The sequence below is a fragment of the Burkholderia cepacia genome (assembly GCF_001039005.1).
GTDB classification, from domain to species: Bacteria; Pseudomonadota; Gammaproteobacteria; order Burkholderiales; family Burkholderiaceae; genus Burkholderia; species Burkholderia theae.
The window spans coordinates 57,672-171,926 of record NZ_LDWR01000006.1 but is presented as its reverse complement, the minus strand read 5'-3'; the positions used below and the strand labels follow the sequence as shown (position 1 = coordinate 171,926).

Below are 114,255 nucleotides of genomic sequence, written 5' to 3'. Positions count from 1 at the left end.
CTGTGCGCGATTCTCGTTGCGATACCGATCGTCGGGCTCTTCTCCCCGCGTTCGACTTTGGAGAGCATTGCGCGACTGACTCCGGAAAGTTGCGACAGTTGCTCCAAAGTCAGACCGGCAGCTTCCCGCAATCCGCGGACACGGCCTCCAAAGGCGCGCGAGACCGAGTCGTACTCGTCCGATGCGCTCGAATCGGTGTCTTGTCCCTGCGGCATATGTCCCTTTCCGGTGGTAAGTCGAATCAACAAACGAATATTATCCTCCACCATAGAAGAAGGAGTCGAGCATCGAAGATCGCTGCTTCCGCTGATATGCGCTCACGGCATCGAGATCGCGCGACGCTACCAGCGATCGCACCGGGCGTGATGTCGGGCGCACGGGTCGCGTTCAATTCGAATCGGTAGGCGCCGAAAGGCTCATCGTGCTGAGCATGCGGTCAGGTGTGCGCGGGCTGGAAAACGATGGAACGGCCACTTGGGACATGCGGCTGTGGTGGCTGAGCGCTGTCCTTGCTCGAATCTCCCATAGTAGATACACTTCTACTCGATAATGAGTGGTTATCCGATTTCGAGGGTCATCGAGTATGGGCACGAACGCCATGAAGTTGATTGCAAAGGGGCAGAACTTTGCGTCCTTTCAGTTTGGCGATCTCAAGATCGTCGCGCTCCGAGACGGATATGTGGATATGCCCGCCACGCGGCTTCGACGCGTCGATGGGGGCACGTTCGACAAACCGCCAGTCGGGACGCAGTTGGTCGACAACCAATTGCGACTGTCAGTCAATGCGTTCCTCATCATCGATGGTGAGCGGGCCATCCTCGTCGACACCGGGGCGTCGAACACGTGGTATTCCACGATGGGAGCACTGGTGGACGGGATCGCTGAGGCCGGAATCGATAGAGCCAGCATCACGGACGTTTTGCTGACGCATACCCATGAGGATCATGTGAACGGCCTGATTGCGCCGGACGGTTCCGACGCATTTCCGCAGGCGACGAGAATCCTCGCAGGTCCGGAAGAAATCTCGGCATTTACCGGCCGGTTGGCCCGACTGCGGGATCGTGTCACCCCGGTTACGGACAATTTCTCCGTGAGTGACCGGATAACCGCGGTTCGCGCGACCGGGCATTCTCCCGGGCACACGGCATACGAAGTTGCAAGCAGCGTGGGACGTCTATTGGTTTGGGGGGACATTATTCACGTTCCATCGGTGCAGTTCGGGCGTCCCGAAATTTCGTGGGAGTACGACAGCAACCAGTCGAGGGCTCGCGATACACGATTGGCACTGTTGGAGCGTGCGGCCCGGCCGAATTATTTCGTGGCCGGCGCCCATCTGGATTTCCCCGGCATCGGGAGCGTAACGACCAGCGGCGGCAGTTTCGCCTTTCATCCCCTTGGCGATGAGTGAGACGCGTATTGCCCCATAAGTAGCGCAAGCGAGCAGTCACTCACGTTGCTGATCGGCGAGATCGCGCACGCGACGGGACGCAGCAGCCACACTATCCGCTGGTACGAATCGCAGGGGTTGCGGCCCGGCGTACAGCGCGGCGCAGCCGGCCGGTGCGCCGAGGCCGATCGGATAAGATACGGCCGGCCACGCACTTTGGCCCCTGACCGAACCGACGGAGTGTTTTCAGTGATTCAACCGACCCCAGTATTCAAGGACAACCTCGCGCAACTGCCGGCCATCGACGGCGTCGCGCGCATCGATCTCGTCGGCACGAACGGCGACGTGGTCGCGACCATCGAGAACCAGCCGGGCAAGCAAGGCTCGCTCGCGGTGTACAACTACCTGCAGCACGCATTCGGCACGCTCGACGCGAAGGCCGCCGAGCACGGCCTCGCCGTGTTCGCCGAACATACGGCCGACGCGCGCAACCGTCCGGGCGCGCATCCGAACGTCGATCGTCTGCTGGCGATCGTCGCCGGCGGCGAAGCGCTGCGTATCGACGTCGTCGCTAAGGGCTGAGTCGCCGACGACACGCTCCTGACACGCGCGCGGAAACCCGCGATCATCGCGCCCGTACCTCTTTCCCCGGAGACCGCCCGCGTGTCCCGCTTCCTTGCCCTGCCGTTTGCCCGCCGCCTTGCGTCGCACGTTGCTTTCGCTTCGATCGCGGCCGTTGCCTGCGCCGCACTCGGCGGCACGGCATCGGCCGAACCGCTGCATACGGCATCCGACATCGCCGGCGCATTGCTGGTGCCGCTCGCTGCGCTGCCGCGCTCGCCGGAGAACGGCTCGCTCGACGATTTCTGCGCGCAATACCGCGTGAAGAAGCTGACCACGGCGGCCGGCCGCGACGTCGCGAAGCTCGGCTGGATCGTGACTTCCGAGGCGCCGCTCGGCCGCTACACGGTCGTCACGTTCGCGAGCGGATTCAAGCCCGGCACGAGTGCGATCTGTTTCGCGCGCAACGGCAACATCGGTGTGTACGACGGCACGACGCTCGTCGCGCTCGGCTATGCCTCGCGCGCGGCAGACTGGCAGCTCGGTTCGGCCGATTCACTGGAAAGCGGTGCGCTGCTGATCTGGGGCGGCGACGGCCCGGCGCCGCCGGTCGGCGAGTTGCACGAAGAGAACGGCGGCCTGCGCCTGACCCGCATCGCCGCCGAACATACGTACTGCCGCGGCCGCACGGTCGTGCCCAACGTCTATGGCAAGCCGCTCGACGCGGCGCGCAAGGTCCTGATTGCACATGGCTGGCAGCCGCTGCGTCCGCGTGAAAAGCCGGACGCGACGGACGGCGCGGCAACGCTCGCGAAGCACGGCATCATCGAAGCCGAAGCCTGTTCGGGCACCGGCATGGGCTATTGCGCGCTGCGATACCGGAACGCGGCCGGCGTGCTCGGCGTGACGACAGTCGGCGGCGAGCCGGACAAACCGTCCGATAACACCGTGATCGACTATCAGGTCGCGTGCCGCAAGCCGTGACGTGTGCTCCGGCGGTGCGCGCATGACGCAGCACCTGCGCGCGCCGTTGAGTCGGCGGCGGGACGCATCGCCGTGCGTGAGGCGGGACGCATGCGCCGACGCCCGGCGCAGCCTGAGCGCCGGATCATCGGCCGTTCGCGCGATTGACCCGCATCGCGCACGCTCCTAAACTGACCTCCCTTTTACGCCCTCCGGACGAAAAGGATGCCCATGATCGACCTCTCCACGCTCGCGCTGTTCTCCGGCGCGTGTCTCGCGCTGACCGCCACGCCAGGCCCCGACATGCTGCTGATCGCGTCCCGTAGCGTGAGCCAGGGACGGCGCGCGGGTTTCGCGACGCTCGCGGGCATTCAGGCCGGCACCTACTGCCACGCGCTCGCGGCCGCGCTCGGGCTGTCGCAGCTGTTTGTCGCGGTGCCGATCGCCTACGACGCCGTGCGCTTCGCGGGCGCCGCGTATCTGCTGTATCTCGCTTGGAAAACGTTCCGTTCGGATGCGACCGCGCTGTCGCCTGTCGCGTCGCAGCGGCGCCACTCGACCGCGACGATCTTCCGCCAGGGCCTGACGACGAACCTGCTGAATCCGAAGATGGCGCTGTTCGTGCTCGCGCTGTTCCCGCAGTTCGTGCGGCCCGAGCACGGTTCGATCGCCGTGCAGATTCTCGTGCTCGCGACGGTGCTCAACCTGATCGGGATCGTCGTCAACGGCGCGGTCATTCTCTCCGCGAGCCGGCTGAGCCAGCGGATCGGCGCGCGCCGCCGCCCGTCGAAGCTGCCGCAATACCTGCTCGGCACGGTATTCGTGGGGCTCGCGGCGCGGCTTGCGGTGGCGGGGCGGAACTGATCTCGCGTCCTCCCGAAGCGCACGGGCAGGCCCGATACCCATTCGGCTAGCTGGTCGAATTCACGCCGCCGACAAACAATCCGGCTCGCACATCAGCAACGAAGCAGCGGAGAAGCGCCTGAGCGTTTCTCCGCTGCTTCCGTGCATCCGGCGAGCCGCCCTCACGACGTACGCGACGGCGCTCCTTCTTGCATGGAGATAACATATTTGTTACTATACGAACCGTCGCGTATGAAATCCAGTTCTTCAGCGAGCGGGTCGAAGCAGGCGTTTTTGCGTTGCCAAAAACGCTGACCGCCAGGTTTTTCGCACTCGCTGACCGTATGGAGCAGTACGGCCCGAACCTGGGCGAACCTCACACCAGGCCGATGGGCGACGGCTTGTATGAAATGCGCTTGAAGGGCCTGGAAGGTATCGCCCGTGTGTTTTACTGCGCGGTCGTCGACCGGCGGATCGTCATGCTTCACTGCTTCGTGAAGAAGACGCAGAAAACGCCGCAGAAGGAACTGGACACCGCGCGCCGCCGGTTGAAGGAGATTCGATATGGCAACCTATAAGGCAATGCGCGAGCGCGCGTTGGCCGATCCAGCGGTACGCACCGAATACGACCGGCTGAACCGCGAGGAATTCGCGCTGCTCGACGCCATGCTGGCTGCCCGGCGAGAGGCCGGCCTGTCTCAAGCCGATGTGGCGGAGCGTATGGGCACGAAAGCGCCGGCCGTGACACGGCTCGAGCGCGCGCTCGCAACGGGCCAGCATTCGCCGTCCATCGATACGCTGCGCAAGTATGCGGCGGCATGCGGCAAGAGGCTCGTGATCTCGTTCGCCTGAGTCGCGCCAACCGCAAGCGGCCGACGCCCCGTCACTCCGCGTCACGCTCGCGCGTATCCACCACGACACGCAACGCCCCACTGTCAAGCAGGCTCGCCGGCGTCACCGTGCGGCGGCGCCACGGAATCCGGCCGAAATACCAGATCTTCCAGAAGCCGAGCGGATGATCGGGATTCCGGCGCAGCAGCGTGTCGAAGGTTTCGACGTCGCCGAGCACGATCCGCGTCGCATCGCGCACGACGTCGCGCACGAAACGCGAGCAGAACTGCCGGCTTGACGCGAGATTGAAGCCCGTGTCGTAGACCACGCCGATCCGGCGCATCGCCGCGTCGACAAGCCGGCGCCGCTGCGCGGCATCGAGCGGCTGCTTCAGCCGCGCGATCACGCATGCGCCGCGATCGGAACGCGCGAGAAACCGCGACATCGTCGTGACGCGCGACAGCGGAAACGTGCTCTCCGCGACCAGCGCCTCGCCGCCGCGCTCGCCGACGACGATCCCGACATGATTCGTCCATGAGCGCGTCGCGCTCGCCACTTCGAGAAACGGCCGCACCGTCACGCGGATGAAGACGATGTCGCCGATCTTCGGCTCGACCGGCAACGGCACGTCATGCGACCCGGAAGCACCAACGGAGAAAAGACGCCGCCGGCCCACGCCGGGCGAGCGGATCATGAGCGGCTGGGAGCCGGTGTCGACAAGCATACGGACCTCGCGCGAGTGAACATGGCGCGAGCATGGCAGCCGCGACCGCGCGCCGCATCCGCTTCTTGCGCGAGGGTGCGAATCCGTGTCGCGGGGGAGCGGATTTCGATACCGGTGCGCCGCCTTCAGCGCGTCGCGCCCAGCGCCACGCGCAGCCGTTCCATCAACTGCGTGTAATACCGCAGCACGTCGTCCTTCGACACGACATTCGCGGTCGAGAAACGCTCGGACCACGCCGGCTTCCATTCATACGAGCCGTGCACGCTCCGGTCGCCGTCGGGCGCCTGGATCAGCGAACGGATCCGCGCATCGCGGCCCGGGCCCGTATGCATGTCGAACAGCGCGTGGATGTACGTGTGATACGCGTCATACACGTCGTCGTCGAACAGGTAGCGGTAGATGTGGAACGTGCGGTCGAGCTCGCGCTTCGCGCGGATCACGTCGTCCGGCGAGATGTCCTTCCAGTAGCCGATCCACGTATAGAAGCACAGCAGCGCATTGAGCTGCGGCGCGACCGCGTCGTACAGCGCGAGCCGCTTCTCGATCAGCCGCTGGTTGGTCCACTGCACGAGTTCGAGCCGCTTCAGCCGGCGCGCGACGAGCCAGCCGAGACACGCGACCGACAACGGCGTCAGCACGCCGAGCGTGAGCTTGACGATTTCCAGCGAATTCCACGGATTGTTGAATGGCTGCATGAATGGCCCGACAAGAAGAAACGCACCCGCGCCGGCACATGATCCGGCGCGCGCGCCGCCTGCCCGATCGCGTTGACATTGACCGTTAGTTGCTTGCGCATCGAACGTCGCACGACGGTGCGAGCCGTACGTTCGATACGGCGTGACTCGCCAGTCTACCGGGCGATTGTCACCGAGCCATGACCGTTCGTCGACTCGTCGACGCACGCCCACGCCGCGCTAGGTTGGCAGCGCCGACGTGAGCTTGACCTTCTGCATCGGGATATCGGTCTTCACGCTCAGCACGCCGGGAATGCGCGTGAGGGTTTCCATCTGGAAACGGCGGTAGTCGTCGATGTCGGCCGCGACGACTCGCAGCAGGAAATCGCAATCGCCGGCCATCAGGTGGCACTCGACGACTTCCGGCATCTGCTGAACGGCATCGGCGAAGCGGTTCACGGATTCCGCGTCCTGCCCCTTCAGCCACACGCGCGTGAAGATGGTCAGCCCCTTGCCGACCTTCGCGGGGTTCAGCACGGCCACGTATTTCTCGATCACGCCGGCTTCCTCGAGGAGGCGCACGCGCCGCAGGCACGGTGACGGCGACAGCCCGACTTCGTGCGCGAGCTCCACGTTCTGCATGCGGCCGTCGCGCTGAAGGGCGCTCAGGATCCGGCGGTCGATGGCGTCAAGTTTCATTTGGCATCCGATTCCAATAAATTCGCAAATCACGCGTTCAATGCCAAATTCTCAGAAAAATCTGGCCACAACGCAACCCGATTCGAGTCAAAAAAGCAGACAATCCCTCCCCCGAAGGAGGAGTAATGAGCAGTAGCGTTTCAACGTCGTCCGGGCTTCGCGACAAGCCCGCCTATGTCGCCGAGATGGGTCGCGGTTTGCGCGCGGCGCTGCCCGTCATGCTGGGTTTCGTGCCGTTCGCGCTGGTGCTGGGCGCGCAGGCCGCGCAGAAAGGCTTGAGCCTGTTCGAGGTGCCGATGATGACGGGCCTGAACTTCGGCGGTGGGTCCGAATTCGCGGCGATCCATCTGTGGACCTCGCCGCCGCACATCGCGCTGATCGTCGCGATGTCGTTCCTCGTGAACTCGCGCCACATCCTGATGGGTGCGGCGTTCGAGCCGTATATCCGGCGCCTGCCGCGCCGCCGCGCGTTCGTCGCGCTGTTCTTCATGTGCGACGAGAGCTGGGCGATGTCGCTCGCCGACGCGCGCTCGCGCTCGGCCACGCACATCAGCGTGCCCTATTACGCGGGCATCTGCGTGGGGCTCTACCTGACGTGGATCTCGATGACCACGCTCGGCGCGGCGGTCGGCCCGACGATCGGCAACGTCGAGCAGTACGGCTTCGACATGGCGTTCACGGCCGTGTTTCTGGTGCTGCTGCGCGGGATGTGGAAAGGGATGCGCGCGAGCCGCCCGTGGTTTGTCAGCCTCGTCGTCGCGGCGGCCACGCACTTGGCCGTACCCGGTGCGTGGTACGTCGCGGCCGGCGCATGCGCGGGACTGATCGCCGCGCTGCTGTGGGAGCCGCGCGATGCCTGAGCTTCCGGATTTCAGCACGGTCGCGACGATCGTGCTGATGGCGTCGACGACCTATCTGTCGCGCATCCTCGGCTACGTACTGCTGCGTAACCGCACGCTCAGCCCGCGCATGGCATCGGTGATGGAGAACGTGCCCGGCTGCGTGCTGATTTCGGTGATCGCGCCGGCCTTCGTGTCGACGCGCCCGGCCGACCTGCTCGCACTCGCCGTCACGCTGCTGGCGGCAACCCGCCTGTCGATCCTGCCGACCGTCATCGTCGGCGTCGCGTCGGCCGGGCTGCTGCGGCACCTGCTCGGATAAACCGTTCCGACCCGCCGCGTGCGCGGCACCTCCACCGACCAACGGGCGCGCGATGCGCCCGTTTTCACATCCGCGCCGGCGACGCGACACGGCAAGGCGCACGCGGGGATGCTAGCCTTGTGGCTTGCGCCACGCTGCACTCCCCTGTCATTGCCCATCTCCGCGAGGATCGTCCCGATGCAAGAAACTCCGCTGTTCGACCGCGTCCTGCTCACCAACGACGACGGATTCGATGCCCCCGGCCTGGAAGTGCTCGAACAGGTCGCCACGCAACTGGCGCGCGAAGTGTGGATCGTCGCGCCGGCGGAAGACCAGAGCGGCACGTCGCATTCGCTGAGCCTGCACGAACCGCTGCGCGTGCATCGCAAGGGCGAACGTCGCTTTGCCGTGCGCGGCACGCCCGGCGATTGCGTCGCGATCGCGGTCAGCCACCTGATGAAGGATGCAAGGCCCGACGTCGTGCTGTCCGGCGTGAATCGCGGCGCGAATCTCGGCACCGAGACGGTGTTTTCCGGCACGGTCGGCGCCGCGATGACGAGCATGCTGGTCGGCGTGCCGGCCATCGCACTGAGCCAGGCGTTCACCGATCGCCATGCGGTGCCGTGGAACACGGCACTCGCGCTCGCGCCGGACGTCATTCGCCGGCTCGCCGCCGCCGGCTGGGACAGCGACGCATGCCTCAACGTGAATTTCCCGGCGCGCCCCGCGCAGGACGTGCGCGGGCTGAAGGTGACGAACCAGGGCACCGGCACGCTGCAGGGCGTCGAGATCGTGTCGGGCCGCGACCCGCGCGAGCTCGACTATCACTGGCTGAAGCTCGCTCGCGCGCCGCGCGACGACGACGCGAATTCGGAAACGGTCGCGCTCGGCGAAGGCTATATCGCCGTCACGCCGCTGAAGTTCGAACGCACGCACGACCACGCGCTCGCGCGGCTGCGCTCGAACCTCGGCTGAGCGCGCATTCCGCGAAGCGGCCCCGGCAGGTGCGCGCGATGCTGGCGCGCGGCTGCCTGGCGGCCGTGCTGCATCTCCGCGTCAAGTCAGGTTCAATCCCCCGTCGAGCATCACGATCTCGCCCGTCACGTAATCGGACGCGACGAGCATCGCGACCGTCTGCGCGATGTCGTCCGGTGTCGCCGCGCGGCGCATCGGCGCGCGCTCGCGCCACAGCTGCTGCGCTTCCGTCCAGTCGGCGGTCAGCGGCGTGTCGACCAGCCCCGGCGCGACCGCATTGACGCGAATCGCCGGCGCGAGCGTGCGCGCCAGCAGCCGCGTCGTGTGATTAAGCGCGGCCTTCGCCGCCGCATACGGAATCGACGCGCCCTTCGGCCGCACGCCCGCATGCGAGCTGACGTTCACGACGCAACCGGCCCGCCCGCGCGATGCCGCTTCACGCAGCGCGGCCTCGGCTTCGGCGACGAGCCGGAACGGCGCGATCACGTTGATTTCATGCATCTCGCGCCACACGTCGGGCGTGGCCGCGGCGAGATCGTCATGCGCAATCACGCGGCTGATCCCCGCATTGTTAACGAGCACGTCGAGCCGGCCGTGCACGGCGAGCGCGTCGCGGATCAACCGCACGCGCTCGGCATCGTCGGCGAGATCGGCCTGCACATAGGCCGCGCCGAGTTCGCGCGCCATCGCGTGCCCCGTGTCGGCCGAGCTGCGGGAATGCAGGATCACCGCGTAGCCGTCCGCGGTCAGGCGGCGCGCGATGGCCGCGCCGATGCCCGACGTCGATCCGGTGACGAGCGCGACCGGCCGATGCAGGCGCGACGCGCGCGGCTCGGCGGCGGCTTCGGTTTCAGGTGCCGTTTCGGCATTCGGGGCATGCATCGGCGGAAGCGGCGCGTCCATTTCGGGGAACCCTGTCAGTGGCGTTCCCGCATCATAAGCGCGACGACGCACCCGGACGCGAACGTAGCGACGGCCACCGCCAGAATCGCAGCGACGAAGCCGAAACGGTCGGCCATCAGGCCGGCCGACAGCGCGCCGATCGCATAACCGAGATCTCGCCAGAACCGGTACACGCTCAGCGAACGGGCACGCCAACCGGGCTCGGACGCATCGGACACGGCCGCGATCAGGCTCGGATAGACCATCGCCGTGCCGAGGCCGAGCAACACGCTCGCAACGAGCCACCAGCGGAACTGCCCCGTCAGCGCGGTCAGCGCGAGCCCGGCCGCCTGCACCCACATCCCGGCGACGATCAGCCTCTTGCGCCCCCACCGGTCGCTCAGCGGCCCGGTGACGACCTGGCAGCTTCCCCACACGATCGGATAGACGGCCTTCAGGATGCCGATCCGCTCGATGCCGAGCCCGAGCGTCGTGAAGAACAGCGGGAAGATGCCCCAGCTCATCCCGTCGTTGAGGTTGTTGATCAAACCGGCCTGCGACGCCGCGAACAGGTTGCGGTCGCGCAACGACGTCAGCAGGAATACGTCGCGGAACGACAGCGCGGACGCGCCGGCCGGCTTGCCGCTTTCGAGCCGCACATGCTCGCGCGTGTCGCGCACGACGAGGACCGACAGCAGCAGGCCCGCGATCGCGTAGAACACGCCGAGATAGATCGGCATCGGGCGCAGCCCGTAACGGCTCGCGAGATAACCGGTCAGGAACGCGGTCAGGCCCACCGCGAAATAACCGGCGAATTCGTTCAGGCCGACCGCGAGTCCGCGGCTCCTCGGCCCGACGAGATCGACCTTCATGATCACCGTCATCGACCATGCGAACCCCTGGCTCAGCCCGAGCAGCACGTTCGCGGCGATCACCCACTCCCAGTTCGGCGCCGCGATGATCATGAACGGCACGGGCAGGCCGACCAGCCAGCCGACGACGAGCACGCGCTTGCGCCCCCAGGTGTCGGCGAGCTGGCCCGATACGAGGTTCGCGAACGCCTTGACCAGCCCGAAGCTGACGATGAACGACGTGATCAGCGCGGTCGATTCGAGATGGAACTGCTCGGAGCCGATCAACGGCACGACCGTGCGCTCGATGCCGACCATCCCGCCGACGAACGCGTTGACCAGCACGAGCAGCGCAAACTGCCGCCAGTTCTCGCGCAGGCCGAGCACCACGGCACGCTCGCCGCGCGCCACCGCTACGTTTCCCATCGCGCTAACCTCCCGGATCGGGCGGCAGGAATTGTCTGACGATCATCGGATTGCTCCCATCCCGCGAATGCAGTAACATTCAATCAATTTGATGAATGATTGATCGAGGAGAGGCCACGTGTCAAGCACGGGACCCAAGCAAGCGATCTATGCGAGCCTCGCCGAGGTCGCGCAGGCGATCGGCCACCCGAACCGGCTCGAGTTGCTCGAACATCTCGCGCAGCGCGAGCGGTCGGTCGAGGAACTGACGGCACTGTCGGGGATGACGTTCGCGAACACGTCGCGGCACCTGCAGATCCTGCGGCGCGCGCGTCTCGTCGATACCGAGCGGCGCGGCAAGCACATCGTGTACCGCCTCGCCGGCGACAGCGAGGTCGTCGTGCTGATGAAGGCGCTCGGCCGCGTCGGCGAGCGCAATGTCGCCGAGGTCAACCAGGTGCTGGGCGATTATTTCCACGCGCGCGATGCGCTGGAGCCGGTGTCGCGCGGCGAGCTGACCGCGCGGCTGGCCGACGGACTCGTCACGCTGCTGGACGTGCGACCGCACGACGAATTCGCACTCGGGCACCTGCCCGGCGCGGTGAACATTCCGTTGAGCGACCTCGAAGCGCGCCTCGGCGAATTGCCGGCCGACACGGAGATCGTCGCGTATTGCCGCGGCCCGTACTGCGTGTTCGCGTTCGAGGCCGTTGCCGCGTTGCGCGCGCGCGGCTTCAAGGCCACGCGGCTGGAAGACGGGTTTCCGGAGTGGAAGGCGGCCGGCCTCGCGGTCGAGACCGACGCCGCGGAGTGAAGGAAAATGCGGCCCGCGTCGAAGCGGGCCGCTTGCTGCTGCCTGCTGCTACTTCCCGCTACTTGCTGGTCAACGCCAGCGACGGCGCAAGCACGCTGTTTGGATCCTGCCCGTTCCACGTGCCGACCCACGCATCATTCGGCGTCGCCCCCATCACGAAGTCGAGCTTGCCGCCGGCCTTCATCTCGTCGTACGTGATGTACGGCCGGTGCAGCGGCGTGCCGTTCAGGCTGACCGATTGAACGTAGCGATTGACCGCCGACGGTGCGCCGCCGCTGGCCGTATGCGCGGTCACCTTGAAGCGCCGCGTCGCGCCGAACTTCAACGCGCCGCTCGCCCCGCCGCCCGACGCAACCGGGATGTCGATCGTCGCTTCCTCGAACAGCGGTGTGCCGAGGTAAAACACGCCGCCCACCGGGTTCAGCGAATAGATGCCGAGCGCGGACAGCACGTACCACGCGGAAAGCTGGCCGCAATCGTCGTTGCCGGGAATGGCGGAGTTGCGCACGCGCCTCGGATCGTCGAGCGCGGCCTTCAGGCTGTCGCCGCTCAGCAATGCACGGTCGCCCGCCGTCAGCGTCAGCGAGTACATGTCGTCCATCACCGTGCGAACGCGGTCCTGCGTCTTCGACGGCATGCCCGCGACGTCGTACAGGTACGGCAGGTGATTCGCCGGCTCGTTCCCCGCGAAGAACTGGCCGCTGCGGCCGGTCAGGTCCGGAAAGCCCTGGTTATTGAGGAAGGTCAGCGGGTTGGCCGGATCGAACGTGCGGTCGAGTTGCGCGATGAACTGGCTCTTCCCGCCCAGCAGCGCGACGAGGCCGGGCAAGTCGTGGAAGATGTTCCACGTATCGACCCACGAATTCGATTCGGAGAAGTCGGTTTTCTCGGCGGCCGTCGGATCGAAGCCCGCCACCCAGTTGCCCTGCGCGTCCTTCGGCTGCGCAAACTTCCAGCCGTTGTTCAGCACCGGGTTGAACACGTTCCGGTAGTTCTGGCTCCGTTGCAGGTAAGGCCGGTAGTCGGCCGTGCTCTTGCCCGCTGCCTTGCCGACCGCGGCCGTCGCCCAGTCGTCGAACGAATAGTCCTGCGTGGTCGACACCGATGCGTTGTCGCCGGCGTACACGTAGCCGTTCTGACGATACTGGTCGAAGCCGTGCGCGCTCGCGCTCTGGGTCGTCGTCAACGCGGTCCAGATGTCGTCGATGCCCGCGCTCGTCAGATGCTTCAGATACGCATCCGCGATCATCGGAATCGACGGGTGGCCGGCCATCGTGAAGGTTTCCGTTTGCGCCAGCGGCCACACCGGCAACTCGCCCTTGCCGTTCTGCTTGAACTGCGTCAGCAGCGACTTGACCCAGCCGTCGACGCGCTCGGGCTGCACCAGCGTCATCAACGGCGATTCGGCGCGGAAGGTGTCCCACAGCGAGAACGTCGACGAATAGTCGAAGCCCGGGTTCGCGTGCTTGCTCGTCGTCGGCGGCGACGTCGTGCCGTCGTTGATCGAATCCGTGCCGACGTAGCTGCCGTCCGCGTTGTTGTAGACGGTCGGCGCGAGCATCGTGCGATACAGCGACGTGTAGAACATCGTCCGCTGATCGGCGCTGCCGCCCTTGATCCGGATCCGGTCGAGCGCGGCGCTCCACACGCGCTCGGCCGCGCCGCGCACCTGGTCGAACGTCTTCGCGCCGACTTCCGATGCGAGATTGGCCTGCGCATCCGCGATGCTCGACGGCGAGATGCCGACCTTCACGGTGACCGCGCCGCGGCCATCGTTACCGTCGGCCGCGAACGTCAGGTACGCCTTGAAACCGTCCGCGCTGAACGCGACGTTCTTCGTATCGAACGGCTTCGAGAAACGCGCGACGAAATACGTCGGCTTGTTGTTCGCCCAGTTGTTCGTGATCTCCCATCCGGCGATCGTCTGTGCGTCGATGACCTGGATCCTGCCGCTCGCGGTCGACCCGCCGATCGGATTGTCGATACTCACGATCATGCTGCGCTGCTGTCCGGCCGCGCTCGGGAAATACGTATAGCGATGCACGCCCGCGTGCGAAGTTGCCGTCATCTCCGCGAGGATCTTCGCGCCCTGCACGTTCCACGGCGTGTTGCCGCTGCCGACCGGCGACATCCGCACGCGGTAGTAGCCGGGGCTCGCGCTTTCGTCGTCGTGCTTGAACGACGCGTTGTAGGTGATCGATGCATCGGCGGCCACCTTGGCCAGCGTCGCCTTGTCGACCGGCGCCAGCGTCGGCAGGAACCGCACTTCGCCGCCCGAGCCGATGCCGGTGCCCGACAGGTGCGTATGCGTGAAGCCGGTGATGAGCGGATCGTCGTACTGGTAGCCCGACGTGCGATCCCAGTTCCACGGCAGCGTATGCGCGCCGCCGGTCGTGTCCGGCCCAAGCTGCACCATCCCGAACGGCACGGTCGCGCCCGGGAACACGTGGCCGTGGCCCCGAACGCCGCTGCTCCAGTCCGCGTTGATGTCGAGATTCGCAGTGCCGATCATCGGATCGACGCTGCGCAGCACCGACCGCTTGCCGGCGCCGCCGTTCTCGCCCTGGTCGTTCTGATCGCCCTGATCGTTCTGGTTCCCCTGCGACGATCCCGATCCGGCGGCGTTCGACATCTGCGCGAGCACGCTCGCATCCGTCGAAGCCTGATCGCCCCCGCAACCCGACAACACGGCAAGGCATCCGATACCCACCACATGACGTAGCTTCATTCGTTCGTCCCTCCCTTTCTTTGCGTCGATCCTGTTGGCAAGAACCGCTCGTTGAACCGCCTCCGTCTGCAACCTGTGCTGAATGCGTTGCGCCGTTCGCGACTTACGGCGCGCTCGCCGCCTGCGGGAACGACGGCATCACGGATGCATCGGTGCCCCACGTCGCGGCCGCCGCGTCCGCCGTCATCGCGTACGACAGCGTGCCGCCCTTCGCGATCTTCTCGAGCGGCAGCCATGCTGCCGAATGAGGTGCGCCGTTCAGCCGCAGGGATTTCACGTAGAACGACGCGGTGTCGGCAGAACCCGCGCCAGGCGCGGCGATCCGCAGCAGGCGGTAGCTGCCGTCCATCTGCCCGACGCGCACGTCGATCTTCTCGAACTGCGGGCTCGACACCGCGACGCCGCTCACGCCCGGCACGACCGGATAGAGGCCCAGCGTGGCCCACACGTACCAGCCCGAGATCGCGCCGAGATCGTCGTTGCCGGGCAGGCCCGCCGCGCCGGTGCCGAACTCGTTCGCGAGCGACGCGTGCAGCACACGCTGCGTATGCGACGGCGCACCGGCCCACGCATAGACCCACGGCACGGCCATCGTCACTTCGTTGCCGACGTAGAAATACGGCTGCACGGTGCCGATGTTCAGGTGCGTGAAGAACGTGTCGAGCCGGTTGACGACCGACGCGGCACCGCCGGCCTGCGCGACCACGCCGCCGAGATCGTGCGGCACGTACCACGTGTACTGCTCCGAGTTGCCTTCCATGAAGCCGGTGCCGTCGGTGACCCACGCGCCCGCCGACGTCTTCGGCTGGATCGCGTTCCTGTCGAACAGGTTCTGCCAGTTGCCGCTCGACTTCAGCAGCGCGCCGGCCGTCACCGTATCGCCGAGCGCCGTCGCGAAGCGCGACACCGCGAAATCGCGCACCGCGTATTCGAGCGTGTTCGATGCGGTCTGGTTGTCGCCCGAGCCCGACGACGGCACGTAGCCGAGCCGGTCGTAATCCGCGCGGCTGCCCATCACCGGCGTGCCGGCGCACGCGGCGCCCGGTGCCGTGCTGTTCTTCATGATCGACAGCGCGCGCTGCGTGTCGAAGTTCGTCGCGCCGAATGCATACGCGTTCGCGGCGATGATCGAGCCCGCATCGCCGGGCATCACGGCCGTCTCCGTATTGAAATACGCCCAGCGCGGGAACGCGCCGCACGCGGTCGCATCGAGCACGAGCGACTGCACGATGTCGCTGGTGCGCACCGGATCGAGCAGCGCCTGCAACTGGATGAACGAGCGGTCGATGTCCCAGCCGGAGAAGTTCGCGTACATCGTGCGGCCTTTGTCGACCTGACGCGTCGGCGCGGTCGATGCGCCGTTCGACGCGTAGAAGTCCGGATACTGGCCGTTCACGTCGTTGAACACGTTCGGATGCAACGATGCGTGATAGAGCGCGGTGTAGAACTTCGTCTTGTCGGCGTCGCTGCCGCCCTTCACCTGGATCGCGTTCAGGCGCGCGTTCCACGCGGCGCTCGCCACGCTTCGCACCTTGTCGAAATGCCAGCCCGCGCGGCCGTGCGCATCGCTGCCCGGATTTTCCGCGTCGAGGTTCGCTTTCGCGTTCGCTTCGCTGACGAACGAAATGCCGAGCTTCATCATCACGGCCGGGTGCTGCTTGTCGACCGCGAATGTCACGGCGAGCGGGCTGTTGGCGGTCAGCGACGGCTTCGCCGCGAACGGCTGGCTGAACTCCGCGTAGTAGTAGAGCGGCACCGCATGCCCCGCCCAGCAGAAGCCGCTGCCCGCGATCGTGCCGGACAGCGCGCGATCGCCGACCTGTTTCACCGTATCCGCCGTCGAGCCCTGCGAGCGGTTGTTCTGCACGGTCGGATCGATCGCGATGGTCGCCTGCTGGCCCTGCGCGAGCGCCGGATACGTGAAGCGCGCGAAGCCGGTGCGTACCGTCGTCGTCAGCTCGGCCTTGATGCCGTTGCCGAGCGTGACGCCGTAATAGCCGGCCTGCACGGTTTCGTTCGCATGACTGAAGCTCGCGGGCGTGCCGGCGTCGCCGGGCGCAAGCTGCGGCATCACGTTCAGGTAACCGCCGTTCGCCCAGCAGCCGGTGCCGCTCAGGTGCAGCACGCTGAACGCATTGATCGCGGTATCGCCGTACCAGTAGCCGCCGGAGAAGCCTGAGCCGTCGCCCTTGCGCGAGTCGTACTGCGCGGTGGGCGTCATCGGGCTCCATTGCATCATCCCGAACGGCACCGTCGGGCCCGGGAACGTGCCGCCGCCCAGGCCCGAGCCGACCGGGTCGGCCGGCTGATCGGTGGCGTAGTCGGTGCCGATCAACGGATTGACGTACTGGACGACGCGGATGTCGGCGTTCTTCTTCGAAGCACCGTTGCCGTTCTCGTTGCCGTTGCTGTTGTCGTTACCGCCGGCGTTGCCGTTTTCGTTGCCCTGCGCTCGCGCAGCGGCCGACAGGTTTGCGGCCGCCGCCGACGGTGAATCGCCATCGCCGCCGCATGAAGTCACGGCAACGCACAGCGCCAGCAGCGCCGTTCCCAACCCCCAGTTCCTCGACATCGCTTGTCTCCGTATCGTTCTTGAATCAAGCCATTGTTTCGAACTACTTATCTTTAGATCAGGAATTTTTTCGTGACGTGTCGCCTGCCCGGCCAATCGGTCGAAAATCCCGGACACATGTATTTATTTCCGCCTTCGGGTGCCTGGAAAAAATACGCGCCGGCATGTCGAAATACCGGCGCCCAGGAACGAACAATGGGCACAAGCGTGCCCAAATAAACGGGTTTTCACTACCCCGTATTTTTACGAATTTTTATTTTGTTTATCTAAACAAAATTCATTTATACCGATTTTTATTCAGTGTTTAGGGTGTCGCGAATCCGATTACCGCTGTTTCGGCAGATCGACGTAATCCTCGAGTTCGCCGGCCACGTACAGCCGCTTGCCGATTCTCGGGTATTCGCATACGTCGTGTTCGAGCCGCTGCCCGGCCACGAGCATTTCGAGCGGCACGTCGCCCGTGTTCTGCAGCGTGTGCGCTTCACCGCCGCGCGGGAAGCCGATGAAATCGCCGGGCCCGACATCGTAAGGGCATTCGCCGATCGTGACCGTGCCCGTGCCGGACAGCACGTACACGCATTCTTCTTCATACAGGTGACGGTGATACTCGGCCGACTCGTGGCCGGGCATCAGCGTGAGCAGATGGACGCCGAACTGCGTCAGGCCCGTCAGGTCGCTGAGCTGCCTTTTGAGCCTGACGGCATTGGGATTCAACGAATGAACCGCACGCGTCGGTTCCATCTTCGCGATGTCGGCAGCCTTCAGAAGCTCCCGGTGAGGTGTCGTCGACATGGGGATCTCGCAAGCGTGAATGCTTCGGTTGAACGCGGCGCCGACGCGGCGCGCGTAACGGCTATTGTCCGATATTTTCACGGCTGCAAGCGCGCCACCGGCACCGCCATGCCGCGCGGCTAGCGCGCGCAATCGGCCAGCAGGTTCGCCAGCACCGACGCGCCTTGCGCGAGATGCACCGGATCGGCATCTTCCGCCTCGTTGTGGCTCAGTCCGGCCTTGCACGGCACGAACACCATCGCCGTCGGAGCGACGTACGACAGGTTCACCGCGTCATGCCCCGCGCCGCTGCACATCTCCAGATACGGATAACCGGCCGCGGCCGCTGCCTGCCGAACGCGCGCGACGCACGCTGCATCGAACGCCACCGGCGCGTATTCAGCGATGGTCTGCACCTGCACGCTCGCGCCGCGCAGCGCGGTGCGCTGCAGGCAGATCGCCTCGATGTCGGCGACGAGCCGCTGCAGCGCCGGCTGCGACGGGTGACGCACGTCGACGCTGAACCTGACCTTGCCGGGTATCGTGCTCGGCGAGTTCGGCTGGCACGCGACATGCCCGACAGTCACGCGCGCATCGGCATCGAATTCGTGACCATGCTCGACGATCGCCGCGATCATCGCGGCCGCCGCACCCATCGCGTCCTTGCGCACGCTCATCGGCGTCGTGCCCGCATGCGACTCGAACCCGGTCACCGTGACGTCGAGTTCGTAGATGCCCTGCACGCCCGTCACGACGCCGATCGGCAAACCGGCCTGCTCCAGCACCGGCCCTTGTTCGATATGCGCTTCGAAATAGGCCTTGGGCATCTGGCGCTCGCGCTCGGGGCCGGCGAAACCGGTGCGCGCGAGTTCGTCGCCGAGCAGCACACCCGTCTGCATGCAGGGCCGGGCCAGTGCATACGCGAGATCCAGCGTGCCGGCATAGACGGCCGAGCCCATCATGCCCGGCGTGAAGCGCGATCCCTCTTCGTTGGTCCATGCGACGACGTCGATCGGATGGCGCGTCGCGATGCCGTGCTCGTTCAACATGCGAATGGCCTCGAGGCCGGCGAGCACGCCATAGACGCCGTCGAAGCGGCCGCCGAGCGGCTGCGTGTCGAGATGGCTGCCGCACATCACGGCCGGTGCGTCGGGCTGCGTACCCGGCCGGCGCGCGAACACGTTGCCGATCGGATCGATGCGGATCTCGCAACCGGCTTCCTCGCACCAGCGGATGAAACGACGCCGGCCCAGCACGTCGTCGTCGCTCAGCGCGAGCCGGCAACTGCCGCCGTGCGCGGTCGCGCCTATCGTCGCCATCTCCATCAACGAATCCCACAGTCTTTGCCGGTTAGCGAAAATCATCGTGACCGCTCCTTAAAAACACCGAGCATATACACTCGATCCGACAAGAAAAATCCAAGAGTTTGTTGTGAACGATAATTTTTTCTTGTCACCCGGTGTTCCGCCCGGAACCCCGCGTTTCCTTCGCGATCGGACCGTTCACCCATGAAGCTCAAGCAGCTCGATGCCTTTCTCGCGGTCGCCGAGCACCGCACCATCCGCGGCGCGGCGCGCGCGCTCGGCGTCACGCAACCGGCCATCAGCAGCATCGTGCGCGAGCTCGAACTCGAGCTGGGCGTGCCGCTCGTCATGCGCAGCGTCAAGGGTATCGCGCTGACCGATTACGGCAGCGCGCTGGCGATTCGCGCGCGGCTGATCGCCGAGGAGATCCAGCGCACGCACGACGAAATCGAGCAGCTGCGGCTGGGCACGACGGGATCGGTGTCGATCGCGGTCAGTCCGACCGTCGCGCTGACCATCCTGCCGCGCGCGTTCGACGCGTTCACGCGCGATCTGCCCGGTGCGACCGTGAACGTCGACGATGCGCTGACCGCGACGGATCTCGCGCGGCTGCGCGACGGCACGCTCGATTTCATCGTTACGCATCAGTTATCGAACGCGATACCGGATACCGACGAATTCGCCAGCATTCCGTTGTTCAGGACGGTGTTCGCGGTCGTGGCAAGAAGACGGCATCGGCTCGCACGCGCCCGCTCGTTGCGCGAGCTCGGCGATGCGCAATGGTGCGTGCCGCGCTACGGGGAGGAAGGAGACGATCTGGTCCGCTCGATCTTCATGCCGCTCGGTATCGACATGCCGAAGCGGGTGATTCACTGCCCGTCGTTTGCCGCGACGCTCGGGCTCGTATCGCAGACGGACGCACTCGGCGTGTTCGCCCGGCCGCTCGCCGACGTCGAGCACAAGTCGCGCGGGATCGTCGCGTTGAATCTCGTCGAGCCGCTGCCGGCGTTGACGGTCGCGATCGTGATGCGGCGGCATGCGTTGCCAACGCCGGCCGCGCTGCATTTCATCGAATGCCTGAAGGCTGCGTCCGCAACCATTTCGGACCAGGACGGCGGCCGGTGACGGAAGCCGGCGACGCGAATGTCGCGCCGCCGCCGCTCAGCGCACGTGCACGCCGCGCAGCTCCGTCAGCAACGCAACGAGACGATCGATGTGCGCGTCTTCGGTGCGCCACGACGACACGCTGATCCGGAACGCCGGCCGCCCCTGCCACACGGTCGCGCCGAACCACACGTCGCCCGAATCCTGCGCGGCCTCGCGGATCGCGACGGTCTCGTCGTCGGTGCCGGCGCGCACCAGCACCTGATTCAGCACGACGCGGTTCAGCACGTCGTAGCCGGCCGCACGCAAGCCGTCGGAGACACGCGAGGCCTGCGCGCAATGCCGCTCGATCATCGTGGCCAACCCGGCACGGCCGAGCGAGCGCAGCGCGGCCCACACGGGGATGCCGCGCGCGCGCCGCGAGAATTCGAGGTTCAGGTTCTTCTGCGAGTCGTGCGCGCCGCTCAGGTAAACGGCATCGCTGTTCATCGCGGTGGCAAGCGCGGCTGCGTCGCGGCAGATCACCATCGCGCCGTCGTACGGTGTGTTGAGCCACTTGTGGCCGTCAGTGGTCCAGCTGTCCGCGCCGTCGATGCCGTCCGTCAGCGCGCGCTTCGACGACGCGCGTGCCCACAGGCCGAACGCGCCGTCCACGTGCACCCAGGCGCCGGCCGCCTTCGCACGCGGAATCAGCGCCGCGAACGGATCGAATTCGCCGGTGTTCACTTCGCCGGCCTGCACGCAGAGGATCGTCATGTCGTCGAGCGGCGGCAACTGCGCCGGATCGATGCGGCCATGTGCGTCGACCGGCGCGACGACGATGCGCTTCATTCCGAAGCCGAGCACGCGCAGCGCTTTCTTAACCGTGATATGCGCGAGTTCGGAGATCACGACCTTCACCTCGGGCGCGCCGATCAGGCCGTCCTCGTCGATGTCCCAGCCCTTGCGCGCGAGCAGCGCACGCCGCGCGGCCACCAGCGCGACGAGCGTGCACGCCGTCGCGCTCGTGCCGAAACCGACCGCGCTGCCTTCGGGCAGCGCGAGCGCGTCGACGACCCAGCGCGCGGCCTGGCGCTCGAGCGTCGCGGCCACCGGCGAATTCGCGTAAGACGACGCGCACTGGTCCCACGCGAGCATCAGCCGCTCGGCCGCCGCCGCGGCCGGCAGCGTCGCGCCGATCACGAAGCCGTAGTAGTTCGGGCCGTTCGACGCGACGGTCGCGGGCGAGCCGTTCTCGTCGAGCAGGCGCAGCACGTCGTCTGCCGCGCGGCCCGCATCGGGCAGCGGCTCGTCGAACGCGGCGAGGCCGGCCAGCGCGGCCGCGTCGGGAAACGCGCGCCGCTCGTTCGTCGCGGCCAGATACACGTGCGCGCGCCGGTCGGCGTCGGCCAGCAATGCAAGTTCGTCCATGTCGGTTGCCTCGGTCAGGGTCAGTCGAATCAGAGTTGCGAGAGATCGCGGCCGAGCTGCTGCAGCGCGGCGTCGATCCGCTTGTAGTACGTGAACTTGCCGACGCGGGTCGCACGCACGAGCCCGGCATCCGCGAGGATGCGCATGTGGCGTGTGGTCGTGGCCGGCGCGATGCCGAGCTTCTCGGTGATGTACGTGCAGCACACGCCGAGCTCGTCGAAATCGCCGTGCGGTTGCGGCGGGAAATGCTTGCGCGGCTGCTTGAGCCAGCGCATCACGGCCAGACGGCTTTCGTTGGCCAGTGCGCTGATGCGGGTGACGTCGTTCATGGGGTGCGGTTTCGTTCGACGTTTTGAATATTAGCTAAATGACGAAATGTGGGCAAGCGGGACGAGCGATGCGTTAGAGTATTCGCCATTCATCGAACAACAAGATCATTCATTCCATCGGGGCCATTCATGATCGATCGAAAACTGCGACAAGCGCGCGTCGTGGCCGCGCTAGCCGTTTCCGTATTGCTGGGCGCATGCGCGACCGCTTCGGATCCCAAGCCGCGCCCTATTGTCGGCCCGGCCTACCCGTTCATGCAGTTCAGCGCGCATCGCGCGCTACTGACCGAACCTGTCGTGAACGGCAACTTCTCCTCAACCCAATGGCGCTTCGTCGACAGCGAACGGCATACATCGACGGATTTCCCATCCGGTGCGCAAATCGAATACACGATGTTCCGCAGCGACGATCCCGAAACGATCGTCATTTATGCCGGACAGGATTCATCGAGTCGATGCAAAACCGGCGTCGCCAAGGACAAGGCATGCCCGCGTCTGTTCATCTGGCTCTCTACCGATGGCGGGCAGCATTTCCTGCGCCGGGCAATCGACCTGCCCGCGCTCGCTCACTCCATCTATAGCAACGCCGGCAAGCACGGCGGCACGCCGCCGTTTCCGGTGCCGGCGATGGTCGTCGAGCGCGGCATCCTCTATGTCGCGACAGGCGGTGATTCAAAGCCGCTCGTGCACATGAACGAGCGCGGCGACCTGACCATCCTGTCCACGGGCGAGAGCGTTCAGAGCGATACCACCATCGGGCGCGCCTATACCTGGCCCGCCGGCATCGAACTGCTGCGGTACTACGACAAAATCGGACCGCTGAAACGCGGCCCCGTCTATTTGTTCGCGGTCACGTTGCCGGCCACGACGACACAATCGCCGCCATACGAACCCGCGACGGCCGAGACGCCGGACACGCCGGTCTGCACGTATCGCCGCATACGAAAAGCGTCGAGCACGCTCCCGAACCTGACGGCCGTCGCGCTCGTCGGCAACAGGATCGACCAGGCGCCCACGCTCCCCGACTACGTCGCGCCGACGAAGATGCCGTACCCGTCGGGCGATCTCTACCACGCGAGCGTCAGCGAAACCAGCCGCGGTGAGTTGATCGACAAGTGGCGCAATGTCTATCCCGAGTGGGCCGCCGCACAGCCGCCCGTGAGACGGTTCGCGCCTCGCGCCATGCTGAAATCGCGCGCGGCCGAGATTGCCTGCGGCCCCGACTACACGTCGCGGTGGGACTAACGCCGGCCTGCGGTCACGCCCCCGCCAGCGCCTGCGCCAGCCGCTCGATCAGCGCGCGCACGCGCCGCGGCTGCACGGCGCTGCCCGGATAGACGATCTGCAAATCGACGTCGCCCGGCGAGAACGCGCGCAGCACCTCGACGAGCGCACCGGACGCCAGATCCTGTTCGACGTCGACCAGCGACTTCAGCGCGACGCCGTGCCCCGCGACACACCATGCGCGCACGAGCGCGCCGTCATTGGCGACACGCCGGCCACGCACCATCACACGCTTCAGTTCGCCATCGATGCTGAACGGCCACTCGGCATACAGGTCCGGCCCGAAACGCATCACGATGCAGTCGTGCGCGGCGAGATCGTCCGGGTGCCGCGGCGTGCCGTGCGCGGCGAGATACGCGGGCGACGCGCACACCACGCGCCGTGCTCGGCCGAGCGAACGGCTGCGCAGCGAACTGTCCGCGAGCGTGCCGCGTCGGATCGCGAAATCGAGCCCCTGCCCGACGAGATCGACGTAACCGTCGCCGAGATGCAGGTCGATCGTGACGCCCGGATGCTCGGCCAGGAACGCGTCCACGACGGGCACGACGCGCTCGCGCCCGAGATCGGCCGGCGCGCTCACGCGCACGGGCCCCGATAGCGTCTGCGCGCCCACCCGCACGCGGCTTTCGAGTTCGTCGGCCTCGGCCAGCAGGCGCCGCGCGCCCGCGACGAGCGTGCGACCCTCGTCGGTCAGGCTGATCGCGCGCGTCGTGCGCGTGAGCAGCGCGGCGCCGTAATGGCGCTCGAGCGCCGCCAGCCGCTCGGACACCGTGGCCGGCGACAGGCCGGCCTCGCGGCCCGCCGCGGCCAGCCCGCCCTTCTCCACGATGCGCAGGAACAGCGCGAGGTTATCGAGCAACATTGTTCGCCTTATCCGAAGGATATTTTCGAAGTCTGCCCAATTATCTGAAATATCCGCAAGCGATACAGTGTGATTCCGCCGACGAGCGCCCCTCCGGCACGCGCCGGGCTTCGACCACCATTCAAGGGAAACGCACATGGAATACCGTACGCTCGGCCGCTCCGGCCTCAAGGTTCCCGCGCTGAGCTTCGGCGCAGGCACGTTCGGCGGCAGCGGCCCGCTGTTTGGCGCATGGGGCAACACCGGCGTCGATGAAGCGCGCCGCCTGGTCGACATCTGCCTGGAAGCCGGCGTCAACCTGTTCGACACGGCCGACGTGTATTCGGACGGTGAATCCGAACGCGTGCTCGGCGCGGCGATCAAGGGGCGGCGCGATCAGGTGCTGATCTCGACGAAGACGGGCTTGCCGACCGGCGACGGCCCGAACGATGCGGGCACGTCGCGCGCGCGGCTCGTGCGCGCCGTCGACGCCGCTTTGCGCCGCCTCGACACCGACACCATCGACCTGCTGCAGTTGCACGCGTTCGATGCGGGCACACCGGTCGAGGAAGTGATGTCGACGCTGGACGATCTCGTGCGCGCCGGCAAGCTGCGCTATATCGGCGTGTCGAATTTCGCGGGCTGGCAAATCATGAAGTCGCTCGCGGCGGCCGACCGGCACGGCTGGTCGCGCTACGTGGCGAACCAGGTCTACTACTCGCTCGTCGGCCGCGACTACGAATGGGACCTGATGCCGCTCGGCGCCGACCAGGGGCTCGGCGCGCTCGTGTGGAGCCCGCTCGGCTGGGGCCGGCTCACCGGCAAGATCCGCCGCAACGCGCCGCTGCCCGAAGGCAGCCGCCTGCATGAAACGGCCAGCTACGGGCCGCCGGTCGACGACGCACGCCTGTACGACGTGGTCGATGCGCTCGACGCAATCGCGGAGGAAACCGGCAAGACCGTGCCGCAGATCGCGCTGAACTGGCTGCTGCAGCGGCCGACCGTGTCGTCGGTGATCGTCGGCGCGCGCAACGAGGAACAGTTGCGCCAGAACCTCGGCGCGGTCGGCTGGTCGCTGACCGATGCGCAGGTCGCGACGCTCGACGCGGCGAGCGCGGTGGAAGCGCCGTATCCGTACTTCCCGTATCGCCGGCAACAGGCGTTCGCGCGGCTCAATCCGCCGATGCGCGGGTGAGCGGCGACGGCCGATCGACGACGCATCGCGGATGCGCATCGAACCCGGGCTGCCGCCGCCGAAACCGAGACGGACGAAGCACCCGGGACGGTCTCCCATTCCAGGAAAGGCTTGCACATCCGGGCGTTGCGCCAGAACCGGGCCGATGCCACGAAACGGCGGCTGGCTCTCGCATTGACATATCGGTAAATCTCGATATACTCGCGCCATGGAATTGCTCGAAATATTCAAAGCCCTCTCGAACCGGACACGCCTTGAAATCCTGCAAGGCTTGAAGGATCCCGTGAAAAACTTCCCTCCGCAGGATGAAGGGGACGTTCTCACGGTGGGCGTCTGCGTCAGCAGTATCCAGGAAGGCGTCGGACTGTCGCAGTCGACGGTGTCCGATTATCTTGCCACGCTGCAACGAGCAGGCCTGGTCGAAGTCAGGCGCATCGGTCAATGGACCTACTACAAGCGAAACGAAGCAACCATCAGTGCCCTTGCCAAGCACATTGGGAAAGCGCTGTAATTTTTTGCCGCATTAAATCGATAATTCCCGATATCCCTTTTTATCGAAGCGAGGATTTGCAATGAAAGCACTCATGCTCAAATCATTTGGCGGCCCGGAATCGTTCGAACTTTGCGACGTGCCCAAGCCGGTGCCGCACACGGGACAAGTCCTGGTCCGGGTACATGCAACCTCCATCAATCCGTTGGATTACCAGGTCCGACGCGGCGACTATTCCGACCTGGTGCCACTGCCGGCCATTACCGGACACGACGTATCAGGCGTGGTCGAAGCAGTCGGGCCAGATGTGACGGCCTTCTCTCCAGGAGACGAAGTCTGGTACACCCCGCAAATCTTCGACGGCCCAGGCAGTTATGCCGAATACCACGTTGCAGCCGAAGGCATTATCGGGAAGAAGCCGCCATCGCTGAGCCATCTCGAGGCGGCAAGCCTGACCCTGGTTGGCGGGACGGCGTGGGAAGCACTGGTCGTGCGTGCGGCGCTGAGAGTGGGGGAAAGCATTCTGGTACACGGCGGCGCGGGAGGCGTCGGCCATGTGGCGATCCAGCTCGCAAAAGCCATGGGCGCAAGGGTGTTCACGACCGTGCGCGAAGCAAACGTCGAGTTCGCACGAAGTCTGGGGGCCGATGTGGTCATCGACTACGAAAAGGACGATTATGTCGACGCCATCACGCGGGAAACGGATGGCCGCGGAGTCGATGTCGTGTTCGACACTATCGGCGGCAACACCTTGTCGCGCAGCCCCGACGCGCTCGCACAACTTGGCCGCGTTGTCACGATCGTGGATATTGCACAGCCACAAAACGTCATCCAGGCCTGGGGCAAGAACGCGAGTTATCACTTCGTCTTCACACGGCAAAACCGCGGCAAGCTTGATGAGTTGAGCGCGTTGATTGTGCGCGGCCAACTGCGGCCGCACGTTGGCGCGGTCTATTCCCTTGCCGACATTCCGCTCGCCCATGCTCGACTGGAGAGTCCCAACAACGGTGTTCGAGGAAAAATCGCGATTGCAGTCGGGCCGTCAGCTCATCTCGAAAGCGTCGTCGGTTCTCAATGAACGTGATCTTTTTTTACATATCGACCGTAGCGCGCTGATCGGGATGCGTCGTGGCACCAGAAAGCGCAACCGTCATGGGCCTACCCAGCGCGCCCCGAACTTCCTATCGTTGATGCCTGCGTCGTTGCCGGCTGAGCCGGCAACACGTCCAACCCTCATCGAAAGGTTCGCGCACATGAACGCTACCGACGCCGGCCTGACCGTACGCGCGGTCCGGGAAGACGATTACGACAACTGGCTGCCACTTTGGGACGGTTACAACCGCTTCTACGGCCGCTTCGACGATACCGCGCTGCCGCTGCAAGTCACGAAGCTCACGTGGTCGCGCTTCTTCGACGGCTACGAACCCGTGCATGCCTTCGTCGCGGAGCGCGGCGGCAAGCTGGTCGGGCTCGTGCATTTCCTGTATCACCGCAGCACGACCCACGCCGGGCCGACCTGCTATCTGCAGGATCTGTTCACGCTCGACAGCGAGCGCGGCAAGGGCGTCGGCCGCGCGCTGATCGAGGCCGTGTACAACGCCGCGCGCCGGCATCGCGCCGAACGCGTGTACTGGCAGACGCACGAGACGAATCACACGGCGATGCGGTTGTACGACACCGTCGCGGGAAAAACGGGAGGCGTGGTTTACAGGAAAGAGCTGACGCGGTGAGCACGGTGGGTGGTCGACTGAGTGCCCGCGATCAGTCCGCGAAATTCTCTCGAGGCGGATTAATGGGTGTAAATGGGTGTCGAAATGGCGACCGGTCTTGCCCCAACATGGCCGGTGTCGGCGCACTCTGGTAGCCCGCGGGATACAAAATGTTCCTCTTCATCAGTTTTTGTATCCCCAGGGCCACAATTCTGATATGGCATTTTGTAGCAGAAGGGCTACAATCAGAACCGATCTGGCAATTTCTGATGCCCTGGGGCTACAAATGACAACTCTGGCCGATGTTGGAGAGGTGCTGAAAGAGGCCCGCCGCGCGGCAGGTCTTTCACAGCAAGAACTGGCCGAGCGCGCCGGTGTCGCACGTACGACGCTCGCCCGCATGGAAACGCTTGCGCGAGGCGACATGAGCGTATCTGCGCTCGTTCGCCTCCTTGAAGCAGCCGGTTACGACCTGCGAGCGGTCAAGCGCGGACATGGACGCACGCTGGACGACATACTGGCTGAACAACGCACGACGGGAGATTCGTGACATGCGCCTCCACGTCTACGTCCAAGGCAGACTCATTGCGCATCTCTATCGCCAGGCGGACGACTATGCGCTGCGTTATACGGCCGGCACGACCGCCGAAGATTTCGCGAGCCTGACCATGCCCGTTCGCGAAGATCCCTGGGTCTGGCCGCGCGACTTACATCCCTTCTTCCGGCAGAACTTGCCGGAAGGTTTTCTCTTTCAGGTGATTCGCGAAGAGTTCGGCCCCTATCTCGATGGAACGGACCTTTCGCTTCTGGCCATCATCGGCGGCGCCGGTATCGGCCGGGTAACCGTCGCCCCCGAAGACGGCGCGCCCGGCGGCGAACTCGACCCGCTCGACTTGAAGAGCCTGCTGCACGAGGACATCACAACCGCCCGCTTTGCGGAACTTGTGCGCTATTACGCTCGCGCGGCGATTTCAGGTGCCGTGCCCAAATTCCTTGCACCTGAACGCTCGCCTGCTCAGGCACCGGTCGGCAAACCGACACTCCGTACGAGCCGACACATCATCAAGGGATCCGACGAGCAAACGCCCTATCTAGGTTTCAACGAACATTACTCGATGCAGGTGCTGGCAAATCTCGGCGTCGCCCGGGTAGCCAAGACCACGATGTCGGACGATGGCCGCGTGCTCGTCGTTGACCGGTTCGACGTCGACGAGCAAGGCAACCCGACGTTTGGCGTGGAAGACGCTTGCAGCCTGCTTGGTCTGCCTCCTCACGAGAAATACCGCCCGTCGACCGAACAGGTTCTCAACGCAACGAAGCCTTATATCAGCGCAGCCCATTGGAGACGCGAGGCCGAGCAACTCGGCTGGCAACTCATCACCAACAATGTCGTGCGCAACGCGGACTGCCACGCCAAGAACATCGCTCTCCTCTACTCGAACATCGACGACGTCGTCTACACACCCGCCTACGACATTGTCACCACGGAGGCCTATCCGCGCTTTGCGAACAATCCTCCCGGGATGAGCATCGAAGGTCGCAAAACGTGGGCACCCGGCAAGACGCTGGAACGCTTCTTCAACACGCGTCTTGGCATCCCGCCGAAGCAATATCGCGAAATGGTCGAAGCACTGTGCGACTCCGCCGTCTCAACAGGAAAAGACATCGTCGAAGCGGCGAAAAATGAGACGCGGTGGCACTGGATCGCGAAGCAGATGCTGCATGCATGGAACGAAGGCATGGGGTCGCTCCGCAGCGCCAAGCCTCAAGTGGCGCTCAAAGCGCTCACGCCGGTCATCGAGGCCGCCGGTTTCTCGGAAGCGGATCGGGCCGATAACGCGAGAGAGGTGATCGGCCGCTCGGAATTGCTGGCAAATCACGGCAAGGAAAACTGATGCCCGCGCAGATTCAGCCGACGGGAACACATCCGGCCTCCTGCGCTTGCCTCAACCCACCGGGCGCGCCTTGATCCACAAAAACAGCGGTACGCGCGCCCACTGCTTCAACTGATCCGTATCGGCATGGTCCGGCGGCGGTTCGCGCAGCGACACGATCGCGAACCCGGCCGCTTCCAGCGCTTCCATATACGCCTGCAGCGGCAGCGACCAGCCCGCGAAGTGCATCGACAACCCGTCGCGCGTCTCCACCCCATCGAAGTGCTCGCGCCCGTAATAGCTGCCCTTCAGCACGAACGGCGCATCGGGTTGCGGCCCCGCGAAACCGCCGCGATCGCGGAACGGATGCACGACCGAAATGAACAGCAGCCCGCCCGGCTTCAGCACGCGGCGCGCCTCGTTCAACGCACGCTGCATGTCGTCGAGATCCATCAGCACGTTGTACGCCATCACGAGATCGAAGCTGGCCGCGTCGAACGGCAGCGACGCCGCGTCGGCCAGTTCGTAGCGGTGCGCGGAATCCGCGTGGCGCGCAGCATCGAGCATCGCGGGCACCGCGTCGCTCGCGGTCACGTCGTAACCGAGCGCCTTCAACTCGCGGCTCACGCGGCCTTCGCCGCAGCCGATCTCCAGCGCGCGGCCGGTGTCGCGGCCAATGTAGGCCGCGAGGCCCACGCGGTATTTCCAGAACGCATCGTGGCCGGGCCTGCCGGCCCAGTCGATCCATTGGCCGGCCACCTGCGTCCAGTGGGCGGTGATCGGTTTCGTGTCGGTCATGGGCGCTCCTGATCGGGGTTCGTCATCCGTGGCTCGGGTTGCGCATGGTAAGCCGACGCGGCGGAACGCGTGAGCGGGTTCCGTTTCCCGAAGCGACGGCATACAGTAATACGAGTTGGTACAAGCGCCGCGGCGAGTCGTCTTCGTTCGACGGCGCACGCCCGATCCCGAGGAACCGTCATGCCGCCCGTCCCCATCGTTTCGCCCGATCTGCCCCCGAGCCCCGTCGCGGCGGAAACACGCATGGTGCACGACGTCGCGACGCTGAAGCCGTCCGACTATCGCTCGGCCGACGGCCAATCGTGGGTCATCGCCGATATCACGCCCGCCAAGGACAGCGGCGCGGCCGTGACGGGTACGTCGTATTTCGACACCGCGAAAGGACAGACCGTCCCGGTGCCCGATGCGCGCCGGCGGTATGCGAACCGCGGCACATGGCAGGTGGTCGCGAGTTCGAGCCCGTCGGTGCCCGCGACGGGACGCTACGACTGGCTGACGCTCGCGTGGCTGCCGATCAATCGGCGGCCGCTGCCGCAAACACCCGAGCATCTGTATTCGCCGTTCATTCGCGGCGGCACGATCGTCTATCGATGGAATCCGGCGGCGGAAGGCGGCGAGCAGTTCGGCTCGGTCAGGATGATTTTTCCGGAGTGGAAGCAGCAGGTGGCCGACGCATTGCGATCCGCGCCGCCATCGTTGCCGGACGGCACGTCGGCCACACCGCCTGCGCTCGATCGCCTGAAAGCGGACCGGAATCCGATGACCGCCGTGCTCGACTTCGGCGATGCGCTGCGCGAAGAGCCGGTGGAACGAATCGTCGCGCGGCTGCCAGGCCTGCTACAGGTGAACGACCTGCATGAACTGTCGGCAATCGTGTTCCTGTGCCTGTCCGGGTCGCGCGCCGAAGACCGGCCGCGCTTCGCCGAAGCGATCAACGGATCGATCACCGCGACCGACGACAGCGCACGCCTGCTCGCCATCGCGTATGGCGCGTTCGCGGCGGGAAGGTCCCGGCCTTATCCGTTCAACGATGCCGGGCAGACGGCTCGCATCAACGACGTGTTCGGTGCGCTGAAGCGACGAACATCGGCGCTCGGGGTGCCGATTGCGGAAGGTTCGCCGTGGTACGAATTCTTCACGGCCTACCGGCTGGGCGGTGCGGCGGCCGGCTGATCACCTCGTGCGCGATCCTGCTCGGTTACGGCATCACCGCGTTCCCGACCGGTATCATGAGCGCTGAACTCGTCGCGTCCGCGCTCGAACGCGGATGGTCGCAACAGACATCGTCCGGCGGCGCCGGCGCAGCGGTCTGCCCGCATTGCGGCGCGTGCGCATCGAAACGCGATGACGCAATCGCGTCGGGAACGCTTCGCGCGCCCGACCGTCAATCATCAACGCATTCCTCATCCGATTAATGACAATGAACGCTTTCTCATGCTGAGCATCGGCCCCTTTTCCGTCAGGGTCGTGGCCGTCGCCATCGCGTCCCTGATCGCATGGCTCGTCGCACGCTTCGCGCAGCGCAACCGGCCCGCCGGCCAGCACAAGACATCCGCAAGCCTGCTGCTCGACGCGCTGCTGATCGGGCTGATCGCCGCACGCCTCGGCTATATCGCACGCTGGTGGCCCGACTACTTCGCCTCGCCGAAAGCCATCGTCGCGCTCGGCGACGGCGGCTTTACCTGGTGGATCGGGCTGCCGGTCGCGCTCGCCTATATCGGCTGGCGGTCGCGCCGTCTGCCGGGGCTGGCTCGCCCGGCGCTGGCAGGCATCGCCGCCGGCATGCTGGCATGGGGGGCGGCGCAAGGTGTGCTGGCGACGTTCGACCGCATCGCTCCGCCGTTGTCCGCGCTGCGGGTGGAGACGCTCGATGCGACGCCTGTTATACCGAACAACTTTGCGGGCAAGCCCGTCGTCGTGAACCTGTGGGCAACCTGGTGCCCGCCGTGCCAGCGCGAAATGCCGATCCTGGCGCAGGCGCAACAGGATTACCCGAGCGTCCATTTCCTGATGATCAATCAAGGCGAGGATGCGCAGACGGTGCGCGCGTTTCTCGAACGCAAAGGGCTGCGCTTCGACCACGTGCTGCTCGATCGCACGCTCGGCGCGATGCAGGCCTACGGTTCGCGCGGGTTGCCGACAACGCTGTTCTTCGATGACAAAGGCAAGCTGGTCGAATCGCATATGGGCGAGATCACCGCCGCGCGGCTCAAGGACGCGGTGAATACACGCTTCGGCCGCTGAGGGTCGCGCAGGTCGCGGGGGAATGCGGTGCGGGCACGCCGTCAGACGTCAATGGCGCGCGGTTTGCGCGGCGATCGAAAGCCGAATCGCTCATATCGTCGTTCGACAGCGCGCAAACCTGGGCCGTATAGGCGAACGAGCGATCCATGACGAATCGCAATGGCCATCCGCAAAGCATCAATAGCGTGCTGCTGGATCCGAGTTTCGACTACGCAGCGGCAATCACAGGCATGACCCAGCCGAAAATGTCCCAGGTGCGCCGCTGCAAGCTTCAGAACATTTCGCTGGAACGGCTGATGGAAGCATTGGTGTCGCTGGATCAGCATGCGGAAATCGTGGTGCGGTCTGCGCGGCGCTCGCATGCGGCACGTATCACGGTTGCGAAGTAAGGTGTGGATCGTCATGCCCTCCGCATCGGCGGTGTATCAGATACTCCGCTGATTCACCCGCTTCGACAATTCCTCCGCGCTCTCCTTCCGCTCGCTATACCGATCGACCAGATAAGGTCCGACGTCCCGCGTCAGCAACGTGAACTTGACCAGTTCTTCCAGCACATCCACCACGCGATCGAAATAAGCCGACGGCTTCATCCGCCCGGCCTCGTCGAATTCCGCGAACGCCTTGGCCACCGACGACTGGTTCGGGATGGTCAGCATGCGCATCCAGCGTCCGAGCACGCGCATCTGGTTCACCGCATTGAACGATTGCGAGCCGCCGCTGACCTGCATGACCGCGAGTGTCTTGCCCTGCGTCGGCCGAACGGCACCCATCGTCAGCGGAATCCAGTCGATCTGCGCTTTCATGATCCCGGTCATCGCGCCATGCCGTTCCGGTGAGCACCACACCATGCCTTCCGACCACGTCACCAGATCGCGAAGCTCGACGACCTTCGGATGACTCTCGGGCGCATCGTCCGGCAGCGGCAGGCCGCTCGGATTGAACACACGCACGTCGGCGCCCATCGCCGTGAGCAGGCGCGCAGCTTCCTCGATCAGCAGCCGGCTGAACGAACGCTCGCGCAGCGAGCCGTACAGCAGCAGGAGCCGGGGCGGATGCGTCGATGGCAACGCCGGCCGCAACTGGCCGGCATCCGGCACGCGGAAAGAATCGATATCGAGTTGCGGCAGGTCGTCCAGACGGTCAGACATGCTTGCCCTCCGCGTGATCGCGGTGAATCGTGACGTCGTTCATGCAGATGGATTCCTCTGTTTGCTCAAGCTCGCTCATACCAGCCCTTCGACCGGTTGACGATGCGCACCACCAGCAGCATGACCGGCACTTCGATCAGCACGCCCACGACCGTAGCCAGCGCCGCGCCCGAATGAAAACCGAACAGGCTGATTGCGGCCGCAACGGCCAGCTCGAAGAAATTGGATGCACCGATCAGCGCCGACGGGCACGCGATGTTGTGTTTCTCGCCCACGGCGCGATTGAGCCAGTACGCGAGCGCCGAGTTGAAAAACACCTGAATCAGGATCGGCACCGCGAGCAGCGCGATCACCAGCGGCTGCTTCAGGATCGCCTCTCCCTGGAACGCGAACAGCAGCACGAGCGTGGCCAGCAATGCCGCGATCGACCACGGGCCGATCTTCGCCATCGCGGCATCGAACGCCGCCTGCCCGTTCGCGAGCAGCCGCTTGCGCCAGAGCTGCGCGAGGATCACCGGGATGACGATGTAGAGCACCACCGACGTGAGCAGCGTCGCCCACGGCACGGAAATCGCGGACATCCCCAGCAGCAGGCCGACCAGCGGCGCGAACGCAATCACCATGATGCTGTCGTTCAGCGCGACCTGCGACAGCGTGAACAGCGGATCGCCGCCCGTCAGCCTGCTCCATACGAACACCATCGCCGTGCACGGCGCGGCCGCCAACAGAATCAGGCCGGCGATGTAGCTGTCGAGTTGTTCCGCCGGCAGCATCGGCGCGAACAGATGGCGGATGAACAGCCAGCCGAGGAGCGCCATCGAGAACGGCTTGACGAGCCAGTTCACGACGAGCGTGACGCCGATGCCTTTCACGTGCTGACGCACTTCGTGCAGCGCGCCGAAGTCGACCTTGACGAGCATCGGGATGATCATCACCCAGATGAGAAGGCCGACCGGCAAATTGACCTGCGCGTATTCCATCCGGCCGATCTGCTGAAACAAACTGGGCAGCATCTGACCGAGCGCGATGCCGGCGACGATGCACAGCGCGACCCAGACCGTCAGATAGCGTTCGAAGAAGTTGATGGACGGCCTGGCAACAGCCTTGCGCGGCGGGACGACGTTGGACGTGTTCATGGGACGGGGCCGGTCTTGCAGACGCAGGCGGCACCCTCATTCAGGCTCGCCGCCGTGCGAACGCTCAGTTTCGTGAAATGTCGGTCAAAGCCGTCTGGAGTTCGGCGTTGCTCATCCGATCGAGCGGCAGCGCCAGCAACTGCAGCATCCGATAGCCGATGGCCTCGCGCGTGAGTTCGAACGCGACGCGCTTGCCGTCGTCGCCACCCAACGCATTCGACGGATCGGCGTAGCCCCAATGCACTTTGACGGGGCTGCCGGGCCAGTACGGACACGTCTCGGCGGCCGCGCTGTCGCACACGGTGATGACGACGCGCATTTCGGGCGCGCCGTCGCCGACGAACTCGTTCCAGCTCTTGCTGCGGTATCTGCCGACGTCGACACCGGCGTTCGTCAGCGCTTCCAGCGCAAACGGATTCAACCGGCCGCTCGGCGCACTGCCGGCGCTATACGCGCGCACATCCTTGCCGAGCTTCGCGGCCCAATGATTGAGCATGCCCTCCGCCAGCACGCTGCGCGCGGAGTTGTGGGTGCAGAGGATCAGGACGTTCGTGGTCATGGGCGAGTGACGCGCATGCGCTTCAGGATTGACATGTACCGGACGGCGAACACGCGGCTGCCGGCGAACAAGGATTACCGCCGCAGCAGTTCTCCGTGAGATAGCCCAGCAGCCCGTTCATCGTCGCGAAGTTCGCGCAATAGATGACGAAGCGGCCTTCCTGCCGGCTCGTGACGAGCTGAGCATGGGCCAGTTCCTTCAGATGAAAGGAGAGCGATGAAGGGGGCACCTCCAGCAGCGTGGCGATCTGCCCGGCCGGCAGGCCCTGCGGCCCCGCCTGCACCAGCGCGCGGAAGACGGCAAGCCGGGATTCGTGCGCGAGTGCCGCAAGCGCGGCGATGGTTTCATTCGTTTCCATATTTCGATAATAGTCGAAATATGGAAGAATGAGAAGCCTCCTTGGCGCGGGAACGTCAGGACGGTTCATTACACACGCCTCGCTCAAGATCTTGTGAATGGTCGCGAGGGGCAGTTCTCATTGCTCGTGCCGTCGCAGTTCATTCGGGATTCGCCGCACGCCTTTGTGCGCGATACGCAATCGAAGGATCGTTGCCCGGTCAGCCTCGAAGACCTTCCGGTTTGGACTGTGGAGTGGACGTCGACTTTGGGACTGGAGGCCTGCTTCACCGGTCTCCTGACAGCAACGCAGCGATTTGCGAAGTGTTGGTCGGGATATGTCGCACCTCGCACACACGGGGTCAGCGTTGCCGGTCTCGTGGCACGCGTACCCACCGTATTCGTGTGACGATCTCCCGATCCATCGACACATTTCAGTTGAAACGATGCCTATGGATCACACACAAAAGGCGACGTATAAGCACGCGCCCTCAGCCCCGTGGAAGGCAGCCCGCAAGTCTTCTGCGGTCGATCAGAATGTGTCGAGTGCGGAGCGGGTAAATCGCTCGATGAACTGCATCAATCCTTGAACCGCGGCAGTTGCCCGTTTGCCGTCACCCGCGGCAATAGCCTTTAGCACGTTGGAATGCAACTGTGCTCCTTCGACGTATGCACGATTCTGCACGATATGGTGATACCAGAAGCGCCGTGACTGCGCATGAATCGGCAGCATGCTTGTGATCAGCATGCTGTTGTGCGTGGCGTAAACTTCGGCATGATGTATCTCTCCACCGATCCTGATCCAGGATTTCGTGTCTCCGCGTTCGGCTGCCGTCATCATCTCCTTCGCGAGTTTGAGCAGATGCGTTCGCTCTTCGGGGGTCGCGCGTACCCCGGCTACTTGTGCCACCAATTCCTCAAGCGGGCGCCTGACCTCGAGCAGTTCCAGTTGCTGGCGAATATCGACGCCTGCAACGAGCGTGCCGCGGCGTGGCAACGTTTCCACGAAACCGATCTGTCGTAGCCGCTGAAGCGCTTCGCGTACCGGCGTGCGTCCCATTTCCATCTCGACGGCAAGCTGGCTTTCAGAGATCATTGAACCGGGCGGTAGCTTGCGCGTAATGATCATTTCCTCGATCTGCGCAAACGCCACGTCGGCCAGCAGTTGATCGGGCGGGCTCGATGGTTTGTGTCGGGAGGCGTTTTTGGCGGGGCCTGTTTTCTTCATGGAGGAGAGCGGAACAATGACCTCGAGGATTATGCCCCGATGAGGGTCGCATTGGCGTACTTTCGCCTGCGAACGCGTTCGGGAGCCTGCTTGTCTCGCTATGGAAACGAGGAACTGCATGCAGTCGCGGCCGCACTGAACATCGATCTCGCAAGGCTCTTGCAGGGCCTCTTGGGTGGAAAACTGCAGCGGAGCATTATATGCGATGTCTAAAACGTCGCCCCTGACGCTGCAGGCTGCTTACGCGGAAACGAGAGAGCGAACTCGGCGCCGCGAATGGCGCGTCGACAAAACACTCGCCGAGCATCACCGGCGCGTGTTGGAGCCCGCATCTCCTACCGGGGCGCGAACTCCAGCACGCAACAAAAGCGTCGCCGCCGAAAGTGAGGCGATGGCGATGAATCGCACACATTCCGACTGACGCCGCAGAGAAGCGCGGTCGACGCTCCTCGGTTTTATTGATACATACTCCAGCCCGCACTAAACGTTATTATCGACAAGTCGACCGGCATCACCAAAGCTACTATTACCGAACTTCTGCGCCATTTGTCGGCATTTCAACATCCACACGCGGTGCACTCACAAATACCGCCACTGCGACTGCTCCTGCCAGTGCCACGCCCCCGCTCAACAGAAACGCGCTCTTGAATACATGCGTCCATTGCACGAGAAGGCCCGTGAGGATCGGTGCGAGAATCCCCGCCGTGTTTGCGAGCAGATGCATGAAACCACCGACGCCGCCCATCCGTGCGGGTTCGACCGTATCCAGAATGATCGCCCAGTACACGCTGAGGGTAAGGTTCATGAAGAACACCGTCGTGCCCATCAGTGCAACGGCCGAGACAACGGTGGTTGCCGTGCCGGCGAGTGCAACGCAGACTGCCGCAACCAGCAGGCCGCCGACAATCACGATCTTGCGAGATTTCAACGCATTGCCAGTCCAGCGGAAAATCTGATCGGACGTGAACCCGCCGAGTGCGATCCCCGCGAAGCCGAGCAACCACGGAATGACGTTGACAATACTCATCGACGACAGACTCAAATGCCGCTCCATCATCAGATAGCTCGGGAACCAGGACAGGAAAAAGTACAGGATGTACGCGTAACCGAAGTAGGCGAGAGAAGTGGCCCAGATCGTCGGGCTCTTCAGATAGTGGACCAGCGACATATTCGGAATCGATCCGGATTCCGGATGATCGGCTGCAGCCCGTGCCAACGGTGAGATTGCACCGCGCACCCAACGGTTATGCTCGGGCCGATCCGTCGAAAAGATCGACCACATCAGCACCCACAGAATGCCAACAATACCGATCACGATAAACGGAATGCGCCAGCCCCAATGCAGCGCCATCAGCCCGACAATGGGCCCGGCGAGCGCTGCGCCCAATTGCAGGCCCGAATTCGCGAAACCGACGGCGGTGGTCTGCTCCTTACGCTCGAACCAGTTGCTGATGATTTTGTTCGTGCACGTCGCCAGCGGCCCTTCCCCCGCGCCGAATATCACACGAATCACAAGCAGGGCCATTAGCGTCGATGCCGCCGCGGTCAGCCCGCAGAAAATCGACCAGAGGCCGATCGCGACGATCAGCACCCGCTTCGCGCCGAAGCGGTCCGCCGCATAGCCGCCAACAAAACAGAATAACGCGTAGCCGACAAAGAACGCGCTGAAGACGATGCCGAGATGTGCGGCATCGAGCTGGAGATCCTTGGCGATGAGCGGCGCGGCAACCGACAGTGCGGCTCGGTCGAGATAGCTGATTGCGCACGCGAGAAACAACATGAAAACGATGAACCAGCGGTACTTCATGATCGTCTCCTCCAGATCTTGATTGATGATCGGGATGGTTTGGCTGTAATCGGCACCACATCAATACGCAGTGCTATGTAACCGTAGAATCTGAACCGACACGGCGTCTGGTCGATGGCAATTGCCATAGGTAACCAGAGTGGCCGCGTCATTGCTGTTCGTATTAGCTATCAACTACAGCATCGGCCTGGTGGCCGACGCTGTCGGTGAACAGCGATTCAGGCATAAGCGGCAACGGGTCGAGAATATGAGCGGGCCGAAATGCCATCAGATCGAGCACGTCCCGGCGCACGTCCACGCCTGGCGCAACCTCAGTCAGTACGAGACCGCTTGGGGTCTGCTCGAACACGGCGCGTTCGGTCACGATCAGTGCGCTCTGCCCGGCCGCCACGCCATCCGCGACCGGATAGGTCCGGCTCTGCACCGTATCGACGAACTTGCTGACCTTGCCCTCTTTCACGATCCGCATGCGGCCCGCGTCGTAGGCGATATCAAGCCCGCCAGTCGTGAACGACCCCGTAAATACGAGCCGCTGCGCATTCATCGCTATGTCAATGAAACCACCCGCTCCAGGGTTGACCTTGCCGAACTTGCTGACGTTGACCGTACCGTTTGAATCGTACTCGGCAAAAGCAAGCGCTGCGAATCGGCACAACCCCCCGTCGATCACGTCGAACTGTGTGACGCCGTCGAGCAGGGCCTGCGGCCGCAGATTCGCCGAAAACTGCCAGCCGTTCATCACGATACCGCCATAGGAGCCGTGTTCCGTCGTGAACCAGTAGTCGTTCGGGTGATTCTCCAGATCAATGAGACCCTGCTCCGCCATGACGAGCGGCACGTCAGCCGCCGCACCGAAACCAAAAATCGACAACTCATGCTTTCTTACTTCAAGCGCCGCACGACGCGCGATCACCTTGTCGGGGCCAAACGGAATCGCGGGTAAACGCGCATCCACGGCGGACGGTCGCAGATAAGCCTCGTCGTATGGTGTATCGGTGCTCATCATCATGTGCGGATCGACCACGAGCGAGTCGACGAACATGCCCGGCAGGCGCACCGACGTCGCCGCGCGCTCACCGCCGGGTACGATACGGCGAACCTGCGCGATCACACGCCCGTCGCTGGCCTTCGCCGCCAGCGCGAGCGCGAGGCTTGCGGAAACCAGCGGCTCGTCTTCGAATGAAAGGTTGCCGAACTCGTCAGCACTGCTGGCGCGGATGATGGCGACATCGATCGGCCAGCTTGGATAAAACAGCAAATCTTCGCCGTTCAGACGGATTTTCTGAATGAGATCATCGTCGCAGCGGCTCGTGAACTTGCCACCACCGTGCTGCGGGTCTGCATACGTGCCGACGCCGACGCGCGTCATATAACCCGGGCTCCTGCGCGCGACCTCGCGCAACCAGTGCATCGACGCACCAATCGGCCACGAATATGCTTCAATCCGGTTCTCCTGGATGAGCCGCATCAGCGCGGGACGTTCTCCGGTGTGCGGATTGACTGGGTTGATGTAGGAGCCGGAGACGATGCGCTTCATCAACCCCTCCTGCGCAACATGATCCATCCCGCGAATGCCGACCGCGTCACCCGTCCCGCATGGGAAGTAGAACGTCAGATTGCGCGGCGCACCCGTTTCGCTGAAACGCTTGCCGATCGCCGCGAGTGTGGCATCGGGCACGGTCCAGCCGATAACGCCTACGGATGCGACCGTTTGCCCATCCTGAATCGAAGCGACAGCCTGTGCCGCGGACATGATTTTCGTCATTACTTCACCTTGAACTTCGAAAAAATTGCCTTGGCTGCTCCCCCTTCGCAGTTGCTCGCGAAATGCCGGGAAGCCAGATTGTCGAGCCGTTCGCCGTCAAGCGAAACGAAAGGCTCGAAGAAGCGCTTCGTGGAAGTGACCGCGGCGGGCGGCAGCGCGGCAAGCCGTTTAGCGAGTGCGAGCGCTTGCTGGTCGGCAGCACCCGGTTCGCTCAAATAGTCCGCAATGCCAAGACGGTGCGCTTCGACGCCATCCATCACGTCCGCGGCCCACGTCAGCAAGCGAGCACGCACCGGACCCACCCGCGTGAGCAGTGCCTGCAGCCCCCACGGCGGCAGCCAGCCATTTGGCACCTCGGGAAGATGCCAGCGCACATTCGATGCGCTCACAACGATGTCGCATGAGATCGCCAGGACGAAGCCGCCACCCAGCGCGAAGCCTTCCACCGCGGCAATGACCGGCTTCGACAGACTCGCGATGGAGCGAGCGACGCGCGCCGTGTCCGACTCGGAATCGCACATCTCCTGAATCGACATCGTCGCGAGCTCCTTCAGGTCGCTACCCGAACAGAATGCCGGTGGAGCCCCGGAGATCACGATCGCACGCACCTCCGGGTCGCGGTCGGCTTGCTCCAATGCCCGCTCCAGATCCGCTATCGATTCGCCGTCGAGCGCATTGCGCCGTTCGGGCCGGTTCAACGTCAAGTGACAGATATCACCCATGTTCACGCTAATCACTTGCACACCCTCCAAGTAGACCTTCTCAATACCAATCTCACCGTTACAGATGAGCACCGTCTCGCCGAAGCGCGGTACGTATCGCCTGCGAGTCGACCTCGCGCGGCTCAACGCCCTGACGCACGACCAAGGCAGCGGCATGACCAATTGCATGGCCGTATGAAAAGCACTGCGCCGTGACACGGGCAGACGCTACCGCCTCGTGCTCCGCGGAAAGACACCGTCCCGCTACCAGCAGCCCCTCGCCGCGCGACGGCACGAAGCAGCCGTAGGGCACTTCGTAATAGTCGTCAAGCACCCACTCCACCTTCGGCTTCGAGCCCGAGTGCAATTCAATCGGCCAAGGCGAACGTGCAATACCGTCGGAAAACTTCCTCGCACCGACCACATCGGCGTTCATCAGCTTTGTCACGCCTTCGACCTGGCGAGTCTGGCGCACGCCCACCTGAACACCCGTATCGTTGACATAAGCGCTTTCGCATCCAACTACGTAGTCCTTAAGGAATCGCGCATATGAATGAACCTGCTTTCTGCCGTTCAGTTCGCCTTCCGTGAAATCATCGTAGAGAAGCGGGTTGAGCTCTCGGCCGTCGGAGCCCGTAATTCGCGTGCAGTTGCATAGCAGTTCGCCGGGACGCGTGGTCGGGAAGAGCCATATTTTCGAGCGCGGCAGGTTATCACCGGCGAGTTGCCGTTCGCGCAGCAGCGCGGAAATGGCCTCGCCCATGATCGTGTCATCGCCGTAAGCGTCGGTAAACCGTTCGACGTCGACACCCTGCAGCCTGAAGATCATCGTCGGGTTCTGCACACGCGTGCCGTCACCCATGAAACTGTCGAGGCCGGCCATCGCGACGAGGTCGGCGTCGCCGCTGGCGTCGACGGTGACACGCGAGCGAATTGTCAACGGCCCCTGCTTGGTCCATGCTGTCACGCCCTCAACGCGCTCGTTGCCGTCCAACAGCACGCCGGTCGCAACCGCGTGATAAATCACCTTGACGCCCGCTTCTTCCAGCAGGCTGTCAGCCGTGTCACGCCACACGAGCGGATCGTGAACGCGCGTCCAGGTTTTCCCATAGCGTACTGGTGCGGCAAGACCGCCGCGCTGCTCCAGTGCGTCGCAAAACTCCTGCGCGAAGCCGGTGACGATCGCTTCCGGTTTCGCCCCGGCGCGGTCAGTCGCAAGGTACAAGCCGCACACCGTACCCGACAGCCCTGCAACCGCCCCACCACCGCAAAAGCCATAGCGCTCCAGGAGGATCACCTTGAGCCCTTGCCGACTCGCGGTGATGGCGGTCGCGACTCCAGCGGCGCCTCCGCCTGTTACAAGGACGTCGCATTGAAGATCGGCAACGGACCGGACATCGACTCCAGTTTTTTTCATCTTCCACATCCCTCCTGTCGTCATCTGATATGTCAGCTGACGACATTTGTACAGAGGCGAAATTGGCCTGTCAATAGCGAAAGTAAAAACGACGGGGGCCTGAGGTGGAATAGATGTCTTGGTTCGCAGATGGGACAGGGATTTGCTGGCGAAATGAGCTGCGTAGCTAACGTTTTCCCTAGCTCGGGCTACTCGCACAAAAGGCGACGATCTTTCCGTGTCCAGGAGCGTTCCGCGTTCGTCATAGCTCGCAACGTCAAACGCGGTGACCCAGCGCATCAATACGCATCGGGTCAGGTGGCTGCGAGGACCGCCTTGCCGCAGCGACCCGGTAGCGCACGACGCACCTTCCGTCGCGAGTCATGACGTGTCGAAGAGCAGTCACACTCCCGCACCACCCGTTGCAACCGTGGCCGTCATGGATCGCGCGAGCGCCGCGTCGGGTTATGTGTCGGCCGAGGCGATCGAGGACGAGTCAAAAAGCGTGTCGCTCGCGAGCGCTATCGCGACTGGTCAGGTACGAGCGACGTTGGCCGACTCTCGCCGTTATCTCTCCGATGCTCGCAGGCCAAAGCGATGTTGATGCAGCGCAAGGCGTTGGCGATCAGCAGTGAGGAGATATCGACCCCATCATCGATGCCGAGCCAGTCCCATCTGCATTGCTCGCGCGCCCGCGATCGGTGCATTCAACGCCGGCGCGTGTCACGGAAGCGCCGCGTGCTCTTGGCGTTGCTCAAGTTATCCTGCGGCCGTGCCGATGGACAGTTTGTACAGACAATTCGATGGAAGCACTTCCGCGCGGAACGCCATTCTGGTCGCTACAGTCGCCGGCTCGACCAGTTCAATCACGGACGGGGAGCAATCGACGGCACGATGACCGCCGATGGCTTGTTTTTTCCAATCGATAGGCCGCTTGTCTTTCTGAATCCGCATCGCTTGGCCGGCCACTAACGTAGCTCGCAACGTGTCCAGCGCGTACGGGGCAAGGCGCGTGCCATGGATACCGACGCCCACGCGCAACTGGTCGAGTGAGCTCGCGACGCGGGCCGATTCATCCCGATCGGCTGTACCTGGCCGTGACGCGACTTTTTCGCGATCGCGCAGTGTGAGGTTCGCAGCACGCTGCAGGCCGTTCGCGGGGTGAATGTCCGCACTGGCGAGCGGCTGGAGCCTCGAAAGCGTGCGCAATTTCGTGGGGCGCGATTCGATCGACACCACGTCGGTCTACGCAACGGCGAAGCTCGGTCGGCAGTACTGCGAAGCCGATACCTTTCTGCGGCTGCGGCTGCCGATGCCGGCCAGCCCACCTCCCGCCGCATCAGGGCGGGAGTAACCGAAAAGCGTGATTGATCACTCGTCCCGCTGATTCGAATCCGGCGGGTACGGTCCCGGTTCACGTCACGTTCTATATTGCGCCGAAGCGGGCAGGGGGCGGGGATATGGACGGGTACGGGCCCGCATTTCGCACACGAAAATCCGCGAAGAACAAAAAAAAAACCGCGCCCGAGGAGGCGTCGGGCGCGGCAACAGGCTTCAAGACCACACAATCCGAGGAGACCCGAGGGAGTCCCTATCGCTTGCGTGGCAAACGATAGCCCGGACTGCAAAGCAATGTTATAGCCGGGCGAGCGGGGCATTGTGAACATATGTGATGGCATCGCACTTCGGGCTGACATGAGGTCCTCGCCCCCGGTCTCAGGTGCCGCGACTCAGCCGCGCGTGATATTTCGCTGCCTCACGACGCATCCGCGCTTCATCCGGCGGCACCTGAATCGACATCGTGCCGAGCGACGCGTGCCCCAGCGTGCGATGACGCACTGGCTGCTCGCATGTACACAACAATCCGTAGACCGAAACACCAGCCGCGCCCCTCGAGCGCGATGTCCGTGCTTAGTGACGGTCCGTCGCGTGGTGGTGGTGATGACGATGGTGATGATGCATATTTGCCGCACTCGCAGCGCCGGCAAATGCGAAGGCCACAGCAGCAATGACGGTCATTTTCAGCAGTTTCATGGCAAAGGTCTCCCGCGGGTTGATCGATTGGACACGAACGTGTGTCTGATCAATCAACGATTCGTCGCCAACGGTCGTTGACGTAAAACGTCCGCGTGACAAATGTTGTCAATACACGCTGGTACGGCACTCTCGACGTATGCGCATGCTGCTTGCCGGTGGGCGCTCTTCCCGATCGTACGCGCGATATTCCAGGCTTGTGAATCGAAAGCACGGAAGGCGCAACGCGCTGGATGAAGGTGTTCAGCCTCAAAGGCATGCCCGAAGCCCTGACAGTCGTGACAGTCGTGACAAGAAGCATCCCCATGACGCAGCTCAGGAGCTTTCTCGGACAATAAGTTCAAAACCAGTATCGACTATCGGCTCAACCACCCGTTCTCCCCGAATCATCGCAAGTAGCATGAGTGCAGCACGACGGCCTATTTCAGCGCGAGGTGTGCGAATCGTGGTAAGGCGCGGGACCGTATACGCGGATCCTGGCAGATCGTTGAAACCGACCATCGCGACTTTCTGTGGCACCGGCACGCCGCGACGCAATGCTTCGAGAAGCGCGCCATGCGCCAAATCGTCGTTGCCGAAAAAGATGCCGTCGACGTCAGGGTGTCGCTCCATGATCTGCGCAAACATCTCGCAGCCAAGGCCGATCGACGAGGGAGTGGGCGACAGGAATTCCAGCTTCGCGTCATACATGCCAGCTTTTTGCAGCGCGCGACGAAAACCTTCGCCTCGCTGCATGATCCGCGGATCGAGCTGAGCAGCCACGAACGCGTTTCGACGACGGCCACGTGCAATCAGATGCTCTGCCGCAATCTGGCCAGCCCCCGTCTGTACAAAGCCGACACAATGTACGCCGGGACCGTGCGAGATTTCCATCATGTGAACATATGGCACGCCGCTCGTGTCGATCAGGCGACTAGCGACTTCCGTGCGCTCCGAACCGGTCAAGATCATTCCGCTCGGGGCAGAGGCGAGGTAGCGCCTGATCAGATCTTCCTCGGCATCGCACGCATAGTGCGTGTTGCCGATCAGGATCTCGAAGCCTTCGGGCCTGAGTATCGTATGGATCGACTCCAGTACGTCGACGAACACAAGATTGGACAAGGATGGAACAAGCACCACGACGGCCTCGCTACGCGCGGAAGCGAGTGCCCGGGCTGCTGTATTGGTCGCATAGCCGAGTTCCTTCGCTGCATCACGGACCCGCTGCACCAGGTCCAACCCGACGGTTTTGACGTCGCGAAGTGCGCGGGACGCAGTGATCGTGCTTACACCGGCTCGGCGCGCCACCTCCTCCAGCGTTGGACGGCCGGTGCCTCGTGTTTTCCGGTCGGTCATATTTTCAGAAATATCTCGTATTCCGTCCGTGCGTAACTGATCTTGATTCGCTGAAGTCGGTCGGAATCAGTGGATGCAAGCGCGTCAGGCCAAGATCGAGGCGCTGCCTGGAGGCAGCCGCGACAGGTACGCCAGTTTGCCGCTGGTTATCGAACATTTCGATTGACTCGCCGATGGCGCGCTTGGCCTCGCATGTGGTGTGGCGAGGTAACGATGATAGATCAGTTCACTCTTGAGTCAACCCCAAATCGATCGGCGCGCTATCGCCACAGTTGCCGCGGCGACAGCCGAACTCGCTGTAGAGCTTCTGATACACGTTCAAAAAAAAGCTGGCCGCCCCTCGCCAGGGCGGCCAGATGATCCGGATGTTTCCCGAATCTCAAGTGCGAGGAAGCTTGCGTCTCAGATACCTATGTTCAAGAAGCAAGGCTACGAGCGTTCAACTTGATGGAGCGGATCAACTTCGAGTCGCCGGCGGACGTACCTACGTAAATCGAATACGTGCCCTCCGGGATACGCCACAGATGGCTCTGATTGTCGAACTTCGCCAGCAAACGCGGATCGACATCGATCGAAATCTTCGTCGTTTCCCCGGCCTTCAGATCGACCTTCTTGAATCCGCCGAGTCGCCTGGGTTCGTTCGCGGCGGAAGGCAGTCCGATATAAACCTGGGCCACTTCCTTTCCGTTACGGCTACCCGTGTTTGCCAGATCGAATGTTACGGTCAGTCCGGTGGTGTTTTCTCGCACGCTCGCGTTCGAATACGCGAATGTCGTATAAGACAAACCAAAACCAAACGGGAAGAGCGGTACCTGACGAGTCTTTTCATACCACTTATAGCCAATCGAAGCGCCTTCGATGTCGTAATCGACCGCAGCATCCGGTGCGATTTTCGGTCGAGGCAATTGCGCAACGCTAGCAGGGAAGGTTATCGGCAAGCGGCCGGACGGGTTGACGTCGCCATACAACACGTTCGCAATCGCTTCGCCGCCTCTCGCGCCCGGATACCACGCCTCAAGCACGGCACTTACCTTCGACAGCCATGGCATAAGAACCGGGTTGCCGGTCTCCAGCACAACAATCGTGTGGTGATTTGCGGCCGCCACCTGCTCGATCAATTCATTCTGGGCATCGGGCAGAAGAAGATCACTTGCGTTATCGATAGATTCGGCACTCCACTGGTGTGCAAACACGATCGCGACATCGGCATGCTTCGCGAGTTCCGCCGCCTTTGCGGGATCAGCGCCGTCGTCGTAGGTCACGCGGCCCTCGCCCTGCACTTTTGCGTGGATCGCCTTGAGCGGTGACGAAGGATCATAGATCACCGGATTCGGAAAGCTGAAGCCGCCCAGTGCCGCGGCCGGGCCTCCGACCGGCCATACCTGCGAGGACCCGCCCCCCGAAAGCACGCCGGCATCTGCATGTGAACCGATTACCGCGATCGACTGACTGCCGGCTAGCGGCAGCTGCTTCGAGGCATTCTTCAGCAGAACGATACCCTCCTCCGCATCAGCCTGCGCGATCGCCGCATCGGCTGCCACGTCGAGCGGGCGTAGAACCGGCGGATTTTCCATCACCCCCTTTGCGAACATCGTGCGCAAGATTCGATGGACCATGTCCTTCAGTCGGCTTTCCGGCACGGTACCAGCGCTCAGCGCCTGCTTCAGCGTTTCACCAAAAAACGGACCACCGTTGTCCTTGTCGAACGATTCACCCGATTCCTGATCGAGCCCGCTCACCGCATCCTTGACGTCGTGCACTGCTCCCCAGTCCGACATCACGTAACCCTTGAAGTGCCAGTCGCCTTTCAGGATCCCGTTCAGCAACATGTCGTTTGAACACGCCCAGACGGTATTGATCTTGTTATACGAGCACATCACGGAACCCGGATCGCCCTTTTCAACAGCAAGCTGGAACGCGAGCAGATCCGATTCGCGCGCGGCCGCCCAGTCGATGTTCGAGCTTACCTTGAACCGATTGGCTTCCTGGTCGTTCAGCGCGAAGTGTTTGACCGTCGCGATCACGTGCCGACTCTGGGTGCCGGCAATCGCCGAACCGGACATCGTACCGGCCAGCAGCGGGTCTTCGCCTGCATATTCGAAATTGCGGCCATTGCGCGGATCGCGCGCGAGATTCGTCCCGCCGCCAAGCAATACGTTCGAACCCACCCGGTGCGCTTCCTCACCAATCATCGCCCCGCCATCGAACGCACGTTGCGGATTCCACGTAGCCGCAGTCGTCAGCCCCGAAGGCATCGGCGTCGCCGCGCCCGTGTCGACACCACGGACCGGTAGCCCGGTCGTCTTGTCGAGCAACGACCGGATGCCGAGGCCTGCGTCGGACTCGACCTGATCCGGAATCCCGAGGCGCGGGATCCCTGCGATGATGCCGGACGGCAGTAGCGGGCTTTTTGCGAAGCGCCCATAGAGCCCGTGCACCAGTTGAATCATGTCGTCCCGCGACATCTTCGCGATCAACGCGTCGGCCCGCTGATCGGGAGTTGCTCCGGTATCGACGCTCGCAGACGACGAAGCATGAGCCACGGATGCACAAAAAGCGAAAGCGAGAACGGCAATCGCCCTGGGCTTGAATGGATTTCCTTTTGGTACGGTTCGTTCATTTTTCACGCTAGATGTCTCCTTGAATATCGACGACGGGTGCATTAGAACTTGTGCAGGATGCCCGCGATCGCGGTGGTCTGAACGCCCGTCGAAGAAGGATTCGACAAGCCATTGATCCATGCCGCCCCACCACTACCGTGCATGTAGATAACGTTCAAATACAGATCCGTGCGCTTGGAGAGGGAGTAGCTCACATTACCGCCAATCTGATGATATTTCGCATTGCCGCCGACCGACTGGTGCACGGTCGTGAAGTCGTAACCCACGCCAAGCTGCCAGACCGGCGTCGCCCAGTATTGCGCGCTCGCCTCGTAGTTCGAGAAGTCCAGACTGTTGCCAACGAGCGAGAAATTCGATTGCGTGTGCAACAATGCGACGCTCAAAGCGCCGACCGTGTAGCCACCGCCGACGCCCCAGATCTGCTGGCGCTGCACGTTTGAAACAACCGAAGTCGGGAAGTAATTGTCGGACGGGATCGCCCCTGTCGTGTTCAGCGCGGGCTTGCTGAGCAGTGCATAGGCCGCGTCAATGCGCAACGGGCCATTCAGATATTGCGCACCGACGCTCCAGCTGCGGTTGTCCGCCGCGCCGGGGCTGTTCGAAAAGGCGTACAGGGCTTCGGCTTGCAACCCCTTGATGCGCGGTGAAGTGTATTTGATCGAATTGTCGGATCGGAACGTGTTGTTCAGGTCGTCGTTGTCGTAGAGGATGTTTCCGTACTGGGTGTATGCACCAACGCCGTCGTTGGACAAATAGTCTTGAACCGGATTGAATTGACGCCCCGCCGTAACGCTGCCCCATCTATCACTGTTGAGACCGACCCATGCACCGCGCCCAAACAGTCTGCCACCCTGCTTCAAGGCGCCGCTGTACGTGTCGTAGCCATTCTCCAGGCGGAAAATGGCGCTCAGGCCGCCACCGAGGTCTTCAGTTCCCTTGAATCCCAAACGCGACCCCTGCTGATTTCCCGCAGTGGCCTGCACGAGACTTTTTCCGCCCTGATTGCTCGTGTAGGTAAAACCGCTATCGATGATCCCATAAATCGTTACGCTGCTCTGAGCCTGCGCGACGTTGACTCCGGCACTGGCCAGCACGAAGAGCGACGCCCCAGCTGCGCGCCCAGCCCATTGCAAGGGCGAAAGCTTGCCGGCGGCATCCGATGTTTTCATGCGACCATCACGATTATTTCGCATACCGAATGATTTAGCTTTCATTTTATCTCCTCTCATTGGATTTTCTCCGATTTGATTCACTGCCGTCGATGGACTGGAACTACGTTCACACCCCTCCAGAGAAGGGCGGAATAGGTTATACAAGCGTTGAGAGGACCATGATGAGAACGATCGCAACGACGGAGACGATGGTCTCCATCACCGTCCAGGTCTTGAAGGTCTCGACGACGCTCATATTGAAGTACTGCTTGACAAGCCAGAATCCCGCGTCGTTCACGTGCGACAGGATCAGCGAACCGGCACCGGTCGCCAGAACCAGAAGTTCACGATTCACACCGGGGACCATTGCAACAACGGGCGCGACAATACCAGCGCCAGTGATCGTCGCCACCGTCGCGGACCCCGTCGCAATTCGAATCATGGCCGCAACAAACCATGCGAGCAGGATGGGAGACATATGTGCCTGCACCGCCATCTGGCCAATCGCGTCGCCGACGCCGCTCGCGACAAGCATTTGTTTGAATCCGCCGCCAGCGCCGATGATCAGAATGATTGCCGCCACGGGCCCGAGACTGGAGTCGACGAACTTCAGAATCTGCCTGGAATCGAAGCCGCGTGCGATGCCGAACGTGTACAGAGATACCAGCAATGCCAGCAGCAACGCAGTAATCGGATGGCCGATCATGTCCAGCCAGGCACGCAAACCGCTATCTGCATGGAGGCTGATGTCTGCGAATGTCTTGATCAGCATCAGCAATACCGGCAGCAATGCGGTGAAGATCGTCACCGCAAACCCAGGCAGGTTTTTCGATTCGGATTCCTTAGCAAGTTGATCAAGCAATTCTCGAGACGCCGAGCCCTGAACGTATCTCGCGACGAACGAACCGTAAAGCGGACCCGCTATGATTGCCGTCGGCAAGCCGACGATCAGCCCGTAAAAGATGGTCTTGCCGATGTCGGCGCCGAACAGGCCGATCGCAAGCAGAGGACCGGGGTGAGGGGGCACGAGGCCGTGGACGACCGACAGACCCGCGAGCAGCGGGATGCCGACCTTGATCAGCGGCACGCCGGTGCGTCGCGCAACGATGAAGACGAGCGGGATCAGCAGGACGAATCCAATCTCGAAAAAGAGCGGGATGCCGACTAGAAACGCAGCGCACATCATGGCCCACTGCACCCGCTCCTTGCCGAACGCATTGATCAGGGTACGAGCGATGCGATCTGCTCCGCCCGACTCGGCCATCATCTTGCCGAGCATGGTGCCGAGTCCGAGAACGATGCCCACGAAGCCCAGCACGCCTCCAAAGCCATCCTGGAAGGACTGCACGATCTTTGCGACCGGCATCCCGGAAATCAGGCCAAGGAATCCGGACGCGAGTGTCAGCGCGACGAATGGGTGAATCCTGAAGCGGGTGATCAATAGAATCAGTCCGACGATCGCGATCAGGGCGTCGATCAGCAGATGAGCGCTGCCTGCTACGTTATGCATAGTGTCTCCATTGTTGTAGTGCCCGCTGTTCCTCTGAGTGGATGCGGTGATAAGACTGCAGAGATATCTGCTATCTCACGCGGCCAAGCGAATGTCGCCAGGGACGAGATCGCCCAACCACTTCGCCCTAGACGGGTGATGCCGGAACGCGGCGATGCCGCGTTGGCGGCGAACGTCCAGGATTCGGCGGCGTAGTCGGCAAATTCCGCGGCAACACCCACAACTACCCCAGATACCGTTTCGTTCACGGAAGCCGTCACCCGTCAAAAGATAGCGCTATCTCAAGAACACAAATTAAAGCGCATCTCGCAGTTGCGTGCCGCACCTCCTGTCACGATAAATGTCGTCGCCGCAAGTCATACCGCTCATACGCCCCTCAAATTAGTAGTAATCCTAATTTACTGAACGAATGGAATTGCTCGCTGGTTACCACCCATCGCCCGTCTGCTGGCGATCAAGCACAACATCTCAGCGTCACACCACCGATGATATCGAGTTCCGCGCGATTCAATGTCACAGTTTGTGAACTATTGGTTGACAAGCTGCGCTTGGCGTTTCATGAGGGTCGGGATGTGTGCCGGTGGATATGCGTGTTGCATCACAAGGACACGCATACGTCTCCAGAATACTGGGTCGCGGCCGAGGGTGCCGCCGCATTTCCACGCGCGACGGCCGTTCACGCTGATCGCTACGATCTGAACTCCTCGGCCGACAATGTCCTTCAAGCGATTGCGCTGGCGCCTGATCGTCGATTTGACAATTGTTCAGCCCGCTTGATACCACTGCGTACACTTTCCGAATAGCATTGGAGAGGTGAGGGCCAATCCTGCTCACACGCACCTGGCCCGGCCGCAGCACCGACTTCTGCACCTGTTGCGCCGCTTGCTGATGTCAATGCCTGGTCAGTCATGGATGATGACGACGAGTCCGCCGGCTCGCCGTTCATCCACCCTGGTCTTTCCACGCCCAATGCAGTTGCGTCTGGCGCCATGTGAGATCGAGTCCACCTCTACACATCAACTCTTGATTCAATTCATCATCTTGAATTTTCGCTATCCTAATCTTGTATTTATCATATATTTCTCCGCAGCCACGCTTTCGGGTTGTCATTGTGTCCCGGTAGATCAGCATTCCATTACATCACCATTATCTAAAACTCAATCGAGCGAAAATCAACCCGAGATTGTTAGTTCGAGTCCGATCGAGCCAGAACCGCAACCGGTTAAATCGGCAGTGTCCGCGACATTCCATCAACAGGAGATTACGTCGCAGTACGAAAAGATATCCAACGGACGTCGCCCTTCGGACGGTGAACAAGGCAAGCCCACGGCGTCGACTGCCCTCTATCAGCAGGGGATTGCGTCATGGTATGGAAAGGCATTCATCGGGCATCGCACTGCAAGCGGTGAGCGGCTCAACATGAATGCCATGACGGCAGCACACAGAACGTTGCCTCTGGGTTCGTATGTCCGCGTCACACTGGCTAGCACCGGAAAATCCGTCATCGTTCGTATTAACGATCGTGGCCCGTTTAACTTTCATCGAATCATCGACCTGTCGTACGCCGCCGCATCAGCGCTCGGTATCCGGAGAACAGGTACTGCCCGCGTGGCGATCACGCAGCTGTGACCTGCTGCCGATCCAATCGGGCATCGCCTCGGAGCTCGACACGGACATCGTCAGGACCATCACTTCGACCCATCCGTGCATTTTTTGGACAGGCGCGTGGGTCTGCAGCCGAGCCGATAGCAGATGAGAGGAGGTACTGCGATGCTGAAGATTGACGAAACGCTTCCGGTGGGAGCGCGCATTATTACCCTGATGTCGGACGGGGGTGAGTGGACTGTCAAGAAACTGAGGCAACCGCTCGGCCTAACGACCATTCAAGTGCGCCGAGCAATACGCACGTTGGCCATAAATGGAATCGTCAGCGTTACTCGCTGCCTTATTGCGTCCCACGAGAACGTCTACAAGCTCGCTGGCATCGAAACGACCGGCGATGCGGCGGCGCTTGCGGAGATGGCCCGGCCGGTCGTCACCGCCGAGTAGCGCGACGGACTCCGCAAGGTTTCGCGGGATCTGCTGATACGGGCGCTGGTCTCGTTTGGCCAGCGTGTGGAAATCGTGGTGCGGCCTGCGAGTGACTCGCGCCCGGCAGGCATCATGGTGACCTGCTGACGGCCCGCGAGGCTGACAGAAAGGAAGGTGTGGCGGCTGCAGGCGAAGCGGCTTTGGCGCCACACCCATTCAATCTGACGTGGCCGAGCAGGAGACGCGTGACGCACGGCTCAAGGCCGCAACAACACCATCACGCGCCCCGACACGCGCTGAAGCTTGATCCAGCCCGTATCAGCCGTGAACCGCAGTTGCTGCAACGGAAAATCGAAACCCACCTTCTGTGCGGCGCTGACCACCGCATCGGCGATCCAGCGGATCGGTTCCTTCCCCTCGTCGGGGCACAGCGACTACACCGGACGACGCCGGCGTAGTCGCCCCCCCTTACGCGACGGCCTTCACCGCCGGCTGCGCGGCAAAGAACGTCGCCTGCGCCGCTTCGTCCGCGCGCACATATGCGCGGTTGATGCCGCTGATCACCGCGCGGATCGACGCGGTCGTCAGGTTCGCGTCGATGCCCACGCCGAACGCGCTGCCGCGCACGCCCGAACCGGCCAGCTCCGCGATCGCGATCGCCTTCGCGTCGGCGCCCTGCGACAACGCGCGTTCCTCGTAGTGCTGGATCCGCAGCGGCGTGCGCAGCGCGTGCATCAGCGCGTCGAGCGGGCCGTTGCCTTCGCCGCGCAGCACACGGCGCTCGCCGTGCACGTCGGCAGTCAGCACGATCGTCTCGCGGCCGTCGCGTTCCGACAGTTCATGGCCGACATAATGCAGCGGCGCATCCCCCTCGACGTATTCCTGCTGGAACAGCGACCAGATCTGCGCGCTCGTCACCTCGTGCCCGCTGTCGTCGGTCAGGCGCTGCACGGCCGCGCTGAAGTCGACCTGCAGGCGACGCGGCAGCGCGACGCCATAACCCTGTTCGAGCAGGTACGCGATGCCGCCCTTGCCCGACTGGCTGTTCACGCGAATGATCGAATCGTATGTGCGGCCCAGGTCGCTCGGATCGATCGGCAGGTACGGCATTTCCCACACGGCATCGGGTTTCTGCACCGCGAAGCCCTTCTTGATCGCGTCCTGGTGCGAGCCGGAGAACGCGGTGAACACGAGGTCGCCGACGTACGGATGACGCGGATGGATCGGCAACTGCGTGCACTCCTCGGACGTGCGCGCGACCTCGTTGATCTGCGAGAAATCGAGGCCCGGATCGACGCCCTGCGTGTACAGGTTCAGCGCGAGCGTCACGAGATCGACGTTGCCGGTACGCTCGCCGTTGCCGAACAGGCAGCCTTCGATGCGGTCGGCGCCGGCCATCACCGCGAGTTCGGCCGCCGCAACCGCGGTGCCGCGGTCGTTGTGCGGATGCACGGACAGGATCAGCGCATCGCGCCGCGCGAGGTTGCGGTGCATCCACTCGATCTGGTCCGCGTAGAAATTCGGCGTGCCGACTTCGACGGTCGCCGGCAGGTTCACGATCGCCTTGCGCTCGGGCGTCGGCTGCCATACGTCGAAGACGGCATCGCAGACTTCCTTCGCGAAATCGAGCTCAGTGGCCGTGAAGGTTTCGGGGCTGTATTGCAGCGTGAACTGCGTATCGGTCGCGGCGTCCGCGCAGCGCTTGATCGTGCGCGCGGCGTTCACCGCGAGCTGCTTCACGCCGTCGCGGTCGAGCCCGAACACGATCTTGCGGAATTCCGGCGCGGTCGCGTTGTACAGGTGCACGATCGCGCGCTTCGCGCCGCGCAGCGATTCGAAGGTGCGCTCGATCAGGTCGTCGCGCGCCTGCGTGAGCACCTCGATCGTCACGTCGTCGGGAATGTGGCCGCCTTCGATCAGTTCGCGCACGAAGTTGAAGTCGGTTTCGGACGCCGACGGGAACGCCACCTCGATTTCCTTGAAACCGATCGCGACCAGCGTCTTGAACATCCGCATCTTGCGCGTCGCATCCATCGGCTCGAACAGCGCCTGGTTGCCGTCGCGCAGGTCGGTGCTCATCCAGATCGGCGCGTGCGTGATGGTGCGCGACGGCCATGTGCGGTTCGGCAGGTTGACGGGCGTGAACGGTCGGTACTTCGTCGCGGGGTTCTTCAGCATCATGATGTTCGGTCCTCGGTCGGTTTGTCGGGAAACCGCGGCGCGGCGGCCATCGGCCATGGAGGCCGGCTGCGCGCGCAGCGTTGAAAACGGCAAAAAAGCGGCACAACGGCAAAGCGGTACGGCGAACGACAGCCTTGACGGTTGAGCGACCGGGACGGAGCGGAGCGATACGGAAGAAAGACGAACTCAAGCGCCGGTCGACAACCGGGGCCAGGTCGGTGATACGGGGGAAATCTGGCGCTTCAGGAAAGAAGCAGATGGAAAGCGCGCAGCCGCAGACCCAGCCCGGAGAAACGGGCTAGTAGTCGTAGCGAGAAGAGGGGCTGGGCGGCTTGCATGGCCGGAATCAAATCACAGGGTGGCCGGGGCTGTCAACGGGGTGCGCGTGAATCGCGCGGCCGCGATGCCTGCAGAATCAGTCCAGTCCGATAGGCGGCGGCCTGTCGCGTCGCTATGCTGCACGGGTGCGGCGCCGGTGAAGTCCTATTCATGTTCGGAGTGAGTCGGTCAACAATCTTCGCCGGTCGCCGCACACCTTCCGTTTGCGATCAAGCTTCGGCGTGGGCGTTCGGTGGTGGCCGGTGGGCGCGGCCGTGACAGAGATGCTGATGTTGAAACGAACGCTGCCATATGCGAACACCGAACGCTCGCCCCGAAGCCCGATTGTCCCCGCCTCTCCCGATCCGCCTGCGCGATCGCGCATCGTTCATCAAATCGATACACGAATCGATATAGTTTCATGAATATATCGAAACACCACCATTAATCACATTTCATTAAATCGATTTACGTTGATTTTCGATTTATTGAACAATAACCATTCTCAATAGAATATTTTTTTATTTATTTTTCGACATGCTTGTCGAACCGCGTTTCAAACGGAAAACGTTTGCACAACGCGGCGAGACGCCCTACCACTGTTCTTCAGGAGGAAGCATGGCTGATTCTCAAACGTCATCCAATCGCGCCGGCGAATTTTCGATTCCGCCGAATACCGATTTCCGCGCGATTTTCTTCGCGAATGCCGCTGAACAACAGCACATCAAGCTGTTCATCGGTGACAGCAAGGAACCCGCCGCGTATCACAAGCTGACGACGCGCGACGGCACCCGCGAAGCCACGCTGAATTCCGGAAACGGCAAGATCCGTTTCGAAGTGACGGTGAACGGCAAGCCGTCGGCCACCGACGCGCGCCTCGCGCCGATCAACGGCAAGAAATCGGACGGTTCGCCGTACACGGTCAATTTCGGGATCGTCGTGTCGGAGGATGGCCACGACAGCGACTACAACGACGGCATCGTCGTGCTGCAATGGCCGATCGGCTGATCGGTTGATCGACCAGCGGATCGCTCCGCCGATCCGCTCACGACCGACGGGCAGCCTCCTGTCGCACCGCCCGGCGGTTCTGCATCGCATCGAGAAGCAACGCAATCGAAACCCGTTTCGCCTTCAGGAAACCACGATGCCTATCCTTTCAGCTTCGATCACCAGTGCGCCCGTCCTCACGTCCGAAACTTACGTCGACATCCCGGGCCTGCATCTCGACCTCGCGAAAGAGAACATTCGCGACGGCAAGCTGCTCGTCACGCTCAACGTGCCGACGCCGTACGCCACTGGCGACAACTATCCCGGCATCTATTTCGCGATCACGACCGACAAGGGCATCGTCGCCGACGGCTGCTTCACGCACTCGGAAAAAGCCCCGGCAACCAGCGGCCGCTCGCCGTTCACGCTCGTCGTAGCTATCGACGCCGGCAGCGACGTCACGTTCGTGAAAGGCCAGTGGAAAAGCGTGCGCGGCAGCACGATGCATATCGATTCGTTCGCGAGCCTTTCCGCGATCGGCGAGACGGCCGCGCAATCGTCGCAGCAGGGCGGCGGTAATCAGGGCGCCGAAACGGGCAGCGGCGGCAGCGGAACCGGCGGCGCCGGCAACATCGGCGGTGGCGGCGGCGAACGCGACGGCACGTTCAATCTCCCGGCCAACATCAAGTTCGGCGTCACCGCGCTCGCGAACGCGGCGAACGAGCAGACGATCGACATCTACATCGACGACAACCCGAAACCGGCCGCCACGTTCAAGGGCGCCGGCTCGCACGACGAGAACCTCGGCACGAAGGTGCTCGACTCGGGCAAGGGACACGTGCGTGTGATCGTGACGGTGAACGGCAAGCCGTCGCGGCTCGGCTCGCGGCAGGTCGACATCTTCAAGAAGTCGTACTTCGGGATCGTCGGATCGGAAGACGGCACGGACGACGATTACAACGACGGCATCGTGTTCCTGAACTGGCCGCTGGGCTGAGCCACGGCAGGCGCCAACTCAGCGTCACGGCGCGGCATGTATTGCGCGCCGTTATCGATACCGCAATGGCGACGCGGTCGACCACCCATTGCGATTCGTTCTGGCAGTCACGGCTGCCCACGCTTCGCTCCGCGCGCGGCACGGCGAAACCGATTCGCCGGCCGCGTAACGCGAGACATTCCATTACGACGAGGACGACATGACACAACCCTTTACCCATGACGACCTGTACGCGCTTCTGCAACTCGCCGGCAACGACGCGCTCGCCGTGCAGGCCGGCGGCGACCAGGCCATGCTCGACCGGATGCGCCAGTTCATGACCGCGCAACTCGTGGAAAAGCTGCCGCAATACGACGTGTTCGTGCATATCTCCACCGTGCCGTACAGCTTCGACATCAGCAGCTGGATGAACAAGGTCAAGACCGACTCGACGGGAAAGGTCGACGCCTGCACGGTGACCTGGGCCGGCGCGCCCGGCGTGCTGCCCGGCGCCGCCGCGAAGTTCGGCATCGGCGCCGTGGTCACGTACTTCGCCAAGGCGACGGCACAGCCCCAACCCGCGCAGCCCGACCCCGCGACGAGCGGCGGCGGCGAACGCGACGGCCTCTTCAACCTGCCGCCGAACATCGCGTTCGGCGTGACGGCGCTCGTCAACTCGTCTGCGCAGCAGACGATCGAGGTCTTCGTCGACGACAATCCGAAACCGGCCGCGACCTTCCAGGGCGCCGGCACGCAGGACGCGAACCTGAACACGCAGATCGTGAACTCCGGCAAGGGGAAGGTGCGCGTGGCCGTGACGGCGAACGGCAAGCCGTCGAAGATCGGCTCGCGTCAGGTCGACATCTTCAAGAAGACCTACTTCGGGCTGGTCGGTTCTGAGGATGGCGCGGACGGCGACTACAACGACGGTATCGCGATCCTGAACTGGCCGCTCGGCTGAGCAACTCAATCCTGCCGACCCTCGCCACGCCGCCCGGCGTGGCGATTTGCTTCAGCGCTCCCGCTGCGCCACGTCGCGCACCGCAAGAACGATCAAATGCCCCAGCCGCCGATACCATATAGTCCGCCCGACACCTTCATTGGAACGCTATGGATCCGGTTGGAAAAGCACTCTGGTTCATCGAAACCGAACTGGACAGGGAACTGACACTCGACAGGATTTCGGCCGATTGCGACATGACGCGCTTCGGCTTTTCACGCCTGTTCTCGATGAATACCGGTTGGCCGGTGATGCGCTATGTCCGGTCGAGACGGCTGACGCGTGCGGCGCGAACCTTGGCGCAAGGCGCACCGGACATCCTTCCCGTGGCGCTCGATGCCGGATATGGCTCCCATGAGGCGTTTACGCGCGCCTTCCGCGATCTCTTCGGCGTCACGCCGGAAGCGGTGCGGGCCCGGCGCACTCTCGACGGGTTGTCTCTTGTGGAGCCGTTTCGCATGAAAGAATTGAAAATCATCGCCGTGACACCATCACGCTTCGAAGTCACCGAAAAGCAGCTGATCGCGGGCATGAGCAGCCGCTATACCTTCGAAACCAATGAAGGGATTCCGGCGCTCTGGCAGGCCTTTATCCCGTACATCGGCCACATCCCCGGCCAGGTCGGCGGCGAAACTTATGGCGTGTGCTGCAACCCGGATTCGGATGGCAGCTTCGAATACATCGCCGGCGTGGAGGTCAAGCATCGCGACCGGTTGCCCGCGCCATTTCGCTGCGTCGAGCTCGAACCGCAACGCTATGCGGTCTTCGAACACAGCGGGCACATCTCGACGCTTCACCAGACCTTCTACAGCATCTGGAACGGCTGGCTGCCGACGTCGGGATTCAAGGCGGTGGACGCGCCCGAGTTCGAACGCTACAGCGAGGACTACGATCCGGTGACGGGTACCGGCGTGCTTGAAATCTGGTTGCCTGTCCAGGAAAAATCCGCGTGAGCGGTCTGCGCCGAACGACGCGCAGCACGTTCACGCGCAGATAAGGCGTCCAGCTCACGCCGTTCGCATCGAACGCATATCGCAGCCGCGCACCGATCCGGCCGCGGAACGTGTTGCCGTTGTTCCATGCGATGTTCGACACGCCGTCGTTGAAACGATCGCGCGACAGCCTTGCCACACGATCTGCGCCTGCGGTTCGAGCGTCAGCCCGTAGCCGAGCGCGACCGGCAACCCTGCCTCGACCGATGCCGTTCGTCGCGTCGTTGTCGTTCGAATATCAGCCCGCGTGCGGCGCGACAGCCGTCGACATCGCGACCGGCGTCGACCACGCGGCCGACGCCAGTTGCGTGCGCGCGGCATGCGCTACGCGGTTGAACGCCACGCGCCGCTCGCCCTTCAGCTTCGCCGCACTGGCCGCCTGCACCAGCGCAACCGGATCGACGAGACGCGTATGGCGCCGGACTTCGAAGTGCAGATGCGGGCCGGTCGCGGTCCCCGTACTGCCGACGGCGCCGACCCGTTGGCCGCGCGCGACGCGCATGCCGGTTCGCAGCGTCGGCTCGAATACCGACAGGTGCGCGTAATACGACGCATAACCGCCGTCATGACGAATCACCACGTACTTGCCGTAGCCGCGCGGCTCGGTGCCGATGAACGTCACGACGCCGCGCTCCGACGCATGAACGGCACGGCCTGCCGGCGCGGCCAGATCGACGCCGGAATGCACGTGACGCGCGCCGGTTACGGGATGCACGCGCGCGCCGAACTGCGAGCTGATCCGCTTGGCGGCGACCGGCATCGCGAACCGCGCGCCTGCGAGCGGTATGCCGTCGAAGTCGTAATACGCGCCCGACGAGCCTGCGTCGGGCGCGAACCACACCCCCGCGACGTGCTGGCCGCGAAACCGGATGTCGAGCGCCGTCACGCGCACGCCGCCTGGCAGTGCCGCGTCGGCGTCCGGTCCGAATGTCACACGGAAGGTGTCGCCGATCACGCCGCGCTGCTTCGGATCGATGCGCCCGACCAGCATGCGGGTGATCTGCGCGGCAACGCCGGCCGGCAGTTCGGCGCGCGCCAGCGACGCTTGCAGGCTGCCGTCGATTGCGCCGGCTCGCGTGCCGCGATCGGGCTGCGCGAGCATGAACGGCTCTGCGGAAGCCAAATTGACCGCACGCAACTCGAACGCCGTTTGCGTACCCATCTCGGGCAACGGCGAAGAAAGACCGTAGTCAAACCGCGACGCATATCCGCGTTCGACCGCACCGCGCGCCGCATCGCACAGCACGCGATAGGCCACGCATGCGCCGAAGCGTGCAACGGGGTCGTTGCGATCGGTGCCCGTCATCGGGTGCGAAGCATGCGATGCGGACGCGACATCGAGCGGCGCGGCCGCCGATGCACGCAAGCCGCCCCACGTCGTGCGCGCGGAACTGAAAAAAGGCACGTCGACAAGGTCGGTCGTTTTCGCAGCCACGGAGGCGAACGGCGCGGCATCGTGAGCCGCCTGCGCCGCCGCACCGTGTGCGCCAGCCACGCCGGCCGTCGCGATGACACCGCACAGCAGCGCGCGGCGAATCGGCAAGCACGTGACGCCGCGCCGGGCGGTCTGACCTTGTTCGCGTGCGAGACGGAAACGCAGGTCGAACCGCATGACGTCGTCACTCGCTATCAATGAATAATCGGGAGGGATCCGGGTATCGCGGAGGAACTGGCGTCGCGATCCGGCAACTTGAAAGCGAGTGTATCGGCGTGCCTGAAACGGCTAAATAGGACCAATCTTATTTTCCTGAGCCTGCGCTTAGTACTAGAACGAAATCCGGATCGCGCCATCCGTCAGCATGTCGCTCCGACCCCATGCATGCATTCGCGCGAACCATCGCATGACGTTTGCAGTCGAACGCTCCCTGCGCGCGAACCCGTGCCTGCCCGAATGCGGCGGGACCCTCGTGTATCGCGCAACGTGTCACTCAACCGGAATCCCGCATGTTTCTCGATCAACTTCATCCGGAACGCTGGACGTTCCTGTGGAACGCGCTGTCCACCCTTTCCATCAGGCTGTGCGCCGGCCTGGCCCTGCTCGTCGCGGGCTGGTGGCTGTCGAAACGCATCGGCAACTGGCTGAACCGGCTGCTCTCGAACAAGGAGCGTGTCGACGACACGCTGCGGCCGATTCTCTGCGACGTCGCCGTATGGGGCATCCGCATCGTCGCGATCGTCGGCGCGCTGTCGCAGCTCGGCATCGAAACCGCGAGCATCGTCGCGGTGCTCGGCGCGGCCGGCCTCGCGATCGGGTTCGCGCTGCAGGGCACGATGCAGAACATCGCGGCCGGCATCATGCTTCTGCTGCTGCGACCGTTCAAGGTCGGCGACTATATCGACGGCGGCACCGGCGTCGCGGGCACCGTCGACGAAGTCGGGCTGTTCATGACGCGGCTGACGAAGCCGGACGGCATCTGCGAATACGTGCCGAACAGCGCGCTGTGGGGCAGCTCGATTCGCAACTACACGCGCAATCCGACGCGCCGCCTCGATCTCGAAGTGGAAGTGTCGGTGCACGACGATATCGATCGCGCGCTCAGTGCGCTGCGTGCGCTGGCCATCGCCGATCCGGACGTGCTGCAGGAACCGGCACCGGACGTGATGGTGATGCGCTTCGACGACAGCACGTTGGTTGCGAACATGCGCGTCTGGACGCATACCGACAAGTTCTGGGCGACGCGCTGGCGCCTCGCGCGCCAGGTGCGCAAGACGCTCGCCGATGCGAACTGCGCACTGCCGATCCGCACGCGCGAGCTGCACATCGTGCACGACGCGGCGCGCAGCGCGGACGGCGCACGCACACGGGCGCTGTAACAGCCGTATGCATCGACCGGGCCGCCAGCCCGGTCCCGCGACGGAACGAAAACATGCGCGGGCGGGCAAACGCCTGCTGCCCGGCCCGCTCCAGCGTCACATCTTCACGATATCGAGCAGCGCCTTCTTCCCGCTCTTGTACGTGAACACCGAAATCGCGCCGTGCTTCAGGTCGCCCTGCGGCGTGAAGCTGGTTTCGCCGATCACGCCGCGATAGTCGGTGGCCGGCATCGCGGCCAGCACCTTCGCCGGTTCCGTCGAATTCGCGCGCTTCATCGCGTCGACGATGATGTACACGGCGTCGTACGAGAACGGCGCATACACCTGCATCGGCTGGTGGTAACGCGCTTCATAGCGCTTCGCGAACGCCGCGCCGCCCGGCATCTTCTCGAGCGCGATGCCGGCTTCGGAACACACGACGTTGTCGGACGCCGGGCCCGCGAGCTTCGGCAGGTCGGTCGAGCACACGCCGTCACCGGCGAGGATCTTCGCGCGCATGCCGAGCTGCCGTGCCTGCTTCGCGAGCGGACCGCCCGTCGCGTCCATCCCGCCGTACATGATCGCGTCCGGGTTCTCGCCCTTGATCTTCGTGAGGATCGCGCGGAAATCGATCGCCTTGTCGTTGGTCGCGTCGCGCGACACGACCTTCATCCCGGCCGCCTTCGCGGCCTTCTCGAACTCGGTCGCGAGGCCCTGCCCGTACGCGGTCGAATCGTCGACCACGGCGACCGTCTTGATGCCCATGTTCTTCGCCGCATACATCGCGAGCGCCGGCCCCTGCTGCGCATCGGTCGCGACGACGCGATAGGTCGTCTTGAAACCCTGCTGCGTGTACGTCGGGTTGGTCGCGGCCTGCGAGATCTGCACGACACCGCCGTCGCGATAGACGCGCGACGCCGGAATCGACGTGCCCGAGTTGTGATGGCCAACCACGCCGACGACCTTGTCGTCGACGAGCCGCTGCGCGACCTGCGTCGCGGTGCGCGGATCGCCCGCGTCGTCCTGCGCGTCGAGCTGCAGCGTGACCTTCTTGCCGCCGATCACGAGCCCCTTCGCGTTGATTTCTTCAACCGCGAGCCGCGCGCCGTTCTCGCTGTCCTTGCCGAGGTGCGCGATCGCGCCGGTCAGCGGCGCGACGTGGCCGATGCGCACGACTTCGTCCGCGTGCGCGGGGAACGCGGACAGTGCGCAGGTCAGCGCGGCCGCGGTGGCGAGTACCGTCTTGTGATGTCGATTCATGCTTGTCTCCTTCGTTGTCGCTCTTCGTTCGGGTTCGGATACGTCGTTCGTTGAAGGCAGTGCAACGCGCTTATGCGCGCCCTTCGAATCCCAGCAGCACGTTCACCGCGTTGATGCCGATCTCCTCGACCATGTAACCGCCTTCCATCACGAACAGCGTCGGCAGGTTCAGGCGCGCGAGCGCCTCGCCGATGCGCAGGTAGTCGGGCGAGCGCAGCCGGAAATGGCTGATCGGGTCGTGCTCGAACGTGTCGACACCGAGCGACACGACGAGCAGGTCGGGTGCATGCGCAACGATCTCGGCCGCCGCATGGCCGAGCGCGGTTGCGTAGGCGTCCCACTGCGTGCCCTTCGGCAGCGGCAGGTTCAGGTTGAAGCCTTCGCCAGCACCCGCGCCGCGCTCGTCCGCATAACCGGAGAAGTACGGATACGACACGGCCGGCTCGCCGTGAATCGACGCGAACAGCACGTCCGGGCGGTCGTAAAAGATGTCCTGCGTGCCGTTGCCGTGATGGAAATCGACGTCTAGCACCGCGACGCGCGCGGCGCCGCTCGCGATGCCGTGCTGCGCCGCGATCGCCGCGTTGTTCAGGTAGCAGTAGCCGCCCATGTACTCGCGGCCGGCATGGTGGCCGGGCGGGCGGCACAACGCGAAGGCCGCGCGCGCGCCGCCGTTCGACAGCAGGTCGGCGCCGGTAAGCGCCGAGTTCGCGCTCGCGCTCACCGCGTCCCAGGTGCCTGCGTTGATCGGCGCACCGGCGTCCATCGCGAAGAAGCCGAGCTTGCCGTCGATGAAGCCGGGCAGCGTCGCGGCCGCCGGCATCGCGCGCACCGGCCATACGAGCGGCAACGCCTGGCAGGTGCGGCCGGTCGCGGTCCATTCGTCCCATGCGCCGGCCAGGAAATCGACGTAGCGCGCACTGTGCGCGCCGGCATAGCTCGCGCGGTCGAACGCGCGCGGCGCAATCACGTCGCCGAGGCCGGCCGCGCGGACCTGCGCGAGCACCGTTTCGGCGCGAAGGGGGTTTTCGAACGACTCGGTGATCGCGCCGTCCTTCAGTTCGACGCCGCGATGCAGGTGGTGATCGCTGCTGTAGACCGCGAGCATGGTTGACCGTTGCTGTGATGGCAGTGAGGGGGGGTGGCAACAGTCTATTGACGCTGACCGGCAATAACTTTGCTTTTCGCCTCTTCGTTTCGTACAATTTTGAGAAAACTATCTATGGAATCACGGATATGAGCAAAAATCGCGCTTCGGTTGAACTGGACAGCGTCGACCGCGCGATGCTCCGCCTGTTGCAGGAAGACGGTGCGCTGTCGAACGCGACGCTCGGCGAAAAGCTGTCGCTGAGCGTCACGCCATGCTGGCGCCGCCGCAAGCGGCTCGAGGACGAGCGCGTGATCACCGGCTACCAGGCGAACCTCGACCGGCGCGCGCTCGGGATGAACGTGTTCGCGTTCGTGCAGGTGACGTTCAACATGCACTCGGGCCAGGATTCGGATCACTTCGAGGATGTGATGCGGCGTCACGACGAGGTGCTGTCGTGCCACAAGATCACCGGCGCGGCCGACTACATCCTGCAGGTCGTCGCGGCCGATCTCGACGCGTATGCGGATTTCGTCGAGCGCGTGCTGAGAAAGCAGGCCGGTGTGTCGTCGATCCAGTCGAGCCTCGCGTTGCGCGAGGTGAAGTTCTCGTCGCGCGTGCCGGTGCCGGACGCGTGAGCGGCAGGATGAACGGGCAAGCCGTTATTCCGTTCCCAACCCTTATCCCATGGAGCACTACCTGATGAAGCGATTCACTTCCTCCGCCTCGCTTGTCGCCGCGCTGGCTTGCGCGTTCGCCTTGAGCGCCTGTGCGGCGCAATCGTCCGCGCCGGCCGATTCGTCTGCACCGGCCGCACCGCCGATGGTCGGCGGCGATCGTGATGCGCACGGCTGCATCGGCTCGGCCGGCTACGCATGGTGCGCACAGACGCAGCAATGCGAGCGCCCGTGGGAGCTCGCGAAGCAAAAGGGCTTCGCGAATTCGGCGCAGGCATACGAGCAGTTCTGCCGGAACGCTGCGGCGAAGTAAGCGGGTAGACCGAACTCGCCGAGGGCGTGCTTGGAAAACGGACGGGCGTGTCACCGATCCTGTCGGGCCACGCATTACGCGAGGCGAAGTTTCATCGTGCGCACGGCTGCCGGAAGAACGAATATTTAACGGGATCTGCAGTCCTCTGGATTTCCGAGCCACGGCAAGGATCGCCCTCCTGCCACTGGCGACGTCGGCGACACATCCGCAACCCTAGTATAAGTACGAAAATATCAGTCGAAATACTAATCAAATTATCGAAATCGACTGATTCCCATCTTGAAAATTGTGCAGTGCTTCGACGCGAGGTAAAAGGAGGGTTTCATTCCTCGCACGGGGACATCGATGAAAAACGCACAAGGCCGGGAAATGGTTCGCCTCGGAGATGCGACCGATCATGGTGGCATCGTTACCGAAGCCGCCAGTGATCTCACCCATCTTGGCATCGGCGTCGCGCTGGACGGCCACGGCGTGACATGCCCGAAATGTGATGGCGTTTTTCCACTGCTGGCGAGCGGCCCGCGCACGCACCGTGGCCGACTGGTCGCGTATCGCGGGGACAAAACCGGCTGCGGCGCCACGGTCGTCGGTACTTGAGCGGCGAGGACCAGCAATCATGTCGATTCTGATCCAAGCCCGTACGCTGTCCATTTCCGGCGCAGCCTTGCCCACCTACGGAATGGATGCGCTTCCGGTATTCGTTCCGGTACGTTTGCGAGGCACCGAAACGATCGGCCGCCTCGACGAATGCCGCTATCTCATCACGCTGCGCACCGACGACGCCTATGCATTCTCCCCAAGCGTAACGTCCAACCTCGATCTCGATAAAGTGGTCGGCACCGAAGTCACCCTTTCGATCCGACTCGAAGGCAAAGGGCAATTCAAACCGGGCCTTGCGGGCAATGCCGGGCTCGGCAACATCGGCGCGGGCACGCGCGAGATCACGGGGCTGGTCGTGGCGGCCCGCATTGCCGGCCAAGATCGCGACTCGATTCTGTACGAACTCGAACTGCGGCCGTGGCTCTACCGTGCAACGCTCACGCAGGATTGTCGGCTCTTTCAAGATATGACCGTCGTCGACATCACTGATGCGGTGCTGTCGAAATATCCGTACACGGTTGAAAAGCGGCTCGTGGGTGTATTTCGAGGGATTTATCCAAAGCGCGACATGCAGCGTCAGGCGCTCGAATCGGACTGGACGTTTCTGCAGCGTCTGTGGGAGGAATGGGGTATCTGGTGGTGGTTCGAGCACGACAACGGCCATCATCGCCTGATCTTGTGCGACACGATCGGCGGCCATCATCCACACGGTGCGGCCTACGAAACGCTGCGCTATCTGCCGCCCGACAGCAAGCGCATCGACGAAGAACACATTCATGCGCTGTCGGTGACGAGCCGGCTCACGGCCGGCCGTGTCACCGTGACGGACTACGACTACACGCGTCCGCGTGCGATGCTGGCTGCCACCGAAGAGAATCCTCGCGGGACGGCCAGCGCGGACGGCGAGATTTACGCCTGGGGCGACTACAGCCAACCGCTGGCAGGCGCGCAAGGTCTTTCGGGCCAACCGAACGATACGGACCGGGAAGCGCGCCATTTTGCGCGTGTGCAACTCGAGGCGCAGCGCTGTGCGGGGCTGCGTGCGCACGGCGAGGGCAACTTGCGCGGGCTGACGGTCGGCCGCACATTCATCCTGACAGGCTACCCGCAGCAGTCTGCAAACCGCGAATACGTCGTCGTGTCGTGCACGCTCGATATCGAGGAAATTGGCAACCGGGCAGGCAGCGCGCAAACATACCGCGTGGATACGCAGTTCGAGTTGCTGCCCGCAAACGAACCGTTCCGGCTCAAACGCAGTGTCGACAAACCCGTGTTGAGCGGCCCGGAGAAAGCCATTGTCGTGGGGCCGGCCGGGCAGGAAGTCTGGACGGACCAATACGGCCGAGTGAAGGTGCAGTTCGAGTGGGATCGTGAGGGCAAGCACGACGAGCATGCCGGTATCTGGCTGCGCGTGTTGTCGCCGTGGCAGGGCGTGGACATGGGTGCGACATTCATTCCCCGCATCGGCCATGAAGTGGTGGTATCGCACTACTACGGCGATCCGGATTTGCCGGTGATCGTCGGCAGTGCCGTGAACGCGTTCCGACAACCGGCACTCGATTTGCCGGCCAATCACGCCGTAACGGTGCTGCGCGGCCGAGAGTTTCATGGCACGACATCGGGCCATGTCGCCATCGACGATACACAGGGGCAGATCCAGACGCAGATTGCGAGCGATGCGGGTACCTCACAACTCAGTCTCGGGAATATCCGGCGCATCGTGAAAAAGAAGGGCCGGGAGGATGCACGAGGCAAAGGCTTCGACCTCCGCACGGACTATTGGGGTGTCATGCGGGCGTTGAGGGGCCTGTTCGTCACGACAGACGGCCAAGCCGGCGGCCCCGGCCACGCGAAGGATGCACATGAAGCGGTCAGTCGGCTCGCGCTGGCACACGAGCTTCAGGAGGTTCTGTCCCGGTTGGCGCAAAAGCATGAAGCACAGCGGCATGACCGCGACCAGAGCGACGTGGCGCGGGCGATCAAGGCCCGTAACGACGCGATTCGCGGGAAGCCGTCCGGTGGAGAGCACGACTTCCCGGAACTGACGGAAGCCGACATGGTGCTGGCCGGCGCGGCGGGAATCAGTCTCGCGGCCGAGCGCAACGTTCATATCGCGGGCAACGAGGATATCGCGGTAACGAGCGGCCGGCATGTTGGCCTGGCGGTCGGCCGGTCGCTGTTCGCGAGCGTGGCGAACGCGTTCTCGTTGTTCGTGCACAAGGCAGGCATGAAGCTGATCGCGGCCGCTGGAAAGGTACGTATCGAAGCGCAGACCGATGGCATAGACGTGACAGCCAAACAGTCGGTCTCCATCACAAGTACCACCGACAGCATTCATCTCCATGCCGCGAAGGAGATTGTGCTGCACGCCGGTAGTACGGAATTGCGCATCAACAATCAGGGTTACGTGGTGCGCACGGCGGGCGAACACACAGTCTATGCGGGAAGCCACCAGACCGACGCACCCAAGATTCGGCCCATGCACTTGCCGATCACGCCGGGCAATCCAGGGCAGTTTGCCGCCCACTTTGTCTTGATGGAACACGCCAGCGGCTTCGCGCTGCCGCATCAGCCGTACCGCGTCACGCTCGACAACGGGCGCGTGATCGAGGGGGTAAGTAACGAGCGTGGTGAAACGTCGCTGATTACCGACCATGACGTTACGTTCGGATCCGTCGAGTTACTGGCCGCAAGCGATCCGGACAAGATAATCGCAGTCAATCACGCGGCGGTCGTGCGCGACAACACGATGCCTTACACCGCTGCCGCACCCAATGCCGACAAGCGGACCGCGAAAATCAGGGGCAAGACGGTGAGCACGCCGGAACAGGGGGCGACGTCCGAAGATCAACCACCACTGTTTGCGACATGCGATCCGCTCAACTTCGGGCTGCGCTTCCATCACTTCATCGATGGGGCCAAGCAGGGCGATGTGCCGGGGAATCGACCGCGCAACGATGTCGTGTATCCGGTGACGAAAACCTATACGGCGGCGATCAAGGAAGCGCTTCGCAAGATCGAGTGGAGCAAGTTCAGTGCGTCGGGCGGTGGGATATCAACCCAACTCAAGAACCAGATCGCGATTGCGGTATTCGGTGTGTTGAATACTGCCCTCCGCACGGGGCCTTTCGGGTTGCCGGATGGTGATGTTGGTGACGGTTCGACTTCCAACGGAGTGCTTCCTCAAATAGCCATTGTTGATGCACTGGAAGGGCAAGCCAGATACAACATGCGTCCTGACGTGAGTGCGGCATTCAATGCAAAAAACTGGACGATACTTATTCAAGAATCTGAAATCATGAAGATTCTTGTGGCGGAAAAAGACCCAACCGATCTCGATGGCACCCTGAAGGCATTCTCGGACACGCTTTATCACGAGGCGCGACATTGCCAGCAAACGTTCTGGATGATGGCGCTGCTTCAGCAACATCCAAACGACTACTCAATGCTCGCGCAAGCGATGATGGCGTATGAAGATAATACACAAAAGGCTGTTCTCAGAGTCGCCGAAAAATCCAAAATTCACGACGATAATCGAGTAATGCTGGGACTGCATCGCATGTTGATTTTTCATTATTATTGGATGATTTCGTATATACAAAACCAAGTGGGCGGAACTTATGTGAAATCCGATGTGCCTATTGCACAGGCCGAAGTGTGCAAGTTGTTACGGGTGTCGCCGGAGACTGCGGCGAAGATGGCGAGTTTCAAAGACGGCTACCGGAGCCAATTACATGAAGAAGACGCTTACGCATGTGCGGGCGTGGTGCAGGATTATTGGGACCGTCCTGATCGCGCTCTCGTGTTCAACCCCGGCACATGCACTGGAGCCTATAGTGAGTCACTACGAGCCACTGGGGGAGGGGTTTGAAATGCAGACGACCGCCGATGAACAGCGGGCCGCGGTGCACAGCATCCTGAAAGAAGCAATGGCGATCCTGCGCGATGACAAGCCATTTGATCCGCGGGATATGACCGTAGGCAAACTCTTTTCAACATGGACTCAGAAATCCGCGAGAGGCGCTCTTTATCATTATTCCAATCGCGCCTTGTCTTCAACGACGATTGAACTTGTCACACGCACCGATCCGGAAGATTACAGCGACGATCGATCGAAGGTGAAAATCGTTCCAGCAGAAATAAGAATTCATCTTAGCCCGATGATCGCCGGTCTGCCAGATACGGAAATCAAGGTCCTTCTCCAATTGGAAGACTTTTGGGTTGACTCGCACGATAATCGTCGATACGGAAATGAAATAATGCCACGTCACCCGAGCATGCCAAATGCTCAGGATTTTCGCTATCGATCAAAAAATATTCCCGGAAGTAAATTCCCCATTGATGTCGAGCTTGGTTACGCAAATCCATTGGATGGATCGTTGCCGCAGATGCTGAGTATAGTCAGACTAAGTCGCGATTACACGATTCTGACGCCCGAGGAACGCCGGCAGCGCCGCCTCGAAGAGCGCCAGGCGAAGCGCCAGAAGTATGGCGAAATGAACCTCTGCACAGGCATGCTTTGTCCGGAGACGGGGTTATGGGAGGGATATAGCGCGGTCTCCAGTTCGGATCAGTTGGTGGTCTACAAGGGCAAACAATTTCCCAAGGTCCGCACACTGACGCCGCACGAGGAACACGAACAGCGACAGGCCACCGAGTTCGTCGCAGGTCAGTGGATGTGGCTGAGAGGGCAACACGATCATCCAGTATGGTGGGCGAAAGACCCGGAATTTGACGAAGCATGAGCCAGAGGACGGGACGGGTGTTCGAAGAATTTCTCGACCTCCCGAAAACTGCAGGCCCCTTTTTCTTGCGTCGGCACTCGACTTCCCACGCTTTTCCGACAACCACCACACCCCGATTCCGGAAACCCAGACACGCGAAAAACCCCACAAAAACAAGGACATTTTTCGCGTGCGACACGGCAAACGACTTCGGTTATATTACGCGCCCCTTGCCACCCCGCCCCCGCCACACGCGTCGCGCGCGGCCTCTTTCCACGCAGCCTGAAGCGCCATCCGCGCAGGCTTGCCGCTAGGGCCCGGGCGCGTTGCGCGCCACCGCGATGCAGGCGATTGCCCGTCCGCAAGAAGCCGATCCGAAGGTGTCCTCCTCAACGGTTTCGCGTGCGCAAATGCAACGGCGAGCAGCGTCGATCCGGAATTCCGGATTCGCGATCCGGATCTCCGGATCCGCGTATCGGCCGAGATCGCAACGCGCGTCGGGCGGCATGGCAAACCGATGCATCCAAGTTGAAAAAGGGATCTGCTGTGATCAAAACGTTACGGGTAATACTGTCGGCGCTCGCGCTGTGCGTCGCCGCGTCGTCCGCGCATGCCGCCGATACGAAGAAGGTCGACGTCCTGCTGGTGGGCGGCGGCATCATGAGCTCGACGCTCGGCGTCTGGCTGCACGAGCTTCAGCCTGACTGGTCGATGACGATGGTCGAGCGCCTCGACGGCGTCGCGCTGGAAAGCTCGAACGGCTGGAACAACGCGGGCACCGGCCACTCGGCGCTCGCCGAACTCAACTACACGCCGGAGAAGGCGGACGGCAAGATCGACATCTCGAAGGCCATCGAGATCAACGAGTCGTTCCAGATCTCGCGCCAGTTCTGGGCGTGGCAGGTCAAGCAGGGCGTGCTGAAGAACCCGCATTCGTTCATCAACTCGACGCCGCACATGAGCTTCGTGTGGGGTGACGACAACGTCCGGTTCCTGAAGAAGCGCTACGAAGCACTGCAGGCGAGCCCGCTGTTCCGCGGCATGCAGTATTCGGACGACTACGACCAGATCAAGCAGTGGGTGCCGCTGATGATGGAAGGCCGCGACCGCAAGCAGAAGGTCGCCGCCACCTGGACGCCGATCGGCACCGACGTGAACTTCGGCGAGATCACGCGCCAGTTCGTCGGCTACCTGAAGACGCAGCCGAATTTCACGCTGTCGCTGTCGAGCGAAGTGCGCGAGATCTCGCGCAACGCCGACGGCACGTGGCACGTGTCGTGGGTCAAGCTGCATTCGGATGAACCGCCGCAATCGGTCGACGCGAAGTTCGTGTTCATCGGCGCCGGCGGCGGCGCGCTGCACCTGCTGCAGGCGTCGGGCATCCCCGAGGCGAAGGACTACGGCGCGTTCCCGGTCGGCGGCTCGTTCCTCGTGACCGACAACCCCGACGTCGTGAAGCAGCACCTCGCGAAGGCATACGGCAAGGCGTCAGTTGGCTCGCCGCCGATGTCGGTGCCGCACCTCGACACGCGGATCATCGACGGCAAGAAGATCATCCTGTTCGGACCGTTCGCGACGTTCTCGACCAAGTTCCTGAAGAACGGCTCGTATTTCGACCTGCTCAAGAGCACCAACACGCACAACGTCGCGCCGATGATGCGCGTGGGCGTCGATGAATTCCCGCTGGTCCAGTACCTCGCCGGCCAGTTGATGCTGTCCGACGACGACCGCTTCAACGCGCTGAAGGAATACTTCCCGAACGCGAAGAAGGAAGACTGGCGCCTGTGGCAGGCCGGCCAGCGCGTGCAGATCATCAAGCGCGACCCGGTGAAGGGCGGCGTGCTGAAGCTCGGCACCGAGATCGTCAGCTCGCAGGACGGCAGCATCGCGGGCCTGCTCGGCGCGTCGCCGGGCGCATCGACGGCCGCGCCGATCATGCTGAACCTGATGAAGAAGGTGTTCAAGGACAAGGTCGCGACGCCCGAGTGGCAGCAGAAGATCCGCCAGATCGTGCCGAGCTACGGCACGAAGCTGAACGACAGCCCGGCAAAGGTCGTCGAGGAATGGACCTACACCAGCGACGTGCTGCAGCTCTCGCCGCCGCCGAAGATCGACGTCAGCGTGCCGTCGCAGGCGACCGGCACCGCGCCGGCGCGCCCGGCGAAGGCATCGGCCGACATGGCGCTGTAACCGGCCACGCGCCGCCGCGCCGCACGACACGGCCGCCCTCCGGGGCGGCCGTTTTTCATGATGCGGACGGGCGGATCGCCCGGCCGGTCGCCCGCTTCCGCTAGAATTGCGGCACGCGCGACCCCGTGTCGCCTCCCGATCCACCATCCGCACCGACGCACGGTGCGGCCCGCGCCCGAGCCGCGCGAGCGCCGCACACCGTTGCCGCGCCCGCCCGGGCGCGCCACCAACCGAATTCAGCTGGAGAAAGACCGTGTTTACCTGCAGAAACCAAAGCTGCGGCACGCAGTGGGAAACGTCCGACGTCGTCATCAAGGACGAGGGCCAGGGGCTGTTGTTCCGCTGCCCGCTGTGCGGCGCGCGCAACTATCTCGAACGCTTCGAGGGCGACGACGGCACCGTCGTCTACGAACAGATGGAAGGCAAGCCTTACCTCGGAGACCTCGAATGACCCAACCGACCGCCACGCCCTTCAGCGCGCTGCCGCTGACGCCCGCGACGCTCGCCAACCTCGCGCAGCTCGGTTATGTCGACATGACGCCGATCCAGGCCGCGAGCCTGCCGATCGCGCTGGCTGGCCAGGACCTGATCGCGCAGGCGAAGACGGGCAGCGGCAAGACCGCCGCGTTCTCGCTCGCGCTGCTGTCGCGCCTCGACGCGCGCAGCTTCGACGTGCAGGCGATGATCCTGTGCCCGACGCGCGAACTCGCCGACCAGGTCGCGCAGGAAGTGCGCCGCCTCGCGCGCGCCGAGGAGAACGTGAAGGTGCTGACGCTGTGCGGCGGCACGCCGATGCGCCCGCAGGCGCAGAGCCTCGAGCACGGCGCGCACATCGTCGTCGGCACGCCGGGCCGCATCATGGATCACCTCGATCGCGGCAACCTGAAGCTCGACGCGCTGAACACGCTGGTGCTCGACGAAGCCGACCGGATGCTCGACATGGGCTTCTTCGACGACATCGCGAAGGTCGCGCGGATGTGTCCGACGACGCGCCAGACGCTGCTGTTTTCCGCGACCTATCCGGACGGCATCGTGAAGCTGAGCCAGCAGTTCCTGCGCAACCCGAAGGAAGTGAAGCTCGAAGAGCGTCACGACAACAGCAAGATCCGCCAGCGCTTCTATGAAGTGACCGAGAACGAGCGGCTGCACGCGGTCGGCCAGTTGCTGAACCACTACCGGCCGGTGAGCACGATCGCGTTCTGCAATACCAAGCAGCAGTGCCGCGACCTGCTCGACGTGCTGCACGCGCAGGGATTCCACGCGCTCGCGCTGCACGGCGAGCTCGACCAGCGCGAACGCGACCAGGTGCTGATCCAGTTCGCGAACCGCAGCTGCTCGGTGCTGGTGGCGACCGACGTCGCTGCGCGCGGGCTCGACATCGCGCAACTCGAAGCGGTGATCAACGTCGACGTGACGCCCGACCCGGAAGTGCACGTGCACCGTATCGGCCGCACCGGCCGCGCCGATCAGGACGGCTGGGCGCTGAGCCTGGCCAGCATGGACGAGATGGGCCGTGTCGGCGGGATCGAGCAGGCGCAGAAGCGCGACGTCGAATGGCATCCGCTCGCCGAGCTGAAGCCGGCCGGCGACGACACGCTGCTGCCGCCGATGGAAACGCTGCAGATCCTCGGCGGACGCAAGGACAAGATCCGCCCGGGCGACGTGCTCGGCGCGCTGACCGGCGATGCAGGGTTCGACGGCAAGCAGATCGGCAAGATCAACGTGACCGAGTTCTCGACCTATGTCGCGATCGAGCGCGGTGTCGCGCACGACGCGCTGCGCAAGCTCAATGCGGGGAAGATCAAGGGCAAGCGGGTCAAGGTCCGGTTGATGGACGAAGAGTAAGACGACCCGGGCGGCGCGACGCCGGGCCACCGGCACGCCGCCCGCGTATCAGGCCAGCGCCGGATACCCGTGCGCGGCCGCATCCCGCGCGAATCGTTCGATCGCGTCATAGGCATCGGGCGCGAGCCGCTCGAATCCCTTCAGCCGCAGCACGCGCGCACGCTCCGCATCCACCGATATCGCGCGATCGAGCGCATCCCTCAACGCCGCCACCTGCGGCTCCTCCAGCGCGCGCGACGCGATCAACGGCAAGCCCGGCGCGGATGCCGTCATTCCGATGATCCGGATGTCGTGCAGCAGCTCGGGCAACGCGTCCTTCACATACGCGAACGTCACGCAGTCGATCGCCGCGCAATCGGCATCGCCGGAAGCCAGTGCACGCAGCACGTTCAGGTGCGAGCCGAACGGCGTGACCGATCCGAAGAAACGGCCGTCGTGCGCATGCGGCGCGACCGCATGCCGTAACGCGTTCATCCCGCTGTGCGAATCCTCGCCGTTGAATGCGGCTCGCAGCCCGCGACAGGCGGCAAGCGTCGTCGCACCGCCCGCATGCACGCGCGCCGACACGATCAGCACGCTGCTGTAGCGCGCGCCGTGGCAGCCGTCTGCGTTGAAAACCGGTGTTGCGATCAATCGGACGGTATCGCGCAGGCCGAGCATCCGGTACGGATAACCGCACGTCTGCGATAGCAGGAGATCGTCGCGCCGCCACAGCGCGTGCAAGTCGCCGAACGGTTCGTCGAGCAGCTCGACGTCGGCCGGCCCGCCCGCGTTCGCGAACGCGTCGAGCGCGTCGCGCAGCAGCGCCTGCCACAGCGCGGCGTGGCGCGGCGTCACGTTGTACATCGGCAGTCCGGCAATCCATGAACTCATGCGCGCATTCTACGATCTGGCCTCAGAACAGGTGGCGAATGCCGGCGCGCCCGACCGCCTGCTTCTGGTTGCTCGACGGATTGAAACCCGCGATCTGCGCGACCGGCGCGTCGCCCGCCGCCTTCTGGAATGCACCCATCACATAGACGCTCGTGCGCTTGGACAGCGCGTATTCGACGCTCAGGTTGAACTGGTGGTACTTCGGCTCCGCATTCGTCGCGTGGTCGCGGCCCGTCGTGTACGTGTAGCCCGCGCCGATCGTCACGGCAGGCGTCGGCGTGACGAGCGTCGACAGCTCGTAGTTCTGGAACGTCGCGTCGTGCCCCGCGCTACCCTGCTGGAAGTTCGTGTTCGTGAAATCGGCCAGCAGCTTGAGCCACTGCACGACCTGGTACGACGCGCCGACGCCGAACACCTTCTGCGCGCGCGCCGCATCGAGGTAGTTGCCGTAGATCGCGTTCGTGAAGCCCGGATAGTTCTGATAACCCTGCGTCGACACGCCCGGGTTGTTGATCCGCAGATAACCGATGCCGAAGCCGATCGGCCCCGCCGCGTAGTTCGCACCGACGCTGAACGTCGCGTTGTCGGAGAACCGCCCCGGCTGCCCGCCGAACGCATAGAGGCCACCGAACGTGAAGCCCGCGATCGTCGGGCTGCGGTACTTGACCGCGTTCGAGATCGGGAAGCCGTTGTCGGTGTTGTCCATGTCGTTCGGGTGCGCGAAGTAGTAGCCGCCGATGTTGCCGTTCAGCGTGAACGGCTCGACGTAGTCGACGATCGAATCCCACTGGCGGCCGAGCGTGAGCGTGCCGAGCTTCGCGTCGTTCAGGCCGACGTAGGCATTGCGCGAGAACGCGAGCCCGCTGCCGAGGCGGCCGGAGTTGATGTCGAAGCCGCTTTCGAGCCGGAAGATCGCGCTCAGGCCCCCGCCGAGATCCTCGGTGCCGCGCACGCCCCAGCGGCTGCCAGCCGTCACGCCCGATGCGAGCTGCACGAGATGCTTGCCCTGCACGTTCGATACGTAGTCGACGCCATCCTCGACGATGCCGTACAGCGTGACGCTGCTTTGCGCGTGGGCGGTGGCGGCCGCGGCGAGCGGCAGCGCGAACAGGAGTTTCTTCATCGGGATGTTCCGTTTTATTTGTTCAGACATGCGAACCGTCTGCGGGGAATGCGGGACTATATCGACGCGACCGGCGCGCGCCAACGAACGAAAAGAGAATTCGATTCCCGTTTTTGCGCAGTCCATGCCCCGTCGCCCCCGCTGACAGATTCGTCACAGGATGCGGGTGCACAGGATCATACGACCCTTTATTTTTCGTTATTTATTCGCAGAAATTAAAATAAATGACCCACTATCAGCAGAAAAACAACGCTCCCGCCACAAAGTAGCGGCCGGAACATCAGCCTGCCCATCGCGTTGAAAAATCGCAATTAATAAAATATTTTGCGCATATACTGCACTCAGATAACGCAAGCAGATCTTCAAGATGAGCAACAAGACAGTCCAGCGGCTCTTGCAGGAAAACCGTCGCGGCCACCCCATCGATTCCGACATGCTCAGGGGCATGGGGGTGAGTGCCGCACTTGCAGCACACATGGTCAAATCCGGTTGGCTTCAACGTCTCTCGCAGGGGGCCTATCTTCTGACGGGCGATACGCCGTCGAGAGACGGCTCGATCGCCTACCTGCGCAAACGCATACCCGGCCTTCACGTTGGTGGCAAAACAGCGCTCGCGTGGCAAGGCGTGCGCCACAACATCGCATTCCGGGAAAAGGTCGTCTTGTGGGGAGAGAAGCCGTACCGCATTCCTCCCTGGGTGGCGGAACACATGAGCTACTCGTACCAGACCACCACCCTGTTCAGCGATGATTTTCCCTACGAGCAGGGATTGAAGCCCCTTCCCGCCGGCGCCCCGGAAGTATTGGTCTCCGTTCCCGAGCGAGCCATCCTGGAACTCGCGAGCGACATCGGGAAGGGCCAGTCGATGGAGGAAGCAAGCAACCTGATGGTCGGCATGCGCAATCTCCGACCTGACGTTCTGGACGAGTTTCTGAGCCACTGCAAACGTGTGAAAGTTGTCAGGCTCGTGCGCGACCTCGGACTCGAGGCCGATTTTCCATGGGCAAAAGACCTGCAGAAGCACGTAGACCGTCTTGGCGCCGGGAAGCGATGGTCAAACAGGACGAGGAACGGCCGGCTCACCCTCAAACCACGATGAACGAGATCTACATTGACACCGTCCGACTGATGCTCGGCATCGCGCCGATCGTCTTCGATACGCCCCTGTTTGCCATGAAAGGCGGAACCGCATTGAATCTGTTCCTGCACAACATGCCGCGCCTGTCGGTCGATATCGATGTCGTGCTGACCGACCGGAAGCTGCCTCGGGACGATGCCATCGCAGCCATCAGCAGAGAGCTGGAGCGCGCGCGAGAACAGATCGAGGCCGACGGACATGCGACCGTGTTCTCGAAAGCCACCTCATCCGGGAAAGCCAGGGGCGATGATGTGAAGCTCACCGTGATCTCCGGCGACATATCGGTCAAGGTGGAAGTCAATCATGTGTTCCGGGGCACGCTGATCGAACCGGTCGCACGCCCGCTCGTCGCCGCGGCAGAAGAAACGTTCAACACACGCATCGTGGTGCCGACGCTTCACGAAGCTGAACTGTACGGGAGCAAGCTCGTCGCAGCGCTGGACCGCCAGCATCCACGTGATCTGTTCGACGTCATGCACATGGACGCGTTGCTCGGCTTGCGCGCGGATATCGTGGATGCGTTCGTCGGCTACCTTGCCGGGCACAACCGGCCTATTCACGAAGTCCTGTTCGGTCCGAAACATTCGATGACGGAAGTGTACGAAGCCGACTTTGTCGGGATGACGCTCGAAACCGTCGGTCTTGATGCACTCGAGGCAACGCAGGATCGGCTGCACCGGGAACTGCCGGCCGCACTCACTGCGGATCACCGTCAGTTTTTGCTGTCGTTGGTCTGCGGCAAACCTGACTGGTCCTTGATGCCATACCAACATCTGCGCGAATTGCCTGCCATTCGGTGGAAACTACAAAATCTCGAAACACTGAAACAGAAGAAGCCGGAACTATTTGCACAACAGGAATCGTTGCTCCGCGAGCAGTTCGCCAGGCTCGGCAACTGAACAGCAACGTCCCGACCAGGTTCGAGGTGCGTGGAAGCACCACCGAACAAGAGGCGAGAACGGCAAAGCGCATCACTGACATCGCGGTCGCCGGCAACCATTCGCCCCGTTGCACACGCCCCTTGTGAGCCATCGCGATAAGCAAATGCGAATCGATTGATTGGCCGTCCGGCATCGGCTCGGTACAGTTCGCTTTCCTTCCGAATCGTCGCGAGCCGCCTGCGGTTCGCCCGCACGTCGCAAAGCGGCCGGCGCACCGGGTCGGCCGTTTCGCAGGTTGCATCCGTCGCATCACCCGCGCGACGGGTGCCCCGAAGCCCGCGCGCACGACACGCCACGCGGCGCGGCATTCGGCAAGCCTCGACAACATGCTGGAGCCCCGGTCCCCCATGACATTCATCCGCTCGATCCGCCGCCTCGGCATCGCCGCCGTCGCCGCCACCGCTTCCGCCGCCGTCTGCGCCGCGCCGTCGATCACGGTCTCGTCGAAGATCGACACCGAAGGCAACCTGCTCGGCAACCTGATTTCGCAGGTGCTGAAGTCGCACGGCATCCCCGTCACCGACAAGATCGGGCTCGGCACCACGCCGATCGTGCGCAAGGCGCTGACGACCGGCGAGATCGACATCTATCCGGAATACACAGGCAACGCCGCATTCTTCTTCAACAAGGCCGACGATCCGGTGTGGAAGGACGCGGCAAAAGGCTATGACACCGCGAAGCAGCTCGACTATGCGGCAAACCATCTCGTCTGGCTCACACCCGCGCCGGCCAACAACACGTGGGGCGTCGCCGTGCTCGGCACCGTCGCGAAGGCGAACGGGCTGAAGACGTTCGACGACTTCGGCAAATGGGCCGGCAACGGCGGCAAGGTGAAGCTCGCGGCGTCGGCCGAGTTCGTGAACAGCGCGTCCGCGCTGCCGTCGTTCGAGAAGGCGTACGGCTTCAAGCTGAAACAGGATCAGTTGCTCGTGCTGTCGGGCGGCGACACGGCCGCGACGATCAAGGCCGCGGCGAACCAGACCGATGGCGTGAACGCCGCGATGGTCTACGGCACCGACGGCGGCATCTCATCAAGCGGCCTCGTCGTGCTCGACGACGCGAAGCACGTACAGCCCGTCTACGCACCGGCACCGGTGATCCGCGAAGCGGTGCTGAAGGCGCATCCGCAGATCGCCGACTATCTGAAGCCGGTGTTCGCGAGCCTCGACCTGAAGACGCTGCAGACGCTCAACAGCCGTATCCAGCTGAACGGCGAACCCGCGTCGGCCGTCGCCGCCGGTTATCTGAAGTCGAAGGGTTTCGTCAAATGATCGCCGGTGCGCACGCAGCGGCGCCCGGTCGTGCGCAAGCCGGTTCGACCGCCGACGCCGCCCGCGTGCGCACCGCGCGCGTCGACCGCGTCGGCGTGCTGATCGCCGGCACGATCGCGGCGGCGCTCGCGTTCGCGCCGTTCGTCACGTTCCGCGCGAACCGGATCGTCGCCGGGCACGATCTCGCGCTGGCGGAGATCTTCCCGCACTGGCAAGCCGTGACGCTGTACGCGGCCGGCGCGGCGAGCGCGTTGTTCGCGCTGCTGCGCAGTCGCCCGGCGCCGCGTTTCGCGGCGGGGGCGGTCCTGCTGCTCGGCCTCGGCGCGCTCGTCGGCCATGTACCGGCCCATCTCGTCACCGACGACAATCCGCTCGCGCGCGTGTCGCCGGCCACCGGCGCGTGGCTGCTGTTCTTCGCGTACGCCGCGCTGGTGGTCGATGCGTACGCGCGGCTCGCGCTCGGTCCGGTCAGACGCCTCACCGCGCTGGCCGCCGCATGCGCCGTGCTCGCCGCGCTGCTGCACGCCGGCTGGTGGGACGGTCTCTCCGTCATGCAGGAATACGTAGCACGCGCCGACACGTTCTGGCAGGAGGCCAGTCGACACACGGCGCTGGTCGGCGGCTCGGTTGCCGCGGCGATCGCGGCCGGCGTGCCGCTCGGCGTCGCATGCGCGCGCTCAGCCGCGCTGCGCGGCGTGCTGCTGCCTGCGCTCAATATCGTGCAGACGATTCCGAGCATCGCGATGTACGGGCTGCTGATGGTGCCGCTCGGGCTGCTCGCAGCGCACGTGCCGCTCGCGGCCGCGCTCGGCATCCGCGGCATCGGCGCCGCACCCGCCGCGCTCGCATTGTTCCTGTATTCGCTGCTGCCGATCGCGTCGAGCGTCGTGGTCGGGCTGCGGCAGATTCCGCCGCATGCGGTCGAGGCCGCCACCGCAATGGGCATGACGCGCGCGCAGCGGCTGCTCCAGATCGAGCTGCCGCTGGCGCTGCCGGTGATCCTGAGCGGCGTGCGCATCGTGCTCGTGCAGAACATCGGCCTCGCCGCGGTCGCTGCGCTGATCGGCGGCGGCGGCGGCTTCGGCACCTTCATCTTCCAGGGCATCGGGCAGTCGGCGACCGACCTCGTGCTGCTCGGCGCGATCCCGACGATCGCGCTGGCACTCGCCGCCGCCGTCGTGTTCGACGCCGCCACCGCACTCGCGAAAGGACGCCGGGCATGATCGAGATCGAACACGTGAGCCGCCGCTTCGGCGAACAGATTGCCGTCGACAACGTCACGCTGTCGATTCGCCGCGGCACGATCGCCGCGCTCGTCGGCGCGTCGGGCAGCGGCAAGTCGACGCTGCTGCGGATGATCAACCGGCTGATTGCGCCGACGAGCGGCACGATCCGCGTCGACGGCGTCGACACCGCAACCATCGCGCCCGAGCAGTTTCGCCGCGGCATCGGCTATGCGATCCAGGGGCACGGGCTGTTTCCGCACTGGAGCGTCGCACGTAACATCGCGACCGTGCCGCGCCTGCTCGGCTGGCCCGCCGATCGCATCGACGCGCGCGTGCGCGAGCTGCTCGCGCTGTTCGAACTCGATCCGGCCGTGCACGCGGACAAGCTGCCGCACGAACTGTCGGGCGGCCAGCAGCAGCGCGTCGGCGTCGCGCGCGCGCTCGCGGCCGAGCCCCGCATCCTGCTGATGGACGAGCCGTTCGGCGCGCTCGACCCGATCATCCGGAGCAAGGCGCAGGACGACCTGCTCGCGCTGCAGCGCCGCCTCGGCATCACGGTCGTGATCGTCACGCACGACATGGAAGAAGCGCTGAAGCTCGGCGACACGATCGTCGTGATGGATCGCGGACGCGTGCTGCAGGCCGCGCCGCCCGCCGATATCCTGGCGCGGCCCGCGCCCGGCTTCGTCGAACAGCTCGTCGCCGGCGACGACCGGCCGCTCAGGCTGCTTGCGCTGACCCGCGTGGGCGAAGCAGTCGAACCCGGTACGGCCGACGGCACGCCGCTGCCCGGTTCCGCATCGCTGCGCGACGCGATCGCCGAGCTGCTGTGGCGCGGCGTCGATGCGTTGCCGGTTACCGGCGCGGACGGCCGCGTGCACGGCCGGATCTCGCTGCCCGCGATCGTCGCGCGTGCGAGGCAGCCGCGATGAAGCTCACCGCCATCGCTTCTACCGTCGCACGCGCCGCCGTACTGGCCGCGCTGCTCGTGCTGCTGTTCCGCGGCGAATGGCTTGCGCCGCTGTTCGCGCCGTTCGCCGACAACGGCGCGCCGGCGCTCTACGACCGTACGAGCCTGCTCGACCTGACACTGGCGCATCTCGCGATCGTCGCGGTTTCCAGTGCGGTCGGCGCGCTCGTGGCGCTGGCAGCCGGCGTGTTCGTCACGCGGCAGGCAGGCGCCGACTTCCTGCCGATCGCGCGCAGCATCGTCAACATCGGCCAGACCTTCCCGCCCGTCGCGGTGCTCGCGCTCTCGGTGCCGGCCGTCGGCTTCGGCGTGAAACCCGTGCTGATCGCACTCGTGCTGTACGGGCTGCTGCCCGTGTTCGAGAGCACGATCGCGGGGCTGCGCGACATTCCCGCCGCGACGCTCGACGCCGCACGCGGGATGGGCATGAGCGCCCGCCAGCAACTATTCGCGGTCGAGCTGCCGCTCGCGTTCCCGGTGATCCTGAACGGCATCCGGCTCGCGGTCGTGATCAATCTCGGCACCGCGACGATCGGTTCGACCGTCGCCGCGAAAGGGCTCGGCGACGTGATCATCGCGGGTCTGCAGACGTCGAATACCGCGTTCGTGCTGCAGGGCGGGATCGTCGTCGCGTTGCTCGCGGTCGCGGTCTACGACGTGCTCGGCCAGGCCGGCCGCGCATGCGCGCCGGCCGCCGCGCGGCTCGCGCCCGACTGACCGGCGCTCGCCGCCGTTTTCCGTTTTCGCTCGTTGTTGTCCCGGCCGGCGCACCGCGTCCGGCCCGCTCTTCCGTCACCGCACCATGGCCGAATACTTCGACGTCGATCACGCGCACGCGATTGCCGCGCTCGACGCCCGCTTCACCGCCCGCACCGAATGGCCGACCTGGCTGCTGATCGTCGCGATCTACGGCGGCTGGCTCGCCGTGCTGCTGCTCGTGCGCGCCGAGCACCTGTCGCTCATGGCGGCGACGCCGCCGCTGATCCTGCTCGGCGCGTGGCACCTGTCGCTGCAGCACGAGTTGCTGCACGGCCATCCGACGCGTTCCGCGTTCGTGAACAAGCTGCTCGGTTATCCGCCGCTGACGGTCTGGTATCCGTACGCGCTGTATCGCGACACCCATCTCGACCATCATCGCGACGAAGACCTGACCGTGCCGGGCGTCGATCCTGAAACGAACTACGTATCGCGCGAACGCTGGGCGCGGCTGCCGCGCTGGCGCCGCGTGGCGACCGTGGCGCGCAAGACCTTTGGCGGACGGATCGTCGTCGGCCCGCCGCTCGCCATCGCCGCGATGTTCGCCGACGCGTTCACCGCGTTCCGGCGCGGCGACTTCCGTTATGTGCCGATGTGGGCGACGCACGTGGCATGCGTGGTCGCGCTGCTCGCGTGGCTGCAATGGGCGATCGGCGTGCCGTGGTGGTACTACCTGCTGGCGGTCACGTGGCCCGCGCTGTCGCTCGCGATGATCCGCTCGCTGTACGAGCACCGCGCCGCGCGTCATCCGAAGGCGCGCATCGCGATCAACGAAGCCGGTTTCGCGATGCGGCTGCTGTACCTGAACAACAACTACCACCTCGTCCATCACGACCTGCCGAAGCTGCCGTGGTACGACCTGCCGCGCGCGTACCGGATGCGGCGCGACTCGTATGCGGAGAAAAACGGCGGCTTCGTGATCCGCGGCGGGTATCGCGAACTGCTGGCCCGCCATGCGTGGACGCCGACCGATGCGCCCGTGCATCCGTTCGACCAGGGCACGGCGTCGCTGTCGACGGGGAGCGGGGTGAAAGTGGCCGTGGTCGACCAGGTGCTGCAGATCAGCACGTAGCGTCCGACGGACTCGCGCTTCGTCGTCGACCTGCCCGTCTTGCCGTCGATTTCTTACGAACAGCCGACATTACCGGCGAATTGCCAATTGCGCCGGCAATGTCCAGAATGGCGGCTCATCCGGGGCTTCCAACAATCATTCGCCCCGGCTCTGCCTCCCGGCCGCGCGCCGCATTCCCCGACGACGATGCAACCGAACACCCCGCCCGGCGCGATCCGCGCGATCGGCAACGACTGGTCCGTTTCCGCGATCACCGCGGGCTTTCTCGCGGTATTGATTTCCTACGCGGGCCCGCTCGCGATCTTCTTCCAGGCCGCGCAGGCGGCTCACGCGTCCAACGCGATGGTGTCGTCGTGGGTCTGGGCGATCTCGATCGGCGCGGGTGTCTCGGGCCTGTTCGCGAGCTGGAAGCTGAAGGTGCCGGTAATCACCGCATGGTCGGCACCCGGCACCGCGCTGCTCGTCGGCCTGTTTCCGCAACTGACGCTCAACCAGGCCGTCGGCGCGTACATCACGGCCGCGCTGATCATCCTGCTGATCGGCGTCACCGGCTATTTCGACCGGCTCGTGCGCCACATTCCGCGCGGCATCGCGTGCGGGATGATGGCCGGCATCCTGCTGCCGTTCGGCACGCATGCGTTCGCCGCCGCGTCCGAGCAGCCCGCGCTCGCGTTCGGGATGATCGCGGCCTACGTGATCTTCAAGCGCCTGCTGCCGCGCTACAGCATCGTGCTCGTGCTGCTGACGGGCGCCGCGCTCGCGACGCTGCTCGGGATGACGCACCTCGGCAACGTGTCGCCGAGCATCGCGCGGCCGATCTTCATCGCGCCCGAATGGACGCTCGGCACGACGCTCAGCCTCGCGCTGCCGCTCGTCGTCGTCAGCCTCACCGGCCAGTTCCTGCCGGGGATGACGATCCTGCGCGTGTCCGGCTATCACACGAACGCACGGCCGATCATCACGGCGACCAGCGTGATGTCGCTCGTCGTCGCGTGCTTCGGCGGGATCACGATCGTCGTCGCGGCGATCACCGCGGCGTTGTGCACGGGCAAGGATGCGCACGAGGATCCGGACCGGCGTTATGTCGCGGGGCTCGCGAACGGCGCGATCTACCTGATCGGTGGCCTCTTCGCGGGCACGATCGTCACGGTGTTCTTCGCGCTGCCGAAAGCGTTCGTCGCGATCCTTTCGGGCCTTGCGCTGATCGGCGCGATCGGCGCGAACGTGCACGGCATCTTCGAGGACGAGAACCACCGTGAAGCGTCGCTGATCACGTTCCTCGCGACCGCGTCGGGGATGACGTGGCTCGGCCTCGGCTCCGCGTTCTGGGGGATCGTGATCGGGTCGCTGTCGTATGCGGTGCTGAACAAGGTGCGGCGGCCGGCGTAATGCACGTGGTGCCCATCTTGCACATCGCGCGCCGCCGCCTCGGTCACCGCGCGTGCTGGCGCACCAGCTGCGCGAGCGCATCCACCAGCGTCGTCGTGCCGTAAAGCCGCTCGGACACGCCGGCTTCGACATCGATCTGCCCCGCGTTGTGCACGTCGTAGAGATCGACGATCAGCTGCGCATGGCGTTCGCTGAGGCCCGCGCGCAGCAGCGTCGCCGCCCATGTGTCGCGCGGCAGCTCGTGTGCGACGATCGCGCGGCCGGCCGCCGCGCCGAGCGTGTCCGCGATCGCCGTCACGCTCACCCGCCGCGGCCCCTCGACGCTGACGATGCGCGGCCCGTTGCCGCCTTCGGATGCATCGAGCAGCAGCCGCGCCGCGACGACGCCCACATCGGGCGCCCAGACCGTCGGAAATACCTTGCCGACCGGATGATGAAAGCTCGGCAGCACGCCGGTCCCGAGCGCGACCGGCAGGATCCGCGTCCAGTTCTGCAGATGCTCGGCCGATCGCAGCAGCGTCAGTTGCGTCGGGATCGTCTTCAGTCGCTGTTCGAAGTAATGGAACAGGCGGGTGATGCCCGTATTGCCGTCGTGTTCCGCGCCGTAGTCCGACAGCGCGAGCAGCGCCGGCGGCGGGTTCGCGGCGAGCGCGGCGGTCGCGACGTCGATCGTCCGCGCCATCGTCGCGGCCGGATCGGGGTCGGCGACGGGCACCGGGCACAGCATCTGCACGGCCTGCGCGCCGTCGATCGCCGACGCGATCGCGCGCTCGTCCGTCAGCGCCGCGATGGCCACGTCGCAGCCGAGTTGCTCGAAACGTTCACGATGGCGTGCGTCGCGCAGCACCGCGCGCACAGGATGGCCGGCATTGCGCAAGGTTGTGACGGTCGACAGACCGACGTTACCGGATGCACCGAAGATCACGAACACGATCCGCTCCTGGGAGGGTGAAGGTGGGGTGATTGTCGGCACGCGCGGGCGGGATGGCGCGCAGGGAGGGATGATTCGAGCAGGAAAGGATGACGGGATGCGGGGTCGCGCATCGATCGCGCGGCCCACATGGCTGCCGGGAGGCTATCGACGTGAAGGTTTCGCGCCGTCTTCGCCGTCATACGCGAGCCGCAGCCCCCCTCGCGCCCCCGACCGCACGATCTCCGTCGGCGTCGCGCCGAGCACGCGGTTCATCCAGTTCGCCATGTGGCTCTGGTGCGCGAACCCGGCTTCCAGCGCGATCTGGCTGATGCTGAGCCGACCTTCGAGCAGCAGCGCCTTCGCGCGCTCGACACGGCGTCGCACGACGTACTGGTGCACGGGCATCCCGATCGTTTCGCGGAACAGCACCTTGAAATGCGGCACGCTGATCGACACGAGCGCCGCGAGTTCGGCAAGCGTCATGCGCCGGTCGAGATTCGCCTCGACATAGTCGATCACGCGCGCCGCCGCCTTCGGCGCGAGCGTGCGCCGGCGCTCGCGGAATGCCGGCTGGCTGTCGACCAGTCGCGCGACGAGCGCCGTGCACAGGCTCTCCGCGTAGAGCGGGTCCGACGCATCGTCGGCTTCGAGTTCGGCGGCCATCGCCCACGCGATGTGCTGCAGGCGCGGATCGCGCACCTGCAGCCGGCGGCGGATCTGCGCCTGCGACGGCTTCAGTTCGAGGTGTTCGAAGGTGCGCCGCACGAACGTGTCGCTGAGCATGATGTGCAGGATCCGGCAGTCGGCGCTGTCGGTCCACTGGCCGGGCAGGCCAGCCGGAATCACGTCGACATCGCCATGCGCCTGGATGCGCGACACGCGCTCGCCGTCGCACACGCAGTCCGCGCGAACGGGCCCGCCGATATGCACGCCGATGCGGTGATGATCGGCCGCCGGGATCCGGTACGTGCCGGCGCGAATGTCGAGCAGCGCCGCGCCGAAGCCGCGCCAGCCGAGCCCGCGGCTGGAACGCAGGCTGACCGGCACGCCGTTGTCCGGCGGCGCGGCGAGAATCGGATCGCTCATGGCTTGGCTCCACCAGATGGTGTGTCGAACGCGCATTGTGACGCGTTTTCGGCCAGCGCGCCGGGCCTGCGGGGGCCGGATCCTGCCCGACGGAAAAAGATCATCCGTTTCTGCTCAAACCGATCCTAACGTGAGCGCCGGCGGACGTCGTGCCACCTACGATCGCCCCATCCGACACCTACGGAGACCGTCATGCCCCATTACTGCCCGCTGTGCGCGTCGTTCATCGCGCCATCGCCGTCCGGCGCCACCCGCCCTTCCTCGACCCCTCGCTCCCGCAACGGCCGCGCCGCCATCGTCGCGTGGTGCCTGCGCATCGTCGGCTGGTATCGGCTCGAACGGCTGCTCGCGTCGATTCCCGACAGCAACGACGACTTCGGGCTCGTCTGACCGGCCGGCGCGGGCGGCGTCCGCCGGCTTGCGCCTACTTGCGCCGCCGCTCGTGCAGCGCCACCGTCGCGCCGTCGATCACCGGCCCGCCCTGCTTGATCAGGAAGTCGCGGAACAGCCCCGTCACCTGCGAGATGCGCCGGTCGGCGAGCGTGACCACATACCATTCGCGCTCGATCGGGTTGCCGGGGAACGGCAGTTGCCCGAGCAGCCCGGTGCGCAGTTCGAGTGCACACGCGTGCAACGACAGGAACGCGATGCCGAGCCCGGCTTCGGCCATCTGCTTGATGGCCTCGTTGCTCGACAATTCGGAGCCCACATGGAAGCGGTACCCGGCCGTCTTGAACAGGGTCTCGACGGTCGAGCGCGTGCCGGCGCCGCGTTCGCGCACGAGCAGGTGTGCGGATTCGAGATCCTTCAGCACGACGCGCTTGCGCTGCATCAGCGGATGGCCGGGCGCCGCGACGAACACCATCGGATGCTTCGCGAACTCCACCGCATGCGTGCGCAGCTCCTTCGGCGCGCTGCCCATCACCGCGAGATCGATTTCATGCGTTGCGAGCATGCGGATGATGTCGTCGCGATTGCCGACCTTGAAATACGTCTTCACATGCGGACGCGTCGCGGTGAATTTGACCAGTAGCGGCGGGATCAGGTACTCGGCCGTCGTGATCGCGCCGATCCGCAGCGTGCCGCCGAGATCGCCCGTCAGCGCCGCCACTTCGTCGCCGGCCTCACTCCACAGATGCAGGATCTCTCGCGCATAGCGCGACACGATCTCGCCGGCCGCGGTCAGCTGCACGCCGCGCCCCACCCGCTGCAGCAACGCGGCGCCCACCGCCTCCTCGAGCAGGCGAACCTGCAGCGACACGGCCGGCTGCGTCAGGTTCAGTTCCTCGGCCGCCCGCGACACGCTGCCGAGCCGCGCAATCATGTCCAGCGCCTTCAGCTGCCGGAACGTCGCGGTCTTTCCTATAAGTGAATACATATGAGTCGCTTATAAACATTAAATTGTTCGAGTGGGTTCCAAACTATATCGTCGTTTCCTGAGCAATGTCATCCGAATCGTCATCAGCGGGAGCCCAACATGGACAACATCACGCCCAACCTTGCAACGGACCGCGCGCCGCGCATGCCGCGCATCGTGATCGTCGGCGGCGGCGCCGGCGGCCTGCAGCTCGCCACGCGTCTCGGCGACACGGTCGGACGCCGCGGGCAAGCCGAGGTCGTGCTCGTCGACCGCTACCCGACGCACTTCTGGAAGCCGCTGCTGCACGAAGCCGCATCGGGCCATCGCGACCCGGCTTCCCACACGATCGAATACGCGGCGCAGGCGAAGCGCCACGGCTTCCGTTTCGTGCAGGGCGCGTTGCAGCAGGTCGACCGCGTCGCACGCACGGCGACCATCGCCGCCGTGCAGGACGCGGACGGCACGGAAATCCTGCCGCAGCGCGAGCTCGGTTATGACGATCTCGTGCTGGCGGTCGGCAGCGTGACGAACTTCTTCAACGTGCCGGGCGCGGCACGCCATGCGCTGCCGCTCGAGAATCTCGACCAGGCCGAGGATTTCCGCCGGAAGTTCCTCGCGGCCTGCACGAAGGCGAATCACCTGGCCGAGCAGCAGCCCGCGCGGCGCGCGGCGCCGATCTGCATCAACGTGATCGGCGCGGGCGCGACGGGCGTCGAGCTGGCCGCCGCGCTACGGGACGCGATCCAGCAACTGACGACGTACCGCTTCAAGGCGCTGGTGTCGGCGCGCGACGTGCACATCCGGCTGATCGAAGGCGGCCCGCGCATCCTGCCGGCGCTCGACGAACGGCTGTCCGCGAAGATGCACGCGCAGCTGCGCGCGCTGAACGTCGACGTGCTGACCGATACCCGCGTGGCGGAAGTCGGCGCGGATGCCGTGACGACCGCGACGGGCGAACGGCTCGCGAGCGACATCACGATCTGGGCGGCCGGCGTTGCGGGGCCCGCGCTCCTGCGGCAGATCGGCGACATCGCGCTCAACCGGTCGAACCAGGTGATCGTGACCGACACGCTGCAAACGCCGGACGATCCGCACGTGTATGCGTTCGGCGACTGCGCCGCGTGCCCGTCGGCCGGTGCGAGCGGCTTCCTGCCGCCGCGCGCGCAGGTCGCGCACCAGCAGGCCGTGTATCTGGTCCAGGCGTTCGCGCGGCGCGTCGCCGGCAAGCCGGTGGCCGGCTTCACGTTCCGCGATGCGGGCACCGTCGTGTCGCTCGGGCACGCCGGCGCCGTGTACCAGGCCGACCTCGGCGTGCATTCGCGCTCGCTGATCGTCGACGGGCTCGCCGCAATCGGCCTGTACAAGTTCCTGTACCGCAAGCACCTGTTCAGCGTGTATGGCGTGAAGCGCGCGCTGTTCCAGTCACTGAGCCACTGGCTGCAAAGCCGCAACCAGCCGTCGATCAAGCTGCACTGATCGACCGTTCACACGCGGCATCGCAAGACGGCGTATCGGGCGCGCATCGCCCGATACGCCGTCATTTCATATGCATATGATCGATGCATGCGCAACGTGCGCAAGTTTGGTGCATCACATTGAAGGCCGTCGATACGATGCATTTCGCGCGGAGCATGTCGCGCGGTACGCATCCCGCGCCCGCATTGGCTCGCAACCCGATTCATTAGCTGAATCGTATGAGTTGGATAAAAATATTAATTGGTCGCGTTTTCCGGATCGACGCTAAGGTGTGTGACATTCCCGTCGGCGAACGGATCATCACGTCTCTGAAGAGGAATCACCGTGGTTATCGAAGCCATCGTCACCCGTCTCGACGCAGCATTCGCGCAGATCGAAGCAACACCGGATTCGCACGAATCGCGCCATCAACGCGACGCGATCATCCAGTGGCTCGACCGAGCATCGGAAGAAGGATATCGACTCGGTCTCGTCACGACGCTGCCGGCCGCACGGCTCAGCGACATGTTCGAAGGCCAGTTCGGCCGCGCGAACCTCGACCGCTTCTCGGTCGTCGTCACGGACGCCAATCAGCAGGACTCCGGATCAAATCAGCATCCCTTCGACATCGCGCTTCAAGTGCTCGGCGTGCCGCCCGAACGCGCGGTGGGCATTGCGAGCAGCGAACCGGAACGCCGCGAAGCCGAGCATTTCGGCCTGTCGCGTTGCGTGAACATCACCGACACGGTGCGCTCGATCGCATCGGCTGGCCTGCACTGAATCGACGGTTGCCGTGTCACAACCGGTAGTGTGACGGCTATCGGAGACGCGCAGCGGCGCGCCGTCAGTCCACCGGATAGTTGAGATCGTGCCAGCGCTTGGCGGATTTCCCCCCCGAGCCGAGGTGACCGCCGGGGAAGCGCATCACGGCAATCGCGTGAAGCGCTTTCTCGTCGAGAGCGGGATCGCCGCAGCTGCGCCGGACCTTGAGATCGCGGACACGCCCCTGTTCGTCGAGCCACACACGCACGATCACTTGCCTTCGCGACGACACGTTCTGCACTCCGCGTGACAACAGGCGGTCCATCAGCGACACGATATTCTCCGTAACCGTCGAATGCTGCGATTATTGCCGAGCGCGGCGACACGTCGACGCTCGGCGTGGATTCAATGCTTCAAGGCCGCACCGCCGCGCCCGTACGTACCACCCGTGCTCGCGGCGGATTCGCGACGGTTTTCCGCTTCGGATCGGCGCTCCCCGCATCTTGGAGCTTCCGGGCCTTGGCGGGAACCGGTTGCGACTTTACCGCAGGCTTCGCGTCGGCATGCACGACGACCGGACCGGTCGCGCCTGATCGAACGGATGGCCGAACCGGCTTCGCGGCCGCCGAACTGCTCGCCGCGACGGTCGGATGCTTGACCTGCCGCGCTTGTTCCTTCACGTCACGGTCGCTCATCCACGCCTCCGTATAGGCGGCTGAAGCAGGATGCGCGAGATTGAGATAGGCGAGCGATGCCACGAGAAATGCACGAACATGCGTGCGACGGGTCGATGCGGTAATGACGGGTGCTCCTTTCGATCTGGCTTGACGCCCGGTGTCGGCGCTGTCGTGGCGGCACAATAAATGAGTGCATTCCGCGTCGCAAGCGTCCGACCGGTGATCCAAACGATTGTTAACGTTTGGATCACCCCGCCAGCCCGAACCTTACCCGCCTTCCTCCTCTCCCTTGCGCTCGACACTCCACGTATGGATTGGCCGGTGCCCGGGCCGCTCCCACTCGGGCGGCATCCACAGGTGCTTCAGCCGCTGCATGACCGGCCCGGGTGCGAACACGTCGCGCCACATGTCGACGAACTCGTGCAGGTTCAGCACAAGAAAGTTATACGAACGAATCTGCTGCGTGATTCCATAATCGACCGGCTCCGTCTCCTCGATATAGGTGCCGAACATTCGGTCGAAGATGATCAGCACGCCGCCGTAATTCTTGTCGATGTAACGCGGATTGCGGCCGTGATGCGCGCGATGGTTCGACGGCGTATCGAACACGTACTCGAACCAGCGCGGCAGGCGCCCGATCGATTCGGTATGCACGAAGTACTGATACGCGAGATCGACCGCGAGCAGGAACAGCACGACGGCGGGTGGAATGCCGAACCAGACCGGCGGCAGGTAGAACATGAACACACCGACGAACGCGTTCAGCAGCGACTGTCGCATCGCCGTCGTGAAGTTCATCACTTCGCCGCTGTGATGCGGCACGTGCGCGGCCCAGAACCAGCGCACGCGGTGCGACGTGCGGTGAAACCAGTAGTAGCAGAACTCGACTAAAACGAAGATCGGCACGATCGTGAAGCCGTTTACCGGCATATCGAACAGTCGGTGCCGGTAGACCCACGCGAAGATCGCGCCTGTGAACAGGAGCCCCATCACGGTCTCCGCCACCTGATAGCCCGCACCGAGCGACAGGTTCGCGACGATCTCCTTCCAGCGAAACGGCGCGCGGCGGCCGCGCTTGGTCGCCACCGCGTATTCGATCGCGAACGCGATCAGGAAGACCGGCGTCATGCCGATCAGCAGCACCTGCTTCCAGTCCACGTCGTTACCCAGGAACGCATGGAGCCACGTCATCAACTCGGTCGGCATGTTGCGGCCTCGATCGGAAACTGACGGGCAGTATCGTCGCGTGCAGGTCGGCTCGCGTTGACACTTGCAGACGATTACTTGACACTTTCCGCCATGCCGGCCGCCTCCCCGCTATCGACTCAGCGCATCTACTACTCGAGCACCTACGTGCGGCTGTTGTTCGACTATCTGTCCGAACAGGGCAAGGACGCGGCACGCGTGCTCGGCGAGGCGCGGCCGCCCGAGGATGATCGTGGGCTGACGCTGTACGCGAGCGCGCATTGGCGGCGCCTGCTCGAATGCGCGGTCCGCGCACTCGACGATCCGCTGCTCGGCTTGCACGTCGGCCAGCGGATCACGCCCGCGCATCTCGGCGCGCTCGGTTATGCACTGCATGCGTGCCGCGACGCCGGTGCCGCGCTCGCGCGCTGGCAGCAATACGAACACCTGATCGCGAACGTCGCACGCATGGAAGTACGGGTCGAGGCGACGTCGGTCGCGATCGAATGGCACGATGCACCCGAACCGCTCGGCCCGCTCGTCGATGAAGTGGCGCTGACCGCCATCGTCCAGTTCGCGCGCAACATCACCGGCACGCGCAACGGGCCCGACGAAGTCTGCTTCGTGCATCCGTCGCCCGGCGACGACCAACCGTACGTCGACTATTTCGGCTGCCCGGTCCGGTTCGGCCAGCCGGTGAACCGGCTCGCGTTCCCGTTGCGCCTGCTCACGCAACCGCTACGCCAGCCGGACGACGCGCTGCTGCAGATGATGGAACGCCAGGCGAGCGCGCTGCTCGCCGAGTTGCGGCAGACGGACGATCTCGAACAGTCGGTGCGCGAAGCCGTCGCGCGCTTGCTGACGCAAGGCGACGCGAGCATCGAGCAGATTGCGTCGGACCTGCATGTGTCGTCGCGCACGCTGCATCGCCGGCTTGCCGAACTCGGGCTCAACTTCCGGACCCTGCGCGAGGACACGCGGCGGCGGCTCGCGATCGACCATCTGAACGATCCGCGGCTGACGCTCGCGGAAGTGGCCTGGCTGCTCGGTTATTCGGAACACAGCGCGTTTACGCGCGCCTTTCGGCGCTGGACCGGCGAATCGCCGCAGCAGTGGCGCAGCCGGCAGCCGGCGCGGGCGGCAAGCGTCGCGCGTGGATGAACGGGTAAGCGAGTGACGCAGCCGCGCCGCCGCCGAACTCGCGCCGGCCCGCGCGGTCGAACCAGCATCGCCGGAGACTCCCATGAAACGCGTTGCCACTGTCGCTGTACTGACCCTGCTTGCCGCCGTCAGCTTGCCGGCAGCCGCCGGCGCCCCAGCCGGCGCCGCCGCGCCAGTTCCGGCGTATGCGAAGAATTGCGTCCCGTCCCGGGGCGCCGCGCAAGACGCCCGCTCGACGTCCAAGGCGCCGCCGATCCGCGTATGCGTCGGCGATTCCGATACGCAGCTGAACCTGCCGTGGTTCCTGACCGATGTGCTCACCGCGGTCGACACGCACCAATCGCCCGGCGACCTGCTGCACAAGATGCGCAACGATTTCTGAATCGCGGCCGGTGCGACGCGCCGGCACGGCATCGTTCGTTCAACGTCAGACCGCTTCGGCACCGGCATGAATATGCCGGCGATTCCTGTCGTTCGCCTTTCGACCGTGGTCCGCGCGCTCCTGTGACGGCGTCACGGCGCGGCGGAAAACCACCGCAAACGGCGTCTCGCGAAAATATTTCTTGTCGAGATGCAATCACAAAACTGCACCAATTGTTAAATAACAATATTTCGTAATCACGCGTCACATCTTATACTTGCCGCGCACCATCCTCGTGCCAAGAGACGGTGTCTTTTTATCCCGGCCGCACGACCCTGCGGCCGGGGTTTTTTTCGGTGTGCTACGTCAATATATATGCGCAGTCTGCGCATGTTATAGCGCCAAGCCTCCGGAATGAATGGCCGATTGCGACGGTGCTGACAACCATGCCCATCGCGACCGTCGAATCGATTAGCATCGCGATACCGGCGCGCGAGGGGCATCGTCCGGATCAGGCATGACGCATGCGCGCGGTTTGCGCATCAACCGGTTCGGCTTGCCACTCCATGCGCACAACACCAAAGGCAACCGCGGGAATGTCGGCGCTCACGCCAGGCTCGAAGCCAGTTTTCCAGCGCAGCGGCGCATGGCCGCGGGTTGTCTTGTTCATCGCCGTAATCGTTTGCGTGCTCGTGCCCGTATTCGCGATCGTGCTTGCCGATCGCTGCGCGCGCGAGGCCGTCACCACGCATGAACGCGCCGTCGCGAACGACAGCGTGGCATCGGTGGACCGCATCCTGGACGGCGTTCGCCTGCGGCATGCGGACGAGCTGACCGCGCTCGTCGGGCGGCCATGCGCGACGGTATTCCGGACGCTGGCCGAAATCGGCACCCGTTTGCGCTACCTGCGTGCCGTCGGGCTGGTGAAGGACGGCCGCGTCATGTGCTCGTCGGCGCTCGGCGCGATCGACGTGCCGCTCGACGCCTACACGCGCGAGCCGGAACCGGGATCGATGATCGTCACGTTGCTGCGCCAGACGCCGTTTCAGCACGGCATCCCGGTGCTGTCCGTGTTTCGCGCCACCGCGCGCGGCGCGGGTGTCCTGTACCTGATCGAGGGCGACTATGTGGCCGACGCGCTCGCCCGCAGCACCCGCGACAGTACCGGAACCGCCACGCTATCGATCGCGGGCTCGGGCCGTCTCGACCAGCATGGGAAGTTCATGCCGGAAGCGGGCGCGGGCCCCGCGGGCGGTAGCGCGATCACGTCGCACCGCTGGCCGTTCACGGTGTCGGTTGCCGCATCGGCGCACTATGCGTCGCAGGTCCGGCGCCACGATCGGCTGATCGGCATCACGATCGCGCTGCTGGCGGATGGCCTCGTGATCGCTGCCTACCTGCTGGCGATGGCGCCGCGGCGGCTGTTGCTGAAGGCCGTTCGCCAGGCGCTCAGGCGCAACGAGTTCCATGTCGTCTACCAGCCGATCGTCGATGTCCAGACGCGCAGGATGGTCGGCGTCGAGGCGCTGCTGCGCTGGCAACATCCGAAGTGGGGGGCCATCAGCCCAGCCCTGTTCATCCCGCAGGTGGAATCGAGCGCGGTGCTGCCCAAGGTGACCGAGTTCGTGTTGCGGACGACCGTATCCGAACTGGCCGCGCTGACGCCGTCCGCGCCACTGCGCATCGCCGTGAACATCGCGCCGAAGGATCTCGAGCGCGCGCGTTTCGTGTCCGTCGTCGAGGACGCGATCCGCGCGCTGCCGCCCGGATTTACGCTGGTGCTTGAAGTCACCGAGCGCATCCTGCTCGAAAAGAACGCGCGGACCACCGCGATCTTCCAGGCGCTCCGGTCGAAAGGCGCGAAGTTCGCGATCGACGATTTCGGCACGCATCACAGCAATCTCGACATGCTGTCGCGCTTCCCGTTCGACTACGTGAAGATCGATCGCCAGTTCGTTGCGCAACTGAACGGCGGCGGCGCAGGGCTGATCGAGGGAATCGCGGCCGTCGCGCATCACTACGACCTGAAGATCATCGCGGAAGGCGTGGAGACGGAAGCGCAGCATCGCGCGCTGCATGCGGTCGGAATTCAGTACGCGCAGGGGTATCTGTATCAGCGGCCGCAGCGGGTGGAGAATCTGAAGCGCGATGTGGTGCGGGTGTAGCCGCGTGGCGTGGTTGCCGATGCTGGCGGCCACCGTGCCGCACACCGGACGCTCAGTCCTGCCCGACCGGCGCCGGCGCGACGCCGGCCGCTTCCGCATGGTGCCCGAGCCGTTCCGAAATGGCTCGCCCGGATGCCTTCAGCAGTGCGACGTAATGCGCCTTCGTATCCGCGCCGCAGCGCATCGTCGGAAACGAAATCGACAACCCCGCGATCACGCGATCGAAACGATCGAACACGGGCACGGCGAGACACAGCAGGCCGTCTTCCTGCTCTTCGTTGTCCTCGCCGTAGCCCTGCTGCCGCACGTGCGGCAGGATGCTCATCACCGCGTCCGCCGACGACAGCGTCTTCGCGGTCGACTTCCTGAACTCGATGCCGGCCAGCACCGTGCGCGCTTCGTCGGGCGCCATCCACGCGAGCAGCACCTTGCCGATCGCCGTGCTGTAGAGCGGATTGCGCCGGCCGATCCGCGAATGCATGCGCAGCCCGTAATCGGCGTCGATCTTGTGGATGTAGATGATCGCGTCCTCGTCGAACGCGCCGAGATGCACGGCTTCGCGCGTCAATTGCCCGATGCGGCGCATCTCGAGATCGGCCTCGCGCACGAGGTCGACGCTCTCCAGCGCCTTGCTGCCGAGCTCGAACAGCCGGATCGTCAGCCGGTAACGATCGGTCTCGCCTTCCTGCGCAACGTAGCCGAGCGCCTTGAGCGTCTGCAGGAAGCGATGGACCGTCGTCTTCGACATGCCGAGCTGCTGCGACAGTTCGCTGATGCCGATCTCGCGGCGATCGCCGAGCGCCGCGAGGATCGTGAAGACCTTCCCGACGGCCGCGACCGAATCGGCCTTCTCGACACCGCCGCCCTCCGGATGGCCGGCCCCCGGATGGCCGGCCCCCGGCTCCAAGTCCGCCTGATCGTGCTTGCGTTGCCTGGGCGTTGCTGTCATTTGCATGAATCCGTGAGATGCGAATCGGGAGAGCATAACGCGTCCGCCGCGCGCCACGGTCAGCGCGCGAGCCACCCGCCGTCGACGGCGAGCGCATGACCGTGCACGTAGTCCGACGCGCGCGACGCGAGGAACACGACCGCGCCCGCGAGATCGTCGGGCACGCCCCAGCGGCCGGCCGGGATGCGGCCGAGGATTTCGTCGCTGCGCCGGTTGTCCTCGCGCAATTGCGCGGTGTTGTCGGTCTCCATGTAGCCGGGCGCGATCGCATTCACGTTGATCCCGTGCGCGGCCCATTCGTTCGCGAGCAGGCGCGTGAGACCCAGCACGCCGCTCTTCGACGCCGTGTACGACGGTACGCGGATGCCGCCCTGAAACGACAGCATCGATGCGACGTTCACGATCTTGCCGCCGCGCCCCTGTCGCACCATCTGCCGCGCAACGGCCTGCGACAGGAAGAACACGCTCTTCAGGTTCACGTCGACGACGGCGTCCCAGTCCGCCTCGGTGAAATCGAGCGCGTCGCAGCGGCGGATCATGCCCGCGTTGTTGACGAGGATGTCCACGTGGCCGAACGCATCGACCGCACCGGCGACGATCCGCTCGACCGGCTCGAGCGTCGACAGGTCCGCACGCACGTCGACGAAACGCCGCCCGGCCGCCTCGACACGCGCCGACGTCGCATCCGGCGACGAGCGGTTCGCGCCGACGATGTCGCAACCGGCCAACGCAAGCGCGATGGCCATCGCCGCGCCGAGCCCCGTGTTGCAGCCCGTGACGATCGCGACCTTGCCGGTCAGGTCGAACAGGTCGGCGAGCGCGGAACGCGCGTCGGCGGAAGGAAGATCGGGGTTATCGCGTTTCATGGTGTCAGCGCAGGTCGGCGACGGCGATGTGGTCCATGTCCTTGAACACCTGGTTCTCGCCGACCATCCCCCAGATGAACGTGTACGCCTGCGTGCCGACGCCCGAATGGATCGACCAGCTCGGCGAGATCACGGCCTGCTCGTTGTGCACGACCACGTGGCGCGTCTCCTGGGGTTCGCCGAGCATGTGGAACACGGCTGCGTCGTCGGCAAGGTTGAAGTAGAAATACACCTCCATCCGGCGCTCGTGCGTGTGGCACGGCATCGTGTTCCACAGGCTGCCCGGCTCGAGTTTCGTCATCCCCATCGACAGCTGGCACGTGGGCAGCACGTCGGGCACGATGAACTTGTAGATCGTGCGGCGATTGCTCGTTGCCGCGTCGCCGAGCGTTTCGGGCGACGCCTGCGCGAGCGTGATGGTGCGCGTCGGATAGGCGGTGTGCGCGGGCGCGCAGTTCAGGTAGAACTTCGCGGGATGCGTGCGATCGTCGCTGCCGAATACGACACCCTGCCCGCCTTGCCCGATGTAGATCGCCTCCTCGGTGCCCACCGCGTGACGCTGCCCGTCGACCTCGACCCAACCGGGCCCGCCAACGTTGATCGCGCCCAGTTCGCGCCGCTCCAGCAGATGGCTCACGCCCATCGCCGCACCGATCGACGCGGGCACCTCGACCGGCCGTGTGGCCGGCCACGCACCGCCGACGATGATGCGGTCGATATGGCTGTAGGTCAGCGACAGCGCATCCGGCGCGAACACGTTCTCCACCAGGAAATGCCGGCGCAGCCCGGCCGTGTCGAGCGTCTTCGCGTGTTCGCTGTGTATGCCTTGACGCACTTCCATGCCGGTTCTCCGTGGGGAATGGACGGGCCGCCGACGCCCGTGCGATCGGTGGTCATACGATGAATTGAAGCACAGATTTCGTGAATTCGGAACGATGAACCGAATTCTTCATAGCGCAACTCAACACCATTATTCTCTTTATTATCAGTGTCATATGGCGTTACGGGTATACGACTACCCGACAATTTCACGAAAATGGACCGACGTTCCGAATCATGTCCTATAGTCAGTCAGCAGACATCATTCGACAACGGGACGCATCGACGTCCACGGAGGAGACGTGAAGCTGAAACAGGCCATCGACCGCATTCCTGGCGGACTCATGCTGGTCCCGATGCTGCTCGGCGCGTGCGTGCATACGTTCGCGCCGAACGCCGGGAAGTACTTCGGCTCGTTCACCAACGGCCTGATCGCGGGCACGGTGCCGATCCTCGCCGTGTGGTTCTTCTGCATGGGTGCGACGATCAACCTGCGCGCAACGGGCGTCGTGCTGCGCAAATCGGGCACGCTGCTCGCGACGAAAATCGTGATTGCGTGGCTCGCGACGTTGATCGCCGCGCAATTCGTCCCCGACGAAGGCATCCGGACGGGCCTCTTCGCGGGCCTGTCGCTGCTCGCGATCACGACGTCGATGGACATGACCAACGGCGGCCTCTATGCGGCCGTGATGCAGCAGTACGGCAGCAAGGAGGAAGCCGGCGCATTCGTGCTGATGTCGATCGAATCGGGGCCGCTCGTCAGCATGCTGATTCTTGGTGCGGCGGGTGTCGCGGTGTTCGAGACGCGGCTGTTCGTCGGCGCGGTGCTGCCGTTCCTGATCGGCTTCACGCTCGGCAATCTCGATGCGGACCTGCGCGAGCTGTTCGGGCGCTGCGTGCATCCGCTGATCCCGTTTTTCGGCTTCGCGCTCGGCAACGGCATCGATCTCAACGTGATCGCGAAAAGCGGGTTGCCGGGCTTCGCGCTCGGACTTGCGGTGATCGTCGTGACGGGTGTGCCGTTGATGCTGGCGGACAAGTTTCTTGGTGGCGGCAACGGGACCGCCGGGCTTGCGGCATCGTCGACGGCCGGCGCCGCGGTCGCGAACCCGGCGATCATCGGCGAGATGATTCCGAAGTTCAAACCGATGGTGCCGGCAGCGACCGCGATCGTCGCGACGGCATGCCTCGTGACGGCGATTCTCGTGCCGATTCTGACGGCGATGTGGGCGAAGCGGGCGGCCAGGGCAAGCGGTGCGGCGCTGCCGTTAATGGCCGCACGGCCCGCGCACGGAGGCCCGATCGAGCATGAAGGGCATGTTTGATGCGCTTTTGACGTCGTTTTTCTCACCCGTCACAGGAAATCCGTTCGCCATGCCATTTCTCCAGCGCTTCGGCGCCGCTGCCCGTTTCGTCACCGTTGCCGCACTACTCGCCGGCAGCGCCGCCGCTCACGCCGCCGATTCGGATGCCGAACGCGTCGCAGATGCTGTCGAGCATCTGCGCGTCGCGATGCTCGACAGCAACGGCGCCGCGCTGCGCATGCTCATCGAGGATGATCTCACCTACGGCCACTCATCCGGCCAGCTGCAGGACCGCGCCGCGTTCCTGAAGACGCTCGACGGCACGCACGCGTTCCAGTCGATCGCACTGTCGGGCCAGACGGTAACGGTGAACGGCGACAGCGCATGGGTGCGCCATACGTTCGATTCGGTCAACAACCTGCCGGACGGCAAGACGAGCACCGCGCATATCGGCGTGCTGCAGGTGTGGAAGCGGCATCCGGACGGATGGCGGCTGTTCGCGCGGCAAGCGTATTTGCTGCCGAAGGAGTGACGGGGCGAGCGGATTCCGGGTCAACGCATTCCGAAGCCGGCGCGTATCCTTCCGGCAGGCGGCTCGCGTCGCAAGACCGCAAGCCCACCCTTTCCGGAACGCCTTCATGCCGACAGCCCTTCTGCTGCGCAGAAGCCATTCTCACCTGTATCCCGGCAGCCTCGTAGCGATCGACGACACGCGCCGCATCACGGCCCCCAATCTGCCGTGATCGAATTCGGCAACGGCTCAGGTGCGGCCGCGACGCTCGAATGGCGCAACGACGAGACGCTCGAACTCGTTGTGGATGCCTACGTCACGCAGAAGCACCACGCGATCGTCGCGAAGCGATGGCTGTTGCGGCCCGAGGATGCGGCGCGCACGACCTGACGCGTGAAGAAGCGCATTGCGGATGCGCGAACGTGACGAGCGGCGATAGTCATTCGGCGCAAGCGCCGGCGAGTCCGCCCCCATTTCACTCGCGCCCACCATCGGCACAGCCCCCGCCCAAGCGCTAAAATCCGCCGCCTGGGCATCCACGACGAGCAAGCGCTTTGACTGCGTTCGAGCAGGGTTTCATCCTCACCCGCCACTGGCGGGACACCGCGACCGGTATCGAGATCGAGTTCTGGCTGGCAACCGAACACGGTCCGCGCCGCGTGCGGTTGCGCCCGCAGGAAGCCGTCGCGTTCATTCCGGCCGAACAGCAGGCGCTCGCCGAACGCGCGCTGGCCGGCGAGCGCGATGCCGAGTTGCGCCCGCTCGCGCTGCGCGACTTCCGGCAGCGCCCGGTCGTCGGCCTCTATTGCCGGCGCTACCGCCATCTGTCCGGGCTCCAGAAGCGCCTCGCCGCGGCCGGCGTCGACGTCTACGAAGCCGACGTGCAGCCGCCCGACCGCTACGCGATGGAGCGCTTCATCACCGCATGCGTGCAGTTTCGCGGCCAGCCCGGCAGCGACGGCACGCTGAGCGCCGCCGAACTGAAAACCGCGACCGGCTACCGCCCGGCGCTGCGCTGCGTGTCGCTCGACATCGAAACCAGCGTCCACGGCGAGCTGTATTCGATCGCGCTCGAAGGCTGCGGGCAACGGCAGGTCTACATGCTCGGGCCGCCGAACGGTGATGCCGATACCAGCGCCATCGACTTCCGCCTCGACTACTGCGACAGCCGGCCCGCGATGCTCGCGCGGCTCAACGACTGGTTCGACGAACACGATCCCGATGCGGTGATCGGCTGGAATCTCGTGCAGTTCGACCTGCGCATCCTGCACGCGCACGCGGAGCAATACGGCGTGCCGCTGAAGCTCGGGCGCGGCGGCAGCGTGCTCGACTGGCGCGCGCACGGTCAGCAGCCCGACCACTTCTTCGCGGGTGCGGCCGGCCGGCTGATCCTCGACGGCATCGACATGCTGAAATCCGCGACGTGGACGTTCCCGTCGTTCAGCCTCGAATACGTGTCGCAGTCGCTGCTCGGCGAAGGCAAGTCGATCGACAATCCGTACCAACGGATGGACGAGATCCAGCGCCGCTTCGATCACGACAAGCCCGCGCTCGCGCGCTACAACCTGAAGGACTGCGAGCTCGTCACGCGCATCTTCGACAAGGCCGACCTGCTGTCCTTCGCGCTCGAACGCGCGAGCGTGACGGGGCTCGCGGCCGATCGCACCGGTGGGTCAGTCGCGGCATTCACGCACCTGTACCTGCCGCGCATGCACCGGCTCGGCTATGTCGCGCCGAACCTCGGCGACGTGACGGGACAGAACAGCCCCGGCGGCTTCGTGATGGATTCGCGCCCGGGGCTGTACGACTCGGTGCTCGTGTTCGACTACAAGAGCCTCTATCCGTCGATCATCCGCACGTTCCTGATCGATCCGGTCGGCTTGATCGAAGGGCTCGCGAACCCCGGCGACGCCGCGTCGGTGCCCGGCTTTCTCGGCGCGCGCTTCTCGCGCACCGCGCATTGCCTGCCCGATATCGTGCGCCGCGTATGGGAAGGCCGCGACGACGCGAAGCGGCAGCGCAACGCACCGCTGTCGCAGGCGCTGAAGATCATCATGAATTCGTTCTACGGCGTGCTCGGTTCGACGGGCTGCCGGTTCTTCGACCCGCGCCTCGCATCGTCGATCACGATGCGCGGCCACGAAATCATGCACCGTACACGCGAGCTGATCGAAGCTCAGGGTTACGAAGTGATTTACGGCGATACCGATTCGACGTTCGTGTGGCTCGGTCAAGCGCACGACGACGACGAAGCCGAACGCAAGGGCCGCGCGGTCGTCGAGCACGTGAACGGCTGGTGGCAGGCGCACCTGCGCGAACAGTTCGGGCTCGAAAGCGCGCTGGAGCTGCAGTACGAGCGGCACTACCGCCGGTTCCTGATGCCGACCGTGCGCGGCGCGGAGGAAGGCAGCAAGAAGCGCTACGCGGGCCTCGCGGCGGCGGCCGACGGCGGCGAAGACCTCGTGTTCAAGGGGCTCGAAACGGTGCGTACCGACTGGACGCCGCTCGCGCAGCAGTTCCAGCGCGAGCTGTACCGGCGCGTGTTCAGGCGCGAGCCGTACCAGGATTTCATCCGCGACACCGTGCAACGCACGCTGGCCGGCGAATTCGACGACCAGCTCGTCTACCGCAAGCGCGTGCGCCGGCCGCTGCGCGAGTACGAGCGCAACGTGCCGCCGCACGTGCGCGCGGCGCGGATCGCCGACGAGTTCAACCACGCGCAGGGCCGGCCGCAGCAGTATCAGCGCGGCGGCTGGATCAGCTACGTGATGACGACGGCCGGCCCCGAGCCGCTCGAGACGATGCGCTCGCCGATCGACTACGCGTTCTACCTGAGCCGCCAGCTTCAGCCGGTCGCCGATGCGATCCTGCCGTTCCTGCGCGACGATTTCGAACGCGTCATCTCCGGGCAGGGGCAGCTGTTCGGCGACTGACGGCACGCTGGCGTGCCCGTCACTCTTGATCATTCTGGAAAACAGCTCGCCACGAATCACCATTTATCCGGCCGGTCCGGGTTCCTAAACTTGTCTCGTCGGTTCAGCCAGGCGAATTCGCGCCGAACCGCAACGAAAACGTCTGAGGAAACCGTGAAATCCATCATCGCCACTGCCGCCGCTACCGTCCTTCTCGCCACACCGGCCGCGTCGTACGCGCAATCGTCGCACTCGACGCTCACGCGCGCACAAGTACGCCAGGAGCTGTTCGACCTCGAATCGGTCGGCTACGAGCCGGTCGCCGGCAACGGCGACAACTATCCGGGCGACATCGTCGCCGCGCAGGAACGCCTGGCCGCCAAGCGCCTCGCCGAACACAAGAGCGCCGAAGCGGCGTACGGGTCGAACGGCGCACCGGGCATGGATTCGGGCGCGCCGGTAGCTGCGACGGCGAAGCCGTAACGCGCTGCCGGTCGTTGCGGGGGAGAATGCCGTTCCGGCTAAAATACCGGCCTGCCGCGCGTCCCGCCGCGGCCGGAGAACCCCCATCATGACCGCACGTCGCGGAGTCGCGGTCGCCATCGCGCCCCACCACGAGACAGCCAGCCTGTCGAAAGCCCAGAAGACGTTCAATACGCTCGTCAAGCAGATCGAACAACGGCGCGAACGTCTCGGTGCATGGGACGCCGTTTTGCCGATCTTCCAGAAAAAATTCGTCGACGGGCTGTTGCCGCTCGAACAGGCGTCGACGGCGTTGCGGATCGGCATGCTCCATCGGCTCGACGACGCCTTCCTGCAGAAGGGCTTGAGCAAGGCAGAACAACGCACCCTGTCCGAGCTGATCGCCGATATGGCGCGCAACCTGCTCGACGTCAGCGACGACGCGCAGTTGAAAGTCATCTACAACCGGCACAGCGCATCCGGCCACGACAACCGCGCAGCGGCCGATCGCGCACCGACGAAGCGAGCATCGGCGCCGACACCCGCCGCTGAACCGGCAGACGATCTCGACACGCTGTCGCCCGACGAACTTGCCGAGCGTTTGCAAGCCGAACTGGACGAGCAGTTCAAGCGGGACATGGCCCAACATGAGGCCCGCGAGGCACAGCGCGCCAAGCGCAAGAAATCTCCCAAACAATCGGCCGCGCAGGCCAAACGCGAAGCCGAGCAGGCCGAATCGAGCAAGTCGATCCGCGAGGTCTATCGCAAGCTGGCCAGCGCGCTGCACCCCGATCGCGAATCCGATCCTCGCGAACAGGAACGCAAGACCGTGCTGATGCAGCGGGTCAACCACGCTTATGCGAAAGGCAATCTCCTGCAACTGCTGGAACTGCAGCTGGAGATCGAACAGATCGACCGGCGCGCGATCAACGGCCTCGGTGAAGACCGGTTGACGCGCTACAACGGCATCCTGGAGGAACAGATCCGCGAGCTGGATCAGGAGATCCAGCACGTGGAAACCGATTTCCGGCGAACCTACGGCATCGCGCCGACCGTCAAGGTGGCGCCCGATACCGTGGTCCGCATGCTCACGCGCGACATTGCAGGCATGCAGCGCAGCAACCACGACCTGAGCATCGCGCTGCGCGAGTTCGACGATCCGGAAAAAGTCAGGGACTGGCTGAAGGACATGAAGCGCCGGCACGCATCGTCCCGCTTCGACGACGATTCGTTCTAAGCGAGCCCGCGCGCGCCCCGCGGAACGGCGGCACGCTGCGCCGCCGCCGCCCGTCCAAGCGAACCGCCTTACGCCTTGTGCCCCGAGATCGGCCCCGCTTCGCCGGTCAGGTTGAGCACGCTGTCGATCCACGCGAGAAACGTCGAGAACGTGAAATCCGACCACTGCTGCGTGCGAAACGCCTTCATCACCGGCGTATCGGCCGGGTCCTGCTGGTTCAGCAGGTTGTCGACGAACGTACCGATGTCGGCGTCGGTGCCGTTCTCGTGGATCCCCGACCCGGTGAAGCTGACCGCCGTCACCTGATGGTTGTCGATGAAGTCGTTGCGCGCCCACGGCATGAAATAACCGAAGTTCGGCAGCGGGTTCAGCGTCTGCTTCAACCCATCCAGCTCCTGTGCGAACATCGCGAGCGACAGCGAATCCTTCGTCGCGTCATCCGGCGCCGCGATCACGGCCGGCACAAACGCGCGATAGTGATACGCGGCGATGATCTTGTCGCGCTGGTAACTCGAAAAGCCGAAGCGGTCATGCGGATAAGTCGCCGACAGCGCCGCGTACGCGCTCCCCATGTTGCCGGGATCGAAGTGGCTGGTCAGCCGGCTGTTCACCGTGATCATCCCGTCGGGCCCCGTCATCCCCCACTCGGTGCGCACCTTGTCGTACAGGCCGACCGACGGATGCGCGGCCGCATCCGCATCGAACGGCGTATTGAACACCGTGCCGGCATCGTCGAGCAGCGAACTGTGCGCCTGCGGCTGCAGCGTGTTGCGCAGCGTCGCGTAGTTCGCGAGCGTGCCGTAGCCGCCAGCGCTCATCCCGTACACGAGCAGCCGGTTCGGCTTGCCCAGCCCGTGCGACACAAGCCACTGCGCGACGGCCTGGATGTTCTTCAACCCGCTGTAGTGCTGGAGACGCCAGTCGCCGGTCGGCGACGTGTAGTTGCGCACCGCGCTGCCCATGTGGATATCTCCGGTGCAATAGGGCACGAAAACCTGTGTCCACTGCTGCGTCTCGACCTTCGGTTCGCCAACAAGGATATGCGCGAGATCCATGCGCGTCAGCAGCGGCGACAGGAACGACGACAGCAGGCTCTCGTTCGCGGTGCCGTTCATGTAGTTGTGCGGGATGCCGTCCGGGTTGAAGCCGCCGAGGCCGGCCTCGGCACCGGTGGACGTCTGCGTGCAGGTGCCGTAGTCCCAGCACGCGCCGCCCGGCTCCATCATGTACAGCAGGTTGTCCGACTGCGCGCGATTGACGTAGAAGCGCATCGGCGTGCCGTTGCCGCATGACGCGCCGCTGCTCTCCGGCAACGTCACTTCGTACCACGAATAATATGGAATCGATGGATCCGGCATCGTCGTATCGGCCGCGTGGCCGTTCAGTGCCGCGCAACCGAGCAGCGTGGCAACGGCCGCGCGCAGCAGGCATCGTGCTGATGACATCTCCCCTCCTTGTCGATGGACATGACGCGGCCGCCGGGCAGGGTCCCGGCGTCGCGGATTCGGCGCTCAGTGCGCGCCGGACGGTGAAGCGCCGTCGAACAGCTGGACACGCAGCGCCTGCAGGCGCTGCGCGATGACGGTCTGTTGCTGGTCGGGATCGGGAATGCTCGCCTGAACCTGCCGGACGACATCGCGGCTCTGCTGTTCGTACGCGAGATAACGCGGGTCCTGCGCCGGCGACGGGCCGACCGTCTGCTGCGCATATGCATCCCATTGCGCGCGCATCGACCGGAGCGCCGCGCCGCGTGTCGCGGGATCGGCTTCGGTATCCGTCAGCAGCGCCGCGCTGAGCGCTTCGGCCTGCACGGGCACGATCTCGTTGCGTGCGACATGGTCGGGCAGCTCGTCGAGAATCCGCTGCGCAAGCGCGGTGCGCTCGGCTTGCGGCAGGCTGTTGCGGCGATCGCCGTAGGCGGCGACTTCGTCGCGGAACCGCGCGAACGCGACGATGCGCTTCACTTCCGCGTCCGCGTCCGCGTCGGGCCGGCTCGCGAGGCTGCGGCGCAGCGCGTCGACGTCGAGCCGCCGCTCTTCGGGGCCGGGTGTCGCAGCGCCGGTGCCGAATGCATCGGCCGCGACGGACTGCACGTTCGCCGTCGTGCCCGGTGTGCCGGATGACGCTGCTTCCGCCGGTGTCGCCGCTTCGTATCGCCAGATCGCGACGGCCGCCACGCCGATCGCCACTATCGCGCCTGTGCGCCGCCAGAGTGCCCTGTTCTTCTTCACGTCGCCTCCTCGTCACGTCATGCCGTTCTTCGCCGGTGCATCCGCGAGTAGGTTCTAGGTCGAATCCGGCACGCAGTCAAAAGCGGCGCTAGAACGCAGGCACTAAACCTGCGTGCAGCGGCCGTGCCCGGCAAAACGTTTGAAACGCTTTTCGTTGTCGCTCGCGCGAACGCGCAACCTCGCGCGCCACGCCCGTCCGGCGGCGCTTCGGGCCACCGCGTACCGCGCGCGTCGCGACACCAAGCAAGCCGCGGTCCAGCCGCACGGCGCACGCCGGCCGCGCATCCGCGTGGCCGATACGGATGGCCGGATCGGACCCGCCGAACGACCCGCTGAGCGCTTGGTCGGCATTTTGGCCAGCCCTATGCTGATTTCCGACACGCGCCGAACGGTCGGCGCGCCGCACACCCGACCCAGCCGAGCCCGTTCAATGAGCCGTGCAGACCTCCCGCATCGCGCACCCGCCGCCGTCCACGACTATCCCACCTATCGCAACGCGCTCGCGGGCCACCGGCTCCCCGCCGCGTTCGTCGATCTCGATTGCCTCGACGCGAACCTCGCCGACCTGAAGCGCCGTGCACGCGGCCTGCCGATCCGGCTCGCGACGAAGTCGGTGCGCTCGCGTGAAGTAATCGGCGCGGTGCTGGCCGCCGGCCCGTTCATGCAGGGGCTGCTGTGCTATTCGGCCGCGGAAGCCGCGTGGCTCGCGGACGGCGGCTTCGACGACATCGTCGTCGCGTATCCGACCGTCGAGCCCGACGACCTGCGCGCGGTGGCCGCGCAACTCAGGCAGGGCCGCTCGATCACGCTGATGGTCGACGACAACGCGCAGATCGACACAATCGACCGGATTGCACACGAGGAACGCGTGACGATCCCGCTCGCGATCGATCTCGACATGTCGTCGGCATACCCGGGCCTGTACTTCGGTATGTACCGCTCGCCAGTGCGCGACGCCTCAAGCGCACTCGCGCTCGCAAATCGCATCGGCCAGCGGTCGCACGTCCGGCTCGACGGATTGATGGGCTACGAAGGACAGATCGCCGGCGTCGCGGATACCGAACCAGGTGGCGGCGTACGCAACGCGCTGGTGCGCTACCTGAAGCGCCGTTCGGCACGCGAGATCAACGCGCGCCGCCACGCGGCCGTGCAGGCGCTCGCGGCCGGCGGCCACACGCTGCGCTTCGTGAACGGCGGCGGCACCGGCAGCTTCGAGAGCACGCTCGGCGACGCGTCGGTCACCGAGCTTGCGGCCGGCTCCGGCCTCTACGCACCGGCGCTGTTCGATCACTACGCGGCGTTCCATGCGCAACCGGCCGCCGGCTTCGCGCTGCCGGTCGTGCGGATGCCGCAGGCGGGCATCGCGACCTGTTCGGGCGGCGGTTATATCGCATCCGGCCCGGCCGGCAAGAGCCGCCTGCCGCGGCCGTGGCTGCCGGCCGGCTGCACGCTGATCGGCAACGAGGGCGCGGGCGAAGTGCAGACGCCCGTGCGCGTGCCGCACGGCGTCGCGCCGGCGATCGGCGAGCCGATCCTGTTCCGCCACGCGAAAGCCGGCGAACTGTGCGAGCGCTTCAACACGCTGCTGCTGATCCGTGGCGGCCGCGTGGTCGGCGAGGCGCCCACCTATCGCGGCGAAGGCAAGAGCTTTTTCTAGCGGGCCGAGCGGCCCGTCGATCCAATCATCCAAACCATTCGAACGACAACCACGGAGACAACGCCATGTGGCGCAACTGGTCGGGATATGTCTGCAGTCCTGATGCAACCGTATCGACACCTGCGTCGCGCGCCGGGCTCGCGGCCGTGCTGCGCGACGCGGCGGCTGCCGGCGCCACCGTGCGCGCGGCCGGCGCCGGTCATTCGTTCTCGCCGCTCGTGCAGACCGACGACGTGATCCTGTCGCTCGACGCGATGCAGGGCGTGATCGACGTCGACCGCGACCGGCGCGTCGCGCGCGTGCATGCCGGCACGCGGCTGTGGGCGCTGGGGCCCGCACTCGCCGCGCACGGCCTCGCGATGGAGAACCTCGGCGACATCAACGTGCAGTCGATCGCCGGCGCGACCAGCACCGGCACGCACGGCACCGGCATCACGCTCGGCAACCTGTCGACGCAGATCGACAGCCTGACGTTCATGTGCGCGGACGGCAGCGAGATCCGCGCGACGGCCGACACGCATCCCGAGCTGTTCGCGGGCGGCCGGATCGGGCTCGGCGCGCTCGGCGTGCTGACCGAGATCGGCCTGCGCCTCGTGCCCGCGTTCCGGCTACGCCTCGAGCGCGGCGGCATGCGGCTCGACGACTGCCTCGCGCAAACGGACGCGCTGATCGCAAAGCACCGCTCGTTCGAGTTCTACTGGTTCCCGCATACGGACACCGTGCTGACCAAGGCATGGGACATGACCGACGAGCCGGCCGACGCCGTGCACTGGGCAAGCCGCGCGTCCGAGTCGTTCCTCGAGAACACGGTGTTCGGCGCGCTGTGCGGACTCGGCAAGCGCGTGCCGTCGCTGTGCCCGGCGCTGAGCCGGCTGTGCGCGTCGACCGTGTCGGCCGGCCGGCACGTGGACGCGAGTTACGCGATGCTGTCGACGGTGCGCCGCGTGCGCTTCAACGAAATGGAATGGTCGGTGCCGGCCGAGCGCGGTGCCGACGCGCTGCGGGAAATCCGCGCGTTCATCGCGCGCCGCAGCTTCCCGCTGATGTTCCCGATCGAATACCGCTGGGTGCGCGGCGACGACATCTGGCTGAGCCCCGACTACGGGCGCGACAGCGTGCGCATCTCGGTACACCAGTATCGCGGGATGCCGTTCGACGCGTACTTCTCGGGCGTACAGGCGATCTGCCGCAATCACGGCGGCCGGCCGCACTGGGGCAAGGTACATGCGCTGAAAGCCGCCGAGCTCGCGGCGTGCTACCCGCACTGGGACGATTTCCTCGCGCTGCGCGAACGGATGGACCCGCACGGCCGCTTCCTGACGCCGTACCTGCGCACGCTGTTCGGCCTGCGGCAGCGTGCAACCGCCGCCGCTGCGCCGGCCCGCCGAGGGACACACCCGATGCCCGAAACGGCCCGCGTCGAGCAAGATCGGCCGCGATCCAACCAGGAGGCCTCATGACCACAGCCACCCTGCGCGTGACAGCGCAGTCGCGTCCCGATCCGTCGACCGGCGCCGTCGTCCGCCTCGCGCTCGCGTTCGCGGCGGCCACCAACGGCCTGATCCTGTCGCCGTTCCTCGTCGCGGCCGTGATGACGCGTTTCCGGCTCGACGAAGGCACGGCGACCGCACTCGTCAGCGCCGAGATCCTCGGCATCGCGATCAGCTGCGCGCTGCTGTCGCACCGGATCGCGCGCGCCGCACGGCCGTTCACGCTGGCCGGCGTGGCCGGCACGATCGCGGGCCAGGCGCTCAGCGCGGTCGCGCCCGGCCTCGTATCGGCGGCGGCCGCACGCGGGATGACGGGGCTGTTCGAAGGGATCCTGTTCGTGGTCGTCGCGTCCGGCGTGTCGCAGCGCGCATCGACCGACCGCCTGTGGGGGCAAATCAACCTGCTCGCGGGCGGCATCAACGGCGGCATCCTCGTGCTGATCTCCGCGCTGCCGGCCGCGTGGCTCGGGCGCTGGGTGTTCGCGCTGCTGGCGGCCGTCGTTGCCGTGCTGGCGCCCGCGATCCGCGGCATCGATGCGTTCGCGAGCGCGCAGTCGCAGGCCCACTCGCGCGGCCATGCGCTGCCGTGGCGGCCGGTCATTGCGATCTGGGTCGTGACCGCGCTCGTCTACGGCGTGCAGGCGTCGCAGTGGGCGATCGCCGGCTTCGTCGGCGAGCGTGCCGGGCTATCGCCGACGACGATCGGCGTGCTGCTGTCGGTGTCGTCGCTGCTCGGCTTCGTCGGCGCGGCGATTCCGTCGCATCCGGCCAGCCACAAGCACCGCCTCGCGCTGATCTGGGCCGCGCAGCTGGCGATGATCGCGTCGATCGAATGGTTCTTCGGCGCGCGCGGCGGCCATGCGTACTTCCTGAGCCAGTTCGTGCTGAACAGCGCGTTCTTCGTGATCGTACCGTTCCTCACCGGGATGCTGTCCGACGTCGACCCGGACGGCTCGCTGGTCGCGCGCACGCTCGTCGTCACGTTCTTCGCGGCCGGCATCGGCACCGCGCTGTCCGGCGCGCTGCTCGACCGCTTCGGCGGCACCCACGTCGCGCATGTGCTGTGCGTGGCCGTGCTGGCCGCGGCGCCGTTCGTGCGGCTCGCGCTGCGCCGCGCGGCGCCCGGCACCGTGGCCCGCGCGTCGCCCTGACCGCACTGCGTCATGCGCTGGCCGCGACGCACCACGAGATTGGCCGCCGCGGCCTTGGCCCGTAAGAATTTGGCTTCCTACAGTCGTTTCCGGCGGTGCGATGTCGCCTGCCCCCTGTTCCATCCGGAGTCCCGAATGAATCGTCCCGATAGCGTTCGCGTGGCGTGCTGCGCGATGATGGTCCTGGCCGGTACCGGCGCGCACGCGCAAAGTAACGTGACGCTCTACGGCGTGATCGACGCGGGCATCCGCTACGAAACGCATGGCGTGTCCTACGGCGCCGACGGCACACCGGTATCGACCGGCCGCAAGATCTCGATGGCCGACGGCGGCGGCCTGACCGAAAGCTACTGGGGCCTCAAAGGCAACGAAGACCTCGGCGGCGGGCTGTCCGCGCAGTTCAACATCGAGAGCCACTTCGGCCCGAACAGCGGCAGCATCGTGCCGGCCGGCTCCCCGAACTTCTTCCAGGTCGCGTACGTGGGGCTGACCTCGACATCTCTCGGCCAGCTTTCGCTCGGCCGTCAATACAACGTGCCGTTCGAGATGGTGTCGCTGACCTACGGCTCGAACCTGTGGGCCGGCCCGCAGGATCCGTACTTCAACCTGTTCAAACCCGAGCAGACGATGCTCGCAGCCGCGCGCACCAGCAACATGATCCAGTACGGCGCGCAGCTCGGCAGCCTGTACCTGCTTGCTCAGTACGCGCCGGGCGGCCATGCGGGCGGCGGCGTGCTCGGCAGCCAGCTCGGCGGGGCCGTCGCATACGCGCCGGACAAGGGGCCTTTCACGGTCGGCGCATCGTTCATGCGCAGCTGGGACGACGTCACGCACGGCAAGTTCGACGTCTACGGCGGCGGCGGCTCGGTGACGCTTGGCAACGCGACCGTCAACGCCGGTTATATCGAGAACGCGCGCGACAACGACTTCACGTCGTTCGAGAACGGCCCGTTCAGCCCGACCGACCTCGCGGGGCTCGGCATCATCTCGCCCGCGCAGGTGGTCGACCCGACGGTGCCCGGCGGGTTCCGTCGCCGCAAGATGGCGCTCGCGGGGCTGACGTACCGCTTCACGCCGGCGTTCACCGCGGCCGTCAACGCGTGGTGGACCACGCAGTCCGGCTATACGTCGGACTTCGACGGCCACGCGCGCCAGTTCCAGGTGATCGCCGGCTACAACCTGTCGAAGCGCAGCATGCTCTATGCGGAAGTCGACTACGCGATCTACCGCGGCGGGCTGATCGGCGCGCAGCTCGTCGGCGTGAACGGGCAATCGCCGAGCACCAGCACCACGCAGCTCGGCGCGACGGTCGGGCTGCGCCACTACTTCTGAAGCGGGGTCGTATGGCATGTGGCCGATAACGGCCGGGGCGGCACCCCGGCCGGGCGGGACGAGTACAATCCGTGGAAAAAAACACGGAGCATCCATGGACGATACCGCCCGTTATACGACGGCGAATCTGCCGGTCCATTTACTGCGGTGCCTCGCGGAGACAAGCAAGGAACTGGGCATCGATCCCGTGCGGCTGTGCCTCGGGCTCGGCTTCGACGTCGCCGACCTGTCGAATCCGTCGTGCCGGATTTCGTTGCGTCAGGCGAGCACGATGATCCGGCGCGCGCTCGAGATGGCGCCGGGGCGGGCGCTCGGCCTCGAACTCGGGACGAGCGAGACGATCGCGT

109 protein-coding genes and 2 pseudogenes (2 of these 111 running past the window's edge) are annotated in these 114,255 nt (G+C 64.6%); 61 read left to right on the top strand and 50 right to left on the bottom strand.

Annotated elements, in window-relative coordinates; all coding sequences use genetic code 11:
- Positions 1-215: the beginning of a helix-turn-helix domain-containing protein gene (locus VL15_RS03305; RefSeq protein WP_053077567.1), read on the bottom strand. 391 nt of this gene lie to the left of the window's left edge; the window shows 215 of its 606 coding nt (coding positions 1-215); its start codon is at positions 213-215; its stop codon lies beyond the left edge, outside the window.
- A 383-nt stretch (positions 216-598) separates the two neighbouring features.
- On the opposite strand from VL15_RS03305, the gene VL15_RS03300 reads away from it, so the two are divergent.
- The 6 genes from VL15_RS03300 to VL15_RS03275 all read left to right on the top strand — a co-directional run bounded on the left by VL15_RS03300 (position 599) and on the right by VL15_RS03275 (position 4,606).
- On the top strand, positions 599-1,408 hold the full coding sequence (locus VL15_RS03300; protein ID WP_048243110.1) for an MBL fold metallo-hydrolase: 810 nt from the start codon (positions 599-601) through the stop codon (positions 1,406-1,408).
- 228 nt (positions 1,409-1,636) lie between these two features.
- A complete protein-coding gene (locus tag VL15_RS03295; RefSeq protein ID WP_048243089.1) occupies positions 1,637-1,969 on the top strand; it encodes a DUF2322 family protein in 333 nt (110 codons plus the stop codon).
- An 81-nt stretch (positions 1,970-2,050) separates the two neighbouring features.
- A complete protein-coding gene (locus VL15_RS03290) occupies positions 2,051-2,932 on the top strand; it encodes a PASTA domain-containing protein (RefSeq protein WP_048243088.1) in 882 nt (293 codons plus the stop codon).
- Between the two features lie 210 nt (positions 2,933-3,142).
- A complete protein-coding gene (locus VL15_RS03285) occupies positions 3,143-3,775 on the top strand; it encodes a LysE family translocator (RefSeq protein ID WP_048243087.1) in 633 nt (210 codons plus the stop codon).
- A 215-nt stretch (positions 3,776-3,990) separates the two neighbouring features.
- Positions 3,991-4,332 carry a type II toxin-antitoxin system RelE/ParE family toxin gene (locus VL15_RS03280; RefSeq protein ID WP_048243109.1) on the top strand — a complete coding sequence of 114 codons (342 nt, stop codon included), beginning with the start codon at positions 3,991-3,993 and terminating at the stop codon, positions 4,330-4,332.
- Positions 4,319-4,606 carry a helix-turn-helix domain-containing protein gene (locus tag VL15_RS03275; RefSeq protein WP_048243086.1) on the top strand — a complete coding sequence of 96 codons (288 nt, stop codon included), beginning with the start codon at positions 4,319-4,321 and terminating at the stop codon, positions 4,604-4,606. Before VL15_RS03280 ends, VL15_RS03275 begins: the two co-directional genes overlap by 14 nt.
- Positions 4,607-4,637: 31 nt before the next feature.
- Here the strand turns inward: VL15_RS03275 and VL15_RS03270 are convergent, their stop codons facing one another.
- The 3 genes from VL15_RS03270 to VL15_RS03260 form a co-directional block, all read right to left on the bottom strand.
- Positions 4,638-5,309, bottom strand: coding sequence for a YebB family permuted papain-like enzyme (locus VL15_RS03270; RefSeq protein ID WP_048243085.1), 672 nt, complete (start codon positions 5,307-5,309; stop codon positions 4,638-4,640).
- 125 nt (positions 5,310-5,434) lie between these two features.
- Positions 5,435-6,004: a hypothetical protein gene (locus VL15_RS03265; RefSeq protein WP_048243084.1), complete on the bottom strand. Its 570-nt coding sequence runs from the start codon at positions 6,002-6,004 to the stop codon at positions 5,435-5,437.
- A gap of 219 nt (positions 6,005-6,223) precedes the next feature.
- Positions 6,224-6,682 carry an Lrp/AsnC family transcriptional regulator gene (locus tag VL15_RS03260; protein WP_006749370.1) on the bottom strand — a complete coding sequence of 153 codons (459 nt, stop codon included), beginning with the start codon at positions 6,680-6,682 and terminating at the stop codon, positions 6,224-6,226.
- 125 nt (positions 6,683-6,807) lie between these two features.
- Between VL15_RS03260 and VL15_RS03255 the strand changes: the two genes are divergently transcribed.
- The 3 genes from VL15_RS03255 to surE all read left to right on the top strand — a co-directional run bounded on the left by VL15_RS03255 (position 6,808) and on the right by surE (position 8,797).
- Positions 6,808-7,542, top strand: coding sequence for an AzlC family ABC transporter permease (locus tag VL15_RS03255; RefSeq protein WP_047901893.1), 735 nt, complete (start codon positions 6,808-6,810; stop codon positions 7,540-7,542).
- Complete coding sequence (locus VL15_RS03250; protein WP_047901894.1) at positions 7,535-7,843, top strand: AzlD family protein; 309 nt, start codon at positions 7,535-7,537, stop codon at positions 7,841-7,843. The genes VL15_RS03255 and VL15_RS03250 overlap by 8 nt, the downstream gene beginning before the upstream one ends.
- Positions 7,844-8,020: 177 nt before the next feature.
- The gene (gene surE, locus VL15_RS03245) at positions 8,021-8,797 is read left to right on the top strand and encodes a 5'/3'-nucleotidase SurE (protein ID WP_048243083.1); all 777 of its coding nucleotides are present in this window, start codon (positions 8,021-8,023) and stop codon (positions 8,795-8,797) included.
- A gap of 81 nt (positions 8,798-8,878) precedes the next feature.
- Here the strand turns inward: surE and VL15_RS03240 are convergent, their stop codons facing one another.
- On the bottom strand, positions 8,879-9,700 hold the full coding sequence (locus VL15_RS03240) for an SDR family NAD(P)-dependent oxidoreductase (protein WP_048243082.1): 822 nt from the start codon (positions 9,698-9,700) through the stop codon (positions 8,879-8,881).
- A 14-nt stretch (positions 9,701-9,714) separates the two neighbouring features.
- Positions 9,715-10,956, bottom strand: coding sequence for an MFS transporter (locus VL15_RS03235; RefSeq protein ID WP_048243081.1), 1,242 nt, complete (start codon positions 10,954-10,956; stop codon positions 9,715-9,717).
- Positions 10,957-11,074: 118 nt separating this feature from the next.
- On the opposite strand from VL15_RS03235, the gene VL15_RS03230 reads away from it, so the two are divergent.
- Positions 11,075-11,749: an ArsR/SmtB family transcription factor gene (locus VL15_RS03230; protein WP_048243080.1), complete on the top strand. Its 675-nt coding sequence runs from the start codon at positions 11,075-11,077 to the stop codon at positions 11,747-11,749.
- 58 nt (positions 11,750-11,807) lie between these two features.
- Here VL15_RS03230 and VL15_RS03225 read toward each other — a convergent pair whose 3' ends face one another.
- The 4 genes from VL15_RS03225 to VL15_RS03210 form a co-directional block, all read right to left on the bottom strand.
- A complete protein-coding gene (locus VL15_RS03225; RefSeq protein ID WP_048243079.1) occupies positions 11,808-14,477 on the bottom strand; it encodes a GH92 family glycosyl hydrolase in 2,670 nt (889 codons plus the stop codon).
- A gap of 103 nt (positions 14,478-14,580) precedes the next feature.
- Positions 14,581-17,049, bottom strand: a complete 2,469-nt coding sequence (locus VL15_RS03220; protein ID WP_048243078.1) for a GH92 family glycosyl hydrolase — start codon at positions 17,047-17,049, stop codon at positions 14,581-14,583.
- A 324-nt stretch (positions 17,050-17,373) separates the two neighbouring features.
- Positions 17,374-17,841: a cupin domain-containing protein gene (locus VL15_RS03215; RefSeq protein WP_048243077.1), complete on the bottom strand. Its 468-nt coding sequence runs from the start codon at positions 17,839-17,841 to the stop codon at positions 17,374-17,376.
- Between the two features lie 119 nt (positions 17,842-17,960).
- On the bottom strand, positions 17,961-19,184 hold the full coding sequence (locus VL15_RS03210) for a Zn-dependent hydrolase (RefSeq protein WP_048243076.1): 1,224 nt from the start codon (positions 19,182-19,184) through the stop codon (positions 17,961-17,963).
- A 144-nt stretch (positions 19,185-19,328) separates the two neighbouring features.
- Here VL15_RS03210 and VL15_RS03205 point away from each other — a divergent pair, with 144 nt between their 5' ends.
- Entirely contained in the window at positions 19,329-20,249 is a 921-nt protein-coding gene (locus VL15_RS03205; RefSeq protein WP_048243075.1) for a LysR family transcriptional regulator, read from the top strand.
- A gap of 36 nt (positions 20,250-20,285) precedes the next feature.
- Here the strand turns inward: VL15_RS03205 and VL15_RS03200 are convergent, their stop codons facing one another.
- Positions 20,286-21,638: a pyridoxal phosphate-dependent decarboxylase family protein gene (locus tag VL15_RS03200; RefSeq protein WP_048243074.1), complete on the bottom strand. Its 1,353-nt coding sequence runs from the start codon at positions 21,636-21,638 to the stop codon at positions 20,286-20,288.
- Positions 21,639-21,667: 29 nt separating this feature from the next.
- Complete coding sequence (locus tag VL15_RS03195) at positions 21,668-21,967, bottom strand: ArsR/SmtB family transcription factor (RefSeq protein ID WP_048243073.1); 300 nt, start codon at positions 21,965-21,967, stop codon at positions 21,668-21,670.
- 129 nt (positions 21,968-22,096) lie between these two features.
- On the opposite strand from VL15_RS03195, the gene VL15_RS03190 reads away from it, so the two are divergent.
- Positions 22,097-23,212 carry a hypothetical protein gene (locus VL15_RS03190; protein ID WP_048243072.1) on the top strand — a complete coding sequence of 372 codons (1,116 nt, stop codon included), beginning with the start codon at positions 22,097-22,099 and terminating at the stop codon, positions 23,210-23,212.
- A gap of 13 nt (positions 23,213-23,225) precedes the next feature.
- On the opposite strand, the gene VL15_RS03185 is transcribed toward VL15_RS03190, so the two are convergent.
- Positions 23,226-24,113, bottom strand: a complete 888-nt coding sequence (locus tag VL15_RS03185) for a LysR family transcriptional regulator (protein WP_048243071.1) — start codon at positions 24,111-24,113, stop codon at positions 23,226-23,228.
- Positions 24,114-24,249: 136 nt separating this feature from the next.
- On the opposite strand from VL15_RS03185, the gene VL15_RS03180 reads away from it, so the two are divergent.
- From VL15_RS03180 to VL15_RS03155, 6 genes are all read left to right on the top strand, one after another.
- The gene (locus VL15_RS03180) at positions 24,250-25,287 is read left to right on the top strand and encodes an aldo/keto reductase (RefSeq protein WP_048243070.1); all 1,038 of its coding nucleotides are present in this window, start codon (positions 24,250-24,252) and stop codon (positions 25,285-25,287) included.
- A gap of 208 nt (positions 25,288-25,495) precedes the next feature.
- Positions 25,496-25,798 (top strand): ArsR/SmtB family transcription factor, encoded by a 303-nt coding sequence (locus VL15_RS03175; RefSeq protein WP_048243069.1) that lies wholly within the window; start codon positions 25,496-25,498, stop codon positions 25,796-25,798.
- A 61-nt stretch (positions 25,799-25,859) separates the two neighbouring features.
- On the top strand, positions 25,860-26,855 hold the full coding sequence (locus VL15_RS03170) for a zinc-dependent alcohol dehydrogenase family protein (protein ID WP_048243068.1): 996 nt from the start codon (positions 25,860-25,862) through the stop codon (positions 26,853-26,855).
- Between the two features lie 175 nt (positions 26,856-27,030).
- Positions 27,031-27,507 (top strand): GNAT family N-acetyltransferase, encoded by a 477-nt coding sequence (locus tag VL15_RS03165; RefSeq protein ID WP_048243067.1) that lies wholly within the window; start codon positions 27,031-27,033, stop codon positions 27,505-27,507.
- A gap of 265 nt (positions 27,508-27,772) precedes the next feature.
- Positions 27,773-28,036, top strand: a complete 264-nt coding sequence (locus VL15_RS39515; protein WP_080970696.1) for a helix-turn-helix domain-containing protein — start codon at positions 27,773-27,775, stop codon at positions 28,034-28,036.
- 1 nt (position 28,037) lies between these two features.
- Positions 28,038-29,381 carry a type II toxin-antitoxin system HipA family toxin gene (locus tag VL15_RS03155; RefSeq protein WP_048243065.1) on the top strand — a complete coding sequence of 448 codons (1,344 nt, stop codon included), beginning with the start codon at positions 28,038-28,040 and terminating at the stop codon, positions 29,379-29,381.
- Positions 29,382-29,432: 51 nt separating this feature from the next.
- On the opposite strand, the gene VL15_RS03150 is transcribed toward VL15_RS03155, so the two are convergent.
- Positions 29,433-30,158 carry a class I SAM-dependent methyltransferase gene (locus VL15_RS03150; RefSeq protein ID WP_048243064.1) on the bottom strand — a complete coding sequence of 242 codons (726 nt, stop codon included), beginning with the start codon at positions 30,156-30,158 and terminating at the stop codon, positions 29,433-29,435.
- Between the two features lie 243 nt (positions 30,159-30,401).
- Here VL15_RS03150 and VL15_RS03145 point away from each other — a divergent pair, with 243 nt between their 5' ends.
- The 3 genes from VL15_RS03145 to VL15_RS03135 all read left to right on the top strand — a co-directional run bounded on the left by VL15_RS03145 (position 30,402) and on the right by VL15_RS03135 (position 32,791).
- Entirely contained in the window at positions 30,402-31,331 is a 930-nt protein-coding gene (locus VL15_RS03145) for a hypothetical protein (RefSeq protein WP_230684326.1), read from the top strand.
- A 261-nt stretch (positions 31,332-31,592) separates the two neighbouring features.
- Complete coding sequence (locus VL15_RS03140) at positions 31,593-32,402, top strand: TlpA disulfide reductase family protein (protein WP_048243108.1); 810 nt, start codon at positions 31,593-31,595, stop codon at positions 32,400-32,402.
- Positions 32,403-32,548: 146 nt separating this feature from the next.
- Complete coding sequence (locus VL15_RS03135; RefSeq protein ID WP_048243062.1) at positions 32,549-32,791, top strand: XRE family transcriptional regulator; 243 nt, start codon at positions 32,549-32,551, stop codon at positions 32,789-32,791.
- Between the two features lie 36 nt (positions 32,792-32,827).
- Here the strand turns inward: VL15_RS03135 and arsH are convergent, their stop codons facing one another.
- The 16 genes and pseudogenes from arsH to VL15_RS03065 form a co-directional block, all read right to left on the bottom strand.
- Complete coding sequence (arsH, locus tag VL15_RS03130; RefSeq protein WP_048243061.1) at positions 32,828-33,550, bottom strand: arsenical resistance protein ArsH; 723 nt, start codon at positions 33,548-33,550, stop codon at positions 32,828-32,830.
- A 65-nt stretch (positions 33,551-33,615) separates the two neighbouring features.
- On the bottom strand, positions 33,616-34,686 hold the full coding sequence (gene arsB / locus VL15_RS03125) for an ACR3 family arsenite efflux transporter (RefSeq protein ID WP_048243060.1): 1,071 nt from the start codon (positions 34,684-34,686) through the stop codon (positions 33,616-33,618).
- Between the two features lie 64 nt (positions 34,687-34,750).
- Positions 34,751-35,245, bottom strand: coding sequence for an arsenate reductase ArsC (locus VL15_RS03120; RefSeq protein ID WP_048243059.1), 495 nt, complete (start codon positions 35,243-35,245; stop codon positions 34,751-34,753).
- Positions 35,246-35,267: 22 nt separating this feature from the next.
- On the bottom strand, positions 35,268-35,603 hold the full coding sequence (locus VL15_RS03115) for an ArsR/SmtB family transcription factor (protein WP_048243058.1): 336 nt from the start codon (positions 35,601-35,603) through the stop codon (positions 35,268-35,270).
- A gap of 36 nt (positions 35,604-35,639) precedes the next feature.
- A pseudogene (locus tag VL15_RS39505) lies at positions 35,640-36,006 on the bottom strand (helix-turn-helix domain-containing protein); the annotation flags it as partial.
- A gap of 107 nt (positions 36,007-36,113) precedes the next feature.
- Entirely contained in the window at positions 36,114-36,809 is a 696-nt protein-coding gene (locus tag VL15_RS03110) for a GntR family transcriptional regulator (RefSeq protein ID WP_048243107.1), read from the bottom strand.
- A gap of 526 nt (positions 36,810-37,335) precedes the next feature.
- Positions 37,336-38,616, bottom strand: a complete 1,281-nt coding sequence (locus VL15_RS03105; RefSeq protein WP_048243057.1) for an MFS transporter — start codon at positions 38,614-38,616, stop codon at positions 37,336-37,338.
- A gap of 163 nt (positions 38,617-38,779) precedes the next feature.
- On the bottom strand, positions 38,780-40,381 hold the full coding sequence (locus VL15_RS03100) for a CoA-transferase (RefSeq protein ID WP_048243056.1): 1,602 nt from the start codon (positions 40,379-40,381) through the stop codon (positions 38,780-38,782).
- Complete coding sequence (locus tag VL15_RS03095; protein WP_230684324.1) at positions 40,381-41,175, bottom strand: enoyl-CoA hydratase/isomerase family protein; 795 nt, start codon at positions 41,173-41,175, stop codon at positions 40,381-40,383. Before VL15_RS03095 ends, VL15_RS03100 begins: the two co-directional genes overlap by 1 nt.
- Positions 41,162-42,508: an FAD-dependent oxidoreductase gene (locus tag VL15_RS03090; protein ID WP_230684322.1), complete on the bottom strand. Its 1,347-nt coding sequence runs from the start codon at positions 42,506-42,508 to the stop codon at positions 41,162-41,164. Before VL15_RS03090 ends, VL15_RS03095 begins: the two co-directional genes overlap by 14 nt.
- A gap of 729 nt (positions 42,509-43,237) precedes the next feature.
- Positions 43,238-43,717, bottom strand: a complete 480-nt coding sequence (locus VL15_RS41690; protein ID WP_155420106.1) for a hypothetical protein — start codon at positions 43,715-43,717, stop codon at positions 43,238-43,240.
- A gap of 672 nt (positions 43,718-44,389) precedes the next feature.
- Positions 44,390-44,512 (bottom strand): hypothetical protein, encoded by a 123-nt coding sequence (locus VL15_RS43550; protein WP_268991154.1) that lies wholly within the window; start codon positions 44,510-44,512, stop codon positions 44,390-44,392.
- Positions 44,513-44,827: 315 nt separating this feature from the next.
- Positions 44,828-45,847 (bottom strand): LacI family DNA-binding transcriptional regulator, encoded by a 1,020-nt coding sequence (locus VL15_RS03080; protein ID WP_048243053.1) that lies wholly within the window; start codon positions 45,845-45,847, stop codon positions 44,828-44,830.
- Between the two features lie 416 nt (positions 45,848-46,263).
- Complete coding sequence (locus VL15_RS03075; RefSeq protein WP_155420105.1) at positions 46,264-48,588, bottom strand: beta-glucosidase family protein; 2,325 nt, start codon at positions 48,586-48,588, stop codon at positions 46,264-46,266.
- A complete protein-coding gene (locus VL15_RS03070) occupies positions 48,510-49,682 on the bottom strand; it encodes a porin (RefSeq protein WP_230684321.1) in 1,173 nt (390 codons plus the stop codon). The genes VL15_RS03075 and VL15_RS03070 overlap by 79 nt, the downstream gene beginning before the upstream one ends.
- Before the next feature lie 94 nt (positions 49,683-49,776).
- Positions 49,777-51,129 (bottom strand): GntP family permease, encoded by a 1,353-nt coding sequence (locus tag VL15_RS03065; protein WP_048243050.1) that lies wholly within the window; start codon positions 51,127-51,129, stop codon positions 49,777-49,779.
- 1,347 nt (positions 51,130-52,476) lie between these two features.
- Here VL15_RS03065 and VL15_RS43050 point away from each other — a divergent pair.
- Together VL15_RS43050 and VL15_RS03060 are read left to right on the top strand one after the other, a co-directional pair.
- Positions 52,477-52,758 (top strand): annotated as a pseudogene (locus tag VL15_RS43050) (septal ring lytic transglycosylase RlpA family protein); the annotation flags it as partial.
- 141 nt (positions 52,759-52,899) lie between these two features.
- Positions 52,900-53,178: a hypothetical protein gene (locus VL15_RS03060; RefSeq protein ID WP_048243049.1), complete on the top strand. Its 279-nt coding sequence runs from the start codon at positions 52,900-52,902 to the stop codon at positions 53,176-53,178.
- A gap of 450 nt (positions 53,179-53,628) precedes the next feature.
- Here VL15_RS03060 and leuA read toward each other — a convergent pair whose 3' ends face one another.
- Positions 53,629-55,338, bottom strand: a complete 1,710-nt coding sequence (gene leuA / locus VL15_RS03050) for a 2-isopropylmalate synthase (protein WP_048243104.1) — start codon at positions 55,336-55,338, stop codon at positions 53,629-53,631.
- Between the two features lie 939 nt (positions 55,339-56,277).
- Between leuA and VL15_RS03045 the strand changes: the two genes are divergently transcribed.
- The 4 genes from VL15_RS03045 to VL15_RS03030 all read left to right on the top strand — a co-directional run bounded on the left by VL15_RS03045 (position 56,278) and on the right by VL15_RS03030 (position 59,575).
- Complete coding sequence (locus VL15_RS03045; RefSeq protein ID WP_048243048.1) at positions 56,278-56,667, top strand: fucose-binding lectin II; 390 nt, start codon at positions 56,278-56,280, stop codon at positions 56,665-56,667.
- Between the two features lie 136 nt (positions 56,668-56,803).
- The gene (locus VL15_RS39030; protein WP_053077569.1) at positions 56,804-57,643 is read left to right on the top strand and encodes a fucose-binding lectin II; all 840 of its coding nucleotides are present in this window, start codon (positions 56,804-56,806) and stop codon (positions 57,641-57,643) included.
- 199 nt (positions 57,644-57,842) lie between these two features.
- Positions 57,843-58,583 carry a fucose-binding lectin II gene (locus VL15_RS03035; protein WP_048243047.1) on the top strand — a complete coding sequence of 247 codons (741 nt, stop codon included), beginning with the start codon at positions 57,843-57,845 and terminating at the stop codon, positions 58,581-58,583.
- Between the two features lie 149 nt (positions 58,584-58,732).
- Positions 58,733-59,575, top strand: a complete 843-nt coding sequence (locus tag VL15_RS03030) for an AraC family transcriptional regulator (protein WP_048243046.1) — start codon at positions 58,733-58,735, stop codon at positions 59,573-59,575.
- Here VL15_RS03030 and VL15_RS43665 read toward each other — a convergent pair.
- Together VL15_RS43665 and VL15_RS03025 are read right to left on the bottom strand one after the other, a co-directional pair.
- The gene (locus VL15_RS43665) at positions 59,466-59,717 is read right to left on the bottom strand and encodes an autotransporter outer membrane beta-barrel domain-containing protein (RefSeq protein ID WP_329955927.1); all 252 of its coding nucleotides are present in this window, start codon (positions 59,715-59,717) and stop codon (positions 59,466-59,468) included. The genes VL15_RS03030 and VL15_RS43665 overlap by 110 nt on opposite strands.
- Before the next feature lie 135 nt (positions 59,718-59,852).
- Complete coding sequence (locus VL15_RS03025; protein WP_048243045.1) at positions 59,853-61,226, bottom strand: M23 family metallopeptidase; 1,374 nt, start codon at positions 61,224-61,226, stop codon at positions 59,853-59,855.
- A 332-nt stretch (positions 61,227-61,558) separates the two neighbouring features.
- Here VL15_RS03025 and VL15_RS03020 point away from each other — a divergent pair, with 332 nt between their 5' ends.
- A complete protein-coding gene (locus VL15_RS03020) occupies positions 61,559-62,428 on the top strand; it encodes a mechanosensitive ion channel family protein (protein WP_048243044.1) in 870 nt (289 codons plus the stop codon).
- 96 nt (positions 62,429-62,524) lie between these two features.
- Here the strand turns inward: VL15_RS03020 and VL15_RS03015 are convergent, their stop codons facing one another.
- Positions 62,525-63,667 carry a branched-chain amino acid ABC transporter substrate-binding protein gene (locus tag VL15_RS03015; RefSeq protein ID WP_048243043.1) on the bottom strand — a complete coding sequence of 381 codons (1,143 nt, stop codon included), beginning with the start codon at positions 63,665-63,667 and terminating at the stop codon, positions 62,525-62,527.
- 70 nt (positions 63,668-63,737) lie between these two features.
- The gene (locus tag VL15_RS03010) at positions 63,738-64,775 is read right to left on the bottom strand and encodes a histone deacetylase family protein (RefSeq protein ID WP_048243042.1); all 1,038 of its coding nucleotides are present in this window, start codon (positions 64,773-64,775) and stop codon (positions 63,738-63,740) included.
- A 128-nt stretch (positions 64,776-64,903) separates the two neighbouring features.
- On the opposite strand from VL15_RS03010, the gene VL15_RS03005 reads away from it, so the two are divergent.
- From VL15_RS03005 to dbpA, 8 genes are all read left to right on the top strand, one after another.
- Positions 64,904-65,392: an Lrp/AsnC family transcriptional regulator gene (locus VL15_RS03005; RefSeq protein WP_048243041.1), complete on the top strand. Its 489-nt coding sequence runs from the start codon at positions 64,904-64,906 to the stop codon at positions 65,390-65,392.
- A 64-nt stretch (positions 65,393-65,456) separates the two neighbouring features.
- A complete protein-coding gene (locus VL15_RS03000) occupies positions 65,457-65,744 on the top strand; it encodes a hypothetical protein (protein WP_048243040.1) in 288 nt (95 codons plus the stop codon).
- 345 nt (positions 65,745-66,089) lie between these two features.
- On the top strand, positions 66,090-66,341 hold the full coding sequence (locus VL15_RS39485) for a PAAR domain-containing protein (RefSeq protein ID WP_080970690.1): 252 nt from the start codon (positions 66,090-66,092) through the stop codon (positions 66,339-66,341).
- A gap of 19 nt (positions 66,342-66,360) precedes the next feature.
- Entirely contained in the window at positions 66,361-70,215 is a 3,855-nt protein-coding gene (locus VL15_RS02995; protein WP_048243039.1) for a type VI secretion system Vgr family protein, read from the top strand.
- A gap of 1 nt (position 70,216) precedes the next feature.
- The gene (locus tag VL15_RS02990; protein WP_048243038.1) at positions 70,217-71,089 is read left to right on the top strand and encodes a hypothetical protein; all 873 of its coding nucleotides are present in this window, start codon (positions 70,217-70,219) and stop codon (positions 71,087-71,089) included.
- 507 nt (positions 71,090-71,596) lie between these two features.
- Positions 71,597-73,258, top strand: coding sequence for a malate dehydrogenase (quinone) (gene mqo / locus VL15_RS02985; RefSeq protein ID WP_196319536.1), 1,662 nt, complete (start codon positions 71,597-71,599; stop codon positions 73,256-73,258).
- Positions 73,259-73,511: 253 nt separating this feature from the next.
- Positions 73,512-73,709 (top strand): hypothetical protein, encoded by a 198-nt coding sequence (locus tag VL15_RS02980; protein ID WP_048243036.1) that lies wholly within the window; start codon positions 73,512-73,514, stop codon positions 73,707-73,709.
- Positions 73,706-75,103 carry an ATP-dependent RNA helicase DbpA gene (gene dbpA / locus VL15_RS02975; RefSeq protein WP_048243035.1) on the top strand — a complete coding sequence of 466 codons (1,398 nt, stop codon included), beginning with the start codon at positions 73,706-73,708 and terminating at the stop codon, positions 75,101-75,103. Before VL15_RS02980 ends, dbpA begins: the two co-directional genes overlap by 4 nt.
- Positions 75,104-75,151: 48 nt before the next feature.
- Here the strand turns inward: dbpA and VL15_RS02970 are convergent, their stop codons facing one another.
- Positions 75,152-75,976 carry a phosphate/phosphite/phosphonate ABC transporter substrate-binding protein gene (locus VL15_RS02970; protein WP_048243034.1) on the bottom strand — a complete coding sequence of 275 codons (825 nt, stop codon included), beginning with the start codon at positions 75,974-75,976 and terminating at the stop codon, positions 75,152-75,154.
- Positions 75,977-75,998: 22 nt separating this feature from the next.
- A complete protein-coding gene (locus VL15_RS02965; RefSeq protein ID WP_048243033.1) occupies positions 75,999-77,099 on the bottom strand; it encodes a porin in 1,101 nt (366 codons plus the stop codon).
- A gap of 367 nt (positions 77,100-77,466) precedes the next feature.
- Between VL15_RS02965 and VL15_RS02960 the strand changes: the two genes are divergently transcribed.
- The 8 genes from VL15_RS02960 (at position 77,467) to VL15_RS02925 (ending at position 85,862) form a co-directional block, all read left to right on the top strand.
- Positions 77,467-78,198: a type IV toxin-antitoxin system AbiEi family antitoxin gene (locus tag VL15_RS02960; RefSeq protein ID WP_048243032.1), complete on the top strand. Its 732-nt coding sequence runs from the start codon at positions 77,467-77,469 to the stop codon at positions 78,196-78,198.
- Positions 78,195-79,136: a nucleotidyl transferase AbiEii/AbiGii toxin family protein gene (locus VL15_RS02955; RefSeq protein ID WP_048243031.1), complete on the top strand. Its 942-nt coding sequence runs from the start codon at positions 78,195-78,197 to the stop codon at positions 79,134-79,136. Before VL15_RS02960 ends, VL15_RS02955 begins: the two co-directional genes overlap by 4 nt.
- A gap of 368 nt (positions 79,137-79,504) precedes the next feature.
- On the top strand, positions 79,505-80,449 hold the full coding sequence (locus VL15_RS02950; protein WP_048243030.1) for an ABC transporter substrate-binding protein: 945 nt from the start codon (positions 79,505-79,507) through the stop codon (positions 80,447-80,449).
- On the top strand, positions 80,446-81,672 hold the full coding sequence (locus VL15_RS02945) for an ABC transporter permease (protein WP_080970689.1): 1,227 nt from the start codon (positions 80,446-80,448) through the stop codon (positions 81,670-81,672). The genes VL15_RS02950 and VL15_RS02945 overlap by 4 nt, the downstream gene beginning before the upstream one ends.
- The gene (locus VL15_RS02940; RefSeq protein WP_048243029.1) at positions 81,669-82,607 is read left to right on the top strand and encodes an ABC transporter ATP-binding protein; all 939 of its coding nucleotides are present in this window, start codon (positions 81,669-81,671) and stop codon (positions 82,605-82,607) included. Before VL15_RS02945 ends, VL15_RS02940 begins: the two co-directional genes overlap by 4 nt.
- Positions 82,604-83,362, top strand: a complete 759-nt coding sequence (locus tag VL15_RS02935) for an ABC transporter permease (RefSeq protein WP_048243028.1) — start codon at positions 82,604-82,606, stop codon at positions 83,360-83,362. The genes VL15_RS02940 and VL15_RS02935 overlap by 4 nt, the downstream gene beginning before the upstream one ends.
- An 85-nt stretch (positions 83,363-83,447) precedes the next feature.
- Positions 83,448-84,473: a fatty acid desaturase gene (locus VL15_RS02930; protein ID WP_048243027.1), complete on the top strand. Its 1,026-nt coding sequence runs from the start codon at positions 83,448-83,450 to the stop codon at positions 84,471-84,473.
- Positions 84,474-84,659: 186 nt separating this feature from the next.
- Positions 84,660-85,862 (top strand): benzoate/H(+) symporter BenE family transporter, encoded by a 1,203-nt coding sequence (locus tag VL15_RS02925; RefSeq protein WP_048243026.1) that lies wholly within the window; start codon positions 84,660-84,662, stop codon positions 85,860-85,862.
- A 43-nt stretch (positions 85,863-85,905) separates the two neighbouring features.
- Here VL15_RS02925 and VL15_RS02920 read toward each other — a convergent pair whose 3' ends face one another.
- Positions 85,906-86,793, bottom strand: coding sequence for an NAD(P)H-binding protein (locus tag VL15_RS02920; RefSeq protein WP_048243025.1), 888 nt, complete (start codon positions 86,791-86,793; stop codon positions 85,906-85,908).
- Positions 86,794-86,937: 144 nt separating this feature from the next.
- The gene (locus VL15_RS02915) at positions 86,938-87,861 is read right to left on the bottom strand and encodes an AraC family transcriptional regulator (protein WP_048243024.1); all 924 of its coding nucleotides are present in this window, start codon (positions 87,859-87,861) and stop codon (positions 86,938-86,940) included.
- Between the two features lie 192 nt (positions 87,862-88,053).
- Between VL15_RS02915 and VL15_RS02910 the strand changes: the two genes are divergently transcribed.
- Entirely contained in the window at positions 88,054-88,251 is a 198-nt protein-coding gene (locus VL15_RS02910) for a hypothetical protein (protein ID WP_080970688.1), read from the top strand.
- 34 nt (positions 88,252-88,285) lie between these two features.
- Here the strand turns inward: VL15_RS02910 and VL15_RS02905 are convergent, their stop codons facing one another.
- Entirely contained in the window at positions 88,286-89,239 is a 954-nt protein-coding gene (locus tag VL15_RS02905; protein WP_048243023.1) for a LysR family transcriptional regulator, read from the bottom strand.
- 99 nt (positions 89,240-89,338) lie between these two features.
- Between VL15_RS02905 and VL15_RS02900 the strand changes: the two genes are divergently transcribed.
- Together VL15_RS02900 and VL15_RS02895 are read left to right on the top strand one after the other, a co-directional pair.
- Positions 89,339-90,697: an NAD(P)/FAD-dependent oxidoreductase gene (locus VL15_RS02900; protein WP_048243022.1), complete on the top strand. Its 1,359-nt coding sequence runs from the start codon at positions 89,339-89,341 to the stop codon at positions 90,695-90,697.
- Between the two features lie 324 nt (positions 90,698-91,021).
- Positions 91,022-91,456 (top strand): phosphatase, encoded by a 435-nt coding sequence (locus VL15_RS02895; protein ID WP_048243021.1) that lies wholly within the window; start codon positions 91,022-91,024, stop codon positions 91,454-91,456.
- A 64-nt stretch (positions 91,457-91,520) separates the two neighbouring features.
- Here VL15_RS02895 and VL15_RS02890 read toward each other — a convergent pair whose 3' ends face one another.
- The 3 genes from VL15_RS02890 to VL15_RS02880 form a co-directional block, all read right to left on the bottom strand.
- Positions 91,521-91,763, bottom strand: coding sequence for an energy transducer TonB family protein (locus VL15_RS02890; RefSeq protein WP_053077565.1), 243 nt, complete (start codon positions 91,761-91,763; stop codon positions 91,521-91,523).
- An 88-nt stretch (positions 91,764-91,851) separates the two neighbouring features.
- Positions 91,852-92,196: a transcriptional regulator gene (locus VL15_RS39480; RefSeq protein ID WP_230684318.1), complete on the bottom strand. Its 345-nt coding sequence runs from the start codon at positions 92,194-92,196 to the stop codon at positions 91,852-91,854.
- Between the two features lie 186 nt (positions 92,197-92,382).
- Positions 92,383-93,321, bottom strand: coding sequence for a sterol desaturase family protein (locus VL15_RS02880; RefSeq protein WP_048243019.1), 939 nt, complete (start codon positions 93,319-93,321; stop codon positions 92,383-92,385).
- 78 nt (positions 93,322-93,399) lie between these two features.
- Between VL15_RS02880 and VL15_RS02875 the strand changes: the two genes are divergently transcribed.
- Both VL15_RS02875 and VL15_RS02870 read left to right on the top strand, forming a co-directional pair.
- Positions 93,400-94,461 carry an AraC family transcriptional regulator gene (locus VL15_RS02875; protein ID WP_230684316.1) on the top strand — a complete coding sequence of 354 codons (1,062 nt, stop codon included), beginning with the start codon at positions 93,400-93,402 and terminating at the stop codon, positions 94,459-94,461.
- Positions 94,462-94,543: 82 nt separating this feature from the next.
- Complete coding sequence (locus tag VL15_RS02870; protein WP_048243017.1) at positions 94,544-94,843, top strand: hypothetical protein; 300 nt, start codon at positions 94,544-94,546, stop codon at positions 94,841-94,843.
- Between the two features lie 45 nt (positions 94,844-94,888).
- Here the strand turns inward: VL15_RS02870 and VL15_RS41685 are convergent, their stop codons facing one another.
- Both VL15_RS41685 and VL15_RS43040 read right to left on the bottom strand, forming a co-directional pair.
- Positions 94,889-95,038 (bottom strand): hypothetical protein, encoded by a 150-nt coding sequence (locus tag VL15_RS41685; protein ID WP_155420103.1) that lies wholly within the window; start codon positions 95,036-95,038, stop codon positions 94,889-94,891.
- A gap of 295 nt (positions 95,039-95,333) precedes the next feature.
- Positions 95,334-95,492: a hypothetical protein gene (locus VL15_RS43040; protein ID WP_226800655.1), complete on the bottom strand. Its 159-nt coding sequence runs from the start codon at positions 95,490-95,492 to the stop codon at positions 95,334-95,336.
- Between VL15_RS43040 and VL15_RS02865 the strand changes: the two genes are divergently transcribed.
- Positions 95,419-96,987: an EAL domain-containing protein gene (locus VL15_RS02865; RefSeq protein ID WP_230684315.1), complete on the top strand. Its 1,569-nt coding sequence runs from the start codon at positions 95,419-95,421 to the stop codon at positions 96,985-96,987. The two genes, VL15_RS43040 and VL15_RS02865, sit on opposite strands and share 74 nt — an antisense overlap.
- 52 nt (positions 96,988-97,039) lie before the next feature.
- On the opposite strand, the gene kdgR is transcribed toward VL15_RS02865, so the two are convergent.
- From kdgR to kduI, 3 genes are read right to left on the bottom strand one after another with little or no spacing between them, the layout of a single operon-like run.
- Positions 97,040-97,936: a DNA-binding transcriptional regulator KdgR gene (gene kdgR, locus VL15_RS02860; RefSeq protein ID WP_080970687.1), complete on the bottom strand. Its 897-nt coding sequence runs from the start codon at positions 97,934-97,936 to the stop codon at positions 97,040-97,042.
- A 59-nt stretch (positions 97,937-97,995) separates the two neighbouring features.
- On the bottom strand, positions 97,996-98,802 hold the full coding sequence (gene kduD / locus VL15_RS02855) for a 2-dehydro-3-deoxy-D-gluconate 5-dehydrogenase KduD (RefSeq protein WP_048243014.1): 807 nt from the start codon (positions 98,800-98,802) through the stop codon (positions 97,996-97,998).
- Positions 98,803-98,806: 4 nt separating this feature from the next.
- Positions 98,807-99,643, bottom strand: coding sequence for a 5-dehydro-4-deoxy-D-glucuronate isomerase (kduI, locus tag VL15_RS02850; RefSeq protein WP_048243013.1), 837 nt, complete (start codon positions 99,641-99,643; stop codon positions 98,807-98,809).
- 280 nt (positions 99,644-99,923) lie between these two features.
- Between kduI and kdgT the strand changes: the two genes are divergently transcribed.
- The 6 genes from kdgT (at position 99,924) to VL15_RS02820 (ending at position 106,047) form a co-directional block, all read left to right on the top strand.
- Positions 99,924-100,946 carry a 2-keto-3-deoxygluconate transporter gene (gene kdgT, locus VL15_RS02845; protein ID WP_048243012.1) on the top strand — a complete coding sequence of 341 codons (1,023 nt, stop codon included), beginning with the start codon at positions 99,924-99,926 and terminating at the stop codon, positions 100,944-100,946.
- A 49-nt stretch (positions 100,947-100,995) separates the two neighbouring features.
- The gene (locus VL15_RS02840) at positions 100,996-101,457 is read left to right on the top strand and encodes a nuclear transport factor 2 family protein (protein WP_048243011.1); all 462 of its coding nucleotides are present in this window, start codon (positions 100,996-100,998) and stop codon (positions 101,455-101,457) included.
- A gap of 207 nt (positions 101,458-101,664) precedes the next feature.
- Positions 101,665-101,826 carry a hypothetical protein gene (locus tag VL15_RS43035; RefSeq protein WP_230684314.1) on the top strand — a complete coding sequence of 54 codons (162 nt, stop codon included), beginning with the start codon at positions 101,665-101,667 and terminating at the stop codon, positions 101,824-101,826.
- Positions 101,827-101,990: 164 nt separating this feature from the next.
- Positions 101,991-104,369 (top strand): DNA polymerase II, encoded by a 2,379-nt coding sequence (locus tag VL15_RS02830; protein WP_048243010.1) that lies wholly within the window; start codon positions 101,991-101,993, stop codon positions 104,367-104,369.
- Positions 104,370-104,522: 153 nt separating this feature from the next.
- Positions 104,523-104,831 carry a DUF4148 domain-containing protein gene (locus tag VL15_RS02825; RefSeq protein ID WP_048243009.1) on the top strand — a complete coding sequence of 103 codons (309 nt, stop codon included), beginning with the start codon at positions 104,523-104,525 and terminating at the stop codon, positions 104,829-104,831.
- Positions 104,832-104,919: 88 nt separating this feature from the next.
- Positions 104,920-106,047 carry a J domain-containing protein gene (locus tag VL15_RS02820; protein ID WP_048243008.1) on the top strand — a complete coding sequence of 376 codons (1,128 nt, stop codon included), beginning with the start codon at positions 104,920-104,922 and terminating at the stop codon, positions 106,045-106,047.
- A 68-nt stretch (positions 106,048-106,115) separates the two neighbouring features.
- On the opposite strand, the gene VL15_RS02815 is transcribed toward VL15_RS02820, so the two are convergent.
- Together VL15_RS02815 and plcR are read right to left on the bottom strand one after the other, a co-directional pair.
- Entirely contained in the window at positions 106,116-107,492 is a 1,377-nt protein-coding gene (locus VL15_RS02815) for a pectin acetylesterase-family hydrolase (RefSeq protein ID WP_048243007.1), read from the bottom strand.
- Positions 107,493-107,558: 66 nt separating this feature from the next.
- The gene (gene plcR, locus VL15_RS02810) at positions 107,559-108,278 is read right to left on the bottom strand and encodes a phospholipase C accessory protein PlcR (protein WP_048243006.1); all 720 of its coding nucleotides are present in this window, start codon (positions 108,276-108,278) and stop codon (positions 107,559-107,561) included.
- A gap of 430 nt (positions 108,279-108,708) precedes the next feature.
- On the opposite strand from plcR, the gene VL15_RS02805 reads away from it, so the two are divergent.
- The 5 genes from VL15_RS02805 to VL15_RS02785 all read left to right on the top strand — a co-directional run.
- Positions 108,709-109,935 carry an amino acid deaminase/aldolase gene (locus tag VL15_RS02805; RefSeq protein ID WP_048243005.1) on the top strand — a complete coding sequence of 409 codons (1,227 nt, stop codon included), beginning with the start codon at positions 108,709-108,711 and terminating at the stop codon, positions 109,933-109,935.
- A gap of 65 nt (positions 109,936-110,000) precedes the next feature.
- On the top strand, positions 110,001-111,395 hold the full coding sequence (locus VL15_RS02800) for a D-arabinono-1,4-lactone oxidase (RefSeq protein WP_048243004.1): 1,395 nt from the start codon (positions 110,001-110,003) through the stop codon (positions 111,393-111,395).
- The gene (locus VL15_RS02795) at positions 111,392-112,576 is read left to right on the top strand and encodes an MFS transporter (protein ID WP_048243003.1); all 1,185 of its coding nucleotides are present in this window, start codon (positions 111,392-111,394) and stop codon (positions 112,574-112,576) included. Before VL15_RS02800 ends, VL15_RS02795 begins: the two co-directional genes overlap by 4 nt.
- Before the next feature lie 135 nt (positions 112,577-112,711).
- A complete protein-coding gene (locus tag VL15_RS02790; RefSeq protein ID WP_053077563.1) occupies positions 112,712-113,908 on the top strand; it encodes a porin in 1,197 nt (398 codons plus the stop codon).
- Between the two features lie 94 nt (positions 113,909-114,002).
- Positions 114,003-114,255, top strand: the 5' portion of a protein-coding gene (locus VL15_RS02785; protein WP_048243001.1) for an AraC family transcriptional regulator. 770 nt of this gene lie beyond the right edge of the window; only the first 253 of its 1,023 coding nucleotides appear in the window; its start codon is at positions 114,003-114,005; the stop codon falls past the right edge of the window.

Bases quoted from the DNA above. Each gene is read 5' to 3' on its own strand.
- VL15_RS03300 (WP_048243110.1), top strand. From the start codon at position 599: ATGAAGTTGATTGCAAAGGGGCAGAACTTTGCGTCCTTTCAGTTTGGC.
- VL15_RS03285 (WP_048243087.1), top strand. From the start codon at position 3,143: ATGATCGACCTCTCCACGCTCGCGCTGTTCTCCGGCGCGTGTCTCGCG.
- VL15_RS03275 (WP_048243086.1), top strand. From the start codon at position 4,319: ATGGCAACCTATAAGGCAATGCGCGAGCGCGCGTTGGCCGATCCAGCG.
- VL15_RS03270 (WP_048243085.1), bottom strand. From the start codon at position 5,309: ATGCTTGTCGACACCGGCTCCCAGCCGCTCATGATCCGCTCGCCCGGC.
- VL15_RS03265 (WP_048243084.1), bottom strand. From the start codon at position 6,004: ATGCAGCCATTCAACAATCCGTGGAATTCGCTGGAAATCGTCAAGCTC.
- VL15_RS03260 (WP_006749370.1), bottom strand. From the start codon at position 6,682: ATGAAACTTGACGCCATCGACCGCCGGATCCTGAGCGCCCTTCAGCGC.
- VL15_RS03255 (WP_047901893.1), top strand. From the start codon at position 6,808: ATGAGCAGTAGCGTTTCAACGTCGTCCGGGCTTCGCGACAAGCCCGCC.
- VL15_RS03250 (WP_047901894.1), top strand. From the start codon at position 7,535: ATGCCTGAGCTTCCGGATTTCAGCACGGTCGCGACGATCGTGCTGATG.
- surE (WP_048243083.1), top strand. From the start codon at position 8,021: ATGCAAGAAACTCCGCTGTTCGACCGCGTCCTGCTCACCAACGACGAC.
- VL15_RS03240 (WP_048243082.1), bottom strand. From the start codon at position 9,700: ATGGACGCGCCGCTTCCGCCGATGCATGCCCCGAATGCCGAAACGGCA.
- VL15_RS03235 (WP_048243081.1), bottom strand. From the start codon at position 10,956: ATGGGAAACGTAGCGGTGGCGCGCGGCGAGCGTGCCGTGGTGCTCGGC.
- VL15_RS03225 (WP_048243079.1), bottom strand. From the start codon at position 14,477: ATGAAGCTACGTCATGTGGTGGGTATCGGATGCCTTGCCGTGTTGTCG.
- VL15_RS03220 (WP_048243078.1), bottom strand. From the start codon at position 17,049: ATGTCGAGGAACTGGGGGTTGGGAACGGCGCTGCTGGCGCTGTGCGTT.
- VL15_RS03215 (WP_048243077.1), bottom strand. From the start codon at position 17,841: ATGTCGACGACACCTCACCGGGAGCTTCTGAAGGCTGCCGACATCGCG.
- VL15_RS03210 (WP_048243076.1), bottom strand. From the start codon at position 19,184: ATGATTTTCGCTAACCGGCAAAGACTGTGGGATTCGTTGATGGAGATG.
- VL15_RS03205 (WP_048243075.1), top strand. From the start codon at position 19,329: ATGAAGCTCAAGCAGCTCGATGCCTTTCTCGCGGTCGCCGAGCACCGC.
- VL15_RS03200 (WP_048243074.1), bottom strand. From the start codon at position 21,638: ATGGACGAACTTGCATTGCTGGCCGACGCCGACCGGCGCGCGCACGTG.
- VL15_RS03195 (WP_048243073.1), bottom strand. From the start codon at position 21,967: ATGAACGACGTCACCCGCATCAGCGCACTGGCCAACGAAAGCCGTCTG.
- VL15_RS03190 (WP_048243072.1), top strand. From the start codon at position 22,097: ATGATCGATCGAAAACTGCGACAAGCGCGCGTCGTGGCCGCGCTAGCC.
- VL15_RS03185 (WP_048243071.1), bottom strand. From the start codon at position 24,113: ATGTTGCTCGATAACCTCGCGCTGTTCCTGCGCATCGTGGAGAAGGGC.
- VL15_RS03180 (WP_048243070.1), top strand. From the start codon at position 24,250: ATGGAATACCGTACGCTCGGCCGCTCCGGCCTCAAGGTTCCCGCGCTG.
- VL15_RS03175 (WP_048243069.1), top strand. From the start codon at position 25,496: ATGGAATTGCTCGAAATATTCAAAGCCCTCTCGAACCGGACACGCCTT.
- VL15_RS03170 (WP_048243068.1), top strand. From the start codon at position 25,860: ATGAAAGCACTCATGCTCAAATCATTTGGCGGCCCGGAATCGTTCGAA.
- VL15_RS03165 (WP_048243067.1), top strand. From the start codon at position 27,031: ATGAACGCTACCGACGCCGGCCTGACCGTACGCGCGGTCCGGGAAGAC.
- VL15_RS39515 (WP_080970696.1), top strand. From the start codon at position 27,773: ATGACAACTCTGGCCGATGTTGGAGAGGTGCTGAAAGAGGCCCGCCGC.
- VL15_RS03155 (WP_048243065.1), top strand. From the start codon at position 28,038: ATGCGCCTCCACGTCTACGTCCAAGGCAGACTCATTGCGCATCTCTAT.
- VL15_RS03150 (WP_048243064.1), bottom strand. From the start codon at position 30,158: ATGACCGACACGAAACCGATCACCGCCCACTGGACGCAGGTGGCCGGC.
- VL15_RS03145 (WP_230684326.1), top strand. From the start codon at position 30,402: ATGGTGCACGACGTCGCGACGCTGAAGCCGTCCGACTATCGCTCGGCC.
- VL15_RS03140 (WP_048243108.1), top strand. From the start codon at position 31,593: ATGCTGAGCATCGGCCCCTTTTCCGTCAGGGTCGTGGCCGTCGCCATC.
- VL15_RS03135 (WP_048243062.1), top strand. From the start codon at position 32,549: ATGACGAATCGCAATGGCCATCCGCAAAGCATCAATAGCGTGCTGCTG.
- arsH (WP_048243061.1), bottom strand. From the start codon at position 33,550: ATGTCTGACCGTCTGGACGACCTGCCGCAACTCGATATCGATTCTTTC.
- arsB (WP_048243060.1), bottom strand. From the start codon at position 34,686: ATGAACACGTCCAACGTCGTCCCGCCGCGCAAGGCTGTTGCCAGGCCG.
- VL15_RS03120 (WP_048243059.1), bottom strand. From the start codon at position 35,245: ATGACCACGAACGTCCTGATCCTCTGCACCCACAACTCCGCGCGCAGC.
- VL15_RS03115 (WP_048243058.1), bottom strand. From the start codon at position 35,603: ATGGAAACGAATGAAACCATCGCCGCGCTTGCGGCACTCGCGCACGAA.
- VL15_RS03110 (WP_048243107.1), bottom strand. From the start codon at position 36,809: ATGAAGAAAACAGGCCCCGCCAAAAACGCCTCCCGACACAAACCATCG.
- VL15_RS03105 (WP_048243057.1), bottom strand. From the start codon at position 38,616: ATGAAGTACCGCTGGTTCATCGTTTTCATGTTGTTTCTCGCGTGCGCA.
- VL15_RS03100 (WP_048243056.1), bottom strand. From the start codon at position 40,381: ATGACGAAAATCATGTCCGCGGCACAGGCTGTCGCTTCGATTCAGGAT.
- VL15_RS03090 (WP_230684322.1), bottom strand. From the start codon at position 42,508: ATGTGGAAGATGAAAAAAACTGGAGTCGATGTCCGGTCCGTTGCCGAT.
- VL15_RS43550 (WP_268991154.1), bottom strand. From the start codon at position 44,512: ATGAAACTGCTGAAAATGACCGTCATTGCTGCTGTGGCCTTCGCATTT.
- VL15_RS03080 (WP_048243053.1), bottom strand. From the start codon at position 45,847: ATGACCGACCGGAAAACACGAGGCACCGGCCGTCCAACGCTGGAGGAG.
- VL15_RS03075 (WP_155420105.1), bottom strand. From the start codon at position 48,588: ATGGATCAATGGCTTGTCGAATCCTTCTTCGACGGGCGTTCAGACCAC.
- VL15_RS03070 (WP_230684321.1), bottom strand. From the start codon at position 49,682: ATGAAAGCTAAATCATTCGGTATGCGAAATAATCGTGATGGTCGCATG.
- VL15_RS03065 (WP_048243050.1), bottom strand. From the start codon at position 51,129: ATGCATAACGTAGCAGGCAGCGCTCATCTGCTGATCGACGCCCTGATC.
- VL15_RS03060 (WP_048243049.1), top strand. From the start codon at position 52,900: ATGCTGAAGATTGACGAAACGCTTCCGGTGGGAGCGCGCATTATTACC.
- leuA (WP_048243104.1), bottom strand. From the start codon at position 55,338: ATGCTGAAGAACCCCGCGACGAAGTACCGACCGTTCACGCCCGTCAAC.
- VL15_RS03045 (WP_048243048.1), top strand. From the start codon at position 56,278: ATGGCTGATTCTCAAACGTCATCCAATCGCGCCGGCGAATTTTCGATT.
- VL15_RS39030 (WP_053077569.1), top strand. From the start codon at position 56,804: ATGCCTATCCTTTCAGCTTCGATCACCAGTGCGCCCGTCCTCACGTCC.
- VL15_RS03035 (WP_048243047.1), top strand. From the start codon at position 57,843: ATGACACAACCCTTTACCCATGACGACCTGTACGCGCTTCTGCAACTC.
- VL15_RS03030 (WP_048243046.1), top strand. From the start codon at position 58,733: ATGGATCCGGTTGGAAAAGCACTCTGGTTCATCGAAACCGAACTGGAC.
- VL15_RS03025 (WP_048243045.1), bottom strand. From the start codon at position 61,226: ATGCGGTTCGACCTGCGTTTCCGTCTCGCACGCGAACAAGGTCAGACC.
- VL15_RS03020 (WP_048243044.1), top strand. From the start codon at position 61,559: ATGTTTCTCGATCAACTTCATCCGGAACGCTGGACGTTCCTGTGGAAC.
- VL15_RS03015 (WP_048243043.1), bottom strand. From the start codon at position 63,667: ATGAATCGACATCACAAGACGGTACTCGCCACCGCGGCCGCGCTGACC.
- VL15_RS03010 (WP_048243042.1), bottom strand. From the start codon at position 64,775: ATGCTCGCGGTCTACAGCAGCGATCACCACCTGCATCGCGGCGTCGAA.
- VL15_RS03005 (WP_048243041.1), top strand. From the start codon at position 64,904: ATGAGCAAAAATCGCGCTTCGGTTGAACTGGACAGCGTCGACCGCGCG.
- VL15_RS03000 (WP_048243040.1), top strand. From the start codon at position 65,457: ATGAAGCGATTCACTTCCTCCGCCTCGCTTGTCGCCGCGCTGGCTTGC.
- VL15_RS39485 (WP_080970690.1), top strand. From the start codon at position 66,090: ATGAAAAACGCACAAGGCCGGGAAATGGTTCGCCTCGGAGATGCGACC.
- VL15_RS02995 (WP_048243039.1), top strand. From the start codon at position 66,361: ATGTCGATTCTGATCCAAGCCCGTACGCTGTCCATTTCCGGCGCAGCC.
- VL15_RS02990 (WP_048243038.1), top strand. From the start codon at position 70,217: ATGCAGACGACCGCCGATGAACAGCGGGCCGCGGTGCACAGCATCCTG.
- dbpA (WP_048243035.1), top strand. From the start codon at position 73,706: ATGACCCAACCGACCGCCACGCCCTTCAGCGCGCTGCCGCTGACGCCC.
- VL15_RS02970 (WP_048243034.1), bottom strand. From the start codon at position 75,976: ATGAGTTCATGGATTGCCGGACTGCCGATGTACAACGTGACGCCGCGC.
- VL15_RS02965 (WP_048243033.1), bottom strand. From the start codon at position 77,099: ATGAAGAAACTCCTGTTCGCGCTGCCGCTCGCCGCGGCCGCCACCGCC.
- VL15_RS02960 (WP_048243032.1), top strand. From the start codon at position 77,467: ATGAGCAACAAGACAGTCCAGCGGCTCTTGCAGGAAAACCGTCGCGGC.
- VL15_RS02955 (WP_048243031.1), top strand. From the start codon at position 78,195: ATGAACGAGATCTACATTGACACCGTCCGACTGATGCTCGGCATCGCG.
- VL15_RS02950 (WP_048243030.1), top strand. From the start codon at position 79,505: ATGCTGGAGCCCCGGTCCCCCATGACATTCATCCGCTCGATCCGCCGC.
- VL15_RS02945 (WP_080970689.1), top strand. From the start codon at position 80,446: ATGATCGCCGGTGCGCACGCAGCGGCGCCCGGTCGTGCGCAAGCCGGT.
- VL15_RS02940 (WP_048243029.1), top strand. From the start codon at position 81,669: ATGATCGAGATCGAACACGTGAGCCGCCGCTTCGGCGAACAGATTGCC.
- VL15_RS02935 (WP_048243028.1), top strand. From the start codon at position 82,604: ATGAAGCTCACCGCCATCGCTTCTACCGTCGCACGCGCCGCCGTACTG.
- VL15_RS02930 (WP_048243027.1), top strand. From the start codon at position 83,448: ATGGCCGAATACTTCGACGTCGATCACGCGCACGCGATTGCCGCGCTC.
- VL15_RS02925 (WP_048243026.1), top strand. From the start codon at position 84,660: ATGCAACCGAACACCCCGCCCGGCGCGATCCGCGCGATCGGCAACGAC.
- VL15_RS02915 (WP_048243024.1), bottom strand. From the start codon at position 87,861: ATGAGCGATCCGATTCTCGCCGCGCCGCCGGACAACGGCGTGCCGGTC.
- VL15_RS02910 (WP_080970688.1), top strand. From the start codon at position 88,054: ATGCCCCATTACTGCCCGCTGTGCGCGTCGTTCATCGCGCCATCGCCG.
- VL15_RS02905 (WP_048243023.1), bottom strand. From the start codon at position 89,239: ATGTATTCACTTATAGGAAAGACCGCGACGTTCCGGCAGCTGAAGGCG.
- VL15_RS02900 (WP_048243022.1), top strand. From the start codon at position 89,339: ATGGACAACATCACGCCCAACCTTGCAACGGACCGCGCGCCGCGCATG.
- VL15_RS02890 (WP_053077565.1), bottom strand. From the start codon at position 91,763: ATGGACCGCCTGTTGTCACGCGGAGTGCAGAACGTGTCGTCGCGAAGG.
- VL15_RS02880 (WP_048243019.1), bottom strand. From the start codon at position 93,321: ATGCCGACCGAGTTGATGACGTGGCTCCATGCGTTCCTGGGTAACGAC.
- VL15_RS02870 (WP_048243017.1), top strand. From the start codon at position 94,544: ATGAAACGCGTTGCCACTGTCGCTGTACTGACCCTGCTTGCCGCCGTC.
- VL15_RS02865 (WP_230684315.1), top strand. From the start codon at position 95,419: ATGTCGGCGCTCACGCCAGGCTCGAAGCCAGTTTTCCAGCGCAGCGGC.
- VL15_RS43040 (WP_226800655.1), bottom strand. From the start codon at position 95,492: ATGAACAAGACAACCCGCGGCCATGCGCCGCTGCGCTGGAAAACTGGC.
- kdgR (WP_080970687.1), bottom strand. From the start codon at position 97,936: ATGACAGCAACGCCCAGGCAACGCAAGCACGATCAGGCGGACTTGGAG.
- kduD (WP_048243014.1), bottom strand. From the start codon at position 98,802: ATGAAACGCGATAACCCCGATCTTCCTTCCGCCGACGCGCGTTCCGCG.
- kduI (WP_048243013.1), bottom strand. From the start codon at position 99,643: ATGGAAGTGCGTCAAGGCATACACAGCGAACACGCGAAGACGCTCGAC.
- VL15_RS02840 (WP_048243011.1), top strand. From the start codon at position 100,996: ATGCCATTTCTCCAGCGCTTCGGCGCCGCTGCCCGTTTCGTCACCGTT.
- VL15_RS02820 (WP_048243008.1), top strand. From the start codon at position 104,920: ATGACCGCACGTCGCGGAGTCGCGGTCGCCATCGCGCCCCACCACGAG.
- VL15_RS02815 (WP_048243007.1), bottom strand. From the start codon at position 107,492: ATGTCATCAGCACGATGCCTGCTGCGCGCGGCCGTTGCCACGCTGCTC.
- VL15_RS02805 (WP_048243005.1), top strand. From the start codon at position 108,709: ATGAGCCGTGCAGACCTCCCGCATCGCGCACCCGCCGCCGTCCACGAC.
- VL15_RS02800 (WP_048243004.1), top strand. From the start codon at position 110,001: ATGTGGCGCAACTGGTCGGGATATGTCTGCAGTCCTGATGCAACCGTA.
- VL15_RS02795 (WP_048243003.1), top strand. From the start codon at position 111,392: ATGACCACAGCCACCCTGCGCGTGACAGCGCAGTCGCGTCCCGATCCG.
- VL15_RS02790 (WP_053077563.1), top strand. From the start codon at position 112,712: ATGAATCGTCCCGATAGCGTTCGCGTGGCGTGCTGCGCGATGATGGTC.